This window comes from Halogranum roseipondis (genome assembly GCF_059695585.1).
In genome coordinates this window covers 2,157,022-2,264,677 of record NZ_CM185235.1, presented here as the reverse complement: position 1 = coordinate 2,264,677, position 107,656 = coordinate 2,157,022, and the positions used below count along the sequence as shown (strand labels likewise).

The following is a 107,656-nucleotide window of genomic DNA, read 5'->3' as shown; positions in this document are numbered from 1 at the left end:
ACGACGGCGCTCGACCGGGAGACGGGCGAGCGGCGGTGGTCGGTCGACCACGGTGGCGTCTACCGACACGGCAGTTCGCCGCCGGCGCTCGGAGGCGACGCCGTCTACGTCGGTGGCGACGGGGTGCGCACCGTCGACCCCGACAGTGGTCCGCTCGACCTCCAGTTCGACCGAGTGCGATCCGAGCGGTCGCTCGGCGGGACGGTCGGTCACGTCTCGGTCGACCCCGACGGGACGGCGCTCTACGCCGGCGTGGAGCGCAGTCGCGGACCGTACGAGTACGTCGCACTGGAGCTCCGACGAATCTGAACCGCCGTCGCTTCCTCACGGCGGTCGGGACGTCCGCGACGGTCGGCCTCGCCGGCTGCCTCGGCGGCGACGGCCTGCTGGTCGCGAACGTCGACGAGAACGAGAACGAGGACGACCACTCCGTCGTCGCCTTCGTGTGAGTCGCTACTCCTCGGGGTAGCCTTCGACGATGTCGACGCCGCTCGACGCGCCGATACGCACCGCACCGACGTCGAACATCGCCATCGCCTCCTCGTAGCTGCCGACGCCGCCGCTGGCCTTCACGGGCAGGTACTCGGCCATCAGTTCGACGTCTGCGACCGTCGCGCCGCCGTCGGCGAAGCCGGTCGAGGTCTTCACCATGTCGGCGTCGGCGTCCTCGGCCGCCTCGCAGGCGCGGCGTTTCTCGTCGTCGGTCAGTAGCGCCGTCTCGATGATCACCTTCACCGGGACGGGGACGGCGGCGACGATCTCGGCGATCTCGGCGGCGACGGCGTCGTCGTCGCCAGCCTTCAGACGACCGACGTTGATGACGACGTCCAGTTCGTCGGCACCCTCCTCCCAAGCGTCGACCGACTCCTCGCGTTTCGCCTTCGGCGTGTTCTGCCCGTGCGGGAAGCCGACGACGGTGGCGAGCGTGACGTCGGGGGCGTACTCGCTGGCCTCGGCGACGTAACACGGCGGGATGCAGGCGTTCATCCCGTACTCGTCGGCCTCGTCGAGCACCGCCTTCACGTCGGCGAACGTCGTCTCCGGTCCGAGGACGGTGTGGTCGATGCTGGCGGCGAACTCCGCTCTGTTCATGTTCGTGCGGATGGGGTGGGTCGTCAAAGAGTCCCCGGTCCGTCGCGTCTCGCCGACCGCCCGCGCGCCGTCCCGTAAGGCTTTCACCCCGACGCGACGCGCGTTCTCCCATGCAGATCCTCCCGGAGGGGTTCGCGCTGCCGCCGCTCTCCTACCTGCTCGTGCTCCTCGCCGCCGCCGTCGGCGTCGGCCTCGGAGTCCGGGCACGGCGACCGACGGTGACCGCGGCCCACGTCGTCGCCCTCGCCCCGTGGATGGCCGTCGGGTCGGTGCTCCACGTCCTGCACGTCGTCGGCGCGTTGCCGCCGCTCGTCGACCCGCTGGCCGGGACGCCGAGCGTCTACGTCTCCGTCGCGGTCGTCGTCGGTGCGGTGTGGGTCGCCGCGGACGCCGCCGTCGACGGCGCGCGAGTTCCCACCGTCCTCGCCGCCAGCGGCGTGCTCGTGCTCGTCCCGGCGCTCGGCGCGGCCGTCCTCGCCGGTCGGGCCCGTGACTCGCTTGCGGTGACGTGGCCTACCGTCGCGCTGGTCGTCGCCGTGGTACTCACCGCCGTCGTGTGGGTCGCCCTCCGTCGACTCCGACCCGAGGCCGCCGTCACCGGGAGCGTGGGCGTCCTCGCGCTGTTCGGCCACACGCTCGACGGCGTCTCGACGGCCGTCGGTCTCGAACTCCTCGGGTTCGGCGAGCGAACGCCCCTCTCGCGACTCATCGTCGAACTCGGGCAGGCGCTGCCGACGGCGCAGTATATCGGCGGGACGTGGCTGTTCGTCCTCGTCAAACTGCTCGTCGCCGGCGGCGTGGTCGTGCTGATGGCCGACTACGTCCGCGAGGAGCCGTCAGAGGGCTATCTCCTGCTCGGGCTCGTCGCCGCCGTCGGCCTCGGCCCCGGCGTCCACAACCTCGTGCTGTTCTCGATCGCCTGAGCGACGCGAGCACAGGGACCGACGCGAACACGGGCGACCGACGCGGCGCTGGCAGGCTTCGACCGCGCCCGGAGATGGATTTACCACCACCCCGCTCCTGAGAGGGAGGTATGCCCCGCGTCATCTGTGCCGGTCACGTCAACTGGGACATCACGCTCCGCGTCGACCGTCTCCCGGAGGTGGACGGCGAGGCGGCGATCCAACACCAGACCGGCGCGGGTGGTGGGAGCGCGGCCAACGTCGCCGTCGCGCTCGCCGGCCTCCGGGTGCCGGTGGCGTTGCTCGGAAGCGTCGGCGACGACGAACACGGACGGGCCGCCCGCCGCGAACTGACCGGGACCGGCGTCGACTGCGACCCCCTCCAGACGGTGTCCGACGGCAAGACGGCGGTCAAGTACCTCGTCGTCGACGGCGCGGGCGAGGTGATGGTACTCGGCCAGACGGGCGTCAACGAGGCGTTCCGGTCGGGACATCTCCCCGGCGCGACGCTCTCGGAGGCGGACGTGCTCCACCTGACGAGCCAACGCCCGGAGACGGCCGCTCGACTCGCCGAGCGAGCGAGCGAGGCGGGCGTGACGGTCAGTTTCGACCCCGGGCGTCGACTCGGCCAGCGCGACTACTCGTCGACGCTCGCGCTCGCCGACGTCGTCTTCCTCAACGACCGCGAGGCCGCGACGGCCCTCGACGAGTGTACCGAACACGGGGCGGAGACGATCGTGCTGAAACACGGACCGCGGGGGGCCGAGGTGCGGGCGGGCGAGGAGACGTTCACGCATCCGGGGTTCGCCGTCGAGACGGTCGACACGACCGGCGCGGGCGACGCCTTCGCGGCGGGATTTCTCGCCAGTCGGGTGCGTGGCGACGGCTACGACGAGGCGCTCGGGGTCGCGAACGCCTGCGGCGCGATCGCCGCTCGCTCGGCTGGCGCCCGCATCGACGTCTCGTGGACGGCGGTCTCCGAACTGCTCGGTCACTGATAGAGGTTATCGTAGCCAACCGGAAGCTCAGAGACGCCCGGCGATCTATAGGGTTCGATGCTCCTGGAGCACAACGACGAGGTTCTACGATAACCCCCATGAGCGTCTCGGAGCGGGCTACCCGTGTCACTCCGTCACGTTCCACGCCGACCGAGAGTCCCGTACGCTTATACGCTCTCGCCGACTGTTCCGTGTAATGGCTCCGGGCGGCCTCCTGCAGGTGGCGCTGTCACAACTCTCGTTTCTGTCGCAGGTAGCCGCGGGTGCGGTGGCGGGGCTCGCCGCCGCCCTCGCCATGGTCGTCCCGATGAGTCGGCAGCCGGAGGGGTTCACTCCGGCCTACATCGCGGCGTCGGTGCTCCGTCGCACCACGCCGGACGAAGTGCGGTTCGTAGAGGCCAACGTCGTCCACCACGGGACGGGGATGGTGGCGGGTGGTCTCTACGCCGCGGTCCTGGTGTTCCTGAGCGGGGTCGTCCCGGACCTGGTGCGGATGGAACGGGTCGAACTGTTCCCGCATCTGCTCTCCGTCTCGCTCGTCGTCCTGTTCGTCTACGTGTTCTTCGCACATCTGGTCTTACCCCGTGCCGGTGGACGGATCTACGAGGAGCAGGCGACGGCGGTCAGAGGACAGTGGCTGCGCTCGTCGCTCGTGTTCGGAGCGGTGCTCGTCGTCGTCGGACCGACGCTGCTCTCCGTGACGATGTGAGCCGTCGGTTCCGGGACCGACCCATTTTTCAGCGATTGGCGTCTCAGTAGGGGCCATGACCGACCCGTCCGTGACCGACCTCGACCTCGACTTCGAGCACGTGCCGGAGTCGGACCAGTCGTTCGAGAACGCACTCGAGAAGGCCCGCGCAGGCGAGCGACTGACGGTCGCCGACGGCGTCGAACTCATCACGACCGGCACCGACCGGGAGGGGATCGACCAGCACCGGAAGGAGCGGGTGCTGGAGGCCGCCGACCGCCGCCGCGCCGAGGTCGTCGGCGACGAGGTGACGTTCGTCGCCAACCTGAACAACAACGTCACCACCGCCTGCGACACGGGCTGTCTCTTCTGTAACTTCAAGGACACCGCCCACCAGTTCGAGGAAGCGTATCAGGCGGAACACGCGGGGTTCACCAAGACGCCCGCGGAGTCCCGCGAGATCGTCGACGACGCGCTCGACCTCGGCATCTACGAGGTGTGTTCGGTGTCGGGGCTCCACCCCGCCTTCGCGCTGAACGAGGAGCACCACGAGATACTCCGCGCGAAGTCGGCGGCGGGCGAGAAAGACCTGAACTACAAGCCGCCGGAGGCGTACACGACCGACCCCGGCACCTACGTCGAACAGATGGAGGCGATGAGCGTCGGCGACGTCCACCTCCACTCGATGACGCCCGAGGAGGCCTACCACGCCAAGCGCGGCACCGACTGGTCCTACGAGTCGGTCTACCGCGAACTGAAGCGGGCAGGCCTCGACAGCGCGCCCGGGACGGCCGCAGAGATCCTCGTCGACGAGGTGCGGGACGTCATCTGCCCCGGCAAGATCGGCACGCAGGACTGGATCGACGCGATGGAGGGGGCGATGGCCGCCGGCCTCGACACGACGGCGACGATCATGTACGGCCACGTCGAAAACGAGATGCACCGCGTCCAGCATCTGAAAGTCGTCCGCGACCTGCAGGACCGGACGGGCGGCATCACCGAGTTCGTCCCCCTCTCGTTTATCCACCAGACGACGCCGCTGTACGAACACGGCGTCGTCGACGGCGGGGCCACGGACGACGAAGACGAGCTGATGATCGCCGTCTCCCGACTCTTCCTCGACAACGTCGACCACGTCCAGTCGTCGTGGGTGAAGTTCGGCGACGCGAAGGGGCTGAAACTGCTCAACTGCGGGGCCGACGACTTCATGGGGACTATCCTCTCGGAGGAGATCACGAAACGCGCCGGCGGGCAGTACGGCGAGTACCGCACGTTCGACGAGTACGTCGACATGCTGTCGGCCATCGGCCGCCCGGCGGTCGAGCGATCGACCGACTACCGAAAGCGTCGCCGCATCGACCCCGAGGACGGCCCCCACGGCCCGACGCTCGGGCCGAGGGCAGACGGGACGCCGATGCTCGAGGCAGGCCACCGGGAGGACGAAGATGGTCCCGAGTCCGCCCACGCCGACGACTAGTCCCCGGGTTCGCCGTCTCCAACAGAGCCAAACGCGTCCGTCACCGAGTGACGGGCGATGATGAGTCCGACCCACACGGCGACGGGAGTCGTCCTCGCCGTCGCGCCGGAGTTCGCCGTGGCCGGTGCGTTGGCGGGCATCGCCGGCGGCGTCTTCCCTGATCTCGACCTGTTCGTCGGCGAACACCGCCGGACGCTGCACTTCCCGATCTACTACTGGTTTCTGGCGCTGCCTGCCGCAGTCGTCGCCGCGGCGAGCACCTCCGCGGTGACGGTGGCTCTCGCGCTCTTCGCGCTCTCGGCGGCGGTCCACTCCGTCGTCGACTGGTTCGGTGCCGGCCCCGAACCGCGGCCGTGGGCCGACCCCTCCGAGCAGGCGGTCTACCTCCACTTCGGGGACCGGTGGCTCGCGCCGAAACGGTGGGTCCGCTACGACGGCGCACCCGAGGATCTGCTGTTGACCGGCGTGCTCTCGATGCCCGGGCTCCTCCTGTTCGAGGGGTCGGTCCGGACGCTCACGGTCGTCGGCCTCGTTGTCGGCGCGGGCTACACGCTCGTCAGGAAGCGCGTCCCCGACTACGTCGAGATCTGAGTGCGAAAAACAGGAGTCCGAAACGGCGGCGAGCGTCAGTCGTCCGACGTCGCCGTCGCGGTCTCCGACTGCAGTCCCTCGACCTCGATGCCGCCCGTGAGTTGGGTGTGCGGGTAGGGCATGTCGATCGCCTCGGCGTCACAGCGCTCCTTGACCGCCTGGACGAGTTCCGAGCGCGTCTTCACGAAGTCCGAGCGGTTCGGTTCGTCGATCCAAAAGCGCGTCTGCAGGCCGACGTAGGAGTCGGCGAGTTCGGTGACGCGGATCGAGGTGCCCGGCTCGTCGAGGATGTCGGGGTTCTTCGCCGCCTCGTCGAGGATGACCTCCTTCGCGTGGTCGATGTCGTCGTCGTAGCCGATGCCGAAGACGAACTTCTGGCGCAGCTTGTCGTAGGCGACGGGGTTCTTCAGCGCGTTGTTCGCGAGTTCGCCGTTCGGGACGGTGATGAGCTCGTTGTCGAACGTGCGGAGGCGTGAGACGCGCAGGTCGATGTCCACGACGCGACCCGTGATGTCGTTGACCTCGATCCAGTCGCCGACCTCGAACGGTCTGTCCTTCAGGATGAAGATGCCCGCGACGAAGTTACCGAGGATGTCCTGTGCGGCGAAGCCGACCGCCAGCGCGATCGCACCGGCGAAGACGCCGAACGCCGCGATGACGCTGCCGAAGCCGGCGACGGTGAACGCCACCGCGAACGCCAGAATCACGTTCACGACGCCGGTGAGGCTCTCTGCGAGGCTCTTCACGCTCGGGTCGTGGCCCTGTTCGTCCAGCACCCGTTTGATGAGCGGGACGAGAAGGGCTCTTCCGAGCAGCCAGACGACGACGAACGCGACGACGAACAGGACCGCCGGAACGACGTAGTCGGTGACGAGCTGTTGTGTCTCCGGAAGCAGTCGGTCGATCTGTAACTGAAGAAGGAGTGTGGCCACCACTGCGATGTCTAACGACATGAACGACGGTCCGGTTGCGACGGCAGCCGGATAAACAATTGGGCCACGGACAGGTCTGCGTGCGGTCAGCGCGGCGAATGTTGCCCGGCTTGAGCACCGACGCCGTATCCCGCTGTGGTTCGTATCACGCGGAGAAGACGAACGCCCGACTGCTCGCCTCGGAGTGATCGACGGAAGTATTCGTACTCGTCAACGTCACAGGTGTTCTACTTGCCGAAATCTGTGTGCTGAAGAGAGCACGTACGTCGTCTATCAAACAATTTACTACTATATTTTCAGAGAGATTATACGAAGGCGATGCCGAAGCGGATTCAATATGTGAATGGAGACGTTAATCTGGAGAACAGCTGGTGAATCCTGCAAACGGACCTCCATAATCTCTCGGACGATTTTTTTGGATGATTTTCTCTATTTTATGGCTTTTCTGGACGATGTCACATACTTTTAAATGTGTATGAGACATTGTTTCACCTGCCCATGGCAGCCATGGGCGAACGAGCCGGAATGCCATCTCTGGCGCAGGCAGGACTGCCTATCCAGAGGTCGTAGGTCGGTTCGCAACCTCGATCTCCCCTTCGAAGGGGGAGGTCGGGTTCTACTGAAATTCTGACACGAGAACTATCATCTCAATTTATCATGCCAGCTCTGATAACTCTCGAAGAGTGGACTGATCGACCGCCTGATTCCATCTGTTAGTCCCTCTCAGTGGCCTGACTCGTGTGGATTCGTCGGCGTCCCGTACTGTTCGGCGTGTTCGGTGTACTCGATGAACCGGGGCGCGTCCGGGTCGAACGGTCGTTCCAGCGACTCGAACGCCTGCTTCTTGTCCCACGACTGCAGCCCGCCGATGGCGCTACGGTCTTCGAGGTCGTGGTAGTCGAGGTCCGGCTCGGTGAGCTGCCACGCCTTCAACCCCTGTTCGGTGCGGACGACGACGCTCGAGTAGTCGTCGGCGCTCCCGACGGACCCGACCGCCAGATCCGCACAGTAGCCGCTGAAATCCGCACACTCGCTACAACCTTTGAGCGCCGCGTCGTGGAAGTTCTCGACGTCCTCTTCCAGGATCTGGTCGCCGTCGTGGTCGTACGCCATCAGTTTCCCGTGCAGCACGTCGAGTTTGCCGATCTCCGCGGGCGGGAGGCCGCGCTTCTCTTCCAGTTGCTCGCCGACGAGTCGGTAGTAGTTGAAGTTCTTGGTGCACATCAGCGCGATGGTGTAGTCGATGGCGCGCACGCCAGCCTCCTGGCTGCCGTACTCCCACTGGAAGTCCTGCAGCGCGCGGATGCCTTCGATCTCACACGGCGTGCCGACGAGCGCGAGGCTCGCCTCCTCCCACGGGACGTCGAGTTTCCCCTCCCAGCGACGGGGATCGAGGTTGCCGAGCGCCATCGTCTGGTTGTAGATGCTCCCCGCGTTGGCGACGAGTTCCTCGTGGGTCGTCGCGAGGAAACTCTCGGCCTTCCACGGTTCCTCGTCGGACTCGGTGGCGACGAGCGCGCCGTCGATCTCACCCGCCTCCAGAAGGTGGCTGAGCACGCTGGTGACCACGCCGCCGTCCTGCGCTCCTTCGGCCCAGTCGTCGTCGATCTTCGCCGAGAACTCGGTGATGGGGTCGCCCGCGCCCGTCACGTTGTCCTCGCCGCCGGTGATCTTCCACTGACGCTCGTAACGGAGCCCGCCCCGCGGGCAGAAGTCCCAACAGAGCGAACAGCCGGTGCACATCTTCACGAGCTCCGGGAGGCCGTCGTCGCCGATGCCGATGGAGTCGGAGGGGCAGGCGGCGACGCAGGTTCCACACTGGATGCAGCGGTCGGTGTCGATCACCGCCGCGTCGAGTTCCATGAACCAGGTCTTCTCGTCGGGCGTCTCGATGTCGTTCATCTCCCGGCGGATGCTGGAGTCGGGCGTGTCGAGGTCGACGCCGTCCGGGACGCCGACGCGCTCCGCGGAATCGCCGTCGGCGACGTTCCGACCGGTCCCCGTCGCGGGCGCGGTGAACTCGACGTCGCCGAGGCTCCCCTCGGCGTCGACGTTCACCGGCTGTGCGCCGCCGTCGGGGGCGACGTCACTCGGTGTGCTGCCGTGGGCCGCGTCGTCGACGTCGCCGGTCCGTCGGCGACGGAACCGGATCGGCTTCCCGCCGTGGTCGTCGGGTTGCCGGGGTGGGACGTGGTCGACCGCCGGCACGGCGGTGTGGTCGCCGTCGTCGTGGACCTCCGGAACGTGTGGAAGCGGGTCCGTTCGCCCCGACTCGACGAGTTCGGGGGCGGCGTCGGCCGGCGCGTTCAGGGGAGCGTCGCCGGCCGGTGCGTTCGACGGAGCGTCGTCGGAAGCCGACCGCTCGGGGTCAGTCATCGGCCGGTACACCTCCCGAGACGTCCGCTTCGACGCTGCGAAGCAGGTCGCGCAGACGACCGTCGTCGACGCGGCGGCACCACTCGTAGAACCGTTCGCCGTCGGTTCGTTCCTCGGAGTAGACCGCGAGCAACGCCTCCAGTGCCGGAATCACGGCGTCGGCCGGGACCGCCGTCTCGATCCAGTCGACGAACGCGTTGTCGCTGCCGAGGCTGCCGCCGAGGCCGACGTCCATCCCCTCGACGATGGTGTCGCCTTCGTCGTTCGTACTCGCGGCGTCGCCGTCGACCTTGACCGTCTCCCCGCGGAAGCCGACGTCGGCGATCTGCGGCTGGGCGCAGGAGGCCGAACAGCCGCTCATGTGCATCCGCACGACGTCGAGGTCGTCGAGCGTGTCGAGACGCTCGTCGAGTTCTCGCGCCCACCGGCGGACGCGTCGCTTGGTCTCGATGATGCCGTAGTTGCAGAACTCGCTGCCCGTACAGCCGACGGCACCGCGCGAGAACGGCCCCGGGTTCGGCTGGTAGTCCGCGGCGAACGGTTCGGCGAGCAGGTCGTCGACGTGCTCCTCGGGGACGTGGCTGACGAGGAAGTTCTGGTCCGTGGCGAGTCTGACCGTCGCGTCCTCGGTCCCGTACCGCTCTGCGGCCCGGGCGGCCTCGACGAACTCGGCACCGCCGATGCGCCCGGCGACGACGTTGAAGCCGACGTACCGGAGACCGTCCTGTTTCTGCTCGTGGACGCCGACGTGGTCGCCGGTGTAGCCGGTGGTCAGATCCTCGCCGCGCGTGTCGAGGTCGACGCTGCAGCGGTCTCTGACCGCCCGCTCGAACGCCTCGGGACCCATCTGCTGGACGAGATAGCGCATCCGGCAGACGCCGCGGTTGTGCCGGTCGCCGAGTTCCGCGAACGTCTGGGCGACCGCGCGGCAGAACTCGACGGCGTCCTCGGGGCGGACGAACACGTCGAGGTCGGAGGCCATCCGCGGCCCGTCCGAGAGACCGCCGCCGACCCGGACGTGGAAGCCGTAGTACCAGCCGTCGTCGAGTCGTCTCCGTGCGGGGACGAGACCGACGTCGTTGATCTGCGACTGCGCGCAGTCCTCACGGCAGCCGGTGACGGTGAGTTTGAACTTCCGCGGGAGGTTCGCGTACTCGCGGTTGCCGGTGAAGAACTCCGAGACGGCGTCGACGACCGGCTGGGCGTCGAAACACTCGTGGTCGGTGAGACCGGCGGCCGGACAGCCGAGGACGTTGCGCGCGGAGTCACCGCAGCCCTGGATCGTCGTGAGACCCACCTCGTCGTAGCGCTCCCAGATGGCGGGGACGTCCTCGATCCGGATCCAGTGCATCTGGACGTCCTGTCGGGTGGTGATGTCGAGGAAGGCGTCCCCCCAGACGGGGTTCTGCGTCTCGCCGCCGTACTCCTCGGGGGCGGTCGCGTACTCCTCGGCCACCTCGCCGACGACCCGTGCCTGTTCGGGCGTGAGTCGACCGCCGGGAACCTTCGTCCGCAGCATGAAGTAGCCCCGGTGGGTACCGTGGGCGTACATCCCGGCCCACTTCAGTCGTTCCCACTCCCCGTCGCCCGCCCGTTCCTCAATCTCGTCGAACGTCAACCCCTCCTCGGCGTACGCGTAGACGTCGTCGACGACGTCCAGCGGGTGCTTCTCCCGTTTCCACCGCTCGACCGCGTTCATCGCCCGCTCCCGTCTCGCTCTGTTCGAGATGCGTTGTCAGTGCTCATGGTTGGCGAGCACGTTTCCCACGGACGACCATGTACGTCCCCGTCGACGCCACTTCTGCCTGTGCTCCGGGACGGGAGCAGCGGGGGCCGGTGTCTGTGACGACAGGACTGCACGCCGGTCGCGACGGAGACGGTCGACCCGTCGACGGGTTAGCGAACTGGATCGCGACCGACGTCCGTGCGTCGTATCGGCAGCTGTCGCCGGTACCTGTGACGTGTTACCACTTATCGACCAGCGAGCGGTAGCGACGACCCGCGTCGTCGTCGGCAGCGAGGGCCGTGCGAACCCGCTCTGCGACCCAGTCGCCCCCGCCGTTCGGCGACTCCGGCAGGAACCGTTCGTAGACGGGGAGTCGTTCGCCGAGCGGGACGCCGCCCTCGTCGGCGACGTCGTGGAGTTCCCGCAGCGCGGGCCACTCGTAGTCGGGGTTGATGTAGTCGTCCGTCACCGGCGAGACGCCGCCGAGGTCGTCGATGCCGCAGTCCAAGAGCTCTCGGGCGGGCGCGAGGTTGGGCGGCACCTGCACCGAGATCTCCTCCGGCAGGCAGACGCGCGCCATCGCGACGACGCGGCGCATCGTCTCCAGCGACGGCCCCTCGTAGTCGGAGCGCTCGTTCGGGACGACGTTCTGGACGATGAGCTCCTGAACGTGACCGTACCGCTCGTGGAGGTCGCGGACGGCGAGCAGGCTTTCGGCGCGGTCGCGCCAGTCCTCGCCGATGCCGACGAGGATGCCCGTCGTGAACGGGACGCGCGTGCGACCGGCCGCGCTGATCGTGTTGAGTCGCTGGCCGGGCGTCTTCCGACGGTTTCCCGCGTGGGCGTCGACGTCGGCCGTCGTCTCCAGCATCACGCCCATGCTGGCGTTCACCTCGCGGAGTCGCTCGAACTCGGGTTCGGTGAGGTCGCCGGGGTTGCTGTGGGGGAGCAGCCCCTCCTCGAGCGCCAGTTCGCACATCGCAGCGAGGTAGTCGACGATAGAGTCGTAACCCCAGTCGTCGAGTTGGTCGTGAATCTCGGTGTAGCGGTCGTCGGGCTTGTCGCCGAACGTGAACAGCGCCTCCGTACAGCCGGCGTCCGCGCCCAGTCGCAGCTGCTCGCGGACCTGCTCGGGCGACATGAGCGACGCCTGTCCGGGGACGTCGTAGTACGTACAGTACGTACACGTGTAGCGGCACGCCGTCGTCAGCGGGAGGAAGACGTTCCGCGAGAAGGTGAGCGACGGGGCCGCCTCGACGTCGGCCGGCCTGACCGACAGCAGGCGCTCGACGTCCGACTCGTCGATCTCGATCTCGATGCCGTACTCGTCGGCCGCCGGGAACATAGCAGTCGCTCCACGCCGGAGCGAGAAAAGCCCTCCCTTCGAGCGGTCGGTCCGACACTCACCACGAGCGGCTCGACCGTCGACGACACCACCCCGCGGTACGGTTATGGCGTCGGCACCCGAAGCGGGACCGAGTCATGATCAAACTCGTCATCACGCTCGCCCGGAAGGAGGGCACCAGTTTCGAGGAGTTCAAGCAGTACTACCTCGACGAACACGTCCCCATCGCGGAGGAGATCCCGAACCTGCAGAAGTACACCGTCGCGTTCGCGCTGAGTCCAGACCGCAGCGAGTACGACGCCGTCGCCGAACTGTACTTCGAGAGCGTCGATGCCATGAAAGAAGGTCTACAGTCCGAGGCCAACGACGCGGCGCTCGAGGACCTCTCGAACTTCGCCGACCCGGACGCCGGGTTCAACATGGCGACGGAAGAGCTCGTGCAGGTCGACGAGACGTAGGCCGGTTACTCGCGTCGGACGCCGACGCGCCCGTCTGTCACGTCGAGGTCGAACCCGGCGTCGACGAGCCAGTCGCGAGCGACGCCGTCGCCGTGAAGCAACACCTCGACGAGGTCGTCGGGTTCGTCGACGTCGGTCGACAGTCGGAACGAGTCGACGACGTCGACCGGCGCGCCGACCGCCTCGGCCGCCCGGAGATGGTCGCGGAACGAGATACCGTGGTAGTCGACGCGGAAGTCGGGATGCCGAACCACCAGCGCGTTCGTCCCGCCGCCGCGGCCGGGTGCGACGGCGACGCCCTCACCGTCGTCGCCTGCGGTCGTCAACCGCCTGATCGACTCGGGCGTCGCCAGCGGGAGGTCGCTCATCACGACGGCGACGGGGTCGACGGCGGCCGCGAGAGTCGCGTTGACCGCCGCCGAGAGGGGGCTGTCGTCGACGCGGACCGACGTCTCGGTCTCGACGAGCGACGTCGCGTCGCTCGCGTCGGCGAGACCACTCGCCGATTCGTCGCCAGTCGCCGGGTCGTCGAGCGGGGCCGTCGCCACCACGAGCGGATCGTGGCCGGCGGCTCGGACCGCCGTGAGCACGTCCGAGAGCATCGCTCGGGCGAACGTTCGGCGTTCGTCGAGAGAGAGCACGTCCGAGAGCCGGGTCTTCGGCTGCTCGGTCGCGAAGGGGACGACGACGCGCATACCGGCGCTACGTAGTGTGGAAAATAAGGAGTTGGTATCGCGGTCGACCGTGCTCAGCCGAGTTTGTCGTAGGAGTCCTGCTGGGAGCGGTACCACACCACTCCGCCGACGAGGAGACCGACCGCGAGCAACCCGCCCACCGCGTAGAGCGCGAGCTGCATCGTCTGGTCGGACTGCTCGGCCGACTCGGCCTGCGACTGTGCCTCGTTGGCGAGTTCGGTCGCGAGGTCGAACCCCTCTGCGCCGTTCGCGTTGTCGTAGGCGCTGATCGCGTTCGCGAGTGTCTTCTCGGCCTGCTGGCTGTTCGCCCCGTCGACCGCCGTCGACGCCGAGTCGAGCGCCTCGCGTGCGGCGTCGCTCTCCTCGGTGTAGTGGTGGGTCTGCCACGAGTCGATCTCGGTGCTCGACCCGCCGTCGCGGGCCTGCGTCAGCGACACGAACAGGAACTGCTGGGCGGGGTCGTAGCTGTAGTTCTCGACTTCGGGGACCGTTCCGGTCACTTTCACCCGCACCTCGCTGACGTCGTCGGCGGCGGCGACGTCGACGGAGGCGTTCTGTCCGTCGGCGGACTGCTGGTCGAGCTTCGAGCCGGTCTGGTCGTAGCTCGTCACCGTCCACGTGACGTCGGTGAGTTCGGTCTCACCCTGGAGCGTCCACGACTCCAGTTGGGGGTTCTTGTACAGTTCGTCCAGCGTCACCGTCGCGCTCACCTGGCTGCCGGCCTCGGCCTCGTCGGGGACGTCGCTCTCGGCGACGGAGACGGCGGCTGCTGGCGCCGCCACCATCGTCAGGAGGACGAGGCAGGCGACCAGGAGGCTAAAACAGCGACTCGAGTTCGTCTTCGTCATCGTGAACTAAGTTGTCGAGGTTCGTCTCGCTCTCTTGGTTGATCTCGTCGATGTTCTCCTGTGCTTCGATGGCGACCTGCTGGAGCTCTTTGATGCGCGGGACGTTCGTCACGCCCGACAGGAGGATGACGCTCGCGACGAAGCCGCTGCCGGTGACGGGGTAGTCGCCGCCGCGGACCTCCATGCTCCCGGTCTGCTCCTCGAGCCACTTCCGGCCGCGCTCTATTCCTTTCCGGTTGAGGTACGCCGGCGGCCCCGCCATCACGAGCAGCGCGCGTTCGGTTCCCTCGATCTCGCAGGGGAGCGTGAGACGGCCCAGCGCCGCCTTGCGGACGAGGCTCGTGATACGGTTGGTCGTCCGCGCCGTGTCGAGGCCGTCGTCCTCGTTCTTGCCCCCGGTGAGTCGCGAGAGCAGTCCGCCGGAGTTCTGCACCTCCTCGACCTCTTCGCGGGCGTAGCCGACGGTCGAGACGCCGCCGCCGGCGAGCGTGTTGATGATCTCGCTGGAGTCGACGACGCTCTCTGCGACCTCGCCGCCAGTCACCTCGCCTGCACCGAAGAGAATGCCGAACCGCTTGACGATCTCTTCGTTGATCTCGTCGTAGCCGCCCTGCACCGACTCGCCGGTCTTGCGCCAGGCGTCGTTGTCGAAGACGAGCAGGTTGTCCACCTCGCGGACGAACGTCTGGAACGACCGCGCGGCGTTGAGCGTGTAGATGCCACCCTCGTCGCTACCCGGCAACACGCCCAGTCCGTAGACGGGTTCGGTGTAGATGCGCTTGAGATGCTTCGCCAGGACGGGTGCGCCGCCGGAACCGGTGCCGCCACCGAGCCCGGAGACCACGAGGAACGCGTCGACCTCGTGGACGGGTACCGAGTCGATCGCGCCCTGAACCTCGTCGACGTCCTCCTCTGCGATCTCGGCACCGAGCTCGTTGTCGGCACCGACGCCGTGGCCCTTCACCCGCGACTGCCCGATGAGCACCCGCTTCTCCTCCGGGATGTGGGTGAGCCCCATCAGGTCGGCTTTCGCGGTGTTGACTGCGACGGCCGCCTTGACGATTCCGGCGCCGTGGCGCTTGTCGTACTCGACGAACTTGTCGACGATCTTCCCGCCGGCCTGCCCGAATCCGATCATCGCCAGCTTCATAGTTGTATTCCCCTCGTCATTGCGTGAATCCCAAGTGGAAGGGGAAGATAAATTTTGTGATGGCAGAAGGTACGATCTGCTTTCCTATCGAGAGTAGAATCGCAAGACTACGGCGGATTTGCGTATCATCAGAAGTTCGTCAATCGGATACCAGCAGATCGGGAAATTCTAGGTTTCATATGAGTTAGCGTCGGTGGTAACCGTCGGGTTAGGAGGGGGGTATCCGGCGGAGGTCGGATATCCGCCGAGACGGCGAAAATCGGCGTCGAGAAGCGTTCTAACGAGGATGATCGAGGCGGCGACGAGTCCTCTGCTCAGGCGTTGAGATACGAGGAGAGCGTTTTCAGGTCGGCTTCCGCGCGGTCGAACGCGCCGACGTCGTTGTGGCTCGTCGTGTTGTCGAACTTCAGCGAACGGTACTGGTCGGAGCCCATCGGGAACCCCGGAATCTTCCCGCCGATCGAGAGGCCGACGCCGGCGAGACCCATCGGGACGGGGACGACGGTCACCGACCGTCCTTCGGCACCGTGTGCCAGCTTCGCCACCTCGGCGAGCGTCAGTTTCTCGGGACCGCCGATCTCGTAGCTCTTTCCGACGTGTGCGTCGTCGTTGAGCGCGTCCGCCAGCATCGGCACGAGGTCGCCGACCCAGATGGGCTGGAACCCCGTCTTGCCGCCGCCGGGCAGCGGCGTGACGTACGGCGGGGCGAGCTTCTTGGTGAACGGGACGAACTCGCCGCCCTCGCCGAAGACGACGGAGGGACGGAAGATGGTCCACGCGAGGTCGGAGGCTCGGACGATCTCCTCGGCACGTCCCTTCGCGCGGATGTACGCCGTCGGTCCGTCCGGATCGGCACCGAGCGCACTCATCTGGACGAACCGCTCGACGCCGTGTTCTTCGGCCGCCTTGACCGCGTTCTCCGTCCCGCCGAGGTGGATCTCCAGATGCTTCTCGTCGCCACCTTTCGGCTTGAACAGGGGCGAGAGCGCCACGAGGAAGAAGACGGCGTCCTGTCCCTCGAAGGCGCCCTCCATACTGTCGTAGTCGGTGACGTCACCGGTCGCGGTTTCCACGCCGTCGGGGAGTTCCTCGTCGTCCGGACTGCGCGAGAGAACCGTCACCTCGTGGCCGCGCTCGAGGAGCTCTCGGCTCAGGTTCGTCCCGATGAAACCGCTGCCGCCGATGACCAGAACTTTCATAGCTGAGATATCTCACGGAACGAACGTAAAGCTACCGCGCGATGCGGCGGTGTCTGCCGGTTTCGGCTAGTACGGGCCGCGAGACGGGAGACGAGTAGCTATCAAGGTTTAAGCCACGTCACCCGGGTTCTCCTCGTATGCTCGTTACGCTCGAAGGCCTCGACGGCAGCGGGAAGTCGACCGTCTGGGAGGCGCTCCACGACAGCTACCCCGACGCAGTGTTCACACACGAACCGACGGAGTCGTGGTACGGGGAGGCGGTCAACCGCGCCATCGAAGACGACGAGGCCGACCCGCTGGCGACGCTGTTTCTCTTCACGGCCGACCACGCCGACCACCTCTCGCGAGTGATCCGTCCGGCGCTCGCCGACGACGAACTCGTCGTCTCCGACCGATACTCGGACTCGCGGTTCGCCTACCAGGCGGCGAGTCTGTCCGACTCGGAGCTCGCCCGTCCGCTGGAGTACATCCGCGGTATCCACGCGGCGTTCTCACGGCCGCCGGACGCGACGATCTACCTCGACGTCGACCCCGAGACCGCCGCCGCACGGAGCGGCGCGACCAACAAGTTCGAACAGGCGAGCTATCTCGCAGAGGTCCGGGCGAACTACGAGCGCCTGATCGACGCCGAATCAGAGCGGTTCGTCCGCGTCGACGCCACGCAGTCACCCGAAGCGGTCATCGACGCCGTCGAGACCGCGCTCGAACGACTGGTCGAGTGAGCGGTCGAAGGTGAGACTGCGAGCGCGTGTTTCCGCTGTAAGCGTGACGAGTGACCCAGCGGTGCGAGAGTGCGAGTGCGGGTTTCCGCTGTAAGTCGGACGAAGGAGGTCGATCGAACGAGCGACGGCGACGACTGTCACCTCTCCACGCGACGGAGACCTGTCGTCGAGTCGCTCGCGAGGACGACGAGAACTCGATCGAGATCGTAACCGTCCGGACCTATCAGATTTCCCCCATTCTCTTTCTTCGCTCCGAGAGTGCGAGTGCGTGTTTCCGCTGTAACTGACGGAGCGACGAAGCGTCGAGGATAGTTGTGTGTCGTGTCTATTTAAACAGACGCGACCAGTGCGGGTTTCCGCTGTAAATTCGGCGAAAGAACGGTTCTAGAGCCGCCTTTCTAGCCTATAGCTACAATAAATAGAAAGATTTATAATATATATATATATATATATATATATATATATATATATGTGTGTGTGTGTGTGTGTGTGTGTATGTGTGTGCATTAAATCGAATCGACGCGAACTGGATGTCGATTCGTCTGACGAAGCGTCGAGACCAGGAGTGTGAGCGGTGACAAACGCGGACGCGTTCCGTCAGAGGACGACACTAGCGAGACCGAGAGACGGCCACCGCCCTTGGCCGTTTACAGCGGAAACGTGCGCGTCCACACTCGTCGACTGGACGGCGGGCGGTCGAGGTGATTCGGTACCGACGTGTTCTACGGCCACCCCACCCCGAGCGTTTACAGCGGAAACCCGCCCTCCCACACCGACTCGGGTGTCGGAGAGAGTCTTTTCGGAGTGCTGTTTGGTCTTCGGAACCGTCGACGACGTTCCGAACCGGAGACGTCGGCTGGACGAGAAACGTCCCCTCCCCTCCACGGTTTACAGCGGAAACACGCGCGTCCTCTCTCGTCGACCCCGTCTCTTCTTCCTGGCTGTCATTTCCTTCTCGTCGACCCCGTCTCTCCGCCAGCGACTGACCACGCGAATACAGCGGAAACGTCCACCGACGCTCCTTAGAGCGGAAACGCTGCCGCGGGCGGTACGCGTCTTTCCGTTCTAACGTGCAGTACTTGCCGTTACTGTTCGATGGAACCGCCGAGTTACAGCGGAAGGACGCATATAAACACTCAAGAGTGTTGCCGGAGCTTGAGAGAGACGATGGGCGACATCTCCAACTACTTCGAGGGGGTCACCACCGTCTTTCGGAACAAGGACCTCCTGCAGATCGACCACGTCCCCGACAACGAACGCCTCATCATCGGTCGCGAGAGCCAGTTGAACGCGCTCGCGACCGGCCTCCAGCCGGCCGTCGAGGGGCAGAAACCGAACAACGTGCTGATCTACGGGAAGACCGGGACGGGGAAGTCGCTCTGCTCGAAGTTCATGGCCCGGCAGTTGGTCTCTGCCGCCTCGGAGAACGACGTCTCGGTGGGCGTCGCCTACGTCGACTGCTTTCAGGACTCGACCGAGTCGCAGGTGATCCGCTCGCTCGGGTCGACGATCAACGACCAGGAGGTGACCGACGAGACGTTCCCCGCCAGCGGGGTCTCGACCTCCGAGTGTTACAAACGCGCCTGGCGCGTCATGGACGAACTGTACGACGTCGTCGTCGTCGTCCTCGACGAACTCGACAAGATGGACGACCCGAACTCGGCGCTGATGAACCTCTCGCGAGCGGCCGAAGCCGAGAAGATCCAGTCGTGCAAACTCGGCATCATCGGCATCAGCAACAAACCGCGGTTCAAAGACCGACTCAACGAGCGCGCTCGCTCGAGTCTCTGTCAGCGCGACTTCGTCTTCCCGCCGTACGACGCCGACCAGATCGAACAGATCCTGGAGGCGCGCGACGGCGCGTTCAAAGACGACGTGCTCGAACCGGGTGTCATCCCACGCGCCGCCGCGCTCGCGGCCCGTGAACACGGCGACGCGCGGAAGGCGATCGACATTCTCCGAACCGCCGGCGAGATGGCCCAAGAGGAACAGGCCGAGACGGTCCGTGAGGGGCACGTCGACGCCGCCCAGGTGCAGACCGAACGCGACCACCTCATCGAGGTGCTGGCCGAACAGCCGCCGCACTCCCGCTACGTCCTCAAGTCGGTCGCGCTCCTCGACCAGCGGATGGCCGACGACCGGGCGGTCAAATCGAGCGACGTGAACCAGCTCTACCGACAGATCTGCACCGAACAGTACAGCTCCGACCCGCTCTCGTGGCGTCGCGTACGGGATCTCCTACACGAACTGGAGTTCCTCGAGATCATCGAACGGAAACGGAAGGGGGCGGGACGGGGTGAGGGTGGCTACATGGAGACCCACCTGCTCGACGCGCCCGAGATCGTCATCGACGCCTGCGACGCCATCGAGTCCGACGCTCACTGATCTGTCATCAGCTCTCCCCTGTTCGTCCGAACTCCGCGAGCATTTATCCACCCCCGTCCTTGCATCAGCTGTGAATCCAGACGAGAACCACCACGGGTGGGCGAACCGCTCCGGGGACTTCTCGCCCGCCTACTACGCGGAGATCGGTCCCAACGAGGTGAGCGAGACGCTCGCGACGGTGTTCGAACACTTCGCGCGCGACGACCCCACCGTCCTCGAAGTCGGCTGTAGCTCCGGTCGCCACCTCGCACACCTGCTCGACCACGGGTACGAGAACCTCACCGGGATCGACCTCAACGACGAGTCGTTCGAGGTGATGGCCGACTCCTATCCCCAGTTGGCCGAGACGGGAACGTTCCTCGCCGGTGCGATCGAGGAGCTCCTGCCGAAGTTCCCCGACGACAAGTTCGACGTCGTCTACTCGGTCGAGACGCTCCAACACGTCCACCCCGACGACGAGTGGGTGTTCGAGGAACTGGCTCGCGTCTCCGACGACCTCGTCGTCACCGCCGAGAACGAAGGAAACAGCCCCCAGCGCGGCCGTGGCGGGGACGACGTGAGCTACGTCAACGACGACTTCCCGCTCTATCACCGCGACTGGAAGGACGTCTTCACCGACCTCGGCCTCGCACAGCTCCTCCGCGAACCGAGCAAGCGCGATACGGTCCGCGTGTTCCGGGTTCTCTGAGCACGGCGCTTCGTCTCCCGGCCTCTCGTCTGATCGCTGCTCCCCCGACTCACCGACCCGACAGTATTTGTGAGGGTCGTGTGAACTCTCCGCACATGACGTGGTACGTCTCCGTCCCGACCGACTCCTACGACGTCGCCCGCGAGGAGTTCTCGTGGGCGTTCCCCGACGACTACAACGCGGCGTACGACCTCCTGCGGAAACACGACGACCCCGACGACCGGGTCGCTCTCTCACAGCTCGCCGCCGACGGAACTCGCGAGGACTACACGTTCGCCGACCTCGACCGGCGGTCGGACCGGGTCGCGAACGCGCTTCGCGCTCGCGGCGTCGACCGGGGCGACCGGGTCGCGGTGTTCGTCCCGCAGAAGCCCGCGAACTTGCTGACTCACCTGGCCTGTTGGAAACTTGGTGCGGTGTCGCTCCCGCTGTCGACGCTCTTCGGCGAGGACGCCCTCCGCTTTCGCCTCCGGGACAGCGAATCGGTGGTGGTCGTCGCCGACGAGAGCGTCCGCGACGTCGTCGCCGCCGCCGTACCCGACTGTCCCGACCTGACACACGTGCTGACGGTCGACGCGGCGGAGACAGTCACCACCCCCATCGACACCGCCGACGCGACGACTGTCGAGCGGTTCGCGGCCGTCGTCGACGACGCGGACCCGACGTTCGACCTCGTCGACACCGACCACGAGACGCCGGCCATCGTGATGTACACGAGCGGGAGCACCGGACCGCCGAAGGGGGTGCTTCACGGCCACGGCGTCTGGGCCGGTCACTGTCCGGCGTTCTCGATGTACTTCGAGCACGACGTCGACGCCGACGACGCCGTGTTCTGGACGCCGGCGGACTGGGCGTGGATCGGCGCGCTCGGCGACCTCGTCTTCCCGGCGTGGCACTACGGGCGGCCGGTCGTCGGCACGCCGACGGGCTCGTTCGATCCCGAGCGAGCGTTCGAGACGCTCGAAGCGTTCGACGTCACGCACACGTTCCTCCCGCCGACGGCGATCCGGATGATGATGCGCGTCGCCGACCCGACCGGCCGGTTCGACCTCTCGGTGCGGGCTATCTGTTCGGGCGGGGAACCGCTGACGCCCGAGATCCTCGCGTGGGCCGACGAGGCACTCGGCGGCGTCGCCGTCAACGAACTCTACGGGCAGACGGAGGCGAACCTCCTCGTCACCAACTGCCGACAGTGGTTCGAGGCCCGCCCCGGAAGCATGGGAAAGCCCGTCCCCGGCCACGACGTCGCCGTCGTCGACCCCGAGACGGGCGAACGACGGGAGACGGGGGCGGTCGGAGAGATCGCCGTCCGACGCGACGGCGACCCGGTCGTGTTCGCGGCATATCTCGACGACCCGGAGCAGACGGCCGCCACGACGGTCGGCGACTGGCATCTGACGGGCGATCTGGGCGTCGAGGACGACGCCGGCTACTTCTGGTTCAAAGCCCGCGACGACGACCTCATCGTCACTAGCGGCTACCGGGTCGGGCCGGGCGAGGTCGAAGGAGTGCTGCTCGACCACGAGGCGGTCGAGCAGGTCGGCGTCGTCGGTGTCCCCGACGAGATGCGCGGCGAGGTCGTCAAGGCGTTCGTCCAACCCGCCGCCGGCGTTGGTGAGTTCGAGACGGTGCGCGAGGAGCTCCAAGATCTCGTCCGGGACCGACTCGCGAAGTACGAGTATCCGAGAGAGATCGAGTTCGTGGACGAACTGCCGCAGACGACGACCGGGAAGATCCAGCGCCGGAAGCTCCGGGAGCGGGAGACGTGAGTCGAATCGGCTGCCGGCGGCCTCCTCAGCGGGTGTCCGGGAGTTCGTACTCGTCTGGCGAGGGGATGTACAGTACGTCGATGGTGAACCCGAGTGCGAGCGGCATCCCGATCATCACGCCGACGGCCGCGGCGGGACTGCCGAGGTCGACGCCGATGCCGAACACGCCCGAGAAGACGAGCGTCGTCGTCAACAGGACGACCGGGATGAGAAGCAGGGCGTAGAGCACCGACCCCCACTGCGTGTTCAGGCGGATGCGGAAGAACCGGGTCATCACCGCGGCGATGAGCGTGTGAACCACGAGGACAACCCCGAGGAGGACGAGGTTGATGACCGAGACCATACCGTCGCTACGGGGTCGGTCGACTTTGCCCTGTCGGAAGCGGGGTCGACGCACGACCACCCCTCGCCGTCACGCCGTCGTCCCGTTCCCGCCTGATTTATCACCGTCGACCGTGACGCACCGGCCATGCACCGATGCATCGGCGAGCGGTCTCTCGACGGGACGGAGGTCTCAGTCGACGAGGCACGCGCGCTCTACCGGGATATGGTCCGGGCCCGTCGCTTCGACGAGCGGTCGGTGGCGCTCCAGCGCCGCGGCTGGATGAGCGGCTACCCGCCGTTCGAGGGGCAGGAGGCCTCGCAGGTCGGGGCCGCTCACGCGATGGCCGACGACGACTGGCTGTTTCCGACCTACCGTTCGAACGCCCTCCAACTGGCCCGCGGCGTCCCGCCCTCGGACATCTTCCTCTTCCGTCGCGGCCGCGCGGAGTACCACTCCGACCACGACGTCCCGGTGTTCCCGCAGGCGGTCCCCATCGCGACGCAGATCCCCCACGCGACCGGGGCCGGGATGGCTCGGAACTACCGCGGTAACGAGGAGGCGATGCTCGTCTGTTTCGGCGACGGGGCGACCAGCGAGGGCGACTTCCACGAGGGGTTGAACTTCGCCGGCGTCTTCGACGCGCCGGTCGTCTTCTTCTGTGAGAACAACGGCTGGGCCATCTCGTTGCCGCGGGAACGGCAGACGGCCACCGACTCCATCGCGGTCAAGGCCGACGCCTACGGCATCGAAGGCGTCCAGGTCGACGGCAACGACCCGCTCGCCGTCTACGAGATGGTCTCGGACTGTCTCCGGAGCGCCCGCGAGGGGAACCCGGTGCTCGTCGAGAGTCTCACCTACCGACAGGGGGCACACACCACCGCTGACGACCCGAGTCGCTACCGCGACGAAGAGCCAGATCTCCCCGAGTGGCGGCGACGCGACCCGCTGGAGCGCTACGAGGAGTACCTCCGCGAGCAGGGCGTCGTCGACGACGGGTTCGTCGAGTCGGTGTACGACGACGCCGACGAGGAACTCGCCGCCGCGGTGGAGAAAGCCGAGTCGGTCGACCCCGCCGACCCCGACGAACTGTTCGACTCCGTCTTCGCCGACCTCCCGCCGTCGCTCCGCGAGCAGCGGGCCGAACTCCACGGCTTCCTCGAACGACACGACCCGCAGGAACTGGATCTGAGTTAGCGAGCGACCGGGATTCCCGTCAGGAGTGCTGTCCGGTCACGATCTGCAGCAGTCGCACCGTCGCCATCGACCCCAGAAAGCCGACGATCGCACTTATCGTCGCCACCGGGACGAGGGCGAGCAAACCTTGGACGGCCACGCTCACGACGAACAACCACGCGAACCGTCGTCCCGACGACGAGTACCCTCTCACTCGCGCGACGTCGTCGACCCACGTACCGGCGACGCCGACGACCGATCCGACCGCGACGAACGCCAGTCCATCGACTGTCAGAACGGCGTCCCACCGGCTGAGCACCGGGAGGAGCGCGCCGATGGCGACGAGGCCGCCGACGTAGAACAGCAGTTCGCGCGTGACGGACGGCGTCTCGGCGGACTGCGTGGAGGGCATCTACGGTCTCGAAAACGGTGGCTGTCGGATAAGTGACGCGATCGTCGTTAGCGACGCTCGTCAGTCGTCGACGCTCGGGTTCAGTCGTCCAACGAGATGTAGGTCTTCGCGTCGTCGACGCCCTTCAGTCCCTGAATGTCGCTGGAAGAGGTCTTCAACACGTCGTACACTTCGTCGGTGTCGAGTTCGGCGATGATGTCCCAGTTGCCGGCGACGATGTGGGCCTCGGCGATCTGACCGAGGTCGCGGATGGCGTCGACCAACCGTTCGGACTCGCCGGCGGCCGTCTTCACCATGATGAACGAGTGAACCATGGTGGTGTGGTACTCACCAACACGGGAAAAACCTTGCTCCGGCGCGGAGATGGTGTCGGTCGCCGCCGGGGTAAAGTTATTCACCTCCCCTGTCGTACGGTGTGCCATGCGGTTCGTTATCATAGGGGCGGGACGGGTTGGTCTTCGCACGGCACGTGTCTTGCGTGAGGAAGGCCACGAGGTAACGCTCATCGAGTCGGACTCGGACATCGCAGAACGCGCCCGGACCGCCGGTTTCGAGGTGATCGAGGGTGACGGCGCACACGAGGCCGTCTTGGAGGAGGCAGGTGTCGACGAGGCGGACGCCGTCGGCGCGCTCACGGCGGATCTCAACGTCAACTTCGCCGCCTGCATGATCGCCAAACACCACGGCTGCCGAACCGTGATGCGTATCGACGAGGACTACCGCGAGGAGATCTATCAGAAGTACGCCGACGAGGTCGACGAGATCGTCTACCCCGAGCGACTCGGCGCTATCGGTGCGAAGAACGCCCTCCTCGGCGGGTCGATCCGCGCCATCGCCGACATCGCTCAGCATCTCCAGGTCGTCCTCTTCACTGTCACCGAGGAGTCACCGATGAACGGCTACACGATAAGCGAGGTCGCACTCCCCGCGCAGGCGCGCATCCTCGCGTTCGGGAAAGACGGCGAGTCGATGGGGATCCCGCTCCCCGACGACTCGCTGGAGACCGGCGACCGACTCGCCGTACTGGCGGACTTCTCGGTGCTCGACGAGGTCCGCCAGCTGCTCGTCGGACAGGAGAGTGCCGCGATGGCCCTGGGAGGTGAGTAACAATGGTCACAGCCTACATCATGGTCAAAGCGAACACGGGCGAGGCAGACCGTCTGAAGGGAGAGATGGAAGCGCTCGAGGGCGTCACGTCCGCGCACATCGTCGCCGGCGACGTCGACTTCATCGTCAAGGTCAACGTCGAGACGCCCGCAGAGGTGAAGAACATCGTCGCCGATCACATCCAGGCGATCGACGGCGTCGAAGACACCCAGACCTACATCTCGATGGACTGAGAGGGGTTATCGTAGCCAGCTGGCAGACGAGTGGTTCCTAGTGAACCACAGGGTTCGATTCTCAGGAAGAGTATCTATGGGATTCTACGATACGCCCTCTGAGTCGGTCGTCGACCGCCTCTCGGTCGGTTCTCTCCGCCGTCTTCACTGCGAAGCGCCGCTGCTACTGCCACCCGCTTGGCGAGCGGTATCGACGAGCGACGTCACGGGGGCGGTGTACTGGTAGCCGGGGATGATCCCCTGGACGAACGTCCCCTCGACGTAGTCGATGACGGCACCGGCGTCGTCGACGCCGCGGCGCTCGTCGATGTCGGCGAAGGAGACGCGGACGACCGCCTGTCGACGCTCCCGTTCGACCGTCGGGTCGAGGTCGTGGTCCGCGGCGGTGACACCGCCGATGTCCTCGACGCGGAGTGCGAACGTCTCGTACCAGCCCTCTTCGACGACGTCGGCGACGTGGTCTTCGGTCACCTCGTCGAGCATCGGGACGCGGACGGTGACGTGGAACTGGAGTCGGCCGTCGTCGACGCTGTCGACGTCGACGACACCGTCGAACGGGGTGACGGTCGACTCGTAGCGTCCCGCTTCGAGCGCTTCGAACGCGTTGTGGTCGCGGAAGGCGCGACCGACGCGACCGGGGAGTTCGGACATATCCCGACTCAGGGCGTCAGCGAACAAAAGCGCGCCGTGTTCGACCGAGCCAAGCCGAGCCGAGCGGACCCCGGTCGGTGACCGAGACACGGAACGCATTTACCACACTCTGTACTTCTCGGGAGTATGGTAGAGTCCGAACAGAGCAGTGTCAGCCGTCTCGTCGAACTCCTCGATGACCGCCTGAAGCAGTCTGAGTGGGAGATTCTGACGGCGCTGGCCGCTGCGGACGGTTCGCTCACGATCGACGAACTGGCCGAAGAGACCGGATACACCGAACGAACAGTGAAGAAGCGCGTCGGGACGCTCGAAGACCAACTCCAGGGCGGGACGCTCCTCCAGCGGGACGACGACGGCAACCCGCTGCTCCACCCGCAGTTCGCCCAGGCAGTTCGGAGCTACGCTTCCTGAGCGGTCGTCTCGCGTTTCTCTCTCCACTGTAGTCACTCGTGTAACTGTCTCCCCACTCGACCGCACGACAGCGACCGGTCGGGTGTGTGACGACGTGCACTCGTTACTGGACTTCGCTTTGTGACTCGCGACCACCGCCACCAGGTGGGACGGAATGCCCTCTCGACTGCCGTTTGCGGCATGTTTAAGTGATCATGGCTACTGGGTGTAAGTGACGCTTCGCTTTGGAGGGCCGAAGCGTCAGCGGGGACCAATTCAGGGCGGCACCGGCCACGCGACTCTCTTTCCCGCGTGGCCTGCCTAACCCTTTCGTACACTCGACACTCGTTCCGAGAGAGCGTTCGCTGTCTCGAGGACGACTCGTTTCGGACGACTCGTTCTACTCCGTTCAGACACGGAAGTGCGAGGAGCAAGCCCCGTGCTTTCGCGCGGAGGACGGCGACGGCGACGTCACCGATCTGTGGGTCAGCTCACTCGGTCGGCGGGTTCCGAACCATCCCGTCGAACAGCGCGACGCTCGCGACCAGCGAACTGACGGCGCTGGCGGCGTAGAGCGGGATCGTCGAGAGGACGCCGGCGAGACCACCGGTCAGCAGCGTTGCTCCGACGACGAACAGAATCAGGTCGAACCGCGTGGGCGCTGCCGGTGGAACCAGACTCATGGTTGGTAATGAGATATAATTACGCGAGATACGTGTATCTTATGGCGGCGTCGACTGCTCACGACTCGAGCGCGAACTCGAACGTCGCAGTCCCCGCCGCCGTAGCGCCGGCGGTGTGACGGTCTCGCTCTCGGGAGGAGTTGGGCTATCCGTCGACGGGTCGCATCTGGACCCGACAGCGGAGACAGGTCGGCAGGTTCTCGGTGTCTTCCGTCCGGGAGACGCTCACCAGACAGGCCGCACACTCGTATCTGTAGTGCATCGGTGGTTCTCGCTCGACCACTACGCGTGTGGTCGCTACCGGAACTGTCGCTCGGGGAGATGTAAGTTATAGACCCGATAATCGGTCGTCTCCGCGCCGACCGTTCGGATTCTCACAACGACTGTCGACGCTTCGCAACGTTTTTGCAACGACAGAATCGTTTTCGAGGTGCCTACCGTCCGGTGGGCGGAGGGAGGGATGGATGAGCTCCTGTACGGACCCTCCTTCGACGACGTCTGTGAGTGTCGGTCTCTCGACACTCACGTCTGTCTTAGTGTACTGACACCGTTCGAGCCGAGCGGCCGGTCTCCCGTTCAGTCGAACCGGACGTGCGAGGGAAGGGAGTTGAACCACGGTCGCTCCTTGCAGTCGCTCCCTAATTCAAATCTCTTCTGTCTGCACTTTCGACTCCTCGCGTTGCTCGTCGTCAGAAAGTGCGAGGGAAGGGATTTGAACCCTCGAATCCCTACGGAAGCGGGTCTTAAGCCCGCCGCTTTTGGCCTAGCTCAGCCACCCTCGCGCAGACGACAGTTCCCTCCACCGGTGGAAGTGGTTTTCGATAGCAGACTACCAGTCGACGCTCAGCGTGCCGTCGCCGTGCGGGTTCGGTGCGATCTCCTCGTCCGTCCGCCGGTCGATGACGTGGATGACGCCCCGTTCCTTCTTCGCGGGACAGACCTCCGCGGCGCGGACGTTCTCCTCCAACTCGTCTTCGCCGAAGAAGTAGCTCTTGGGCTTTGCGAGACCGCTCGCGAGGTCCATCTCCCAGTTGTCGGCCACCTCGGCGCACTTGCCAGCGCCGAAGCACTTGTTGGCCTCGAAGATGATCTTGTAGGGCTTCTCCTCGACCGGAGGCGCGTCGGCCGACCCGAAGTCGCTCGGCTTCTTTACGCCGTCGTCGCTCATTGTCGGACGTGAAGTGGTGGGTCGACTTTCCTCTGTCGGTCTGGCGCTCTCGTCACCCTCACTCGTCGCCGGCGACGAGTTCCTCGTACTGCGCACCGGTCTGCTTCAACGTCTCCGTCGAGTAGAGGCGCTCGTGTGCGAAGGGGAGATGTTCCGCGGCCAGTTCGTCGATCTTCTCGTCGACCGCCTCCGCCTCGCGGCCGTGGATCATCGTGAAGAGGCTGTACGACCAGTCCTGCTCGGGTCGACGCGGCCGGTGATAACACAGCGTCACGTACGGCAGTTGCCCGACGGCGACGCCGCGCTCGTCCAGTTCGTCGTCGGGGACGTCCCAGACGACCATACAGTTGTTGTGGAAGCCGGTGACGACGTGGTTGACGATACAGCCGATACGCTTGATACAGCCGTCGTCGAGCAGGCGACGGATCGCTGCGAGCACCTCGTCGACGTCCGCGTCGATGGCGTCGGCGACGTCGCGGTACGGCGTCTCCGACAGCGGGAACCCGGCCTGAATTTCGACGAGGAGGTTCGCCTCCAGCTCCGAGAGGTTCCCTTTCGCGTTCTCGCTGATGCGTGTTGCAGTGACGTCCGTCCGTGCCAGCCTCTCCCGCTGCTCGCGGTTCGCTTCGCTCTCCGCTCGCTCGTCCGGAGACACGCCCGCCGGTTGTGTCTCCCGGGCGAACCGGTCGCTGTTGACGACCGGAAACTCCAGGTCGATGTAGTAGTCCGTCAGCATCGGGAGGTTCAGCACCTCACAGCCCGTCCGCTCTTCGATCTCGTCGAGGATGCGGTCGCGCGTCTCCCGCGATCCGGCGGTGACGACGAACCACATGTTCCACTCGTGGTCGCGTCGGTAGTTGTGGTTGACCTGCCGGTAGCCGTTGATCACCGACGCGACCTCGTCGAACCGGTCTTCGGGTGCCCGGACCGCCGCGAGCGTCGAACTCCCGATGACGGGCGGGTTCAACACCGCGCCGAACCGGCGGAAGACGCCGCGCTCTCGGAGGCGACGGACGCGGTTCAGTGCCTCCCGTTCGTCGATGCCTAACTCCGCGGCGACGACTTCGAACGGTCGCTCGACGACCGGGAACCCGCTCTGATAGTCGTCGATGAGGGTGGCGTCGACGTCGTCAAGTTCCGCTCGCCAGTCGTCCTCCAGCGCACTCATTGCCTGCCCTATGGAACGGCCGAACCTACCCTTTTCGGGTTCTGTCGCCCCCACGTTCACCCCGACTCGACCCGCGGTGACGTCCCACCGGTCTCGACTCGCGGTGACGTCCCACCGGTTCGCGGTGACACCGCTGAGCCGCGGTGACGCCCCACCGACTTCCGTCGGCGCAAACGGGACGCTTTTGGGCCGTCCTTCCCAACTGACAGCCATGTCCGAGACGAGCGACGAGTTCGGAGAGTGGCCCCTGAAACGTCTGATGACGGAGGTCTGTGGAACCGGGCCGAAGTCGGCCGAAGATCTCTCGCACGAACAGGCGACCGAAGCGATGCGGCGCATCCTCGTAGGCGAGCCCGACCCCACGACGCTCGGCGCGTTCTGGCTGGCCAACCGGTGGAAACACAACGACGCCGAAGAGCTCGCGGCCTACACCGACGTGATGTGCGAGCGCGTCGAGTACGCCGAACCCGACTGCGACCCCGTCGACTGCGGTGCCAACTACGACGGGAAGGGCGAGACGGCCATCCTCGGTGCCGCCGCGGGCATCGTCGCCGCCGCCGCCGGTACGCCAGTCGTCGTCCACTCCGGCGACCGCGTCCCGACGCAGAAACAGGACGCCTACAAACACGTCCTCGACGAACTCGACGTCGCGACCGAGCTGACGCCCTCGGATTCCGCCGACATGGTCGACGAAACCGGCTTCGGCTTCTACTACCAGCCCGCGTTCAACCCGGCCATCGACGACCTCTGGGAGCGCCGCGACAACATGGGCGTCCGAACGTTCGTCAACACCATCGAGACGCTCGCCAACCCCGCCAACGCCGACGTCCACCTCGGATCGTTCTACCACCTCGCGTTCGCGAAGAAGGTGATCGACACGTTCACCGCCTCCGAACACCACGACATCCGCCGCGTCATCATGTTCCAGGGGATGGAGGGGTACGACGACATCCGACCGGGATACACGAAGGTCGCCGAGTGGACCCGCGAGTCCGACGCCGAAGCCGACGGAGACGGCGAGTTCACCGACTACGAGATCGAGACGCCGAACTACGGGATGGACTTCGAGACCGAGGACCTCGAGGTGAACCCCGACGACGTCGCCGGCGACTCCGCGACGATCACGCGCGAGGTGCTCGCGGGCGACCGCGACGACCAGTTCGCCGACGCCGTCGCGCTCAACGCGGCGTTCCGCATCTACGCCCGCGAAGACGTCGACGACCTCGAAACCGGCCTCGAAAAAGCGCGCGAGGTCATCGCCGACGGCAGCGCCGAGGCCGTCCTCGAAGAGCTCCAGTCGTTCTAACCTAACGCCAACGCGACTCGGAACCGCGCGTCCCCTCTCTCATTCCCAGACTGTCTTACGAGTCGCGGGCGTCGCCGGAGGGCCCATTCGACCTCTTCCGACCGATCACGAGACGCTGGACGGAGACGTCGACGGGGTCACCCGAGAGACGGACGGCGACGAGTTCGCCGTTCCCCACCCCGACATTCTTGCCGTCGTGCGGAGAACTCCGGAGAATGCCCGTCCCGAACCTTCGCGAGAAACTCGAACACCCCTCCGTCACGTCGCCCGCCGCGGTCGTCGACTACCGGGGGGACACCGACCTCGACGACGCACCCGAGACGGTCGTGCTGTCCTATCAACGTGCGGTCGCGGAGCACGCCAGAGAGACGCTCGACACGACGGCGGAACCCCACGCCGGGTCGACGTGGAACCTCCACGCGGTCGACGACACGGGTGGGCGAGTCGCCGTCGCCGAGGGGTTCGGGGTCGGCGCGCCGATGACGGCGCTCGTGATGGAGCGACTCGTCGCTCACGGTACCGAGCGGTTCGTCGTCGTCGGTCACGTCGGGAGTCTCCAACCGGACGTCCGCCTCGGTAGCACTATCGTCGCCGACAGTGCGATCCGCGACGAGGGGACCTCGTACCACTATCTCGCCGACGACGAGGCGGCGCGATCGACACCCGCCGTCCGCGACCGGTTAGTCGACGGCGTCGACGGCGTCGGGGAACCGACGCACGTCGGACCGACGTGGACGACCGACGCGCTGTACCGCGAGACGGCGGTCGAGATCGCACACTACCGCGAGGAGGGCGTCCTCGCCGTCGACATGGAGGCGGCGGCCGTCTTCGCCGTCGCCCAGTTCCGCGGCGTCGAGGCGGGCGCGCTGTTCACCGTCAGCGACCACCTCACACCCGACGGCTGGGAGACGCACTTCGCGGACACCGGCGACCACCTCCGTCGACTGCTCGACGTCGTGATCGAGACGTTCGGCTGACCGCGGCGGTCGGCGTACCTCACCGCTCGTCGGTCGACAGCGCGACGCCGACGAGCGACTGCCCGGCGGTCACCGTCGCCTCGCGTCGCACCGAGTAGAGTATCCCCGTCTCGTCGGCCTCGACCTCCTGTAACACCTCGTAGGTCGTCGGATCGTAGACGACGCCGAGACGGGTCCCCGGCTCTACCTGCCGACCGAGCTCCGCTCCCGGTGCGGGGTGGAACATTCCCGACTGGGCGGCCTTCACGCGGCCGAGGTGGTTCCGAGCGGTCCGCTGGTCGGTCGGGACCGTCGGCTCGCCGGAGAGCACGTCGAGTTGCCGGAGCACGTTGAACAGCCCCCGCACGCCCGTCTCGATGGCCGGTTCGACCAACTGCTTGTTGTGAGCGAGTTCGGGCGTGATCGAGGGGATCCCCTCGCGCGTCGCCGCGACGCGGAGCTTCCCGCCGAAGTTGCGTTCCGCCCACTCCACGTCGGCGTCGTCGCCGGCGCGTTCGGCCAGCAGAAGCTCCGTCCCGAACGACTGCGCCAGTCGTCGGCAGCTCTCGTCGCCCGCGAGATAGACCGTGTGCGTGAGCATCTCCGGACTGCCGGTGTGGAGGTCGACGATGGCGTCCGACTCGCCGGCGTACTCCCACAGGCGGGCGGCCATCCGCTCGTGGAGCGTCCCGTCGGAGTCGCCCGGCCAGACGCGGTTCATGTTCGAGTTGGCCGCGTCGAGCGACTCCGGCGTGGTGTAGGAGACGCGGTCGAACGTCAGCGGGTCGGCGACGGGAACGGCGACGACGCGACCCGCGAGTCCGTCGTGGTCGACACGCTCGTGGAACCGGCGGAGCACCTCGGTGCCGTTGATCTCGCGTCCGTGCTGTGCCGCCTGCACGTAGAGCGTCGGACCCGTCTCGCGGCCTTCGTAGCGGTGGACCGTCGTCTCGACGGGAACGCCGGAGGGGAGACGAGCGAGCGTGATTCGCTCGGCGGTGTGCATAGATGGGTCGTCGGGCGGATTCGTCTTGTACGTGTCCCCCCGAGCGGGTCGACCGTCCGTCAGTCGTCGGCGGGCGTCCCGGTCGTCGCCGACGACGCCTCCTGCCGGGAGAAGTAGCTCGCCAGCGCCGGCCCGGTGACGTTGTGCCAGACGCTGAACAGTGCCGGCGGGAGCGCGGCGGCGGGTCCGAAGAACGACGTCGCGAGCGCGACCGCGAGGCCGCTGTTCTGGAGACCGACCTCGAACGCACAGGTGCGCACGCGGTCGTCGGGCATCCCCGCGAGTCGGCCGACGCCGTAGCCCGCACCGAGACCCACGGCGTTGTGCGCGACGACGGCGACGAACACCGCCGCCGCGGCGGTCAGGATGTTGTCGACGTTCAGCCCGACGACGGCGGCGACGATGAGGACGATGGTGGCGACGCTGATCGCCGGGAAGACGTCGAGTCCGACCTCCGCGAGCGTGGGCGCGTAGCGGTCGAGGACGTACCGGAGGGCGAAGCCGACGACGACCGGAATGAAGACGATCTGGACGATGCTGGCGAACAGGCTCCCGAACGTCACCTCGAGCGTCTCGCCCGCGAGGAGGACGACCCACGCCGGCATCACCAGCGGCGCGGTGAGCGTCGTCACCGTCGTGATGGCGACCGAGAGCGCGACGTCGCCCTTCCCGAGGTAGGCCATCACGTTCGAGGCCGTCCCGCCGGGCGCGGCGCCGACGAGCACGACGCCGACGGCGAGTTCCGGCGGGAGCGAGAGGACGAGCGTCAGCCCGTAGGCCGCGAGCGGCATCACGACCCACTGCGTCGCCGCGCCGACGGCGACGTCGCGTGGGTTCGCCGCCAGTCGGCGGAAGTCGACCGGCCGGAGCGTCAGTCCCATCCCGAGCATGATGACGCCGAGTCCCGGCGAGATGTACGGTTCGAACCAGGTGAACGATCCCGGACTGACGAGCGCGAGTCCGGCGAAGAGCAACACCCAGACGACGAAGTACCGACTCGCGTACTGGCTCACCCGACCGAGCGTGTCGAGTCCACTCATCCGCTCTCACGGCGGCCGGCCCCGCCCGTGGTGACTGGTAGCATCTGCTTGCACTCTCTGCAACGTCCCGTTAGCGTTACCGGTTCGGGAGACAGTTGCGACCGACCTCGCGAGGTGACAGCCCGGGGTTACTGTCGTCGACGCGGCGGTCGGTCGACGCCGCGACGACGGACGGCGGCGACACGTCAGCAGGGTTTTCACCCCTCACTACGAGAGATGGCACATGGCAGACAAGGAGAATCCGGAGAACCCGACGGCGATCATCCACACCAACAAGGGCGACATCACGCTCGAACTGTTCGAGCAGCGCGCCCCCCGGACGGTCGAGAACTTCGTCGGGCTCGCGACGGGCGAGAAGTCCTGGACCGACCCCGAGACGAACGAGAAGGTCGAGGGCGAACCGCTCTACGAGGACGTCATCTTCCACCGGATCATCAGCGACTTCATGATCCAGGGTGGGGACCCGACCGGCACCGGCCGCGGCGGCCCCGGCTACGAGTTCGACGACGAGTTCCACGAGGAACTCAACCACGACAGCGCGGGTATCCTCTCGATGGCCAACGCCGGCCCGAACACCAACGGGTCGCAGTTCTTCATCACGCTCGACGCCACGCCGCACCTCGACGGTCGTCACTCGGTGTTCGGCCGCGTCATCGACGGGATGGACGTCGTCGAGGAGATCGGCTCGGTGCCGACCGACCGCAACGACAAGCCGATGAAGGATATCGTCATCGAGTCCATCGACATCGAGCGGTAAGCGCAACCGACGACTCCCCTTTTTCGACGCGAACGCACGACGTCGGTCGAACTGCGGTTCGATATAAACGGCCGCGACAACGCTTATGCCTCTGCGTGGCAGAGAGTCACACGCATAGATGTTCGAACAGTTCTCAAGCGGCTACTATCTCGGCGAGATGTTCGTCGAACCGCACGACGGCGAGCGTGCAGTGATGCACCGTGCGGACCACGAACAGGTGAACAAGCAGTTGTACGCGACCGGCGACGGGCTCGAACGGCTCGACACGCCGCTCGTGATGAAACTCGGCGGAACACACTTCCCCGTACTCGGCGACGAGGGCGTCCCGGCGGGGACGCTCGTCGTTCCCCGTGCCGTCGCCCCCGACGACAGCCTGCCGAACCGCCGAGAGGTGTTCCTCGCGAAGGCCGAACGCGCCTCCGAACTCCTCCGATATGCAGGCTACGCGTTCGACGACGCCACCTGAACCGAGAGAGTGACCGGAAACTAAAGGTCCCCGGCGGCGAGCGTTCGACCATGCTCGACGAGCTGTTCGGCCGCGCGGAACTGAAAGCCCGCATCGAGGAGTTGGAGGAGGAGAATCACCACCTCGAACGTCGCGTCGAAGCCGAGGAAGAGCGCCGCGCCGACGCCGTCAGCGCCCGTCAAGACGCCGAGGAGCGCGTCAACCGACTGGAGGACCGCATCGAGGAGCTCCAGCACCGCGTCGACCGCCTCGGCGACGAGGAGGAGCAGGTCGACTTCCGCGGCGTCGAAACCGTCCGAGGTGCCCGTCTCGACGAGGTGCTCTCCCGGCTCGAGAGCGTCGAGACCGACTCCGAGGGCGCGTTGACCGCGATGGTCGACGACGACGTCCCCGACGCCGTCCGCGAGACGCTCGGCGATCACTCGCCGCTCGTCTCGCGGGCCGCACCGTGTCTCGTCTGCACCGACGACGCCGGGCTCGTGAGCGTCGCACTCACACCGCCGCTCGCGCCCGACCCGTTCTGCGAGTGGGACGACGGGTTCGCGCTCGACGAGTCGTGGTTCCGGCCGACGGGGTCGTTCGGGTTCGCGCTCGTCCGCTCGGACCTGTTCGCGCTCGGCGTCTACGACGGGAGCGACCTGCAGAGCGCCGAGACGTTCGAGACTGACGTGATGAACAACCACTCGAAAGGCGGGTTCTCGCAGGCGCGCTTCGAGCGTCGCCGCGACCAACAGGTCGACGACCATCTCGACAGAGCCGAGGAAGTCATCGTCGACCACGACGTCGATACGCTCATCGTCGTCGGCGAGCGCACCGTCCTCTCGCGGTTCCGGAAGCTCGCCGACCACACGGCCACCGTCGACGCCAGCGGCGACCCCGAGGAGGCGCTGGAAGACGCCTTCCGGACGTTCTGGACGACGCGGCTGTACCGGATCTGAGAACCACAGACGGTCGACGACCTGACCTACAGTTCGTCGACGTCGACGACCATCTGCTGGCGAAGCGGTTCGAATCCGAGTTTCTCGTAGAAGGCGAGCGCACGCTCGTTGTCGACGTCGACGTCGAGGGTCACCTCCGGACAGCCGGCCTCGCGCGCGCGCCGAGTGGCCCGAGTCACGAGGTCACGGGCGAGGCCGCTACCCCGGTACGACTCGCGGACGTAGATGTCGCCGATGGTGAGTCGGTCCGGCCGGGCGAAGACCGACGGGGCCTCGTCGACGCGGGTCGCGACGAACCCGACGAGCTCGCCGTCGCCGGCGGCGAGGTCGACCGCGTCGTCGCTCGCCTCCACACCGTCGACGGCGACCCAGAGTCGGTAGCTCTCCGCTTCGAGCAGGTCGAGCCGGAACTCGACCTCCGCGTCGACGATGGCCTCCTCGTCGTCGTCGACGAGCGCGTGGTCGGCGACGGTCGCTTCGAGGTCGCGGTGGTAGGGGAGCCACAGCTCTTCGGAGAAGCGTCGAGCGGCAGCCTCGTCGGCGGAGAGACGAAGTAGCTTCATGCGTGTCAGCGATTTTGAAGAACCGCTACTTAAACGCTCGTGGTCAGGGGATACCCACGACACCGCACCGTCGAGAGGCGCCACACGTTGCCACATCGGTCCGGTTTTTATCCCCGCTTTGCGTCCCTTCGAGCATGAGCGAATCCAACCGTCGAATCGTGATTCTCGCCCACGAGAAGTTCCCCGAGCGCGCGAAGACCGCGACGGGCATCATCCGCTACAGCGACGACGAGGTCGTGGCGGTCCTCGACCGCGACCGCGCCGGCGACCGCGTCTCCGACCATCTCTCGGACGTGCAGGACGCGCCCATCGTCGAGTCGTTCGAGGACGTCGAGGGCGAGGTCGACGAACTCGTCGTCGGCATCGCGCCCATCGGCGGCGGGTTCGACGACTCGTGGCGGCCGGACGTCCGCGCGGCCTTGGAGCGTGGCATCGACGTCGTCGCCGGGCTCCACTACTTCCTCAACGACGACGAGGAGTTCGTCGAGTTGGCAGAGAAACACGGCGCGGAACTCGTCGACGTCCGCAAACCGAGCGACGACCTCACGGTGAGTCAGGGCGTCGCCGACGAGGTCGACGCCGACGTGGTGCTCACGGTCGGGACGGACTGCTCGGTCGGCAAGATGACCGTCTCGCTGGAACTGCTGCAAGCGGCCAGGGAGCGCGGCATCGACGCGGAGTTCATCCCGACGGGCCAGACCGGCATCATGATCGCCGGGTGGGGCAACCCCATCGACCGCGTCGTCAGCGACTTCACGGCCGGTGCCGTCGAGGAGATGATCCTGGAGAAGGGCGACGACCACGACGTGCTGTTCGTCGAGGGGCAGGGGAGCATCGTCCACCCGGCGTACTCGGCCGTCACCTGCGGTATCCTCCACGGCGCGATGCCGGACAAACTCGTCCTCTGTCACGTCGCCGGCCGCGAGGCCATCCACGGCTACGAGGACACTCCCATCCCGCCGCTGTCGGACTACGTCGACCTCTACGAGCGACTCGCCGCGCCGGTCCACGAGACGGGCGTCTTCGCGGGTGCGATCAACACTTCCGACGTCGACGGCGACGACGAGGCGCAGGCCGAAGTCGACGACTACAGCGACGCCATCGGCGTGCCGGCGACCGACCCCATCCGGTTCGGTGCCGACGAGATCCTCGACGGGTTGGGGTACTGATGACGCTGACGACCGAGTTCGAGCGCGTCGAACTGCCGCTGGCCGACGCGTTCACCATCTCCCGCGGGACGCAGGAGGTCGCCGAGAACGTCGTCGTCCGCATCTCCGACGAGGCCGGGATGACCGGCGTCGGCGCGGCCGCCCCCTCCGAACACTACGGCGAGACGGCCGCCACCGTCGAGGCCGTCCTCCCCGACCTGCTCGACGTCGTCGAGGCAGTCGACGACCCGCACGCGCTGGATCGCATCGAGCGTCGCCTGCGCGAGACGGTCGAACGCAACCCGGCCGCCCGCGCGGCCGTCAGCATCGCACTGCACGACCTCGCGGCGAAGCGACTCGGCGTGCCGCTCTACCGGATGTGGGGGCTCGACCCCGAACAGTCGCCGGAGACCTCCTTCACCATCGGGCTCGACACGACCGAGCGCGTCCGCGAGAAGACTGCCGAGGCCGTCGAGGCGGGGTACCCCATCCTCAAGATCAAACTCGGCACCGACCGCGACGAGGAGTTGCTGGAGGCCGTCCGCGAGGCCGCACCCGACGCGACGCTCCGGGTCGACGCCAACGAGGCGTGGACGCCGCGCGAGGCCGTCCGGAAGTGCGAGCTGCTCGTCGACTACGACGTGGAGTTCGTCGAACAGCCCGTCCCCGCCGAGAACCCGGAGGGGCTGAAGTTCGTCTACGAGCGTTCGCCGCTCCCCATCGCCGCCGACGAGTCCTGTGTCACGCTGGAAGACGTCCCTGCCATCGCCGACCGCGTCGACATCGCGAACCTGAAACTGATGAAGTGCGGGAGTCTCCGCGAGGCGAGGCAGATGGCCCACACGGCCAAGGCACACGGACTGGAGGTGATGCTCGGCTGTATGATCGAGACGAACGCCGCCATCGCGGGCGCGTGTCACCTCGCGCCGCTGCTCGACTACGCCGACCTCGACGGGGCGCTGTTGCTCGACGACGACGAGTACGACGGCGTCGACCTCACCGACGGCGAGATCCGCCTCGCCGACCTCGACCGGAGCGGGACCGGCGCACGCGAACGATAGAAGGAGTTCGATACGGGGCGACCGAGTCGTTACTCCGCGCTCTTCTCCTCTTCTTCCTCGCGGAGCTCTTCGAGTTCGGCCTCGACCTCCTCGTCGTCGACGTCGGTCTCGACGTCTTCGAGGTCCGCGTCCGCGCTGGCCTCGTCGGACTCGGCCGCTTCGGGTTCGGATTCGGGGGCGCTTCCCTTCCCCATCTCGGCTTTCAGCGTCTCCAGTTCGGAGTCGACCTCGCTGGCGCTGCGTCCGGCCTCGAGTTCGCGGTCGATGGAGTCCTTGTCGGACATCGCGTCGTCGAACGCGCCGGTGTCCTGCAGTTCGTCCATCGCGGCCGACCGCGCCTCCATCTCGTCGGTGCGCTCCTCGGCGCGCTCGATGGCGCGGGAGACGTCGCCCATCTCGTCGCCGACGCCGCTCATCGCCTCGGAGACGCGCGAGGAGGCCTCGGCGGCCTCGTAGCGGGCCTTCATCGTCTCCTTCTTCGTGCGGAACTCCTCGATGCGACCCTGCAGCTCGTTCTTTTTCTCGACGAGATCGTCCTGCGTCGACTGGAGTTGAGTGATCTGCGACTCCAACTCCTCGATCTGGGTCATCTTCGAGTTCTTCTTCTCCAGCGCCTGCCGGGCGAGATCTTCGCGGTCCTGTTGGACTGCCTCTCGGGCCTGTTCGTTGTGCTTCTCGACGTTCTCCTCCAGCCGACGCTTCTGGATCTCCAGTCGCTTCTTCTGGGTGGTGAGATCCGCGATCCCTTGCTTCACCTGCTGGAGTTCGTCGCGCATCTTCTCGTACGAGTAGTCCAGCGTCTCAGTCGGATCCTCCGACCGATTGAGGATGGCGTTTATCTTCGAGCGGATGACGTAGGACGTACGCGAGAGGATTCCCATATCCCTCAGTTGTGCACGCCGACCTTAAAACCTCACGCGGGAAAGAGGTCGGTATGAGTGACCCGATCTACCTCCCCGGCACTCGCAAGGTGAAGGCGACGCTCGATACGGCGGGCACGAGCGACGGCTCCGAGGCGAACGCCGTCGTCGTCGCCTGCCCCCCACACCCCCAGCACCGCGGCCACCGCGGCGACGAACGACTCATCGCCGTCAGCGACGCGCTCGGCGAGCACGGTGTCGACTGTCTCCGCTTCGACTACGGGCCGTGGGACGAGGGCCGCGGCGAACGAACGGACGCGACGAGCGCGGTCCGGTGGGCCCGCGAACGCTACGACCGCGTCGGCCTCTTCGGGTTCAGTTTCGGCGGGGCGATCGCGCTGCTCACTGCCGTCGACGTCGGCGACGACGTCTCGGCGGTGAGCGCACTCGCGCCCGCCGGCCAGCTCGCCGTCGACGACCACGACGCGGTGTGGGCGCTCGACTGCCTCGACTGTCCGGTCCAGGTGGTCTACGGCACCCGCGACGACACCGCAGAGTGGCGGGCAGTCGTCGACCGGGCGCGCGAACGCGACCACGAGACGGTCGAACTGAGCGCCGACCACTTCTTCGTCGGGCAGGCGCCGAAGGTGGCGCGTCACGTCTCGGAGTTTCTGGCGCGTCACCTCGCCTGACTCTCGTCGGGAGGCGAGCGCCGCCGCTTATGAATAGTAGCGTTCAGATGCCGATACCGTTAGAAAAACACTGAAACGCCGAGTTTTAAAGTCGGGTCAGGTTCGTCGCGCGCGGGCCCTTGTCGGCCTGCTCGATGTCGAACTCGACTTCCTGTCCCTCTTCGAGGTCCGGGCCGCCGACGTCTTCCATGTGGAAGAACACGTCGTCGTCTGCGTCGTCCGTCGAGATGAAACCGTAGCCGCCAGTGTCGTTGAAGAAATCAACTTCGCCTTTTGCCATTGCTCTTGAACACAACTGCTCGCCCCGGATAACCCTTGCGAAGCGTGTACCTCAGGGAGAGTGGTTATCACACGGCGGTCGATCGGAGCGCGTTCGTCGCCGCAGACGTCGATCTGTCCGAATTAGTGACGTCAGTTGTACTCGCGCCACCGGTAGCCGCACTCTTGGCACTTGAAGAAGCGCGTCGGCGGTTCGTCGGCCGAGGCGGTCTGTTTGATCGTGTACCACGCCTCGCCGTGATCGCACTGGTCGCAGACCACGTCGGTCGCGGTGGGTTTCCCCTCGAAGTCCGCGCCCTCCTCGGTCTCGACGAGTTCGTCGCCGGACTGTTCTTCCGTGGAGACGAACTGCGCGGCGAGGTCGTCGTCGCGGTCGCTCGTCCCGCCGCAGTCGTCGTTCGTACACACCATCTCGCCGCCCTGTGAGACCATCATGGTGCCACAGTCGTCGCAGAACTGCATTTTCCCGCCAGTTGGCGTTCCACCCACAAAGGTCACTCGGCGTCGCGACGAGTCGGACGACGTGCCGGCCAGCGTGGTGCGTCGACGCTCAGTCGTCGACCTTCGGGCAGTTCCGCACCCGAAACTGGTCGAACGTGACGACTTCGACGATGTCGGTCCCCTCGCGGCCACAGACGGCCTCGGGCGGCGCACCGAAGTGTGGGCATCGCTCGCAGAACTCGCGTTTCGGGACGACGTCCTCCCGTCCGTCGTTCGTAGCTTCCGTCGACTCCGGCGTCGTCACGCCGTCGGCCGCGCTCCCGGTAGGAGCGACACCGTCGCTGTCGGCGGCGTCACCGTCGCCGTCGCGTTCCACGTCGTCGACGCCGTTGCGGCCGACGTCGCCCACGTCGTCGCGTTCGACACCGCGGACGGGTCCGGTCTCTCCCGACAGCTCCTCCCAGAGTCGGTCCCGGTCGACGTCGTCGACGTCGATCTGCTCGAACGGGTCTTCGGACGCGGTCGCGTCGGACCGTTCGCGCCGCTCGGCGCGTCGTTCGCGGACGTCGCGGGCGAGGTCTGCTAACGGCGCAGGCCGCTCGTCGCGGCCGTCGGACGACCGCTCTCGGGGTGATGCGTCGACTGTCTCCCCGTCGGCCGTCCCGTCGCCGTCAGTCATCGTCTCCCGCCTGCGGGCGACCCGCCGTCGACGACGGGTCGGTCGTCTCTCCGGCGAGCGCCGGTCGGTCGCCCACCGAGAGCGTCGCCGATCCGAAGAACCCGTGCGCCGGTTCGAGATCGGCGAATCCGCAGTCGCAGTGCGGACAGCGCGGTTCGGAGAGCAACCCGAGGTGGACCGTCGACCGGCAGTCGCCGCAGTTCGCCTGGGTGACGCCGTGCCGGTTGGCCTCGCGTTGGAGGTCCGCCGCGGCCGTCCGCCTGGCGAGCGTCGACTCGAGCGTCGCCGTCCGCTCCCGCAGGTCGACGAGCGTTCGCGCGAGACGGACGACGTCGTCGTCGAGGTCGTCGGTCGTCTCGCGGAGGGACGTCAGGATCTCCTCGTAGTTCTCGAAGCCGCGGTCGACCCGGTCGTCGAGGCGGTCGAGTTCCGCGAGCGCCTCGGTCGCCGTCGACCCCGCGGCGTCGACGCGCTCGTCGAGCGTGGGGTGGTCGTGGTCCGCCGGTGCCTTCGCGTCGGCCTCGCGTTTCACCTGGACGACTCGCGAGCGCACGTCGTCGATCTTCGCGTCGAGGTCGTCTTCGACGGCTCCGACGCGCGATTCGAGCCGGTCGACCGCCTCGGTCAGCCGTTCCTGACTCCGGTCGACCGTCGCGAGCGTCTCGCCCTCCTCCTCGACGAGCCGGTAGGCTAACACGGCGCGGGCTACCAACTCCTCTCGGTCGGTTCCCTGTTCGGTGGCTCGCCTGTCGAGCCACGCGTCGAGGGCGTCCGGCAGCGTCTGGGCCTGCTCTCCCGACATCTGTGCGCATCTACGGCTCCGCAGCCTTAAGTATTGTTCGCGAAAAGAGAAAGTACTGCTACTCGATACGTCTGCGGGACGGCGCCGCCGGTCGCCGCTCAGCGGATCTTCCGGACGTCGCTCACGTCGAGGCCGGCCTCGCCGATCTCCGTCTCGAAGCGGACGATGTTCTCGGACTCGAGTCGCGCGAGCACGCCACGGAACGACCGGACGACCATCGTCCGCGCCCGCTGTGACCCGCCGGACTCCCACTCGAACTGGAGCGTCCCGCCAGCGGCGTCCATCAGGTGGCCGAGTTCCGTCGGTTCGAGCGTCTCGCGGTTCGCCAAGACGAGGATGAGACCGTCCCACTGGTGAGAGGCCTTCATCAACCCTCGCATGAGCATCGCGACGTCGCTCCACGTCGTCTCCTCACCGGCGGCTCCGACGAGATCGGAGATAGAGTCGAGACAGACCAGATTCCCCGAGGCGTTCGCCGAGAGGTAATCCCCGAGCGCCGAGACCACGCCGTCGCGGTCGTGGTTCGACCCGAGGTCCTGCAGCGACGTCGTCTCCTCGGTGTACCAGTCGCGCGGGATCGGACTCGGTCGGAAGTACTCCGGCGAGAAGTCCCGAAACCGGATGTGGTCGACCGCGGCGTCGACGAGGTCGTCGGCCATCGTGTGCGTCAACTCACGTTCGACGTACTCGCGGCCGGCCGTGAAGGAGAGATAGTGCACCTCCGGCGGCGGCCGGGCGTCGGCCGCGACGTCGCCGTAGTGGAGGCCGAACAGGTCGGGGTCGGCGTGCGCGAGCGCGTTCATCACCGCGCTCGTGTACACGAACTCGCGTGCCCCCGCGCCCGCCTCGCCGACGAGCAACACCACGTTTCCGGACGGGACGCCACCGCCGACGACGGAGTCCAACTGCGGGACGCCGAAGGGGATGAGAGTCATGGAACTGTCTGTTCGGGCAGACCGTAAAGTGGTTGCGCCGCTGGTGGTGCTGACGGTCGTGGAACCGGAGTCGAGAACGGTCTCCGCTTCACACGGACGGTGCGTCCGCGTTCCGGATCGGTCGTCGTCCCGTGACTATCGGACGAATCGCCCGCCGGACTCGCGAGAACCGGCGAAAGGCGTCCCCGAACCGTGTCCGGCTACGAGAAACGGGAGAAAAGAGAGACAGTTCGTGTACCGACGTTCAGTGTTTTTCGAACCCGTCGAGATCACCCTGGGGGTCACCTTCTTCGACTTCGACCTTGCTCACATCTGCCTTTACGGGTCCGCTCTCACACCAGCGGACCATCGTGTTTACGTCTTCTTCGCGCCCCTCGAACAGCGCCTCGACCCGCCCGTCCTCCAGATTTCTGATCCACCCTTCGACGTCGTGTGCGCGAGCGGTCTCGTGGGCGTTGTCGCGGAAGTGGACGTGCTGGACATCGCCTTCGACGAAGACGTGCGCGCGTGCTTCGGTCACGGAACTCTTTGCTGCTCGAGACAGAAGAGTACTGCGTGTCCGCTCAGAGACGGTCGTACTGGAAACGCGCGCTCTATTCAGCACAGCGTTTCTAACAACTCTCGGAAGGATCAAAGCTGAGTGTCTGAACGACTCTGTCGAGGTCTATTCTACCTGCGCACCGACGTTCCGACCGCGGGCGACGAAGGCGTCCCCGCCGCCGACGGCGTCGAGCGCCTCCTCGCCGACGGCGAGTGCGGCATCGACGTGTGTCGCGTCGGTTACACCGTAGACCGCCGGTCCCCACGAGGACTGCCCCGCCCCGAACACCGAGGGCGACGCCGAGAGCCGTTCGACGAGGTCGCCGACGGGTGGGCGGTAGACGCCACCCTGCTCGTCGGCGTACCACGCGCCGTTCAGGCGGCCGATTTCGGCGATGGCCGCGCCGAACCGCTCGGCCGACCCGGTCGCGACGGCTGGGAGGAGTCGCCGCGTGAGGATGCCCGCGATGCGGTCCGCGATGGCGGGGTCGGCGCGTTCGACGGCAGAGCGCATGCTGTCGTCCTCGTCTTCGCCGCTCCGCCCGGGGTCCGCGTCGGGGACGCAGACGACGAACCGCCAGTCGTCGGGGACGTCGTGTCGGGCGGCGACCGGCGGGACGGTCCACTCGCCGTCCATCGGTCTGTCGGTGGTGAATCTGGTAGTGGGGTGGCCCGCGTCGAGGACGAACCCCCCGGACTCGAAGGTGGCGACGCCGACGCCGGAGCGACCGCCGCGACCCAGTTGGGGAGCGAGTTCACGGACGTCGACGGAGTCGTCGTACGCGCGGGCGACCGCCTCGAGCGTCGCCAAGGCGAGCTGCGTCCCGCTCCCGAGCCCGGCGTGCCGGGGCAGTCGCTCGTGGACAGTCACGTCGGCTCCGGCGACGTCGAGCAGGTCGGTGACGCGGGCGGCGTACTCGCGGACGGCCGGGTCGTCACAGACGACCGTCTCGGCCGAGTGGGCCTCGACGATCACCTCCGGCGTGTCGAGACCGACGCCGAGCGCACCGTACAGTCGCTCGTGTGAGAGACTGAGGTTGCCGAACCCGAAGTGCAGACGGCCCCCGGCGGCGACTCGAACCATATCTCCGCTACTAGCCAGCCGAGTAAGGGGGTTTCGGCGGTGGCAACGACCTCCTGTGTCGAAGCCGCCGGAGTGAGGGGGAGTCTTTTCCCCCTCGGCCGTCTCCGCATCGACATGCCCCCCCTCGACGACGCCCGCGGTGCGCTGCTGGGACTCGCCTGCGGCGACGCGCTCGGCCGCCCGGTGGAGTTCCAGTCCGCCGACCGGATTCGAGACACTCACGGCCGCGTCACCGAGATGCTGGCGAACGGGACGCACGGCCAAGCCGCCGGAACCATCACGGACGACACCGAGATGGCGCTCTGCATCGCCCGCAGTCTCGCCGAGCGCGAGGCGTTCGCCCCGACCGACGTCGCCGCCCGGTTCGTCGAATGGTACGAGTCCGGTCCGTTCGACATCGGACTGATGACCGCCGACGCCATCCGCAACCTGCAGGACGGGTTCTCGTGGGACGAGGCCGGCAAGCGCGTCTGGCAGGCCCGACCGGAGGGGTCGAACGCCGGCAACGGCAGCGTGATGCGCTGTGTCTCCCACGCGCTGGCGTTCGTCGACGACGCGGAGAGCCTCGACCGGGCGAGTCGGCAGTCTTCGGCCATCACCCACGCCGACCCGCGCTGTACGGCGGGCTGCGCCGTCCTGAACCGGACCGTCGCGGGGTTGATTCGCGGCGACGACGACCCGCTCGTGGCGGCGCTCGACGCGACCGACCTCCCCGACGAACTGGAGACCGCGCTCCGGCCCGTCGCCCGCGGCCAGCGACCGAGGCCGCTCCGATCGACGGGCTACGTGGTCCACACCCTCCAGACGGCGCTGTGGCTCGGGCTCACCGCCGAGTCGGCCGAGGCGGCGGTCGTCGACGCCGTCGCGCTCGGCGAGGACACCGACACCGTCGCCGCGGTGACGGGAGCCGTCGCCGGCGCACGCTTCGGTGCCGAGTCGCTGCCGGAGCGGTGGCTGACCACGATTCCCGAGCGCGAGGAGTTGACGTCGCTGGCGACGACGCTGTTCGAGACGGAGTTTCCGAGGGTCGGATAAGGGAGGCGTGGTGTTCAGGACGGGAGCGGACAGAGACTCGCGGTGAAGACGACGACCTCGTCGGTCTCGTTGCGCGCGCCGTGGACGACGCCGCGCTCGTGGAGGACGACGCCGGGCGCGTCGACCTCCTCTTCCGTGTCGTCTTGGATCACGGTCACCGTCCCCTGCAGGACGTGGAAGACGTTCGTGCTGTCGCCGTGTTCGTGCGGCGAGAGCTCCGCGCCGGGGCCGAGCGCGAACGTCTTCACGAGCACGTCGTCGGTCACTGCCAGTTCTGCGGTCTCGACCTCGCCCGGGTCGGGCGAGAGGTCCGTGAGTCGGTCGAGTGTCACGGGAGGGTCGTCGCTCGCCGGGCGGTTAAGCGTACGGTCGGAGAGGAGAGTGGATACGTCGACGGGAGAGACGTAGTGAGTCGACTACCCGACCAGTTCCTCGGCGACGACCTCCGGCCCGAGCAGGTCGGGGTCGACGGCGAGGTCGGCCTGTCCCTTCGCGAACTCCGGGAGCGTGTCGTGCGCGTAGACGACGACCCGGACGTCCGGGTTCAGTTCCTTCGCGAGCGGGATCGCCGTCGCGTCGTCCAGGTCGGTGAGGACGAACAGATCGGCGTCGGCGAGTCCGGCGGCCTCCATGCTCTCTGCGGTCGCCGGCGTGTCGATCCGCGTCGTCTCGACGCCTTCGACTTCGAGGGCGCTGCCGAGTCCGTCGACGTCGGCGCCTGCGATGACTGCCTTCGTCATTCGTACTCGATGGTCGCCGGTGGCTTGTGCGTCACGTCGTAGACGACGCGTGCGACGTTGTCGTTCTGTCCCGTGATTCGCGACTGGATGCGCTGGAGCGTCTCCCACGGCAGCTCCTGTGCGCGGGCGGTCATCCCGTCACGCGACTCGACGGAGCGCACGGAGACGATCCAGCCGTGGACGCGGTTGTCGCCTTTTACACCAGTGCCCTTGCCGATGACGGCGGCGAACGCCTGCCAGGGGTCGTGCTCTTCGGTCTCCTCCTCGACGACGTGACAGGCGTCGCGGGCCACCTCGACCTTCTCCGGCGTCACTTCGCCGATGACGCGCACGGCGAGACCGGGGCCCGGAAACGGCATCCGCTCGGCGACGACCTCCTCGAGGTCCAGCGCGCGAGCGACCTGCCGAACTTCGTCCTTGTAGAGGTCGCGGACGGGTTCGACGATGCCCTCGAAGTCGACGACCTCGGGGAGACCGCCGACGTTGTGGTGGGACTTGATGTTGCCTTCCGACTCGATGCGGTCGGGGTAGATGGTCCCCTGCACGAGGTAGTCGGCGTCGGTGTCGCGCGCCTCGCGCTCGAACTCGCGGATGAACTGCTCGCCGATCACCTTGCGCTTCTCCTCGGGGTCGACGACGCCTTCGAGTGCCTCGAAGAAGCGCTCTTGGGCCTCGACGATACGGAGGCTCTCCATGAAGGAGAACGTCTCTCTGATTCCGTCGGTCTCGCCCTTGCGCATCAGCCCCGTGTCCACGTAGACTGGTGTGAGCTGATCGCCGATGGCTTCGTAGGCTAGCGCGGCGGCGACCGAAGAGTCCACCCCGCCCGAGAGGGCGATGATGGCGTGTCTGTCGCCGACCTGTTCTCGGATCTCTGCTGTCGCCTCGTCGATGAAACTGTCTACGTCTACCATTGTTATGCTTGGATCTCCTTCTGCTGCTCGACCTGTTCGAGCACGGCGTCGACGAATCCGACGAACGGCGGACTCGCCCGATCGGGCCGCGAGCGGAACTCGGGGTGGAACTGCGTCCCGAGGAAGAACGGGTGGTCGGTCCGTTCGACGATCTCCATCCGGTTGCCGGCCTTCCCGGAGAAGACCATGTCGTCGGCCTCGAGTTCGTCGATGTACTCGGGGTTCACCTCGTAGCGGTGACGGTGCCGTTCGGTGCAGGACTCCGCACCGTAGACCGTCGACGCGAGCGACCCCGGTTCGATCTGCGTCTCGTGTGCGCCGAGACGCATCGTCCCGCCGAGGTCCTGCAGGTCGTACTGCTCGGGGAGGAGGTCGATGACGGGGTACGGCGTGTCCTCGTCGATCTCCGCGGAGTGGGCACCCTCCCAGCCGAGGACGTTGCGGGCGTGTTCGACGACGGCCATCTGGAAACCGAGACAGAGGCCGAGGAAGGGGACGTCGTGTTCGCGGGCGTACCGGATGGCCTCGATCTTGCCGGCCGTCCCGCGAGAGCCGAACCCGCCGGGGACGACGATGCCGTCGGCCTCGCGGAGGCGTTCGGTGTGGTGGTCGCGCATCTCGTCGGAGTCGACCCACAGCACGTCGACGTCGACGCTGCGCTCGATGCCGGCGTGCTTCAGCGCCTCGTAGATAGACATGTAGGCGTCCTCCAGCGCGTACTTGCCGACGAGCGCGATGTCGACGGAGCCGTCGCGCTCACGGGTGACGAGTTCGCGCCAACTGTTGTCGCGCTCGCTCTTCGGGAGCGCCTCGCCGATGAGGCCGAGTCGCGCCATCACGAACTCGTCGAGCCCCTCGTCTTCGACCATCAGCGGGACGTGGTAGATGTCTTCGACGTCGGGGTTCGAGAAGACGGCCTCGGTGGGGACGTCACAGAACTGCGCGATCTTCGCCTTCGTCGACTGCTCCAGATGCTCCGCGTTGCGGCCGACGAGGATGTCCGGCTGGAGTCCGATAGAGCGCAGTTCCTTCACGCTGTGCTGCGTCGGCTTCGTCTTCTGCTCGCCGTTCTTGGAGTTGGGGACGAGCGTGACGTGGGTGAGCAGGAAGTCGTCGTCGTCCTCCTCGTGGGCGAACTGTCGCAGCGCCTCGAGGAACGGCATCGACTCGATGTCGCCGACGGTGCCGCCGATCTCGACGATACAGACGTCCGACCCATCGGCTGCCTCGCGGATGCGCCGCTTGATGTCGTCGGTGACGTGCGGGATGATCTGGACCGTCTTGCCCAGATAGTCGCCGGCACGCTCCTTCTCGATGACGTGCTGGTAGGTCTTCCCCGTCGTGATGTTGTGATCGGAGGTCATGTCGACTCCGAGGAACCGCTCGTAGTTCCCCAGGTCGAGGTCGACCTCGCCGCCGTCTTTCAGCACGTACACCTCCCCGTGCTCGTAGGGGTTCATGGTGCCCGCGTCGACGTTCAGATACGGGTCGACCTTGACGGCCGTGACGTCGAACCCGGCGTTGGCCAGCAGTCGCCCGGTACTGGCGGCCGTGATGCCTTTTCCGAGCCCGGACATCACACCCCCCGTGACGAAAATGAACTTCCTCCCCAAGTCGGGGTCGTAACCTGTGTCAGGTTCCGTCGGCATACCGAGTGTGTGCGAGGGGCGCTGAAAACGGTTTCGGAGCGGTCAACGCCGTGGCACAGCGGCGCAAATTCATGGACGATAGGGTGGTTTACGCGGACAGTCGCGCTCGCTCTGTCGTCCCTCCGAAGCGGGGGAGTGTCGCCGCGAGACACACTGTGCGACGACCGAGATACGGCACAAACAGCCAATTGATACGTTTATCGTGATAGGGGTTGACATACGCCCGGTGTTCGATCGTGACCCAACGCTGGACGCTCGAGGGAGATTTCGTGGAGGCGTGTAACTGTGACGTAGCCTGTCAGTGTCTCTGGATGGAACCACCCGACGACGACGTCTGTACGGCCTCGCTCGCCTGGCACATCGAAGACGGGCGGTACGGCGACGTCGACCTCTCGGGGCTCCACGCGGCGATGCTCATCCGCACCGAGGAGGGAGTGATGTTCGCGCCGGAGACCGCTTGGAATGTCGTCCTCGTCGTCGACGAGGCGGCCGACGACGACCAGCGGACTGCGCTCGAGGACATCTATCTGGGACGGGCCGGCGGCATCTTCGCCGCCGTCGCCGACGTCCACGTCGAACGGTCGGAGGTCGTCACTGCCCCCTTCTCGTTCGACCGGGGCGGGACGGAGTTCTCGGTCGAGGTCGGCGACGTCGTCTCCGTGGCGGGGGTGGGGAAACACGGCTTCAACGAGGAACTCGGCACGGTCTCTCCGCACCCGCTCACGGCCGACCACGAGATGAACACGGCCAAGTCGACCACCGCCACCGTCGCCTACGGCGACGAGTACGCGTGGGACGTCTCCGAGAACAACGCGTTCTTCGGCGACTTCGCGCTCGCCAACGGCTGAGCGGTCGGAGCGTCCGACATGTCGACTCCAGACTCGTTCGGTGACCGGTGGACCGTCGCCGACGTCCCGGTCGTCGCACTCGCGACCTACCTGATCGCCCTCTCGGCGTGGGTCGCCCTCGTCGGCCGCTGGCTCCCGATGCCGGGTGGCGACGCGGGGACGTCGATGCAGATGTCTGACCCCGGCGTCCCGGAGGCGATGGCGCTCTCGAGCGGCCTCGTCGGCGTCGTCCTCTATCTGCTCATGTGGGGCGTGATGATGGTCGCGATGATGTATCCCTCGTCGCTCCCGCTCTTTCGGCTCTACTACCGGACGCTCGACGGCACCTCGAGACGGGGGAAAGCCACGCGAGTCGGTGCGTTCGTCGGGACGTACACGCTCGTGTGGACGTTGACGGGCGTGGTGCCGCTTCTGGTCAACGCGGTCGCCCCGATCGCGACCCTCGCGACCGACCAGACCGGGCTTCTCTGGGGTGGGACGCTGTTGCTCCTGTCGGGGTATCAGCTCTCGCCGTACAAACGTCGGTGTCTCCGGTACTGTCGTTCGCCGCTGGGCTTCCTCGTGAGTCACCACCGACCGGGAGTCCGTGGAGCCGTGCGGACCAGTTGGGCGTTCAGCACGTTCTGCGTCGGGTGTTGCTGGGCGCTGTTCGCGTTGATGGTCGTCGTCGGATCGATGAACCTCCTGTGGATGGCGTTCATCACGGTGCTGCTCTCGCTCGAACGGGTGGTCAGTTGGGGCGAACGACTCGCCCGCGGTATCGGCATCGTCGCGGGCGTCGCCGGTGTCGGACTCGTCGCGCTCGCGCTCTGAACCCGACCGCGACAGCTGACCCCGGCGCGACAGAAACCACTATCTTCCAGCGTGACAGACCTTCGGGAGTGTCCCACGCCTACGACTACCACGTCCACTCGAACTACTCCGACGGGCGCTTCCTCTTTCAGATGGCCCGCGCGGCGGAGGAGGCAGGGCTGGACGGCGTCGGCTTCGCCGACCACTGCAACGTCTCCACGCGCGAGTCGATGCAGGAGGCCAAGCGCCACCTCGGGTTCAACCTCGACGAGACCTACGAGCGACGGCGCGAGGCGATCGACTCCCTGCAGGAGAGCTTCGACGTCACCATCTTCGACGCCGTCGAGATGGACTACGACCCGCGCGACGAGGCCGCCATCGCCGACTTCCTCGACGCGGCCGACTTCGACTACGCAATCGGCAGCGTCCACCATCTCGAAGACGTGAACGTCCACGTCGAAGGCTACTTCGCGGAGAAAGACGAGGCCGAACGGGAGGCGCTCGTCGACGACTACTACGACACGCTCGTCTCGCTCGTCGAGTCGGAACTGTTCGACGTCGCCGCCCACGTCGACCTGCTCGAGCGCAACCCCGTGCTTCGCGGCTATGCGACCGAAGACCACTACGAGCGCGTCGCCAGGGCGTTCGCCGACTCGCGGACCGTCCCGGAGATCAACGGCGGTCGCATCCTCCGCGACTACGGGGAGTTCCACCCCGCGCCGTCGTTCCGCGAGGTACTCGACGCACACGACGTCGCGTTCACCGTCGGATCGGACTCGCACGACCCGGAGGCGCTCCGGGAGTGTACGCCAGTGCTGACCGAGTTCTTCGAGCAGTCCGGCCGCGACCCGGTTCGGGTCGTCGAGTAGTCGAGGAGTAGAATCGGCGAGAAAGAGAGTCGCGGGTCGTCGGCTGGTGAAACTCTCAGTCGTCGACGCGCCGGACGCCCTCGACGTCGAGGACGAAGTCCGCACCGAACGCGCCGGCCGGCGTCTGGTAGCCGACCGGGGCGTCGCCGTCGAGGACGCGCTCGCTCGCCAGGAGCGCCGTCTCGACGGTCAGCTTGTAGGTGTGTGGCGTCCGGAGTCGGCTGACCGCCGAGTCGTAGCCGTCGACGGCCTCGCCCCACACCCAGACGAACCCCTCTTCGAGTTCCTCGTCGTCCGGTCCCTCGACGGTGCGGTCGACCAGCCACTTCAGCGCCGACTGCACGCGGTCGCCCTCGAGCAGCCCGCCGACGCGCCGCTCGGCTTTCAGGAGCGTCCGGGCGACGCGCGGGAGTGCGGCGTACACTTCGATGTTCGGGATACCGGTCGTGTAGTAGGCGGTGGCGACGTCCCCCCACGGGACGGTGGTCGCCTTCTTCGTCCCGCGACCGAAGTCGACGCTTCGGGTCTTCCAGGCCGCTGGAACCTGCTTGAGGTGCCCCTCACGCCGGACGACACAGCCCTGTCCGAGTCCCTCGACGGCCGTCTTCAGCGTCCCCGGCGAGAACGACCCGACGGCGTCGAATCCGAGCGAGAGCGTCGTCGCCGACGGGAGTCGGTCGTGGAGATGCGCCGCGAGACAGTCCGTCGGGACGACGTCGAAGCCGACGCCGGGCATGAGCGTCACGTCCGCGTCGGCGGCGGCCTCGTCCATCCCGTTCAGGCGAGTGAATACGCCGATCTCGCCGGTGATGTCGAGGTAGTGCGTCCCCGTCTCCAGACACGCCTGCGCGAGCGGTGCGGCCGTCCGGGAGAACGGCCCGGCACAGTTGAGTACGAGGTCGACGTCGCGGAGGCGGTCGGCGGCGTCGTCGACGTCGAAGATGCGCGCCCGACAGCCGAGTTCGTCGGTCTGGGCGGTCACCTTCTCGGCGGTTCGCCCCGCGAGGATGGGGTTCCAGCCGCGGTCGACCGCCATGCGAGCGATCCGGTCGCCGGTGTAGCCGTACGACCCGTAGATGAGAACCTCCGACATGGTGGAGGTGTGCGAGGGCGACTCGGTAAACCCTGCCGGTCTCAGTCGTTGCTCCCGCGGATTCCTGCCGCGGCCACAGCACTTCAAAGCCTGCCCCGAGAAGGGAGCGACATGGACGAGATGCCACGACTCGGACTGGGGACGTACAAGAACACCGACCGAGAGCAGTGTATCGAGAGCGTGAAGACGGCCATCGAGATGGGGTATCGCCACGTCGACACGGCGCAGATGTACGACAACGAGGAGTACGTCGGCGAGGGGATCGCACAGGCGCTCGACGAGACGGACGTCGAACGCGAAGAGCTCTTCGTCGCGACGAAACTCGACACCGACAACACCGGCCACGACGACACCATCGAGACGACGAAGGAGAGTCTCGACCGCCTCGGCCTCGACTACGTCGACCTGATGTACGTCCACTGGCCGACCGACGCCTACGACCCCGAGGAGACGCTCCCCGCCCTCGACGAACTCGTCGACGAGGGACTGATCGACCACGTCGGCCTCTCGAACTTCCGACCGGACCAACTGGACGAGGCTCGCGAGACCCTCGACAGTGGCCTATTCGCCCATCAGGTGGAGATGCATCCGATGCTTCCCCAGCGCGAACTCGTCTCCTACGCACAGGAGCACGACCACAACCTCGTCGCGTACTGCCCAATCGCTCGCGGGAAGGTCGCGGACGACGAGACGATCCAGGAGATCGCCGAGCGACACGACGCCTCGCCGTACCAGGTGTCGTTGGCGTGGCTCCTCTCGAAGGACAACGTCGCGGCCATCCCCAAGGCGACGGGCGAAGAACACATCCGCGACAACTTCGGCGCGCTCGACGTCACGCTCTCGGAGGACGACCTCGCCGCCATCGACGACATCGGCGAGCGCGAGCGCATCGTCGACTTCGAGGAAGCGCCCTGGAACCAGGGCTGACCGCGAACACGACACCGTTTTCGGCCGTGAGAGGCTAGCTCGACTCGACGTGTCCCTTCTCAGCCCACCGCCGTCGACTGCGTCGCCGCTCGAACGCCGCCGTACCCAGGAGTGGCGATGACGCTCCTCGAAGCGCTCTTCGTCTTCGTCGTCGGCTACGTGGCTGGCACCGTCACCCGCTGGTTCGCCGGCTTCGCGGCGTTCGCCGCGCTCGCGTTGGCGTTCTTCGGGCTCGCGGCACCGCCCGCCTTCTTCGACCTCGTCGACCCCGTCGTCGACGTCTACACCGGTAACGAACTGCTGTTCCTCTCCGGGTTCCTCTTCGCCATCAGCGAAGTGCGACAGACCGGTCGAGCGCGGGCACGCCGGTGGCGGCGACGTCACCGTGATCGATAGCGATTAGCGGAAGGCTCCGTACTGTTCAACGTCACACGCTTCCTCCCTGACGAGATCTGCGTACTGAATAGAGTGCGCAAGTCGTTCATATCAGATACACAGATTTATTAGATGAGTGAAGATAGATTCTGCATGGTCACCGCCAACACACGAACCCTCCTATTGGGGAGGAGTGAAAAACGAACGAGGCAGTGGGGTATCGGTGCTGGCATACTCCTTGTCGCGTCACTTCTCTACTTTGCGGCAGTAAAAGCAGTAGACTACCCGACGATTCACCTTGCTCTGTGGTGGGAAGGCTACGCTGTTCTTCTCACCGTTCTCGTTGCGGTACAAGCGTACTCAAATGGAGGATTGATAGTGAGCTGGTTGCTCACGTTCGCTGCTGTCGTTGGACTCATTCTGAACTACGGTGGCATCGGATTGACCGGGGAAGGCCCAGGAATCGTGGAACTAATCGGACTCGCCACCGTCGGAGGAACGATTGTTGCCGTAATCGTGGGAACATTCGGCTTCGGGATCGGAACTGCAGTTCGTCGAATTGCTGAATAGACTCGCTGAGCGTTGCACGCCGGTTCTGAAAACTTCTGTATGAGTTGAGTAAGACACTCCAGGTGAGTCATTAGTATCCTGGTTCGATACGCTCAACGAGTCCATCGAAATCTGTGTCGAAGCTCAACACAGCGTCAATGCCACGTGACTCACACAGAGTGACTATTGACGCGTCAGTGAAACTAAGATCGTGGTCGTTGTATCGACGAAACGTTTCCAGTGACGCACGCACATCATCTGGCTCGACGTGAATCATCTCGAACACTTGAGGAAACGGCTCTTCACCAAGAATGCGACTGGCGACGGTGTCTGCAGCCTCGAAAGACCCCGTTCGAGCACGCGTGAGTGTCACCGTCTCGTCGAAAACGTAGTCATTCGTGTACGGTTGTCCGAACGCTCCGTCGAACAGTTCGTCGAATGCAGTGACGGCCTGGTCGTGTCGGTCGGCGTCCGTATCGTGGTGGGCAAAGAACACGCCAGTGTCGACGAAGACACTCATCCGTACAGCACGTCGTCGATGTCTTCTTCGGTCGTCGTGACTCCGGAGGAGACCATCCCATCGTGGAACTTCTCGCGCTCGGATTCTGTAAGAGGGACACGCTTCTCACGGAACGAGTCGATGAGGTCTGCCTTGGACTCGATGGCATGCTCAACGAGCTGTGCCAATATTTCTTGCTGCGTCACTCGTTTCCCCGTCTTTAGCCGAATCTCGGCCTGTAACCGCTCGAGACGAGACTTTGTATCGTCGTCCATCTTCACCGACGTGACCATACTTGCTGGTAGAATCTACTACTGAGTAAAGCTTGCTACCAAACTTGATAGCGTAGCGAGTTTGCTGCACACACCCTCTGAGTGTTGCACGCCGCTTCTGATAGCGTTCGGTGAGGTTTCTGTGGTCGTGCTGAATAGAGTGCGCACCAATCCCCTCCCCCAGATATTGTTAATATTCACAAAGTAGATTAAACATCAAAAAGCAAAAAATTAAGAACTTTTAATCTTCATTTCAAGAATGTGATTTCTAACTTACATTCCTCATTTATGACTTGTGGCCGCAATGCACTTCCACGTAGAACTGACTAAATGTGAGTGTGAAATCAAATTCCATTTACAGATGTAGTGACGGACAATATTACGGTGACGTGGATATCTGGGAACGGCTTGAATCGGGGACGTGGACACCCTGTTGTTGGGATACAGAGTCTGGAACAGAGTGGATGGAAACAGAAGAGGGAGAACTACTGGTTCTTGAATCGATCTCCCGAGCTGACCTTCCTGAATCAGTACAAACCGAACGTGTTACCACCGGTACTGCTATCAAAAAAAAGATATATCTGACAATAGCAGATGAGTTGGTCGGAGCGACTGTGTAGATCACACCGAGTCAAGGAAAGAGCCCACGACTGCAGTCGTGGAAGGAAGTCAAACAAGACAACCCCGTTTGCCAACGCACGAGAGGGAGAGCCGATAGCATTGAAGAGAACGTGAACTCAGGCAGGCAAACTGGCCCACAATGCTCATTGCAGGGGGACACACCGAGACGGGAGCAGATATCCCGTGCGATGGCTGTTAGTGTTACTATCTCAATAATTAATACTGCTCTGCCTGGATTTTCAGGTTATTGTGCTCCTTGTGAGTTCTCTGCATACAGCCCTCTGAGTGTTGCACGCCGATTCTGACAACTCCTCGAGAGTAGAGAGCGACTGTCTGAACCCTTTCGCTAACCCCACTGAGAACGGCCGACGTCATTCCAACGGTCAGTCGAACGAGAGCGTGTTTCCGCTCTAACGAGCCCCTAGCCGGTGTTCTTCATCCCCGCAGCGATCCCTTTCACCGTCAGTCGGAGCGTCTTCTCCTCCGACGGCGTCCGGTGCGTCTGTGCGAGCAGATGCGTCTGCAGCAGGTTCAGCGGGTCGACGTAGGGGTTCCGCCGCCGCAGGCTGTCGCCCAGCCAGTCGCGTTTCAGCAGGCGGTTGCGGTCCGAGACGTCGAGCACCAGTTCGACGCCGTCCTCGTACTCCGCGGAGACGCGGGTGAAGAACCGCTCGCGGAGGTCCTCGTCCGCGAGGTTCGCGTACTCCGCGGCGATCTCGAGGTCAGTCCGCGCCAGCGACAGCGCGGCGTTGTCGAGCGTCGTCCGGAAGAACGGCCACGACTCGTACATCTCCTTCAGCGTCTCGCGGTCGCCGCCGTCGTCGAGATACGCCTGCATCCCCGAGGCCAGCGAGTACCAGCCGGGGAGGATGCAGCGCGACTGCGTCCACGAGAACACCCACGGGATCGCCCGGAGGTCCTCGACGGTTCGCTCGCCGCTCCGCGAGGCGGGTCGCGACCCGAGGTTGAGTTCCTCGATGACCGTGATGGGCGTCGCCTGCTCGAAGTAGGAGACGAAGCCGTCGGTCTCGAGGAGGTCGCGGTACTCCTCGCGTGCGGCCTGTGCCATCGTGTCCATCGCGTCGACCCAGGCGTCGGGGACGTCCTCGGTCGGTTCGAGCATGGCGTTGTGTCGGGCGCGGATCTGCGCGTCCAACATCTGTTCGAGGTTGCGCTCGGCGATGCGCCGGTTGGCGTACTTCTCGGCGATCGCCTCACCCTGTTCGGTGAACTTGATCTGTCCCGTCACCGTCTCGTTCGGCAGGGCGAGCATCGCCTGATTCATCGGCCCGCCGCCGCGAGAGATCGAGCCACCGCGACCGTGGAACAGTCGCATCGTCACGTCGTGGTCGTCGGTGATGTCGGCGAGCCGACGCTGGTTCTTGTAGAGGTCCCAGTTGGCGGCGAGCACGCCGTTCTCCTTGTTGGAGTCGGAGTAGCCGAGCATGATCTCCTGGACGCCGTTCCGGGCTTCGAGCACCTGCGCGTAGGCCTCGTTCTCGAACAGCGTCCCCATGATGCGTCGGGCACCGTTGAGCGCCGACTCGGTCTCTAGGAGGGGAACGATGTCGAGTCCACAGTGGTCCGGCAGCGAGACGACGCCCGCCTGGTCGGCGAGGAACAGCACCTCGAGGACGTGGCTCGGCTCCTCGGTCATCGAGATGGCGTAGGTGTCGATCGCCTCCGCGCCGTACTCGCGCTGCCAGTCGGCGAGTTTCGCGAACCGCGTGAGGACGCGCTCGGTCTCCTCGGAGACGTCACCCGGCGCCTCGAGGTCGAGGACGGGTTCGTCCTGTAGGACGGCGTCGGTCAGCAGCTCGACCCGTTCGTCCTCGTCGAGGTTGCGGTAGTCGAAGCCCTCCTGCTCCAGCGCCTCGTGGATGGCTGCGGTGTGCATCTCGCGGTGGTCCCGCAGGTCGAGACTCGCCAGCGAGAAGGCGAACGTGTCGACCTGCCGGATCAGGGGTTCGACGAACGCGTCGGCGACCTTCGCCGCGCCGTTGCGCTCGAGGCTCGCCGCGATGGCTTCGAGGTCGTCGATGAGCTCCTCGTGGCTCTCGTAGCCGCCGGGACGGACGTCCTCGACGCGGTCGAGACGCTCGCGCATCAGTTTCAGCTTCTGTCGGTACGGTTCGTCGGGGTAGCGTTCCTCGGCCTCCTCGGCGACGACCGGCAACCGCTCGCGGTCGTCCGCCAGCGACTCGGCGAACGAGTTCCCCGTCTCGATGCGACTGCCGTCCTGACTCAGGACGCCGGAGAGTCGCTTCAGCGCGACGCGGTACTTCCCGAGCACGACCGACCGCTGGCGTTCCAGCGTCTCGGTCGTCACCTCGGGCGTGACGAACGGGTTGCCGTCGCGGTCGCTACCGGCCCACGACCGGAACTCGAACAGTTTGGGGACGTCGACGTCGGGGTACTCCTCGGAGACGATTTCCTCCAGTTCGCTGTACACCTCGCCGACGACGTCGAACAGCGTGTTCTCGAGGTACCACTGGACGTTTCGCGCCTCGTCCGTCGGTTCGGGTCGACGGTTCCGGACCTGTGGGGTCTGCCAGAGGCTCGTCACCTCGGCGTCGACGCGGGTCCAGACGTGTCCCTCCTCGCGGTCGGTCATCCGCCGCTCGTCGAGCGTCTCGAGGTCATCGGCGATAGACCGGAGTTTCGCCTTCACTGTCTTCCGACGCGCCTCCGTCGGGTGGGCGGTGAACGTCGGTTCGATGAGCACGTCGTCGAGCACCTGCTGGACGGTCTCGCTGTCGGCGTCGCCGTCCGCCAGTTCGGCGATCGTCTCGTCGAGGCTGTCCTCGAGCGTCCCGTCCTGTGAACTCTTCCGGACGGCGCGAACCCGTTCGCGCTCTTCGGCGAGGTTGATGAGTTCGAAGTAGGTGGTGAACGCGCGAGCGACCACACTCTCGCGTTCGGGTTGGAGCGATTCGACGACGTCACGAAGCGGTTGTCGGCTGGGTGCGGAACCGTCGCGGTAGGCGATCGCCGCCGTCCGCAGGTCCTCGACGGTCTCGAAGTCGGCCGTCGAAGTCTGGGATTCGAGTACGTTGCCCAGAAGCGCCCCCAGTTCGCGGACGTCCTGTCTGACGTTGCGGTTGTGGAGCTTCATGGTGATGACTACCGTTGGCATGTGATAAAAGGGCACGATTCGACGCGAAAAATTGCCCCAGATGCGAGTAAATCGTACACGAACGTTCGTCTCACTCTCGGCGGGAGCGGGTGACGATGTCGACTCGGGAGAGGCGATGCGGTCGACGAAGGGGACGACGGCTCGGTCGGGTTCGGAAGAGAACGGTCACGGCGAGGGGGTGGGGAAGCGCCGTGACCGAAGGCCGCACACGGGCGGCACTCGCGGGTGACAGTGCTGCGGTGGCGCGACGGGTGGGATGGCTCTACGGGCTACCGTCAGACGCCATCAGAGACGCTCGGCGGCAACGACAAATAGCTCGCTAAGTGCGCTATATACCGTTCCCTTTCGCTCCCGAGTCGAACGAGAATCCGTCCGGGAACGGCGGGTGATATCCGGGCGAGCGTCCCGCTGACAGGGAATCTCGCCCCAGCCGGTACCGCTCACTTCGTCACTCTTTTTACCAGCCACACTAAGGGTCAGTCATGAGCAACGACGACAAGTACCCGACCGAGTCCGGTCGGCGACGGTTCGTCAAGGGCGTCGTCGGGGGCGCGGCACTCGCCGGCGTCGGGACGACCGGCGCAGTCACCGTCAACAGCGCGACCACCTCCTCCGGGGCCGGGGGTGGGTCGACGCAGGCGATGGCCATCGAGAACACCGCCGGACCCGCGCCGCGTGGGATGCCACAGATCCCCATCGAGATCGACTCGGAGGGCTACCTCAAGGGCGTCTGGCCCGAAGTCAAGGAGATAACCGAGGGTGGTGTCTCCTTCCAGGTCGCCGAGACCGAGAACTTCAACGGGAGCGACGTCACCTACTCCTCAGAGTGGTTCCAGTACTGTGGTGTCGAATCCTATCAGGGTATCCAGCCGGACTACGAGAGTGACAACTACTTCGTCTCGGGTGCCAACCCCGCGTACACCTGGCAACAGGACGCCTACAGCGAGGGCGACAGACTCCACGTCGACGACTTCTCGGACTACCAGTCGTGGGGTAACGGCATCGGCGAGAGCGGCATCGGGAAACCGGCGTCCGGCACGTGGCGCTCGCAGGACTCCGAGGACACGATCCCGATCCAGGTCATCCGCAGCGAGCGCATCCGGCAGGCCGCACAGGACGACCCGTGGCTGCAGGCGTCGACCTCCGAGGGGTTCATCGCCTGGCTGAACAAGTGTACGCACTTCTGCTGTGTCCCCGGCTACAAACAGGCCGCCGACGCCGCGAAGTTCAACGCCGAGAACGACGTCTACTGTCAGTGCCACCAGTCGGTGTACGACCCGTTCACCGTCACCGAGACGCTGTTCGTCGCCCGTCCGCGCCCGGAGGAGTAACACCCACACCGCCTTCCGTCTTCTCTCTCCCTTCTCCGTCTCCCGCGTCGTCCGATGTCTTTTCCGTCTCTCGGCCGGTAGCGTCGGCTATGGACGACACGTTCCGGACCGAACTCGACGCCGCACGCGCGATGCTCGACGACGACGCCGTCACCGCCTTCCACGTCGGCGTCGTCCGCGACGGCGAGGCGGTCGACACCACGTTCTCCTATCGAACCGACGGGGCGGACGACGAACAGGAGGGGCTGCAGGCGCTCTCGTTGCTCGCGACGCATCTCCGCATCGTCGCCAGCGAGTCCGGCCTCGACTACGAGACGGTCGCCGCGGACGCGGTGACGCTCGCCTCGCAGGTCGAGGAGGCTTCGCAGGTCGCGGACGATGCGAGCGACGCCCAGCGAACTGACCCCGAGGCGGGCGTCGGGACCGACGGCGACGCCGACGTCGACACCGACGGCCCGACGAGAGACGGGAGCGACGGTCTGTGACGGACGTTAGCCGCCGCTGACCGGCGGGAACAGCGCGAGTTCGTCGCCCGCCTCGAGCGTCGTCGCCAGCCCGTCCTCGGAGAACACGTTCTCTCCGTTCCGGAGGACGTTGATGTGGTCTCTGAGGTCGCCGTCGTCGTCGAGCACGCGGTCGGCGAGCGCGGGGTGTGCCGCCAGCAGCGAGTCGAGGGCGTCGCCGACGGTCGCGTCGTCGTCGACGGCGACCGAGACGTGCCGGTCTCCTGCGAGTTCTGCGAGGTCCGCAAACAGCTTCCACTCCATGTCACTCACTCCCCGACGGCGGGTGAAGAGGGTTGCGCCTGTGCCTCCCCCTCCAACTTTCGGAGCGCCTCCGGACGGGCGACGAGGTAGAGCACGTCGCCGGCCGCCAACGACCGACTCCCCGGCGGAAGCGCTTCGACCGAGCCCGCTGCCGACCGGACGGCGGTGACGGTCTGGTCGAGGTCGCCGACGGTCCGTTCGGTGAGCGTACTTCCCTCCTGGACGGTCACGACGCCCATCGTCTCGGCGGCCGCCCGGAGCAACGAGGCGAACTCGCGGTCGGTCTGTGGCTCCGCCGGGAGCGTCACCAGGCGGTACGAGCCGTTCGGGTCGAGCCTCGTCGCGTCCGCGGCGTCGACCGCCAGCGTCGCCACGTCGTCGGTGGTGGCGCGCAGCTCCGCGGTGACGACCCGCTCCGGCGGGTCGGCGTCGGTCCACACCTGCACGACGTCGCCCGGACTGGCGCTCGTCGCCGGGTCGGCCTCGACGGCGACGGCGGCAGCACCGGGCGTGAGCGTCGGACCGATGCCCGCCATCCGACTGCCGACCGCGAGATACTCGACCGTCCCCCTCTCGCTCACCTCCACGTCGACGTAGCCGACGCCGTAGTCGTCTTTCAGTCGGGTCACCAGTCGGTCGCGGAGCTCCTCGACGGTCAGCCGCCGCGGGAACAGCAGCGTCTTGCCGGCCATCTCCGTCTTCTTCTCGTCGGACACCTGATCGTGTTCGTCCATGTCGCCGACCGTCTCGGGGAGCGTGACGGCCGTGACGCGGCCGACGGAGCGGACGACCCTGCTCACCTCGCCTTCGAGTTCCTTGACGCCCGTGACGGCGAAGACGTTCGTCGCGGCGGCGTCGCCGGTACGCCACCCGGCGACGGCGGCGGCGACGGCGACGGCGATGGCTGCGACGTTCGTGAGCACCTCGTCGAGGTCGAACAGCACCGCCGCGGTGTTCGGGTCGATGACGCCGGTGAGTTTCTCGGCGTTCAAGAGCGCCGCCACGGCGGCGATGCCGACGAGCGCGGCGACGCCCTTCGACGCCTGCTCCTTGAAGTACCACCGGAAGACTAACGAGACCACGCCCGCGGCCACCGCCGCGACGAGCGCGTACCCGAGCAGGTCCGCGACGACGCCCGCGGCGTTCGTGAACAGCTGTGCGACCGGAACCCCGCTCTGAAGCGCGGGACTCACGCGGCCACCTCCGCGAAGTCGTCGAGCGCCCCGCGCGTCCCGACGACGAACAGTTCGTCCTCGGCGCTCAGCGTCGTCGACCCCTGAGGGGCGAACTGCCACGTGTCGTGTCTGACCGCCAGGACGACCACGTCGTACGTGTCGCGGACGCTCGCCTCGCCGATGGTGACGCCGTCGAGCGGCCCGCCGGCCTTCACCGAGACGCGGCGGAACCGACGGCCCGCGCGCCGCAGCAGCGTCGTGAGTTCGAACTCGCGGCGCGTGCCGCGGGCTTGGACGACGACCTGCGGCGACGGGGACGCGAGGAGCGTCTTCGCTGCCGGACGGTCGACGGCGACCGTCACTCGCCCCTCACCACCGGCGCTCGTCGCCGGCGGGTCGGGCCGTTCGGGCGAGTCGGTGGCTGTCTCGTCCGTCCCGCCGTCGGTCGCGACACTCGACTCGCCCGGTTCGTCCTTGACGTTCTTCACCTTCTTCTCCGTCGATTTCACACTCAGCACCGTGCCGGTGACGGTCTCCTCGGGGGTGACGAGGTCGACGACGTCGCCGCGGGCCACCCCCGTCGGCACGAGCGTGTCGACGGAGACGGCGCGCTTGCCGGTGGGGACGCGCTTCGAGAGTCCGCCGACCGGCGGTGCGGCGGCGATGGTCGCCCGCGCTCGCTCGTCGAGGCGGACCGTCACCTCCGCGAGGTCGTGGTCGTTCCGCAGGCGGTCGGCCAGCCGCGTCTCGAGTTCGGTCAGCGGGACGTCGGCTGGGAACGTCCACTCGCCGCCCTGCAGCTCTGCCCGCAACTCCGCCGGCATCGGCGGGTAGCCCTCGACGTCCGCCACCTCGCCGGCGACGGTGACCCGGACCTGCCCGCGGCCGCCGACGAGTTCGACCACGTCCGCCGAGAGCGTGCGCTCCGTGAGCTTCTTCAGCGTGATGCGTTTCGGTAACTGCTCGCCGAGTTTGTCCCCCTGTGCGTGCGCGTAGAGGGTAAGCATCAGCACGACGACGATCGCGACGACGATCGCGACGTTGTGCTCCGACTGCAGCACCGCCTGGTCGTTCAGCGCGAGCAGGCCGCCGTTGACCCCCGCGATGGCGAGCGCGAGGACGACGACACCGAACCCGGGGATGGAGACGTCCGTGAAGTACTTGAAGACGAAGCCGAGTGCCCCCGCGATGAGCGCGGGGATGATGCCTGCGAGGATGCCGAGATAGATTCCGTAGAGGATCTCGACCGGAAGTGCGGCCATGCGGGGCATCTCTCGCCGCTGGACTAAACCAGTACCGCTGGACAGGTCGGCGACGGAGCCGTGAGGCTTTATGCCCGAACGGCGTCTGAGGGCCGATATGGCACTGTGGGGAGTCGAGGTCGACCGCGAGTGGGTCGGCGCGCGCGCGTCGATGGTGCTGACGTTCGCCGTCGCCGTGCTCTCGGTCGCGACGGGCATCGCGAACATCTCGTCGGCGCCGAGCGGACCGCTCGTCCGGTACGTCCCCGAACTCGTCCAACAGACGGTCGGCTTCACCGGCGCACTCACGGGGTTTCTCATGCTCGGCAGCGCGCTCGGCCTCCGGAGCGGACTCCGAGCGGCGTGGACGTCGACGGTCGTCCTGCTGCCCGTCACCGCCGGTCAGGGACTGCTACAGGCGAGCGTCTACTCTTTCCCGCTCGTCGTGCTCTCGGCGGTGTCGCTGCCGGTCGTCCTGCTGAACCGCGGACGGTTCACCCGCGATCTCGATCTCACGACCACGCAGCTGGCCGCCGTCGTCTCGCTCGTCGGTGCCCAACTGTACGGCACCGCCGGCACCTACGCGCTCCGCGAGGAGTTCAACGACGTCCAGTCGCTGACCGACGCCTACTGGTACACCATCGTCACCGGCAGCACTGTCGGCTACGGCGACATCACGCCCGCGACCGACAGAGCGGCGCTGTTCGCCATCTCGGTGCTGCTGGTCAACGTCGCCGCCTTCGCGGTCGCACTCGGTGTGCTCCTCACGCCCGCGATCGAAGCCCGCCTCTCGAAAGCACTCGGAAAGATGACCGAATCACAGCTCGACCTGCTCGACGACCACATCCTCGTGCTCGGTTACGGGGAACTGACCGAACCGATCCTCGAAGAACTCGACGAGAGAGCGGAGTTTCTCATCGTCACGCCCGACTCCGAGCGGGCACGCCTCCTCTCGGACCGTGGCTACAGCGTCCTCACCGGCGACCCCAGCGACGAGGACGTGCTACGGCGTGCGAAGATCTCGCGCGCCCGCGCGGTCGTCGTCGCTACCAACGAGGACGCACAGGACGCACTCGCCATCCTCACGGCCCGGCAGCTCAACCCCGAGGTTCGCATCGTCGCCGCCGCGACCCACCGCGAGAACGTGAACAAGATGCGGCGTGCCGGCGCGGACACGGTGATCAGCCCTGCCACCATCGGCGGCCACCTCCTCGTCGACTCGGCGCTCGGCAGCGAGGACTCGGAGGCCATCGCCGACCGCCTCACGGGCGAGGAGTCCGACCGCCGCTGAGACGACCCGCTCCGTTCAGACGCTTCCGCGGTCGACGACGGCGACGTCGCAGTCGACGTCCCGAAGCCGCTCGAACGTCGGCGGTGCGACGAACCGCGAGGCGGCGCTCCGGTCGCCGCTCGACCCGAGGACGACGAGGTCGTACGCCCCGGCGTTCGACTGGATGAAGTCTCGGACGTCGCTCCGGGCGACTCTGGTCTCGACGGGACAGTCGATCGTCTCGACGAGGTTCGCCAGCCGCGTCTCGGCGGGCCGTCGTTCGACCTCGTCGCTGATGCAGGTACAGACGCTGACGTTGCCGGACTGTCCCGCCAGCCGCGACGCGAAGTCGAGCATCGCGTGTGCGGAGTCGCCCGGCCGGGAGACGGTGACGAGGATACGTTTCCAGCGCTGGGTGCCGGTCGTCGACCGGAAGGCGATGGCGTCGTACGGACCACCGAACAGGCTCCGGACGAACGGCGACAGCGACCCGCGGGACTCCTCGTACGGCGTGACGACGAGATCGCAGTTCGTCGTCCGGGCGGTCTCGACGGTCGCTCGCTCGGGGTCGCCGCTGGCGACGACCACCTCACACGGGACGCCGATGCGGGTACGGATGGCCGCCGCGTGCGTCTCGAGTCGCGAGGCCGACTCGGCGGCCGCCCGCTGCGCTGCCTCGTCGGCGACGTCGGTCCCGTCCGTCTCGACGTCGTCGACGTCGGTCGGTTCCACGTCGGTCGTCTCCCCGGGGTCGTCCCCCTCAAGGACGGCACGCTCGGCGGCCGCGATGCGGTCGTCGTCGACGACGTCCAGAAGCACCACCTTGCCGGCCTCGTGGGCGGCCGCGAGGCGGGCCCCGAACAGCGCCGTCGTCTCGGCGGTCTCGCCCCGCATCGGGACCAGCACGTGGTCGTCGCCGTAGATGGTCCCGTACAGGTAGTGGGCGCGCTCCTCGTAGAACTCGTCGCGCCAGACGGCGAAGGAGACGGCGACGATGAGGCTGCCGAGGACGACCGTCGTGACGTACTGGGAGGGACTCGCCTGTTCGGTGACGAGGACGAGCAGCGCCGTCGAGAACGCCGCGGGTTCCTCGACGTCGAGCGCCCACGTCACTGCCCCGGTCAGGAAGATCGAGAGCGCCGCGCTCTCCGGTCTGAGGCCGAGGTCGACGATGCGCACGCCGTACAGCGTCGCGAACGTCGAGATCGCGGCCCACCCGCAGAGCGCGCCGATCGTGAGGCCGACGACGAACTTCGTCGGCGAGGCGTACCGCCCCTCCGGGTCCGCAAACAGCGTGTACGCGCCGGACGCGAGCGGCGGGAACAGGAGGAAAGAGAGCTCCGTCGTCGCGTTCGAGAGCAGCGTCACCAGCGCGAGCACCAGCGGGACGAAGAGCAGGATGGTGAGGTGGATGAGGTTGTCCGTGTTCTCGATCCAGCGACCGAACTCGGCGAGTTCGCGGCGCTCGATCCGTCGCAGTCGACGGCCGAAGGCGACGAGGCGCGCGCGAACTCGGTCGCGCATCTACGCGAGCGTCGTCACGGCGTCGAGCGTGAGCGCGATGGCGCGCTCGACGTTGTTCTTCGCCTTTTCAGGGAGCTCTTCGTCGCTGTCGGCACCCTTCTGGGTCCCCTTCACGAGGTTGCCGTCGACGGTACAGATGGCGCCGGCGCGCAGCCCCTTCCGGCGGGCCAGCGAGAAGACGGTGGCCGCCTCCATCTCGACGGCGAGCAGGCCGGCCTCGTTCCAGTCCTCGACGTACGCGTCGTCCTCGTTGTAGAACGCGTCGTCGGAGACGATGGGGCCGACGTGGACGTCCTCGTCGTTCGCCTCCGCAGAGTCGACGAGCGCCGAGAGCACGTCGTAGTCCGGAACGGCCGGGTAGACGGGCGACTCGTAGCGCTTGGAGGTTCCCTCCTCCTTGGCCGCGCCAGTCGCGACGATCATGTCGCCGATCTCGACGTGCTCCTGCAGCGCGCCGATGGTGCCGACGCGGACGAACGTTTCGACGCCGACGCGCGAAAGCTCCTCGACGGCGATGGCGGCCGACGGACAGCCGATGCCGGTCGAACAGATTGTCAGCGGGACGCCCTCGTACTCGGCGTTGACGACCTTGTACTCGCGGTTCGCTGCGACCTCCTCGACGTTCTCACACTGGTTGGCGATGCGGTCGACGCGACCCGGGTCGCCGGGGACGAGCGCGACGTCTTCGACGTCACCCTCCTCGACGAGCAGATGGGGTTGTTTTGCCATACTGGCGGATGTCGTGGCCGCGGCAAAAGTGGCGCGGTTGTGGGATGTGGGGGCCGTCAGTCGTCACAGGTCAGCACCGACTTCCCGGAGTCGGGCCCGATTCGCAGGTCGACGACGGCGTCCGTCGGGGCGTCGTGACCGTTCAAGTCCCACCGTTCGAGGAAGACGAGGAGTCGGTCGCCGCGAATCTCCTCGGGGTACTCCTCCAGTCGAAACGCGAAGGTGAACTCGTCGCCGTCGACGCTCGTGTCCGGACACCAGCCGATGTTCTCGTTCGGCTTTGTCACGGCCCGCGTCGTGACGAAGACGGCGAGGAACTGCTCGTCGTAGTCGACGCCGGTCCACTCCGACCACTCGCCGCGACCCCCCGGCAACGCACTCCAGTCTATCTGATCCTCGACGCTGTCGGGTTCCGAGAACACCTTCGCGACGAACGCCGGTCCCTCGTGTGCGTCCGAGGGTTCGTCTCCCACCGCCGGACCGTCCGCGAGAAACCGCCCCTCGGCCGGGAGCGTGATTCCGTCGTCGTACTCCGGACTGCTCGTGAGGCTACTGAGGCCACCACACCCGGCGAGCAGTCCGGAGAGACCAGCAGCGCTCGTGGCGAGGAACTGTCGTCTGGAGGGCATCGGTCAGTTGATATCTGGCGCGGCGAAAAAGTGTTCTGAAACTGAGAACTGCCACCCGCTACAGCGGAAACCCGCACTCGACGCTCACAGTCGCGACGGCGACAGCTCCTCGACCGTCCGCGTCGCCAGCTGCTCGTCGGCCTGTGCGGGGACGACGACGATGGGTTCGTCGACCGTCTCCAAGGCGGCGACGTCCCGGAACTGCTCGCGGGCCTCCTCGGGCGTGCCGGCGACGCCCAACTCGGCGACCATCTCGTCGGTGACGGCGTCGCGGGCCGCGGCCCGATCCCCCTCGCGCCACGCGTCGGCGACGGTCTCGGCCGCCTCGGGGAACGCCTGCGCGACCGCCTTCCGATAGCCCTCGCCGCTGCCGACGTAGTAGGCGAGGTGGCCGCGCACCGCCTTCGTCGCTTCGTCGGCATCGTCGCTGACGGCCGACGGGACGTAAGGCGCGACCGCGATCTCGTCGGGGTCGCGGCCGGCCTCGCGGGCCGCGTCGGCGACCACCTCGAACGCCTCCGACAGCCGCGAGAAGGGGACGTTGTGCGGGAGCCAGCCGTCTGCGACGTGGCCGGTCGCCCGCCGGTTCGCCGGCCCGAGCGCGGCGACGTAGACGGGGACGTCGGCGTCCAGCGGCGGGAAGTCCGCGACGTCGAACAGTTCGCCGTCGTAGTCGACCCGCTCGTCGTCGCCCGAGGTGTACGCCTTCACGAGCTCGACCGTCTCGTGGATGCGCCGGACCGGCCGGTCGTAGTCGGCCCCGTGGAGGTCCTCGACCGCCTTCGGCGTACTCGCGCCGACGCCGAGTCGCACCTGTCGGTCGGTCGTCGACTGGAGCGTCGCGGCGGCCGACGCGAGCACCGCCGGCGACCGCGAGAAGACGTTGACGATGGCCGTTCCGAGACCGACGTCCTCGGTGTGATGGCCGACGTGCGAGAGGTTGACGAACGCCTCGGTTCCCCACAGTTCGCCAGTCCAGACGGTGTCGTAGCCGAGCGATTCCAACTGTGCCGCGAAGGCGGGTTCGACGACGTCGGTTACGTTCGGCAGTAGTACGCCGTGTGCCATGTGCTGCATGCTCACAACGTGACGATAAATACCACGGCCGACGGACGAGGGTCAGCGGGCGTCGCCGGGCGGCGACGACGTGGCTGTCCGCCCGCGTCGTTCGTCGCTCGGTCGTTCGTCGCTCAGTTGGTCGTCGATTCGTCCCTCGAGACTGTGGAGGCGGTCGCCGAGGACGCGGGCGTCGACGTCCCGACCGTGGAGGGCCGTCGTCGCGTGCTGGAGCGCACAGCGGAGGAGACGCCACTCGGACGCCGTGAGTTCGACCGACTGCGTCCGGTTCGACGGTCGTGCGTCGGCCTCGGCGTCGGGGTCGCCGCCGACGGTCGTCGACTCGTCTCGGAGGGCGGTGCTCGTCACGTCGACGTCATCCATACGACCACCCCACCGGGTGGTCGTCGTCGACTGACGGTACGTCTCGGACCCCGTCCCACCAGTTCAGTCCAACGTCGTGTCGTATCGTATCCATCTTATCTCCCCTCCCTGCATGCGAACATCTAGCTCGGGAGTACAGTTTGCTTGGACGGTCCGCCACAATAATCAGCGACCTAGATGGCTAGATTCCGTCTCGGCGAGCAGACTGTCTCTCGACGGGAGAGTAACGCTCGCCGGAACCACGGCGGCCGGAGAGCACAAGTCGGTTCGGGGCGTATTCGAAGCGACTCATGCCCTCAGACGGGGGTTCGGGGACGCGTGGACGTGTGCACGAACGCGAGCGTCTGCCGGCCGACGCACTCGCGGCCGACGGCGACGATCGACTCCCCTACGCCAGTCTCTTCGTGACGGCGACCGGCGGCGTGCTCACGTGGAACGACGACGCCCATCGCCTGCTGGGATACCGGTCGGACGAGATCCTCGGGCGACACGTCTCGGCGTTCTACACCCCGGAGGACGTCGCCGACGACGTCCCCCGACGACTGCTCGCGAGGGCCGAAGTCGACGGGCACGCCGAGTCGACGCGACGGCTGGTCGGTGCCGACGGATCGCGGTTCCGGGCGGAGATCGCGGTGACGGCCGTCGTCGACGACGAGGAGTTGAGCGGGTTCACGATGGTGGTGGCCGACGCGACCGACGGGACGCGTCGTCGCGATACGAGGCGTCGTCGACCGCGAGGGCTCCCAGAGACACCGTACCGCCGCGAACGCGACGAACTGGCGGCGGACCATCTCGACTGTCTGCTACGCGAACTCGTCGGGCAGATCGTCGATCAGCCGAGTCGCGACCGTCTCGAGCGGACGCTCTGTCGGCGACTCGTCGACTCGGGACGCTATCGGTTCGCCGCCGTCGGGGAACCGACGGTCGACGACCGGGAGTTCACGCTTCGGGCGGCCGCCGGCGACGACGACGCCCACGAGGCGATGACGCGGGCGACGACGGACGCAGGTCTCGTCCACCCGGCTATCGAGGCGTTCGAGACCGATCGGTGCGTCGCGGTCACGGACGTTCCGACGAGCCCCGACGTCCCCGAGGCGGTACGGTCCGCCGCGGTCGCTCACGACGTCCGCGCCGTCGTCGCGGTGCCGCTGTCGTTCGGCGAGACGGTGTACGGAGTGTTGGTCGTCTACGCGACGACGCCCGAAACGTTCGGCGAGCGAGAGCGGGCGACGTTCGATCTGCTCGGTCGAACCGTCGGACTCGCGACGAACGCGATCCGAACCCGCGAACTGCTGTTCGCCGACTCGGTCGTCGAACTCGAGTTCCGCTCGACGGACCCGTCGTCGTTCCTCGTCGACCTGTCGAGCCGATGTGACTGCGTCTGCCACCTCGACGGACAGGTGGACGCTGCCGACGACTGGGTCGTCCAGTACGTGCGCGTCGTAGGTGCTCCGCCCGAGACGGCGCTCGCGTGCGTCGAGTCACACGACGAGGTCGACGCCGGGCGCCTCGTGTCCGTCGACGGTGCGACCGCGCTCCTGGCGGTCACCGTCGACGTCTCGGGGCCGAAGCGGCTCTTCGAGACCGGCGCGTGCGTGCGGTCGGCCGTCGCCGAAGACGGCGTGGCGACGGTCGTCGTCGACGTCGCGAAAGGCGAACACGTCCGGTCGGTCGTCGACGCGTTCCGGTCGGTGTACCCCGAGTCGACGGTGGTCGGCAAACGCGAACGGGACCGGCCGCCGCAGCCGACGACGGCGTTCCGGCATCGTCTCTCGAACCGACTGACGGAACGCCAACGGGCCGCACTCGAAGCGGCCTACCTCGCGGGCTACTTCGAGTGGCCCCGCGGTAGCACCGCCGAGGAGATCGCTGCGATCATGGAGATCTCCTCGGCGACGCTGCACTACCACCTCAGACGCGCACAGCACGAACTCGTCGAGGCGTATCTCAACGTCGACGAACCGTAGGAGCCCCTTCTATACATGTGTGTGGATAGTTTTGATACAGAGACGACCGAGATGGGCACACGAGTGAAAAGCTCTTAGTCACTCGCCACGGCACTCGAACCATGACCAGCGTGAAGGAGTTCCGGATCGAGGAGGAACCGACCGCCGACTCGCTCGGCCGCGGTAGTTTCGTCTTCACCGACGACTACTCGGTGTTCGACTGGGGGACGATGCCCGACCAGATACCGGGGAAGGGGGCGTCGCTCTGTACGATGGGGGCGTTCAACTTCGAACTGCTCGACTTCAACCACGTCCCGACGCACTACCGCGGCGTCGTCGAAGAGGGGGAGACAAAAGACCTCGGCGAGTGCCGTAGCGCACCCACCGAGATGGCCATCGACCTCGTGCAGGTGCCGAACCTCCGCTACGTCGACGGCGGCTACGACTACGACGCCTTCTACGAGGAGATCGGCAACAACTACCTGATCCCGCTGGAGATCGTCTTCCGCAACACCGTCCCCGTCGGCTCCAGCCTCCGGAAGCGCGGCGCTCCGGCCGACTACGGGCTCGACTTCGACGAGTGGCCCGACGAGGTCGTCGACCTCCCCGCCCCCGTCGTCGAGTTCTCGACGAAGTTCGAGGAGCAGGACCGCTACCTGACTCGCGAGGAGGCCGACGAGATCTCGGGTCCCGCCTCCGTCGACCGACTCGAGGAACTCGCGCTCGCGGTCAACCACATCGTCACCGACCGCGCCGAGCGGACGGGGTTCGTCCACGAGGACGGGAAGATCGAGTGTTGCTACCACGACGGGGCGATCAAGGTCGCCGACGTGGTCGGGACGTTCGACGAGAACCGCTTCAGCTACGACGGCCAACAGGTGTCGAAGGAGGTCGTCCGCCAGTACTACAAGCGCGACCACCCCGAGTGGGTCGACGCCGTCGCCGCGGCCAAGGCCGACGTCGCCGACCACGACGACGTCGCCGACTGGCGTGAGCTCTGCGAGGTCGACCCAGACCCACTGCCCGACTCGGTCGTCGCGGCCGTCTCGGACCTCTACGCCGCCGGCGCGAACGCCTACACCGAAGACGAGTGGTTCGACGCGCCCACGCTCGACGACGCCGTCGACGCGGTCCGCGACCTGTAAGTCGCTTCCTGTAAGTCGCTTCTCTCAGTCTCTCCTCTCTCGGCGGTTCGTTCGTCGGACACCACTCCGCAGAGCGACTGCGCTCCCGTCTCGCCGACCGTCCCCGCGAGCGACCGATCTCTCACGACGACTCGACGAAACCTATCATAGTTTCATTTCGCCATAGAAGTCACGTAACGTGGCTAGTAGTAATTAACACCTGGAATAGCTGTGGTACAGACTTTTCTTACTGGTGTCTCCAGATGGAGTCGTCATGTCGTCAGAGACGCAGTCCGTCGAGGAGCGAAAGTCCGAGATCACGCGTCGTCACCGAGAGACGGCGGCGGAAGTCGTCCCCGAGTCGCTGTCGCTGTACGTCGGCGGCGAGTGGGTCGAGAGCGCCTCGGGAGAGACGTTCGAGACGCGCGACCCGACGACCGGTGACGTCCTCGCCGAGGTACAGGCGGGGAACGCGACTGACGTCGACGCCGCCGTCGAGGCGGCCTGGGAGGCGTACGACGAGACGTGGTCGGCGTACTCGGCGTCGGAGCGACAGCAGGTGCTCGAGACGATCGCCCGTCGCGTCGAGGAGAACGCTGAGGAGTTCGCGAAACTGGAGAGTCTCGACAACGGCAAGCCGATATCCGAGGCCCGCGTCGACATGGAACTGGTCGCGGACCACTTCCGCTACTTCGCCGGCGCGACCCGCATCAACGAGGGACGGACGGTGCCGACCGACCAGAGCCGCCACGTCGAGACGATCCGCGAACCGTACGGCGTCGTCGGCCAGATCATCCCGTGGAACTTCCCGCTGTTGATGGCGGCGTGGAAACTCGGCCCCGCACTCGCGGCGGGCAACACCTCTGTCATCAAACCCGCCGAGGAGACGCCGCTGACGCTACTCAAACTGATGGCGGAGGTCGACGACGTACTCCCGGACGGCGTCGTCAACGTCGTCCCCGGGTTCGGCCGCGAGGCGGGCGAACCGCTCTCGAAGCACCCCGACGTCCGGAAGATCGCGTTCACGGGGTCGACCGAGATCGGCAAACAGGTGATGAAGAACGCCGCCGACACGGTCACGGACCTCACGCTCGAACTCGGCGGGAAGAGTCCGCTCGTCGTCTTCCCGGACGCTGATCTCGACGAGGCGGTCGAGACGACGATCCTCGCCATCTTCTTCAACACCGGCGAGTGCTGCTGTGCCGGCTCTCGGCTGTTCGTCCACAGCGACGTCAAGAGCGAGTTCCTCGACAGACTCGCAGCCGCCGTCGACGACCTCACCGTTGGTGACCCGCTCGACGAGTCGACGCGACTCGGACCGAAGGTCACGCAGGAGCAGGTCGACCGGACGATGGAGTACGTCGAGGAGGCCCGCGACGCCGGGGCGACGTTCGTCACCGGCGGCGACACGCCGGAAGACGAAGCCCTCTCGGAGGGCTGTTTCGTCTCCCCGACGCTCATCGACGACATCGACCACGACAACCGCGCGGTCCAAGAGGAGATCTTCGGCCCCGTCCAAGAGGTGTTCGAGTGGAACGACTACGACGAGATGATCGCGCAGGCCAACGACGTCGACTACGGTCTCGCCGCGGGCGTCATCACGAGCGACCTCAAACAGGCGTACCAGACCGCCCGCGACATCGAAGCCGGGAACATCTGGATCAACCAGTACAACGACTTCCCGGCGGGGCAGCCGTTCGGTGGGTACAAGCAGTCCGGCATCGGCCGCGAGACGGCCTTCGAGGCGGTCGAACACTACACGCAGACGAAGACGCTCAACCTCTCGCTGTAGCGAGACAGTGAGCAGTTGACGGCGAGGTGCTCAGCCGACGACGTCCCGAACTTTCTCGACAGCTCTCTTCACGAGTTGTATCGTGCCGATGACCGTGAGCACGACTGCGCCGGCGACGACCGTCTGACCGACGACGTCGAACCGGGGGAGCAGACCGAGGCGGCTCCCGATGAGCAACACTGTCGCGCCGATCCAGACGAGATAGAGGCCGATACCGACGGCGGTGAGTTGCCGCCGGCGTTCGTTGGAGGGCCACATAGTCTGTCGTTCCGTTCGGACCCACAACTAGCTGTCGGGGAACTGTCGTGGCTTCGCAGTTCGGTCGGTCGGTCGACGTGGGGCTCTACACGTTCGGCCGAGCGTTACGACTGCGAATGCCGAGTTTGCGCTCGTCGAGACGGTGAGAAGAGTAGCCGACGCCGGTTCCCGGCCTTCAGTCGTCGACCGAGACCGGTTCTTCGATCTGTTCTTCGTCGTCTTCGTCGCCCCGAAGCACGTCCGCCTTCCCGTCGATGGGGCGGTCCGGCGTGGCGTCGATGGCGGCCTGTGACAGACCGAGCTGGTAGCGTTCGGCCTCGGTGTCGTCGCGCAGGTTGGTTCGGCCGCGGTGGACGGTCACGTCGCCGTTGAGGTGGAGCTGCACCGCCTCCAAGAGCGCCTCGGCCTCCAGCGGTTGGCCGCGCTGTTTGAGTTCGTCGCGCTCGATACCGTCGGGGACGTCGAGCGCCCGCTGGGTGATGATCGGCCCCTGGTCGAGGTCCGTCGTCACGTAGTGGGCGGTGACGCCCGTGACGCGGACACCCTCCTCGATCGCCTGTCGGTAGGCGGCCGCGCCGGGGAACGACGGCAGCAACGAGGGGTGGACGTTGATGATGCGGTCCTCGTACCGGAAGACGACGTTCGGGCCGAGGATGCGGATGTACCGCGCGAGGACGATGAGGTCGACGTCGTACGCTTCGAGGAGTTCGAGCAACTGGTCCTCGTCGGGCGACCCCTTCTCGTCGCCGACGTCGTGGAACGGGACGCCGTAGTGGTCGGCCAGCGGCTCCAGATGGTCGTGGTTGCCGATGACGACGCCGATGTCCGCGCCGAGGTCGCCGTTCGCCCACGCCTCGAAGAGGGCTTCGAGACAGTGGGACTCCTTCGTGACGAGGACGGCGATCTGTTTCGTCTCGCGGTCGGCGGGGAACCGCACCTGGATCTCGACGCCGAGGTCGTCGGCGAGTTCCGAGAGGGCGTCCTTGAGCGTCCCCTCCGTACACACCATCTCGGCGGTGTCGACGTGCATCGTCATCCGGAAGATCCCCTCCCGGACGGCCTGGTCGATGTCCTCGATGTTGATTCCGCGCTCGAACAGCAGGCTGGTGACCTCCGCGACGATTCCGGTCTTGTCCCCTCCGATGACCGTAATTTCGGTTAGTTCGCGTGTCATGCCATCACCTCCGGCTGTTCGAGCCTGGACATATCTCTGCTGGAGTAGAGGGAGGGATAAACCGCTGTCGTTTGCTACATGATTCGCACGCGAAGCGGTCCGAAAACAGACAGAAACGACGTTCGGTCGTCCGCCCGACAGAACTGACGTTCTGCTGAACTATATCTCCGCCACCGACGTCCGGGAAGACGAACAACGATGAACGCACACCTCGACTCCCCTGGGCCCGTCGACCCGCACCGCCGTCCGAACGCCGAAGCGATACTCGTGTCGACGCTGCTGGTCGCGCTGGTCGCGCTCGTCGTGAGTGCCGGTCAGTTCGCCGCCGCCGTGAGCGTGCTCTCGCTGCTCGGCGTCTGGTTCCTCGCGCTCGCGTCGCTCGTCGCTCTCGCGTTCGGCGTCGTCCGGGCCGTCGCGCTCGTCGCCTGAGTCGGGCGCGTCGGTTATTACACCGTCTCGCGTACCACCTGCATGACACTCGACACGACGGCCGCCCCGGAGGAAGTGTTCGCCCTCCTCGGCAACGAGATCCGGATGCAGATCCTCCAGACGCTGTTCGAAGACCCGTACAGACCGCTGGCGTTCTCCGCTCTCCGGGAGCGCGTCGGCGAGCGCGACAGCGGGAAGTTCAACTACCATCTCGGCAAACTCGTCGGCCGGTTCGTCCGCAAGACGGACGACGGCTACGAGCTCACCTTGGCGGGGTGGCAGATCGTCGGCGCCATGCTCGCCGGCACCTACACCAGTTCGGGTACGATCGACCCGATCGACCTCGACGTTGCCTGCCCGACGTGTGAGGGGACGGTCCGACTCACCTACGAGGACGAACGGCTGATCGTCGCCTGCGTCGACTGCGACGAACGACTCTCGTCTGCGGGGGTCCCCCCGGGCGTCATCGAGGGGTACGACCGCGAGGAGATCCCCGACGTCTTCGAGCGGTGGATGCGCGCGCTCGTCGACCAGGTCGAGCGTGGTTTCTGTGTCAGCTGCTCGGGTCGGATGGTCCCCACACTGCTCGTCGACGGCGAGGACGAACTGCTCGGTGCCGTCGACGAACCGTGCGTCAAGTACGACTGCCAGCGCTGTCCGGAGGTCGTCTCGCTCTCGCTCGGGTCGGCGCTGCTCAGCCACCCGCGCGTCGTCGGCTTCCACTACGACCACGGCGTCGACCTCCGGAACACGCGGACCTGGGAACTCGACTGGACGCGCCGCACGACCCCGGTCGTCGAGTCGCGCGACCCGCTCCGAGTCCGTGTCGACGTGACGCTCGACGACGACACTCTCACGCTCGTCGTCGACGACGCCCTCGACGTCGTCGACGTCGACGACTCTCGCGTCTCCGGCCCGTCCTGATACACAAACGTGCACAAGAGGGTGTATCCAAAAGTCCTATGATGCATGACCACGCACCCTCGACCGATGACCGCCTACACCGCGACGGTGACCGTCCGCCTGAAGCGCGGCGTCCTCGACCCGGAAGCGGAGACGACGAAGCGCGCGCTCGACCGCCTCGGGTTCGAACTCCAGGGGTTACGAGCGACCGACCGCTACGAGATCGACCTCGAGGCCGCCGACGCCGACGCGGCCGAGGACCGCGCGAGTGAGATGGCCGAGCGCCTGCTGGCGAACCCGACCATCCACGACTACGAGGTCGAGGTCGAGGAAGCCGAGTAATGACCTCACTCACAACTCCGTCGCTCGCTGCTCACACTCGCCACCGGGGGTGGCTCGCGTGACCGTCTCTGTCGTACAGTTCGGCGGCTCCAACTGCGACCGCGACGCGGTTCGCGCACTCGCCCACCTCGGCATCGACGCCGAACGCGTCTGGCACGAGGACGGCCTCCCCGAGGACGCTACTGGCATCGTGCTCCCCGGCGGGTTCTCCTACGGCGACTACCTCCGCGCCGGCGCGATGGCTGCCCGCTCCCCGATCATGAACGAGGTCCGCGAAGCCGCCGACGAGGGCGTCCCCGTCCTCGGCGTCTGCAACGGCGCGCAGATCGGCTGTGAGTCGGGGCTGACCGACGGCGTCTTCACCACGAACGAGAGCGCTCGCTTTCAGTGTGAACACGTCTTCCTCCGCGTCGAGAACGCCGACACGCCGTGGACCCGCGCCTACGACGAGGGTGACGTCGTCGAGATCCCCATCGCACACGGCGAGGGACGCTTCGAGATCACCGCCGAGCGATACGAGCGACTCGTCGCCGAGGACCGCGTGCTCTTCCGCTACTGCGACGCGGAGGGGAACGTCACCGACGAGGCGAACCCGAACGGGTCGACCGGCAACGTCGCGGGCATCCTCGGCGAACGCGACACGGTCGCCGTGTTGATGCCCCATCCCGAACGCGCGACGCTTCCGGACGTCGGCGGCACCGACGGACAGGGCGTGCTCCGCGGGTTCGGAGTCGACGAGTAGCCCGTCTCCCTCGCTCGCCGCTTACCGCTCCCTCCTCTCAGCTTTCGCCGAGCTCGTCGGGCAGCGTCGCGTCCTCGCTCGCGCGCTCGAAGAGGTCGGTCGCCCACTCGACAGCGTCGGCCGTCTCGTTCGTGACGATCCCCCGGATCGCGCCGGTGTCGCCGTAGACGAGTAGTTGAACGGCCGTCTGCCGGTCGTACTCGACGAGATGGAGACTGAACGGCGGTACGTCGCCGACGCGGAGATCGATACCCGCCTCGCGCATCGTCTCGACGTCGTCCGTGTGGTGATCGACGAACGCTCGCCAGAGCGACTGCGAGAGGATGCCTTCGACCGTCAGGCTCTCCGTCTCGACGCGCTCGACGACGGCGTCGAGATACTGGGGGTGGGGGAGTCCGTCCGACAGCGCTCGCAGTCGGTCGGCCCCCTCGAGACTCTCGACGAGTCGCTCGACGACCTCGTACGGCGCGACGTCGTCGGCGCGGTAGACGGTCGCCCCGCGGAACGTCCGGCCGTCGACCGGCGCGTCCAGCGGCAACTCCGCGAGGATGTCCTGCACTGCGACGGTGTCGTGTGTCGTCCGGACGAACTGTCGGTACTGTTCGGCGCTCACTCGCCCCGAAACTGTCGTCACGTACCCGTCTTCGGTCTGGTCGATCAACCCCGCGATCTGGAGGTCGCGGACGGCCCGGTCGACGGTCGACCGCGAGTACGGCAGCTCGTCGACGAGGCGGCGTTTACTCAGCGGCGACGCGGAGAGCCGTTCCAGAAAGTCGAGCCGTTTCGTGACGAGTCTCACCACCTCGGCCTCTCGTTCGTCCTCCTGCCATGTCATCGACGACCCTCTGTCGTCGGACAATGTTTTCTATCCACATTAATCTAGCTACTGACATACGAGACCGAGTGATCCATCTCGACGAGTCCGAGAGTCACCGGGCGCGACGGGCGTGGTCACAGCGGGGTCGGAGGGCGGTCGAACGTCGTCGCTTCGGAGGGTTACACGGTGACGTCGTACGGCGTGTCGGTCGCGAGCCACCCCTCCGGGTTCTCCTCCTCTCGGAGTTCGAGCCACCCGCCGGAACAGTAGATCGCCGTGCACCGAGTCGTGTTCTGCGTCATGGGGTCTGTCGACACGATCGACGTTCGTGTCCGCCGACCGTGTCTACGCCGCTCTACGTCGGCATCCCTCGTCACTACTCACTGCCTTCCGTTCCGACGCGGTGTGTGTCGAACTGGCACACCGACGGTAGTGACGGCCTACCCGCTCTGCGACGGAGGCGCGAGACCACCACAGACGGACGGGAAGGACGGTAGTCGCATCTTAACTCCCTTTATCGGGTTAGCGGCGCGCTGAAACTGCTCTCCTCGCTCATGACGAACTCCCACGTCGCCTCGCACTCGCAGGAGACCTGCTCGAACACGCTGGGATCCTGCCGGAGGTCGAAGTCTTTGATCGCCTTCTGGACGAGGTCGTCGCACTCCCCGCAGTTGTGGGGGCCGCGCTCGGAGCCGTGACCGACGGGGTCGGAGACGACGATGGCGTCGACGTCGGCGGTGTCTTCGAGCACCTCTGCGACCGACCAGAGCCACGGCGGACGGTAGCCGCCGCGGAAGAACAGGTCGTCGACCATCGTGTACCGCTGGACGTTACACGGGTTCATCGACACCGTGTGGGCGTACTCTGCACATCGGCGGATCGAGCGCTTCATGTCCTCGACGGCTTCCGGTTCCGAGAGGAACGGCGGCTTCATCAGGAGGTACGCCTTGATGCCTGCACCCGCCGCGTCGGCCTCCTCGCTCGCGGCGACGAAGTCCTCGAAGGCGAAGTACTTGTTCACGCAGTCCTTGCGAACGCGGTCCGTGGCAGTTTCGAGGCCGACGGCGACGTCCGTCGCCAGCCCTTGGGACGTGAAGTCAGCCAACTTCTCCTCGCTGACGAAGTCCGGCAGCGACTCGACGACGATGCGGTCGCGGTCGCCGAACGTCTCGGCGATGGCCCGGCGACTCTCCGCGCCGACCTCGCGCTCGTCGAGGAAGCTTCCGGAGGTGTAGATCTTGATGAGTCCCGACTTCTCGTCCGCGTTCTCCTCCTCGTGGTCGAGACAGACCTGAATCTGGTCCATCAACTGCTCGTGGGTGACGCTGCCGCCCTCGACCGATTCGGAGACGTAGCCACACATCGTACAGCCACCGGCGCGCGCCCAGCGACAGCCGCCGGTGTTGAGGATGATGGTCAGCGACTGGTAGACGCCGTCGGGCGTGTTGTCCTCGTCCAGCCAGACGCGGGTGGGTTCGTGCGGATCGTACGTCTTGTCCTTCTTCGCTCGGATGTCGCGCATCACCTTGTTGTGCGCGTCCATCCCGCGCCCCTGTTCGTACACTTCGGGACTCGGTTTGCTCATTGAGGGTGGCTATCCGGTCGGCGGGTAAAGCGCCTTCGTCTCGGGAGACGCCCCGGTGTGTCACAGTCGCACACGGAACTAAGCCCGTTCCGGACGTACTGGACGTATGCGACGGCGTACAGTTCTCGCCGGCGTCGCGGGGTTGTCGGGACTGACGGGACTCGCCGGATGCGCGCTGTTCCCTGCCGACGGGTGGAACCCGGAGGACGCTCGCGCGACACGGTCGACCGAGACGTTCGCGTCGTCAGAGACTTCGGCCCCGTACCGCGACAGCGACCCCAGTAACAACGTCGACCGTGCGCGATCGGTCCACGTCGAGAGCTGGACTCGACGCGAACAGTACGTCACCGTCGCCGTCGACGAGGGCGACCGGACGGTCGCGCTCCGGAACGCCACAGTCCCGGCGGGGGCGACCGTCTCACACGCCGACCTCGTCGCGAAACGGGGCAGCTACACGCTGACCGTCGACACCGAAGCAGGCGTCACCGCCGTCCGGGAGTTCGTCGTCAGCGAGGGGGTGGGCGACCTCACCGTCGTCCTCGGAGACGACGGCATCGTCACCCGTCAGACGGCCCGCTGTCGGCCCGGATGTCCGCCGCTCTCGACCGGCGGATTCGTCGCAGAGGTCCTTCGGCCGGAGACGACCGTCCGGCGGCAGGGGGTCGGACGACTCCTCGTCCACAACGTCGGGACAGAGACCAGACGAGTGCGGGTCCGACTCTGGTCCGACCGCGAGGCCATCGGCGGCGAGCGCCTACTCGACTATCGGTACCGGGTGCCCGTCGGGTTACGGCTCGTCCTCCCACTCGTCGGCGTCGGTGGGCGATACGAGGTCGCAGTCTCGGTCGACGACCGAACGCTCCGGCGACCGTGGCACGTTCCGGCGGAGTCGGTCGTCGAGTTCGAGGTGGGGACGGGAGTGTCGGCGGTCTGTGACGACGTCAGCGGGTGGTCGAGCCGAACATACGGCCCGTTCCGTCTCGCGGCCGTCGTCAACGGCGACGACGAGTCTCACCATCTGTTCGTCGCCGTCCACCACCGCGGCTCCGTCGTGCTCGACGCCCACTACGTGCTCGAGGCGGGCGAGACGGTCGACGTCGGATTCGAGACGTCCGCTCGCTCCGACGTCGAGCTGGTCGCACGCACCGGCGGAGGCGAGGACCTCGTGGCGACGTGGACCCACCGTCTGCCGTCGGGCAAACTCGTGTTGGTGGTCGACGGAGACGGTCGACTCCGAGCGTACACCGACCGTCGGAGGGCGGTCGACGCGTCGTGAGTGGTGGCGACGGGAGGAGGTGGACTTTTCAGGGTTCGCGGTAGAGGGTCTGTATGCGCCGTCGCGCCCTCCTCGCCGCTCTCACGGCCACCGCCACCGCCGGCTGTTCCGGTCTCACGGACTTCGGCGACGACACGCCCACGCCGCCGCCGCGGTCGACGTCCGGCACTCCCGGGACGCCCGAGAGCACCGACACCGCCGACGACCTCCCGTACCGCGGCGACGACGACGCCCGGACGGTCGAACCACAGGGCTTCTCCGTCCAGAACCAGACCGACCGCGAACGGTACGTCACCGTCGTCGTCGAACACGACGGCGAGACGGTGTTCGTCCAGAGCGAGACGATTCCCCCTCGCGCGTCCCCGTCGAACGGGCGGCGAGAGTACGCGAACCTGGTCGCCGCCGCCGGCGTCTACCGCGTCGTCGTCGAGACGGGCGACGGCGGTCGGACGGTCCACGACTGGATCGTCGGCCGCGACGTCGGTGGACTGTTCGTCGTCGTTGAGGAGGACTACGTCTGGAGTCGACAGCAGATCGGCTGCGACCCGACCTGCGGCCCCATCTCGCTCGGCGGCGAGGCCGTCGAGTCGTTGCCCTACGTGCCGGAGTCCGAGAAGGGCGAACGGACGCCCGACTACGGCACCAGCAACCTCGTCTTCGCGAACACCGGCGAGACGCCGAAGGAGGTCCACGCAGTCGCCGAGTTCGAGGGACGGACGCTGCTCGACTACCGGTACGACGTCCGACCGGGACTACAGGTCGCCGTCCCGCTCGTGAACGGGTCCGGCGTCGTCGACCTGACGCTCGAAGCCGACGGAACCCGAGAGCAGTACGAGTGGCACGTCCCCGAGGAGCAGTTCGTGTTCTCTGATCTCGCTGCGGGCGTCGGCGTCGACTGTCAGCTCCCGCGACAGTACCGAAACGAGACCGACCAGCCAGGAGTCTTCCTGCGCGGTGCACGCAACCGCTCGACTGCTTCCCGGACGCTGACCGTCACCGCCCGCGCAGACGGCGAACCGGCCGTGGACGAACAGTTCGAGTTGACGCCGGACACACGAACGCCGCTCGACCTCCGACTGCAGGCCGACGACAGACTCGACCTGACGCTCGAACTGACGACCGGTGACCAGGTGGCGGACGAGCAGGGCACAGCCGGGCAGGTCACCGACGCTCAGACGACCGACGAGCAGGCCACCGACGAGCGGGTGACCGCCGTCACCGCCCGGTGGACCGTCTGTCCGTCGCGGTCCCAGGAGTTCTCTGTCGACGTCGACGCCGACGGGGCACTCGCGCTCACCAGATGGGACCGTCCCGTCGCGACGAGCGACGGATGGACCGACGGTCGAGAGGAGGAGACGGACGCACCGACGACGGTGACGGCGGAGTCGGAGAGTACGACGGCGACGGGGACCCCGGCCGGAACGCCCGGGGGAACGCCCGAGACAGCGACGACCGGAACGCCCGAGGGGAACTCGACCGGCACACCCGAAACGACACCGACCGAGACGTCCGTGGACCGCTGACGCTCGTCGGAGGGCGACCACCGACGCGACGCTTTTGTACGCCGGGACCGACACACGACCGATGCATCGCCGGCGACTGCTGACGACGCTCCCGCTCGTGGCTGGCCTCGCTGGCTGTGGCGGACTCTCGCCCGACGCCGACGAGCGGACGTCGACGGGACGACCGACCGAGACGACGACCGGCGAGGCGCGCACACGGGCAGACGCTCGTCCGTCCTCGTCGACCGGGCAGTTCGTCTCCGTGAAGAACAGCCGTCCGTCGACGGTCTACCTCACGCTCGTCGTCGACGGCCCGACGGCGTTCGTCGAGAGTTTCGAACTCTTCCCCGGCGAGGAGGTCCGCCTCGACGACGTCGCCGCGCCTGATGCCGACCGCGACGTCGTCGTCGAGACGGCCGCCGGCGAACGCGCGAGCTTCCGGTGGCACGCCGACCCGGCGCTCGACGGACTCGCGACCTACCTGACGGCCGACGGCGTCGCGTTCTGGCGACACGCTCGCTGTCGCCCCGACTGTGCGCTCGCGCTCTCGGAGCGCGTCGACGCGGCCGACCTGCCGCTCGCCGGCGACGGGACGGGTCGGTGGTACGCCCCGGCGGCTGTCGTCGTCCAGAACCCCGCGTCGACGACGCGGACCGTCGACCTCGGGGTGTCGCTCCGCGAGCAGTCACTGCTCTCGACGCGCTACCGACTCCCGGGGGAGACACAGCTGTCGGTTCCGGTCGCGTACCGCAGCGGCGAGTACGCCGTCACCGTCGGCGGCGACGGGCGAGAGGTGACGAACGCGTGGCCCGTCCCGCAGGTGCCGGAGCGACACGTCCTGCTGGGCGAGTCGATCACGTTCGGCTGTGGTCCGGCGAACACCACGCTGACGCTGTCGAACCGCGACGCCGTCGCACACACGCTGACGGTCGCGCTCGTTCGCGAGAACCGGACGGTGTTCGAGCGTCGACTGTCGGTCGAGGCGGGGACCGACCGCCGACTCGTGCCGGTCGACGACTCGGGACCGTACGGTGTCACGGTCGAGACGAAACCGACGGAGTCGACGAGAGAGACGGAGTCGACGGCGACGACCGCGACGTGGTGGGCGTGTCCGCCGCGGGGACCGGCGACCGTGTTGATCGACGCGACGGGGAACGTCAGACTCCTCCAGGGTGGGCCACAGCCGGGGTGAGTCGTCCTACTGGTCCCGCGCGTCGACGTCGGCGTCTCGACCGCCGACCCCGTTCGCGTCGCCGTCGACGAACGGCGCGGACAGCCGACGCGCGAGGAGTCCCGACAGTCCGCCGAGAGCGGCACCGAGCCCGTTCGCCAGGGCGTCGGCGGGGTCCGTACTCCGTGCCGGGAGCGGCCCCTGGACGAGCTCGACGCCGACGCCGTAGACGGCCGCGAGGACGACGGCGGCGACGAGCGCCCGTCGGGGTCGTCGCGGCGGAACCAGTGCGAGAAAGAGGGTCGCCCCGAGCGCCGCGTAGGCGGCGGTGTGGAGCCACTTGTCGAAGCCGACCAGACCGAGCGGTCCGAGCGCGGGGACGCCGCCGCTGGGCGGCGTCACGACCGACGCGACGAAGAGGCCGCCCGCGACGACGGCGACGGCCAGCCAACGGAGCCACCGCGGGGGCGACGGGAGACGAGTCACGTTCGTGGAGTCGAAACTGCGTCTCATAAACGGTACGACACGCGTCCGACAGCTTTCGGCGGGCGAGCGTCGCTCGCGTCCGCGGCTCGTAACCAATATTGGTTACTCAACCGTGGCAACGACTAACGGTATTCGGACCCAACATAACCAACGTACATTACAATGACTTCACTGGGTGGCTTTCAGGACCACGTGGCACGGATCGACCTCTCCGAGGGCGACGTGCAGTACGAGGGTATCGACGAGGAGGACGCGAAGAAGTACATCGGCGCACGCGGCCTCGGTGTAAAGTACGTGTTCGATCAGGGTCACGACGTCGACCCGCTCGGACCCGACAACATGCTGGCGTTCATGAACGGCCCCCTGACGGGGTCGCAGGTGACGATGAGCGGTCGGATCGCGCTCGTCACCAAGTCGCCGCTGACCGGCACAGTCACCGACTCCCACCACGGGGGATGGAGCGGTGCCCGACTGAAGTGGTCGGGCTTCGACGGACTGCTGTTCACCGGCAAAGCCGAGAAGCCGGTGTACGCGCTCGTCGAAGACGGCAAAGTGGAACTCCGCGACGCCTCCGACGTGTGGGGGAAGGGCGTCCGCGAGACGATCGACACGCTGGGCGAGGAGGTCGACGGCGAGGTCGGCAAGAACCTCAGCGTGATGGCGATCGGCCAGGCCGGCGAGAACGAGGTTCGCTACTCCGCGGTCATCAACGAGGACGACCGCGCCTCGGGCCGCGGCGGCACCGGCTGTGTGATGGGGTCGAAGAACCTCAAGGCCGTCGTCGTCAAATCCGGCACGAGTATGCCGAAGCCGCAAGACCCCGAGACGTTCAAGGAGGGGTACCAGCAGGCGATGCAGCTCATCCGCGAGTCGGACGTCACCGGCCCGAACGAGGGCGGTCTCTCGGTGTACGGGACGAACGTGCTGATGAACATCGGCGAGGAGATGGACGGCCTCCCGACGAAGAACGGGAAGTACACGAGCACGGAGGCCTACCGCGACGCCGAGGGCGTCGACGTCGACGCCGAGCGCGTCTCCGGCGAGAACGTCCGCGAGAACATCCTCGTCGACGAACCGACCTGTCACTCCTGCCCGGTCGCCTGTAAGAAGGAGGTCGAGGTGAACTACACCCACAAGGGCGAGGAGATGAACGTCCGGACGGAGTCCTACGAGTACGAGTCGGCGTACGCGCTCGGCCCGAACTCGGGGCACACCGACCGCGACGCCATCGCCGTGATGATCGACCGCTGCAACGACCTCGGCATCGACACTATCGAGGTCGGAAACGTGATGGCCATGGCGATGGAGATGACCGAAGAGGGCAAACTCGACGGTCTCGGCGAGGGCCTCGAGTGGGGCGACCGAGAGGAGATGATCGACATGCTCGACAAGATCGCCGAGCGCGACGGCGAGTTCGCCGACCACCTCGCCGGCGGTGCGAACCACCTCATCGAGGAGTTCGACGCCGAGGAGAACTCGCTGGCCGTCAAGGGCCAGACCATCGCGGCGTACGATCCGCGCTGCCTGAAGGGCATGGGGATCGGCTACGCCACCTCGAACCGCGGTGCGTGCCACCTGCGCGGCTACACGCCGGCCGCCGAGATTCTCGGCATCCCGGAGAAGGTCGACCCCTACGCGTGGGAGGGGAAGGGCGAACTCACCGTCACCTTCCAGGACCTGCACGCCATCTCGGACTCCTTCGACATCTGCAAGTTCAACGCCTTCGCGGAGGGGATCGAGGAGTACGTGCTGCAGTACAACGGGATGACCGGGCTCGACGTCTCCGAGGACGAACTGCTGGAGGCGGGCGAGCGTATCTACAACCTCGAACGCTACTACAACAACCTCGTCGGCTTCGACGGCGAGGACGACTCGCTGCCGGCACGGTTCCTCGAGGACGGCATCCACGGACAGGGTGCCTCCGAGGGCGAGTACTGTGAGCTCCCCGAGATGAAAGAGGAGTACTACGAGACTCGCGGCTGGGTCGACGGCGTCGTCCCCGACGAGAAGCTCGACGAGCTCGGTATCGACGTCGGTCCCGGTACGGGCGTCAGCTCCGGCGGCGACTCGCAGGCTCCGGCCGACGACTGATCCAACCCGGCCACCGATCACGATTTCTTTCGAGACGGCTACGCCAGCGGCACCACGAACCGGAGGAGCCACAGCACCCCCATCCCGACGGCGATAGTCGCGAAGACGTTCTCCGTCCGCCAGGCGACGGCGGCGGCGACGAGGCCGGCAAGCAGTCGGTCCTGGCCGAGCGTCCCGACGAGCGTCGACTGCACCGTCACGAGTTCCGGGACGACGAGCGCCGCGAGGACGGCCGCCGGCACGTACGCGAGCGCGCGCTCGACGCCCGGCGGGATGTCGTCGAGTCGGCCGAACAGCGCGATGAACGAGAGCCGGATCGCGTAGGTGATCAGGCCGATGGCGAGGATGACCCCCCACACCGCCGTCGGTCCGTAGCTCGTCGTCATCGCCGCGCCTCCGTGAACAACCCGGCGGCGACGCCGACGACCGCGGCGAGGATCAACCCGAGGTTGAACGGGAGTCCCGCGCCCGCGACGGCGACGACGCCGGCGGCGGCCCCGGCGGCGAGCGACTCCCTGCTCTTCAGCGCCGGCACCAACAGCGCGAGGAAGACGAGCGGCACCGCGAACTCCAGACCCCACTCGTCGGGGACGCCCGCGCCGACGACGACGCCGACGACCGTCCCGACCTGCCAGACGGACCACAGCGCCAGCGACACGCCGAGATAGTACCACCGCTGACCGGTGTCGTCGTGGTCGTACCGGGCGACGGTGAGTGCGAACGCCTGGTCGGTGAGGAAGTACGCGAGCGTCGCCCGCACGCGGCCGGCGGCGGTCCGGAAGTGCGGGGCGATCGACGCCGAGTACATCAACATCCGGAGGTTGATGACGGCGGCGGTGAGGACGACGACGGCCAGCGGCGCGTTCGACCCGATGAGGTCGAGTGCGGCCAGTTGGGAGGCACCGGCGAAGACGAAGACTGACATCCCCAGCGCCTGCAACGTCGACAACCCGGCGTCGGCGGCGGCGACGCCCGCGACGAGCGCGAACGGGACGATGCCGAGGAGGAGGGGCAGCGAGTCGCGAACTCCCGTCGAGAACTCAGCGGAGAGTCGGTCCATAGCAGGAGAGGGACGCCGGCCCGTGAAACTACTGTCTATCCGGCAACTCCGTCCGCCGGGCGGGGCCGTGTCGACGGTGGCGTCGCCGTCGCCGAAGCTACTCCGCCTCGACTCCGACGACGACGGCCGAGCGGATCTCCAGCGCCGTCTCGAACTCCTCGCGTCGGTCGAGTCGCTTGGCGACGCGCCGAAGCTGTTCGGTGTGTGCGCGCTCGACAGCGTCGGTCTCTCGGCGGTCGAAGCCGAGCCGTCGGCCGATCTCCTCCCAGTGGTCGCCGGGGACGAGGAACGTCGCCCGCTCGTCGTCCTCGGCGACGAGTTCGAACTCCCGGCGGTAGTCGTCGAGCTGTGGACCGAGCTCCTCCTGCACGCGTTCGAGCAGTTCCGGCAGTCGATTCGGCGAGACGCTCGCTTTCGCGGCCGTCAACACGAGCAGTTGCCCCTCGATCGGGATCGTCGTCACGTCAGCCTCCGGCGCGCATCGCCTTCTGTGAGAACCGCTCGACGAGGTCGTCGAGCGTCCCCTCCACCCCTTCGAAGACGATCGTCACCTCTGTCAGCGAGACGGTCGGACCGACGCCGACCTTCTCGCTGGAGAGGGAGGCCCGCCAGTCGTCGCCGGCGACGGTGTCCTCCTCGACCTGTTCGCCGCCGAGTTTCTCGAGGTAGTGGACCGCGAGTCGCTGCGAGATGCCGCGAAACGCCTTCTCGCGGGTGACAGTGTCGCTCATCGGCCACCCGCGACGGGCGGGAAGACGCTGAGTCTGTCGCCCTCTTCGAGTTCGGTCTCGATGCCGGCCATGTGGAGCACCTCGCGTCCGTTCTTCAGCACGTTGATCTGTGGCTTGAGATCGCCGTTCTGAAGCAGCTGTCCCTCGAGTCCGTCGAACTCGGTCTCGAGTGCTCTGAGGACGTCTCCGACCAGTGCGCCGTCGTCGTACTCCCGCTCGATGGTCTTCGACCCGACCGCCTCCCGGAAGGTAGCGAAGAACCGCAGTTCCAGTCGCATACCGTTCGATGGGTCCGCTTGGATAAAAAAGGGCGCGGCGTCAGCGGGTTTGGCGCACGACCGCCAGCGCGACCACGACGGCGACGGCGCCCGCCAGGAAAGAGACGACGCCACCGGTGACGCCGGCCCCGAGCACTGCCCTCCACGCCGACGCGGTCGGCCGGGCCGTCCCGTCCGTTCGACCCGTCGACGGCGTCGCCGACTGCTTCGCCGCCGACGACGACGTCTCGTCGTCGACGACGGCCGTGGTCGTAGCGAGCGTCCGGCCCTCGAGCGACACCGACACGTTCAGCGCCACCCCCGGTCGGACGTCCGTGAGATCGAGTCGCTCGTCGAACCGACCGTCGGCGTCCAACTCCGTCTGCAACGAGAACAACACGGGCCGCGGCCCGTCGTCGTGGAGTCGAACCGTGATCTCCGTCCCCGGCGGGAGGTCGACCCGTCCCGAGAGTCGGCCGTCCTGCCGCCGCTGGAGGCAAGCGGTGTCGTCTCCAGTGGCACCGTCGAGACGAACGTCGACGTCGGCCGCGTCGTCCGTGACGGTCCAGGCGCACGACGAGAGGTTCGCCCCGGAGACGTGGGTTCTGAGCACCCCCGTCCCCTCGTCGACGGCGACGGCGTTGTCGTCGTAGACGAGCACGTACCGACCGTCGAGCGACGCCGTCGGGACCGTGGTGACGCCGCTGGCGTCGAGCGTCACCGTCTCGACCGGTGGGCCGAGCGTCCCGTCTGCGTGGAGGGGGTGGACGGTGAAGTTACGGTCGGTCCGCGAGATCTGTCGCAGTCCGGCGTCGAGCGACTCCTCGACGACGTGCGACCCGTCGAAGTAGAGCGTCTGTCCCTGCCAGACGGCCCGATCGGAGTCGAGGCGGGCGTCGTGGGGGGTGGTCGGTTCGACTGCGGTCGCGCCGCCGGCGGCGACGAGCGTCGCGAGGGCGACGGCGGTGACGAGTCCGAGTGTGAGTGGGCGTATCATCGGGGACCAGGGTCGACTGTGATGGGAGGGAGGGGTGGAGGAGCGGTTCGAGGAGTCTGTTCGTGTCGACTGGTCAGGTGCCCGTCACATAGTTGTTACTCCCTCCGTCGACGGGACGCAGAAAAACGAACGGCGTGGTGATGTGCCGACGCAACGGCGGTCAGGCCGGTTGGTACGGCGGCGACTCAGACCGGATGACCTCGCTCAGGTCGTGCATCTCGTCTTCCAGCAGCATGACGAAGTCGTCGAGCGTGATGATACCCGACAGTTTCCCGTCTTCGACGATGGGCATCCGGCGCACGCCGTGTTCGCGCATCGCCCGACAGAGTTCGAAGACGCCGTCGTCACAGGTGAACACGTCCGTGTTCATCACCTCCGAGGCGGGCGTCGTCTTCGGGTTCTTTCCGGCACCCACGGCGTTGAGACAGATGTCGCGGTCCGTGACGATGCCGATCGGTTCGTCGTTCTCCTCGATGACGACGCTGCCGACCGTGAACTCGTTCATCAGTTTCGCGAGGTCCTGACACGACGTGTCACGGTCCGCCGTCACCAGCTCTTCTTTCGGTCGTACGATGTCCTTGAGGGGCATGACTGGAGTGGCGAGACTCCTCTCGCCGGGGCCACGACGCGGTCGTCGTGACGCTATAGTAACGAGTGCACGTCATCACTCACCCGACCGCACGCTGTCGTGCGGTCGGGCGAGTAGACAGTTGCACGAGCTACTATAGAACTATCGCTCAAAAGCGGCAAATAGCTGAGTGCTCGAAACCCGTCCTGTCGTCGTCGACAGTTCGGACGCGTTCGGTGTTCCCGGCAGTCGGTCTGGGCGTCCGCTCGGACGACCCGACCTCAGCGGTCGCCGAACCGGATGCCGTCCTCGACGAGGCGGGCGTTGCGCTCGCGGTCGAGGCGTTCGGCGAGCCACTCGACCTCGTAGAGTTGGGCGACGAGGTCTGCCTGCAGGTTGCGCCACGCGATGGCGTAGATCGGCGACTGCCCCCACGCGCGCAGCTCCGGGACGAACTCGTCGTAGGTCTCGTAGTTCTCCTCGAGCTGTTCGAGCGCGTCGGCGACGGCGCCGACGGCCTCCTGTTCGTCTCCTGTCTCCGCTATCGCTCTGTTGATGCTCGCCTCGATCCCTTCGACCGCGCGCATCATGTCCTGCTCTGCGGCCTCGCTGCCCTCCGGCAGCGAGTCGAGGATCGGCTGTGGGACGCCGAGTGAGATCTCGTCCATGTCGGCGAGATTGGTCCCACCGGACAAAAAGGCGTGGGAGGGCCGACCGTCAAGCGCTGGTCTCGGACGGCAGCCGCCCCGGGACGAGGAGGAGACCGACGCCGCAGAGCGCGAGCAGGTTCAGTCCGGCGAGCAGGAGGTACCCCCCGGTGTAGCCGCCCGTGACGTCTCTGAGCGCGCCGGTGACGGCGGGGACGACGAGCGCCGCCACGTTGCCGGCGGCGACCATCGTCGCGATCGCCGTCCCCTCGCGGTCGGTCGCGGCCGCGGCGAGCGCGTAGGTCGCCCCGAACGGCAACGACACCGCCACCATCGCGAGCAGCGGGAGGACGAGCACGAGCGTCGTCCCGGATCCGACTGCGAGCGCGCCGAATCCGAGTGCGGCGACCGCCGTCGACCCGGCGACGAGTCCCTCGTCGCTCACGGGCCACGTCCACACCGCGGTGCCGCCGACGACTCGGCCGACCGTCGCCATCACCAACACCGCGGCGTTCAACGGGCCGACCACGCCGAGGTCGGCGTAGTAGGCCGTGATGAACGTCGAGAGCGTGACGTACGAGGAGATGATCGCGACGTAGCAGAGCGAGGCGACGGCGACGACCGGATGGGTGAGGACGCTCCGGACCGACGCCGCCGCGGTCGACGTCGTCGCCGGGACCGTCGCGTCGGTGTCTCGGTGCCGCCACACCAAGACGAGTCCGGGCAGCGCGAGCACCGCCCCGAAGGCGTTCAGCCCGACCGAGAGAGAGACGAGCGTCGGCGCAGCGAGGAAGCCGACGGCACCGCCGAGCGTGAGCATCCCGCCGTAGATGCCCTGTTCGCGCGTCGCCGTCCCGCCCGTCGCGAGTCGCGAGATCTGTGTCGCCCCCACGCTCAGGACGAACCCGCCCGTCAACCCCCACAGGAAGCGGAGGGCGAACAGCGCCGCGAACGTCGCGACGAGGTCGAGCGCCACGGCGAGTATCGCGTGGACGACCGTCCCCCAGAGCAACAACCGCGTCGCCGACCAGCGGTCGAGCAGTCGACTCGTCGGGGCCTGTGCGACGACGAACGCGCCGAGCGCCGCGCTCATCAGCAGACCGAACGCGGTGAACCCCACACCCAACTCTCGCATGAGCGCGTCGGGCACCGCCGCGTAGGCGAAGAGCACGTAGCCGACGGTGCCGACGACGAGATGGGGCGCGAGTCGGAGGCCGCGGGGGACGCTCATCGGGAAGTGATCTACTTCTCCTCGACGTGGCGGACTTCAGCGGCGATACCCCGCGTCGACTCGGCCATCTCCGGGCCGGACATCTCCGCACGCCCGACGGCGAACGCCTTGGGTCCCTCGACGACCACCTCGTCGCCGACGCGGATGTCGGCGTCGGCGTCGACGACGCCCGGCGCGAGCACCGATCCGTGCGGCGCGAAGTTGTCGATCTCGACGCGCTTCGTCGGGGCGTCGCTCTCGACCCAGTGTCGCGCCCCCTTCAGCGTGAACGAGAGTACGCCGTACTGCGGCACCATCGCGGCGAGCTGGTCGCCCTCCCGGTTCCTGATCTGCAGTTTCGGATAGCGAGAGGTGGTCTGAATCTCGCTGTCCTCCCAGAGCGCGTCGCCCGCGCCGTCGCCGAACTGGTAGTCGGCGATGGCTTTGATCGTGTTGTACTCCCGTTCACGCTTCGTGAACTTCAGTTCGCCGTCGAGCGTCGACATCAGGTTACCGATGGACTCGGTCGTCGTCGGATGATCCTCGACGGTGTACTCGAACTCCAGCCCCAACTCGCTCTCGACGCGCTCGCAGATGTCGCGGTAGCCGTGTTCCGGCACGTGTGCGACGACGCGCGGATACTCGTTGCGCTGGAGGTAGCGTTTCAGCACCTCGGCGACGAACTCCTTCTCGTCTTCCGACCAGCGACCCGTCACGACGGAGTCGTAGTGCTGCGCCGGGTAGGTGAGTTCGAGCTCTTGGGGGACGACGCCGATGGGCGACGTCATCGAGACGGTGTGGGCGCGGAACTGGATCGCGTCGTGGTACTGCGCGTGGCTCTGCGACTCGCTGTAGGGTTTCTTCGCCGAACAGGGGACGAGCACGAGCGGGTTCTGGAACCGGTTCGTGTACCGGTTCGTCACGCGCTCGGCGAACCGCTGGATCTCGACGCGGCGGATGGAGTCCGACGTCGCCGCGGCGAGTTCGGTGTCGCGGATGACCGGCGTGCGCTCCTCGAGATAGCCGTACTGCTGGTCGAGTTCGCGGAAGGCGGCGGTGAGCCACTGGTCGTGGCGAGCCTGTCCCTCGATGTAGTCGCGGAGGCGACCGTCGCGGATGCGCCGCCGGACGACGGCGAGCTCCGTCCGCAGCGCGTTGGCGTTGTGTTCGGCGCAGTCGCGTCGCGTGAACTCCTCACGCGGCGTCTGACAGGCCGCACAGGAACAGGGGAGTTCGTCGAGGTCCTCGAGGAAGTACTCGTTCTCGCTGGTGAGGTACATCCCTTCAAGCCCCTTCACGCGGGCGAGTTTGGCGTCGAGGAGGTCGACGCCGGCGTAGACGAGCGTCGCGGCGTTCAGCGGCGTCGCTACGCCCGAGAGGTAGAGCGCAGTGTCCGCCGGCAGCGACTCCTTCGCTCGGACGATCGCGTCTTTGAACGCGGCGGCGTGGCCGACGAACCCTTGGGAGTCCGAGAGGACGTAGGCGTCGGTGCCGACGTCGCGAGCGGCGTCGCTGGCGACGACGGCGGCGCTCGGGTAGTCGACGTCGGGGTAGTCGACCCGGAACGACTCCTTGACCTCGTCGGCGGTGCCGGCGGGGAACGCTCGGTGCGGGAGGACGGTGAGCACCGAGTCGTCGCCCGCCGGAACCTCGCGCTCTTCGCTCCAGAGGCTGCCGGCGTCCTCGACGTGGTCGTCCGCGAGCGCCGGCGTCGTCACCGGCGACGAGAGGCGGAGTTCGCCGATGCGGGCCGCCCCGTCCCGCGAGAGAACCTCGAAGTAGTCGGTCATGTGGAGGAGTCGGCGACGGAGGGTGAATTATCTTCCCTTGTCGACCGCGGTCGTCGTGACCGTCCGTCGGTTCGCCGAGTGAGACTTTTGGGCGGCCCCGCCGTAGGAGACGCATGGAACAGAGTACGGTCGAGTTCGCGGGCGTCTGGTCCCCCGAGGAGGTCGACGAGTTTCTCACGGAGACGACCGTCCCGATTCGGCTCGCCTGTCGGACGCCGCGAGACGACCTCTGGATGCTCTCGCTGTGGTACGAGTACGAAGACGGCGAGTTCCGGTGTGCGACGGGGGCGGACGCCGACATCGTCGAGTTCCTTCAGTCGACCGCCGACGTCGCCTTCGAGGTGTCGACGAACGAACCCCCCTACCGCGGCGTCCGCGGCCGTGGGACGGCGTCGCTCGGCCCCGACAACGGCAAACAGCAACTCCAGCGACTCCTCGATCGCTATCTCGGCGGCACCGACAGCACGCTCGCCGAGTCGTTGCTCGCGCCGGACCGTCAGGAGGTCCGCATCCGAATCACGCCGGAGAAGCTCTACAGCTGGGACTTCTCCGAGCGGATGAGCGAGTTCGACGACGCCTGAGAGAACGGAAGACTTACTGTCGGTTGAGAGACACGGCCACGCATGGCCCTCCCCCGTCCGCTCGCGCGTCTCTTCACACCCCATCGTGCGTTCGACGGCGACTCCACCCCGCTCTCGGTCGCCGTCGGCATCGTCCTCCTCGTCGCCGTCGCCAGCGCGGTCAGCCTCTCGATGGCTGCGACGCCCATCGCCGCCGCCGTCGACGGCACCGTCACCGTCGACAACCCGAGTCGACCGTCCGAGTTCGTCTGTGAGCCGAACACCGACGACGCCATCGAGTTCAACGACGAGACGCCCGAGTCCTGTACGCAGCCGAAACAGCTCGAACGGCCGCTCGCCGGCTACGCACAGAGTGCAGTGTCCGGACTCGCCGCCCCGGCGTTCGTCTCGGTCGTCTCCGCGTGGCTGCTCTCGACCGCGTGGCTGTTCGCGATCGGCGGCGGCCGCGAGAGCGGGTCGTTGGCGACGCTCGCCGGGGACACGTCGTGGGCGCTCGTGCCGTTGCTGGTGCCGGCGGCGGTCAGGCCGTTGCTCCTCGGACGGACGGCCGAACGTCACCAGTACGGCGGGACCATCGAGTCGGTCGAGGCGACCGCTCGGAGCGTCGCAGCCGGCGCACCGCTCGACCCACTGTTCGTCGTCTCGGCGGTCGCGCTGCTCTGGAGCGGGTGGATCCTCGCCGCGATCCTCCGGCGACGGCGCGACGCGACCCGCACGGAGGCCGGTGTCGTCGCCGCCGTCCCCGTCGTCGCCGTCCTCGTCGCCTCGTACGTTCAGCGCCCGAGGCCGGTACCGGAGCTGACGGCGGTCGGGTCGCTGTTCCTCCTGTTCGGGGTCCCCTACGCGCTGTTCCCGGTGCAACTCATCCGGTTCAACGCCCGGTTCGAACTCATCGGCTTCCGGGGCGACGTCGAACCCGAAGACTGGTACGTGGCGCTTCACCGGTTCGGCGGCCTGTTTGCGGCGTGTGTCGGATTTCTGATCACTGCTGCGCCGACGCTGCTCGTCTGAGTGCGGGGCGACGTCCGTCGTCGCCCCCCTCCGCCGTCGCCGCCCTCCCGCCGTCGCTTCCTCGTCGCCAGCGCGGCGTCACTCCGCGTCGTCGGCGTGACGGGGGCTGGCGAGGTTCTCCAGCGCGACGCCGTCGGGCAGCGATTCGAGCGCGACGCCCGGCCAGTCGTCGTGCGCCAGCGTGACCGTCACGTCCGGATTGGCCTCGACGAGGCGTGCGACGCCGTCGGCGGCGGCGCGGTAGGCGTCGGCGTCGACGCGCTCGGGGACCTCCGCGGTGAGCGGGTAGGTCTCCGAGAGCGCACGGGGGAACGGTCCGAACGGCGGGACGACCCGCCAGACGGCGTCGTAGTCGTGCTCCTTCGGCGTCCCGCCCTCCGTGAGCAGCACCGTCCCGTCGAGCGAGAGGCGGTCGAGTCGGTCGTGGTGACGCAGCACCTCGGGACGGTGGGCACTCTCGTTCGAGAGGTAGAAGAACGACCCCTTCGAGACGGGGTCCTCGTGTTCGAGTTGGTCGGCGTGCTCCAGCAGCGCGCGGTAGCCGTCGAGCATCGCCGGATGACCGCGGGCGCGCTTCTCGACCAGTTCGAGTAGGTTGCCCGAGCGGATCGCCTGCTTGATGCGACGGATCTCCTCGAAGGTGACGTGGAGGTTGTGCTCGGCGAGCAGTCGCTCTCTCGTCTCCTCGTCGAAGCCGCGGACGTCCTCGGGGGTGTGTTCCGCACAGACCGGACACGAGCAGGGGAAGTAGTCGAGCTCGTCGAGGTGTTCGGTGCTCTGGACGGTCAGATACCGGCCGTCGCGAGCGTAGAGCGCGTACGCCGCGGAGTCGAACAGGTCACAGCCCATCGCGACGGCGAGCGCGAACATCATCGGGTGGCCCGCGCCGAACAGGTGGACCGGGCAGTCCGCGCCGAGGCCGCGTTTCGCGCCGGCGACGACGTCGACCATGTCGTCGTAGCGGTAGGCGTTCATCAGCGGGACGACCGCACCGACGGGGAACACGTCGAGGTCCGTCGCGTCGGCGTGGCGACCCGCGCGTTCGCGCAGGTCGGGATACGTCGACCCCTGGACGGGCGCGTTGACGAGCATGTCGCCGGTGTCGATCGCCTCGGCGTCGGCCAGCGCCTCCTGGGTGATCTCGAGGTCCGTCTCGGCCTGCTCGCGGGCGACGTCTGGCGGCGTCGGGATGTCGACGGGCGTCCCGATGTCCGAGCCGACGTCCAGTTGGAACTGGATGATCTCCTCGGTCGTCACCTCGATCTCGCCGTACTCGGCGAGTTGGAACGACCCGGAGTCGGTCATGATCGCCCCCGAGAAGTCGAGCAGCTCGTGGAGGCCGACGTCGAGCGCCCGCTCGCGCAGGTCGTCGGTCTGGCGGATGATGTAGGAGTTGGTGATGAGGATCTCCGCGCCGAACTCCTCTTCGAGTCGGGCGGGAGAGATCGTCTGCAGATTCGGGTTGACGACGGGCAGAAGCGCCGGCGTCTCGACGGTGACGCCGGCCCGCGGGACGGTCAGCCGGCCGATGCGGCCGCCGACGTCGCCGTCGCGTATCTCGAAACAGTCGCGCATGGGCTGGGTTTCCGGTCACGAGCGGTAAGAGTTGCGTTCGGCCGGCACCGGAGCGGCCGGTCGAAGGGTTGCGTTCGGCCGGCACTGGAGCGGCCGACGCTCTCTACGTCTCTCGTGACTCGTTCGACGCCGTCGACGACCCGAGGCGTTCGGCGCCCTCCTCGGCCAGCCAGCCGAGGAACCGCTCGACGGTGTCCGGGTCGGGCGTCCGGTGGACGGCGGCCGTCTCCTCGTCGCCGACGTGGATGCTGACGCCGGTCGGCGCGATCGCGCGGAACGCGTCCTCGTCGGTGGTGTCGTCGCCGAGGTACATCGTCGTCCACGTCTCGGGGACGTCCTCGCTGAACAGCGACACCGCCCGTCCCTTGTCCCAGGGAACGGCCAGGGCGAGTTCGACGACCGCCTTCCCCGTCGAGACGTGGATGCGGTCCGGTGCGATCTGCTCGACGGCCTCCTCGACCGCCGCCCGGATCTCCGGGACGGCGTCGAAGTCGGCTTGGCGATGGTGGACCGTCGCCGTGACGCCCTTGTTCTCGATCAGACAGCCCTCGACGTCGCCGACGCGCTTCTCGACCGCCTCGCAGACGGCCCGTATCTCCGAGGCCTGGCGCTCGGCGACGGGGTGGACGGTGGTCTCGCCGTCGTGGGCGAGTTCGAGGCCGTGATTGCCGGCGTAGGAGACGCCGTCGAGGTCGACTCGCGACTGCAGGTCGTCGAGCGCGCGGCCGCTGACGACGGCGACTTCGACGTTCTCGCGTCCGGCGAGGCTCCGAAGCGACTCGCGGTTCCCCGGGCGCATCTCCGGCGCGTCGGGGTCGGCGACGATACCGGTGAGCGTCCCGTCGAAGTCGGTACACAGGAGCAGCCCCTCGGCGTCGGCCAACTGGTCGCCGACGGCCGCTTCGAGCGCTTGGAGCTCCGACTCGCGTTCGACGGGGTCGAGATCGCTGTCGGCGTCCGGCTCAGGGTCGGCGTCCGTGTCGGGGTCGGCGTCCGTCTCAGGGTCGGGAGCGTCGTCGCTCATCGGTCACTCCTCGGCGTCTCGCCGTCGTTTGACGTCGCGTGCCGTCGAGAGGCTGTCTCGCAGCCACGCGAACAGGTCGTACTGTTCGACCCGCTCTCGCATCCGTCGCATCCGCTCGCGACGCTCGGACTCGTCCATCGTGAGCGCGTACTGGAGCTGCTCGACGAAGTCGTCGACGTCGTGTGGGTTGATCGTCACCGCGTCGTCGCCGAACTCCTCGTGTGCGCCCGCCTGGTCCGAGAGGACGAGGACGCCGTCCTCGTCGTGCTGGGCAGCGACGTACTCCTTGGCGACGAGGTTCATCCCGTCGCGGAGCGGACTGACGATCGCCACGTCGCTGTGTCGACAGAGCCCGTACAGGTCCGTCTCGGGGAGCATCTCCTCGGTGTAGACGACCGGCGTCCAGTCGTCGGTGCCGAAGCGACGGTTGATTCGGGTGACTGCCTCCTCGACCTCCTCCTGGAGCTCTCGGTAGTCCGAGATGCGCGAGCGACTCTCGCTTCCCTTCTGGAGGAAGGTGAGCTTCCCCCGCCACTCGGGGTGCTCCTCCCACAGTCGCGCCAGCGCGTCCAGCCGTTCGGGGATCCCCTTGGTGTAGTCGAGACGGTCGATCCCGACTGCGAGCTGGACGTCGTCGCCGATGCCGTAGGAGCGTTTGAACTCCTCGAACCACTCCTCGTCTGCGTCGGCGCTCTTCGAGGCGATCTCGTCGTAGTCGATGCTCAGCGGGAACGACTCAACGTGGGTGGTGTGTCCGTCGTGTCGGACGCGCTTCTGGTCGCGGTCGACGAAGGCGTTCTCGAACGCTTCGTCGACGCAGTCGAGGAAGTTCTCGCAGTACCAGTCGGTGTGGAACCCGAGCAGGTCGTTGCCGAGCAGCCCGGCCAGCAGCTCCTCGCAGTTCGGCAGCGACCGGAACGTGTCCCAGCCCGGCCACGGGATGTGCCAGAAGTGCATGAGGAAGGCGTCTTCGAGTTGCTCGCGAACCAGCCGCGGGGCGACCCCGAAGTGGTAGTCCTGGAACCAGACCAGCGAGTCGTCGTCGTACTCGTCGACGACCGCTTCGGCGAACGTCTCGTTGACGTCGCGGTACTGCGTCCAGAACTCGTCGGAGTACGCCGTCTTCCACATCCCACCGTGGCAGAGCGGCCAGAGCACCTGGTTGCTGTACCCGTAGTAGTAGTCGTCGACCTCGTCCTCGGTGAGCCACACTCGCCGCAGCGTGTATGCCTCGGACTCCGGCGGGACGCGGACGCGGTCGTGTTCGTCGACGACGTCTGCGTCGGCGTCGCCGTCACCCCACGCGATCCACGTTCCGTCGGTCTCTTGCATGACGGGGTCGATGCCGGCGGTGAGCCCGCCGGCCGGCCGGTCGACGGTGATCGACCCGTCCTCGTCGTAGCTGTGTTTGTACGGTTGTCGGTTCGAGACCACGAGCAGGGAGTCGCCGTCGAGAACCGTTTCAGTGTCGTCGGACGCGTCGTCGTTGGGAACCATCGCTTTGTGAACTCAGTTGGACGGGGCTACGAAGCAATCACACAAAGGGATGCGGGCCAAACCCGTTGGAGATCGTCTGTCTGTGCCGATTTACCATGTTCGATACTCAAGTTCGTCCGACAATCCTCCGACGTTCGTTCGTGTCTTCGAGCACAACGTCGCCGCTCGTGGGAAAACGACCGGCGACGGGGAGGAGCCGACGCGAGGCCGGACGAGGCGACGGTCGGAGCGGGGTCAGGCTCCGAGTCGCTCGACGAACTGCTCGACGGTGGCGTTGAAGACGGTCGTGTTGTCGAGGTTCGACAGGTGGCCGGCGTCGGGGACGACCGTCGTCGTCGCGTCGTCGATGCGACGAGCCAGTCGTCTGTTCTGGGCGACGACCGCTTTCGCCTCGTGGTCACCGTACACGAGAAGCGTCGGCGCGGTGATGTTCTCGACGTCGCGAGGGTCGGCGTCGTAGAGCGCGTCGAACACCTTGATGAACTCGGTGATCGGGAACCGGTCGACCTCCGAGAGCGCGTACTCGCGGACGTCGTCGTCGAGTGCGAGCCACGCGGAGCCCTCGACGGCCCGGACGCTCTGCAGCAGCATCCGGAACGAGGCTCCCGACCCGAGCAGGCGGAACGTGGGGTAGATCGACAGTTTGGGGAAGAGGAACTGCTTCTGCAACTGCGTCATCGGCACCGGCGGCAGCGACTCGACGGTCGCGGCGAGCACCAACCCCGCGAGGTCGTCGTCGGTCGTCGCGGCGTAGGTCCGAGCGACCAGTCCGCCGAGCGACAGCCCACAGAGGATCGGCGCGTCGACGTCGAGCGCCGCCAGCGTCCGCCGGAGGTCGTCGGCGAACAGTTCGACGGTGTAGTCGCGTTCGCCGGTCGCGCCGGTCCGTCCGTGTCCGCGGAGGTCGACGGTCACGACGCGGTAGTCGTCGGCGAAGTGGTCGATCTGCGGCCGCCACATCGACCCCGAGAGCCACCCGCCGTGGACGAAGACGATGGTCTGGCGGTCGTCGCCGTCGCCGTCGCCGTAGACGGCCGTGTGGAGAGGGGCATCTGCGATCGGTCGGCCGTCGTCGACAGTGTCGGCGTCCGGAGCGTCGGCGCCGGGTGGGGTCGGACTCATCGTCAGAACAGCACCGCCGCAGGCTGTTCAATACTTGGGCCGTAGGTGATCACCACGTAGAGCAGCGAGAACAGCGTCGCGTTGTACGCGCCGTGGATGAGCGACGGGACGACGATGTTGCCCGTGTACTCGTAGGCCGCACCGAAGACGAGACTCGGGAAGAACAGGATGGCGATGGTGGTGAACCGGGCGGCCGACGGGCCGGAGAGCGCGACGTAGTGGATGACGGCGAACAGCGTCGCCGAGATGACGATCGCCGGAGCGGGGCTGAACGCCTCGCGGAGCCGACGCTGGACGATGCCACGGAACAGGATCTCCTCGCCGGGACCGATGATGAGGAACGACGCCGGGATGAGCACGAACAGGATCTCGGGCGTCTCCTGGGCCATCTGGGCGGTCGTGTTCTGGGCGGTCGGGGTGCCGAGCGCCTGGATCACGACGCCGGCGACGGTGACGAGACCGAACGCGGCGAGATAGCCGCCGAAGACGACGAGGAGGTCCCGAAGCGACGGGACGCGGACGCCGATGTAGTCCAGTGAGAGTCCACGATACTGCAGGTAGCCCAGGGCGACGCCGCCGAACGAGAGATACTGGTTGACGAACAGCATCACGACGATCGTCGCGACGGCCGAGAGCTGGACGCCGGTGAGCTGTATCCCGGTCGCGACTGCCAGGACGAGGACCAACGAGACGAGGATGCCCGCGAGGCCGGCACCGACGCCGACTCCGAGAGCGCGCAGTTTCGACGACTGCGTGACGTTCGACATATCTCCACTCAGGGCCGCCGGTGTGATATCGGTTCCGTCCGCGGAGAGCCACGGCCACGGATCCCGTCGCTCGCGGCGACGCGCCTCAGCGCTACGGTCAGCTCGTACCGCACTCGGTCAGCTCGTACCGCACTCGGTCAGCTCGTACCGCACTCGGTCAGCTCGTACCGCATCACGCCGATGGCGGTCCTCCCGTCGACGACGCCGCCGCTCGCGTCTCCGTCGTCGCCTTCGACGTCGTCACCATCGCCGTCGGCGTCGCCGACGACGGCGGCGAGCAGACGCTCGTAGTCGGTCGTCCCGACGCGGATGCTCTCGTTGAAGTCGAGCTCCTGTTCGCCCGTCGGCTCGCAGCCGCGGGCGACGAAGTAGTGGTGGACCGTGTTGGCGATGCCGTTTGCGGGTTCGACGGTCGTCAGCGGCTCCAGCTCGCTCGCTTCGTACCCCGTCTCCTCGCGGAGTTCGCGGTGGGCCGCCGCCCGCAGGTCGTCGTCCTCCGGTTCGGTCGTCCCCGCCGGCAGCCCGCGGTTGACGCGACCGACGGCCTGCCGCCACTCCTCGATGACGACGACGTCGCCGTCGGCGTCGAACGGCAGTATCACGACCGCGGGCGGTTCGTCGACGTAGTGGTAGTCCGTCTCCGTCCCGTCGGGAAGTCGCACGTCGTCTCGCCGGACGTCGAACCCGGGACAGCGGTAGTCGATGGCCGTTCCCGTCGTCTCCCACGACAGCGGGTCGGGGTCGTCGCTCATGGTCGAGCGTCGCCACGGGCGAGGAAAAGCGGCCCGGTCGGCGGCGGGAGCGGGGCCAGTCGGCGACGGGAGACAGGAGACAGCGACCTCGCCGTGGCCGGGACCGTGGGCGACCGTCGACGCGCCGCTCCCTCGTTCGCCGCGGGCGTCACATTCTGGTGGCTCTCGCCGCAACGTCGAGGTGACATGCCATCCGAGATGACCGCCTACGTCGTCGAGGAGCACGGCGACCCGGACGTCTTCACCGAGGAGACGGTCGAGGTCCCCGAACCGGCCGCCGACGAGATCCGCGTCGCCGTCTCGGCGAGCAGTCTCAACCCGGTCGACTACAAGATCCGCCGCGGCGACCTGCCCGACTTCACCCCGGCGTTCCCCGCCACGCTCCACTGTGACGTCTCGGGCGTCGTCGACGCCGTCGGCGACGACGTCGACCGGTTCGAACCCGGCGACGAGGTGTACGGGATGCCCGGCGGCGCGGGGCGACAGGGGGCGCTGGCGGAGTTCGTCGTCGGCCACGCGGGGACGTTCGCACACGCACCCGAGAGGCTCCCACTCGAAGAAGCGGCCGCGCTGCCGGTCGTCGCGCTCACCGCGTGGGAGATGCTGGTCGACGAGGCGACCGTCGACGTCGGCGACGACGTGCTCGTCTACGGCGCCAGCGGCGGAGTCGGCCACGTCGGCGTCCAACTCGCGCGCTGGCTGGGTGCGAACGTCGTCGCGACGGGGTCGACCGAGGAGAAGCGCGCGCTGGCGGCCGACCTCGGCGCGGACGCCACCGTCGACTACACCGGAACCGACGTCGAGAGCTACGTCGACGAGTTCACCGACGGCGGGTTCGACACCGTCTTCGACCCTGTCGGCGACGACCACCTCCAGACGTCGTTCGAGGCGGTCCGGCCGTTCGGCACCGTCGTGACGACCGAGTCGAGTTCGACGCAGGACCTCTCGGCGATGCACGCCAACTCGCTCGATCTGGGCGTCGTGCTCGTCATCCTCCCCGTCCTCCTCGGCGACCGCCAGGAGCGAATCGGCGAGGAGCTCGCCGACGTCGCCGCGCTCGTCGACGACGGCGCGATCGAACCGCACGTCCACGACCGGTTCGGCTTCGACGAGGTCGCGGACGCGCATCGACTGGGCGAGTCCGGCGAGTTCTCCGGCAAACTGCTGTTGGTCAACGAGTGATCGTCGAAGGAAGAGGAGAGAACGAGGTAGACGCTCCGTCGGGGGTCAGACGCGTCGACGACGGACGACCTCGCTGAGGTAGAGACCGCCGCCGCTCAGCACCATCCCGAGGGAGACGAGCGTCAGGAGGACGTGCACCTCCGAGAGCCAGAAGGGGAGCGGGTAGCTGCTCTTGGCCGCCCGAAGCAGCAGCGAGAGGACGGGCACCTCGTTCGTCTCGCCGGCGTTCTCGTCGGCTTCGTAGCGCTCAGCACCGACCGTCTCGCCCTCCGGGAGGCGTTCGGCCTCGTAGGGGACGAGCGGCGTCTGGTAGCTCCAGACTGTCGCACCCGACTCGTTGACTTCGACGATGCGACTGTTCAGCGAGTCGGTGATCAGCGTGTTGCCGTTCTCGAGGCGATCGGCGTCCCGCGGCCAGCGGAAGTCGACTTCCTCGGCCGACGACAGCGACCACGCTATCTCCCACTCGCCGGACTCGTTCGAGCGGTGGAGTTCGACGACGCGGTCGTTCTCGCTGTCGGCGACGAGCACCGCGCCGTCGCCGAGCCACTGCGGGTTGTGCTGTCGCTCCAGCAACGCGGGGTCGCCACGGCGCTGTCCGTCGTTCGGGGTCGGATCCTCGTTTATCACCTCGACGACCTCCGCGTCGTGCTTCCCCTCGCCGCGTTCGACGACGAGCAGTTGGTTCGCGTTGCGGACCGAGACGAGATACCGATTCTCGCCGACGACGTCGACGTCGTTGATGTGGAGCCAGTCGGTCCGCGTCGGGTCGGGCGGGGCCTCGTAGAAGCTGCTGGCGTTCCACTGCCAAGTCACCTCGCCGTCCTTCACGGTGAACACGCGCTCGGCGTCCATGTCGGTCATGAGGTACTCGCCGGAGGGGAGCCTCTCGACGTCGTGGACCTCGCTGTTACTCCGGGTTCGGACCGGGAAGCTGTACTCCGCGAGGACCTCGGGGTCGTCGCCGGGTTCGATGATGCGGAATCCGGTGCGGGTGCACGGCGAGTCGTAGGGGCCGCAGTCGGTGTAGCCGCTGTCCATGAACCCCGCCATCACGCTCCCGTTGTCGAGTTGCGTCACGTCGAAGTAGCTGTCGGCGTCGGCCAACTGCCACTCCATCTCGTCGCCCGACACGAGATAGACGCTGCCGTCCTCGTGGAGCCCTGGGCCGCCGCCCTGCGATCCGACGAGCGTCTGTCTCGACCCGTCGCCGTCGGCCGCGGCACCGAGCGTCGGTGCCAGCGCCGCGCTGACGAGGAGCATCACCACGAAGAGGGCGACGCCACCGCCGACCAGTGCCGTCCCTGCAGTGTCTCTCGAAACCATCGACTGTCGACTGAACGGTACCATGTGGCGTGGATAAGCTTTCGGAAAGCACGTTGACACACCGATCCGTCGTCTCGTCTCCGCCCGCCGCGACGTGGGTGGGGTCGACTGGCGAACACGTCTATGTGACTGGCGAACGCTGCTACTGGTATGCACATCGCACGCCACGACTCCGGCGTCGGCGGTGCGCTCCGCGCGCTCGCCTCGCAGATCCACCCGGTGTTCATGCTCCCGCCGGTGGCCGCGTCGGCGTTCGGCGCGGTCCTCGCCGGACTGACGGACCCCGGGCTGGCGCTGCTCCACGTCGCGACGGCGTTCGTGGCGCTCTACACGGCCCACGTCAAGGACGGCTACGTCGACTTCTACGGCCGCGGCGAGGACGACGACCACCCGCTGACGGCCGCCGGTTGCCGACTCGCGTTGACGGCGTCGACGGCGCTGTTCTTCACCGGCCTGCTCGCCGTCGGTGTGCTCGTCGGACCGGTCGCCGCGCTGCTCACCTTACCGGGGTGGCTGTTCGGCTACCTCCACGCGCCACACCTCGACATGAACCCGGTGACGGCGACGATGGGCTACCCCACCGGTATCGGCTTCGCGCTCGTCGGGGGGTACTACGTCCAGACGGAGTCGCTGTCGGCCTCCGTGGTGGCGTTCGCCGTCGTCTTCGTCACCATCCTCTCGGGCATCAAGATCATCGACGACTCGAAGGACTACGAGTACGACCGCTCGATCGACAAGCGGACCGTCGCGGTCGTCCTCGGCCGACGACGGGCGCGGACGGCAGCGTTCGCGGTGATGTCGCTCGGACTCGTCGCCGCCGTCGGATTCGTGCTCGTCCGGGCGTTCCCGCCGAGTGCGGTGGCCGCCCCGCTGGTCTTCGGCGTCGTGGCCGCCTTCGCCGCCCGCGGCGACGACGAACTCGCCACGATGCTTCTCATCCGTGGCTCGTACGTCTTCCTCGCTCTGCTCGTCGTCGCGGTGTGGCTCCGACCGCTGGCGTGACTCGGCGGTCCCTCTCGACCGTTTCGTCTGGCCCGCTGCTAACAGGTTTTTACTCGTCGGCGACGAACGCGGCGGTATGGTGCCCGACATCGGCGTCTTCGGCCCGTACACCTACCTCGTGACCGAACTGCTCTGGGGGAGCGTCGCCGTGGCGTTGGTCTCCTACGCCGGCGTGTGGCGGGAAGCGGTCCGAACCGTCGCCGTCCTCTACCCCTTCGCCTACCTCTGGGACTGGTACACGCTGGAGGTGGGCGTCTTCGCCATCCCGCTGCGGACGGGCGTCGAGTTCCTCGGCATCCCGATCGAGGAACACATCTTCATGCTCGTCGTCCCGGCGATGGTCGTCGGCACTCACGAGACCATCCGAACGCTCGCGGACGACGAGTAGTGGTCGTCCGCGCCCACGAGGAGAGGGCCGTCCGCGCCCACGGGGTACGACAGCTGATCGCACGACTCGAGGGCTCTCGAAGGGAAAGACGGTTATCCGTCGAGTCCCAACCCGGAGGCAAGCGTGCCCTCTCCCGAACTGATGACGAAACAGACCGACACCGATCCGTACGACCTCGACCTGCCGAGCGAGTGGCACTACACGGTCGAGGGTGGCCGCGTCGTCTACGAGAACGACGAGTCGACCGTCCGCGTCTCGATCACCGAGTTCTCCCGCCACCTCCAAGTGTACTGGTGGGTCGACGTGTTCACCCGCGAGCGAGCGGACGCGGAGTGGACGAAACGGGAGGCGGGCCTCGGCGACTCGTTCCGCGACCCCGACGACGCCGTCCGCGTCGCGGAGGTGCTCGTCGAGTCCGTCGAGGACGGCGACGACTTCACCGAACTGCCGGTCAGCGACGTCGTCTGAGTCTGTCTCTGTTCTCGCCGTCGGTCTCGGCGTGGCGAGCGACGGCCTCGCTCACGCCGCTCGCCGGATCGCCTTGATCACGCCGCTCGCCGGATCGCCTTGAGGTCGACCTCCCCCATCTCGCTGAAGACGCGGACTCGGGAGCCGCCGCGGTTGAGTCGTCCCGAGACCGCATTTCGGTCGGCCCGCAGCCCGGAGAGCGCGAGCGTCGACGAGACGCGTCCGCTCGACTCCGCGAGCAGATCGAGGTCCAGGTCGTCGGCGACGCCGACGGCGACGCTTCCCATCTCGGTGCCGACGTCGACGTCGCCGCGGAGTCCGAGCAGGTCGACCGTCACCTCGCCCAGCTCCGTGTAGACGTGGTCGAGTCCCGTCACGTCCGTGGCTTCGATGGTGCCCACACTCGACGTCAGCGACAGGTAGCCGTCGACGCCCGAGGCGACGATCCGCCCGACGTCGGTGCGGACCACGGCGTCGCCACGGACGTTCGAGAGCGCTACCTCGCCGACGTCGGCGTCGACGCCGGTGATCGCGGGACCGGCCGACCCCTCGGGGACGGTGATCGTCACGTCCACACTCGGCGTTCGACCGTCGCGGAGAGTCGTCGCGTCGGTGTCGACGTCGGCGACGACCCGGAGGACGCCCTCTGTGAGCGTCGTGCCGACCGTGACGGCGTCGAGTCCGCGCCGTCCGGTCTGCGACCGCTTGTCGATCCGAACCGCCACCGCGTCCGT

General features: G+C 67.1%; 117 protein-coding genes and 1 tRNA gene (2 of these 118 running past the window's edge). 50 read left to right on the top strand and 68 right to left on the bottom strand.

Annotated features, from left to right (window positions below; all coding sequences use genetic code 11):
- On the top strand, positions 1-309 hold the 3' portion of the coding sequence (locus tag EOHIBHHM_RS11780) for a PQQ-binding-like beta-propeller repeat protein (protein WP_497250779.1). It extends 792 nt beyond the left edge of the window; 309 of the gene's 1,101 nt are visible here — the last part of the coding sequence; its start codon lies beyond the left edge, outside the window; it ends in the stop codon at positions 307-309.
- Between the two features lie 144 nt (positions 310-453).
- Here the strand turns inward: EOHIBHHM_RS11780 and deoC are convergent, their stop codons facing one another.
- Positions 454-1,092, bottom strand: coding sequence for a deoxyribose-phosphate aldolase (deoC, locus tag EOHIBHHM_RS11775; RefSeq protein WP_497256987.1), 639 nt, complete (start codon positions 1,090-1,092; stop codon positions 454-456).
- Positions 1,093-1,202: 110 nt separating this feature from the next.
- Between deoC and EOHIBHHM_RS11770 the strand changes: the two genes are divergently transcribed.
- From EOHIBHHM_RS11770 to EOHIBHHM_RS11750, 5 genes are all read left to right on the top strand, one after another.
- Positions 1,203-2,015, top strand: a complete 813-nt coding sequence (locus EOHIBHHM_RS11770) for a DUF63 family protein (RefSeq protein ID WP_497250777.1) — start codon at positions 1,203-1,205, stop codon at positions 2,013-2,015.
- 110 nt (positions 2,016-2,125) lie between these two features.
- Positions 2,126-2,992 (top strand): ATP-dependent ribose-1-phosphate kinase, encoded by an 867-nt coding sequence (locus EOHIBHHM_RS11765; RefSeq protein ID WP_497250775.1) that lies wholly within the window; start codon positions 2,126-2,128, stop codon positions 2,990-2,992.
- 196 nt (positions 2,993-3,188) lie between these two features.
- Positions 3,189-3,701, top strand: a complete 513-nt coding sequence (locus EOHIBHHM_RS11760; RefSeq protein ID WP_497250773.1) for a hypothetical protein — start codon at positions 3,189-3,191, stop codon at positions 3,699-3,701.
- A 55-nt stretch (positions 3,702-3,756) separates the two neighbouring features.
- Entirely contained in the window at positions 3,757-5,157 is a 1,401-nt protein-coding gene (gene cofH, locus EOHIBHHM_RS11755; RefSeq protein WP_497250771.1) for a 7,8-didemethyl-8-hydroxy-5-deazariboflavin synthase subunit CofH, read from the top strand.
- 57 nt (positions 5,158-5,214) lie between these two features.
- Positions 5,215-5,748: a metal-dependent hydrolase gene (locus EOHIBHHM_RS11750; protein ID WP_497250769.1), complete on the top strand. Its 534-nt coding sequence runs from the start codon at positions 5,215-5,217 to the stop codon at positions 5,746-5,748.
- 35 nt (positions 5,749-5,783) lie between these two features.
- Here EOHIBHHM_RS11750 and EOHIBHHM_RS11745 read toward each other — a convergent pair whose 3' ends face one another.
- The 4 genes from EOHIBHHM_RS11745 to cofG all read right to left on the bottom strand — a co-directional run bounded on the left by EOHIBHHM_RS11745 (position 5,784) and on the right by cofG (position 12,127).
- The gene (locus tag EOHIBHHM_RS11745) at positions 5,784-6,701 is read right to left on the bottom strand and encodes a mechanosensitive ion channel family protein (protein ID WP_497250767.1); all 918 of its coding nucleotides are present in this window, start codon (positions 6,699-6,701) and stop codon (positions 5,784-5,786) included.
- 702 nt (positions 6,702-7,403) lie between these two features.
- Entirely contained in the window at positions 7,404-9,056 is a 1,653-nt protein-coding gene (locus EOHIBHHM_RS11740; RefSeq protein ID WP_497250765.1) for a Coenzyme F420 hydrogenase/dehydrogenase, beta subunit C-terminal domain, read from the bottom strand.
- Positions 9,049-10,755, bottom strand: coding sequence for a nitrite/sulfite reductase (locus EOHIBHHM_RS11735; RefSeq protein ID WP_497250763.1), 1,707 nt, complete (start codon positions 10,753-10,755; stop codon positions 9,049-9,051). Before EOHIBHHM_RS11735 ends, EOHIBHHM_RS11740 begins: the two co-directional genes overlap by 8 nt.
- A gap of 265 nt (positions 10,756-11,020) precedes the next feature.
- Positions 11,021-12,127, bottom strand: coding sequence for a 7,8-didemethyl-8-hydroxy-5-deazariboflavin synthase subunit CofG (gene cofG / locus EOHIBHHM_RS11730; RefSeq protein WP_497250761.1), 1,107 nt, complete (start codon positions 12,125-12,127; stop codon positions 11,021-11,023).
- Between the two features lie 137 nt (positions 12,128-12,264).
- Between cofG and EOHIBHHM_RS11725 the strand changes: the two genes are divergently transcribed.
- The gene (locus EOHIBHHM_RS11725; protein ID WP_497250759.1) at positions 12,265-12,585 is read left to right on the top strand and encodes an EthD family reductase; all 321 of its coding nucleotides are present in this window, start codon (positions 12,265-12,267) and stop codon (positions 12,583-12,585) included.
- A 5-nt stretch (positions 12,586-12,590) separates the two neighbouring features.
- Here the strand turns inward: EOHIBHHM_RS11725 and cofC are convergent, their stop codons facing one another.
- From cofC to EOHIBHHM_RS11705, 4 genes are all read right to left on the bottom strand, one after another.
- Positions 12,591-13,280: a 2-phospho-L-lactate guanylyltransferase gene (cofC, locus tag EOHIBHHM_RS11720; protein WP_497250757.1), complete on the bottom strand. Its 690-nt coding sequence runs from the start codon at positions 13,278-13,280 to the stop codon at positions 12,591-12,593.
- 53 nt (positions 13,281-13,333) lie between these two features.
- The gene (locus EOHIBHHM_RS11715) at positions 13,334-14,128 is read right to left on the bottom strand and encodes a hypothetical protein (RefSeq protein ID WP_497250755.1); all 795 of its coding nucleotides are present in this window, start codon (positions 14,126-14,128) and stop codon (positions 13,334-13,336) included.
- A complete protein-coding gene (locus EOHIBHHM_RS11710) occupies positions 14,097-15,278 on the bottom strand; it encodes a tubulin/FtsZ family protein (RefSeq protein WP_497250753.1) in 1,182 nt (393 codons plus the stop codon). Before EOHIBHHM_RS11710 ends, EOHIBHHM_RS11715 begins: the two co-directional genes overlap by 32 nt.
- Positions 15,279-15,592: 314 nt before the next feature.
- Entirely contained in the window at positions 15,593-16,477 is an 885-nt protein-coding gene (locus tag EOHIBHHM_RS11705) for a complex I NDUFA9 subunit family protein (RefSeq protein ID WP_497250751.1), read from the bottom strand.
- A 137-nt stretch (positions 16,478-16,614) separates the two neighbouring features.
- Between EOHIBHHM_RS11705 and tmk the strand changes: the two genes are divergently transcribed.
- From tmk to EOHIBHHM_RS11685, 4 genes are all read left to right on the top strand, one after another.
- Positions 16,615-17,199, top strand: coding sequence for a dTMP kinase (gene tmk, locus EOHIBHHM_RS11700; RefSeq protein WP_497250749.1), 585 nt, complete (start codon positions 16,615-16,617; stop codon positions 17,197-17,199).
- 1,167 nt (positions 17,200-18,366) lie between these two features.
- A complete protein-coding gene (locus EOHIBHHM_RS11695; RefSeq protein WP_497250747.1) occupies positions 18,367-19,584 on the top strand; it encodes a Cdc6/Cdc18 family protein in 1,218 nt (405 codons plus the stop codon).
- 70 nt (positions 19,585-19,654) lie between these two features.
- Positions 19,655-20,272, top strand: coding sequence for a class I SAM-dependent methyltransferase (locus EOHIBHHM_RS11690; protein WP_497250745.1), 618 nt, complete (start codon positions 19,655-19,657; stop codon positions 20,270-20,272).
- 95 nt (positions 20,273-20,367) lie between these two features.
- Complete coding sequence (locus tag EOHIBHHM_RS11685; protein ID WP_497250743.1) at positions 20,368-22,041, top strand: AMP-binding protein; 1,674 nt, start codon at positions 20,368-20,370, stop codon at positions 22,039-22,041.
- Positions 22,042-22,066: 25 nt separating this feature from the next.
- On the opposite strand, the gene EOHIBHHM_RS11680 is transcribed toward EOHIBHHM_RS11685, so the two are convergent.
- The gene (locus EOHIBHHM_RS11680) at positions 22,067-22,384 is read right to left on the bottom strand and encodes a DUF7991 family protein (protein ID WP_497250741.1); all 318 of its coding nucleotides are present in this window, start codon (positions 22,382-22,384) and stop codon (positions 22,067-22,069) included.
- Between the two features lie 126 nt (positions 22,385-22,510).
- Between EOHIBHHM_RS11680 and pdhA the strand changes: the two genes are divergently transcribed.
- Complete coding sequence (gene pdhA / locus EOHIBHHM_RS11675; protein WP_497250739.1) at positions 22,511-23,560, top strand: pyruvate dehydrogenase (acetyl-transferring) E1 component subunit alpha; 1,050 nt, start codon at positions 22,511-22,513, stop codon at positions 23,558-23,560.
- A gap of 19 nt (positions 23,561-23,579) precedes the next feature.
- On the opposite strand, the gene EOHIBHHM_RS11670 is transcribed toward pdhA, so the two are convergent.
- Both EOHIBHHM_RS11670 and EOHIBHHM_RS11665 read right to left on the bottom strand, forming a co-directional pair.
- Positions 23,580-23,951, bottom strand: coding sequence for a hypothetical protein (locus tag EOHIBHHM_RS11670; RefSeq protein WP_497250737.1), 372 nt, complete (start codon positions 23,949-23,951; stop codon positions 23,580-23,582).
- Positions 23,952-24,031: 80 nt separating this feature from the next.
- Positions 24,032-24,265: an Lrp/AsnC ligand binding domain-containing protein gene (locus EOHIBHHM_RS11665; RefSeq protein WP_497250735.1), complete on the bottom strand. Its 234-nt coding sequence runs from the start codon at positions 24,263-24,265 to the stop codon at positions 24,032-24,034.
- A 106-nt stretch (positions 24,266-24,371) separates the two neighbouring features.
- On the opposite strand from EOHIBHHM_RS11665, the gene EOHIBHHM_RS11660 reads away from it, so the two are divergent.
- On the top strand, positions 24,372-25,058 hold the full coding sequence (locus EOHIBHHM_RS11660) for a potassium channel family protein (protein WP_497250733.1): 687 nt from the start codon (positions 24,372-24,374) through the stop codon (positions 25,056-25,058).
- A gap of 2 nt (positions 25,059-25,060) precedes the next feature.
- Complete coding sequence (locus tag EOHIBHHM_RS11655; protein ID WP_497250731.1) at positions 25,061-25,291, top strand: Lrp/AsnC family transcriptional regulator; 231 nt, start codon at positions 25,061-25,063, stop codon at positions 25,289-25,291.
- A gap of 144 nt (positions 25,292-25,435) precedes the next feature.
- Here EOHIBHHM_RS11655 and EOHIBHHM_RS11650 read toward each other — a convergent pair whose 3' ends face one another.
- Positions 25,436-25,942, bottom strand: coding sequence for a DUF5813 family protein (locus EOHIBHHM_RS11650; RefSeq protein ID WP_497250729.1), 507 nt, complete (start codon positions 25,940-25,942; stop codon positions 25,436-25,438).
- A 126-nt stretch (positions 25,943-26,068) separates the two neighbouring features.
- Here EOHIBHHM_RS11650 and EOHIBHHM_RS11645 point away from each other — a divergent pair, with 126 nt between their 5' ends.
- The gene (locus EOHIBHHM_RS11645) at positions 26,069-26,353 is read left to right on the top strand and encodes a winged helix-turn-helix transcriptional regulator (RefSeq protein ID WP_497250727.1); all 285 of its coding nucleotides are present in this window, start codon (positions 26,069-26,071) and stop codon (positions 26,351-26,353) included.
- 470 nt (positions 26,354-26,823) lie between these two features.
- Here the strand turns inward: EOHIBHHM_RS11645 and EOHIBHHM_RS11640 are convergent, their stop codons facing one another.
- The 4 genes from EOHIBHHM_RS11640 to ahbB all read right to left on the bottom strand — a co-directional run bounded on the left by EOHIBHHM_RS11640 (position 26,824) and on the right by ahbB (position 29,351).
- On the bottom strand, positions 26,824-27,015 hold the full coding sequence (locus EOHIBHHM_RS11640) for a DUF8015 family protein (protein WP_089820748.1): 192 nt from the start codon (positions 27,013-27,015) through the stop codon (positions 26,824-26,826).
- A gap of 697 nt (positions 27,016-27,712) precedes the next feature.
- A tRNA-Leu gene (locus tag EOHIBHHM_RS11635) sits at positions 27,713-27,797 on the bottom strand.
- Between the two features lie 47 nt (positions 27,798-27,844).
- Positions 27,845-28,183 (bottom strand): ferredoxin, encoded by a 339-nt coding sequence (locus EOHIBHHM_RS11630; protein WP_009375971.1) that lies wholly within the window; start codon positions 28,181-28,183, stop codon positions 27,845-27,847.
- A 58-nt stretch (positions 28,184-28,241) separates the two neighbouring features.
- The gene (gene ahbB / locus EOHIBHHM_RS11625; protein WP_497250724.1) at positions 28,242-29,351 is read right to left on the bottom strand and encodes a siroheme decarboxylase subunit beta; all 1,110 of its coding nucleotides are present in this window, start codon (positions 29,349-29,351) and stop codon (positions 28,242-28,244) included.
- A gap of 211 nt (positions 29,352-29,562) precedes the next feature.
- Between ahbB and EOHIBHHM_RS11620 the strand changes: the two genes are divergently transcribed.
- Both EOHIBHHM_RS11620 and EOHIBHHM_RS11615 read left to right on the top strand, forming a co-directional pair.
- Entirely contained in the window at positions 29,563-30,657 is a 1,095-nt protein-coding gene (locus tag EOHIBHHM_RS11620) for an anthranilate phosphoribosyltransferase (protein ID WP_497250722.1), read from the top strand.
- Positions 30,658-30,872: 215 nt separating this feature from the next.
- Positions 30,873-31,634, top strand: coding sequence for a nucleoside phosphorylase (locus tag EOHIBHHM_RS11615; protein WP_497250720.1), 762 nt, complete (start codon positions 30,873-30,875; stop codon positions 31,632-31,634).
- Between the two features lie 19 nt (positions 31,635-31,653).
- Here EOHIBHHM_RS11615 and EOHIBHHM_RS11610 read toward each other — a convergent pair whose 3' ends face one another.
- Both EOHIBHHM_RS11610 and EOHIBHHM_RS11605 read right to left on the bottom strand, forming a co-directional pair.
- Positions 31,654-32,619: a succinylglutamate desuccinylase/aspartoacylase family protein gene (locus tag EOHIBHHM_RS11610; RefSeq protein WP_497250718.1), complete on the bottom strand. Its 966-nt coding sequence runs from the start codon at positions 32,617-32,619 to the stop codon at positions 31,654-31,656.
- A gap of 59 nt (positions 32,620-32,678) precedes the next feature.
- Positions 32,679-33,659 carry a bile acid:sodium symporter family protein gene (locus tag EOHIBHHM_RS11605; RefSeq protein ID WP_497250716.1) on the bottom strand — a complete coding sequence of 327 codons (981 nt, stop codon included), beginning with the start codon at positions 33,657-33,659 and terminating at the stop codon, positions 32,679-32,681.
- A 223-nt stretch (positions 33,660-33,882) separates the two neighbouring features.
- Here EOHIBHHM_RS11605 and EOHIBHHM_RS11600 point away from each other — a divergent pair, with 223 nt between their 5' ends.
- From EOHIBHHM_RS11600 to EOHIBHHM_RS11590, 3 genes are all read left to right on the top strand, one after another.
- Entirely contained in the window at positions 33,883-34,416 is a 534-nt protein-coding gene (locus tag EOHIBHHM_RS11600) for a peptidylprolyl isomerase (RefSeq protein ID WP_497250714.1), read from the top strand.
- A 118-nt stretch (positions 34,417-34,534) separates the two neighbouring features.
- Entirely contained in the window at positions 34,535-34,882 is a 348-nt protein-coding gene (locus tag EOHIBHHM_RS11595; RefSeq protein ID WP_497250712.1) for a DUF5802 family protein, read from the top strand.
- Positions 34,883-34,932: 50 nt separating this feature from the next.
- Complete coding sequence (locus EOHIBHHM_RS11590) at positions 34,933-35,820, top strand: Vms1/Ankzf1 family peptidyl-tRNA hydrolase (RefSeq protein ID WP_497250710.1); 888 nt, start codon at positions 34,933-34,935, stop codon at positions 35,818-35,820.
- Positions 35,821-35,846: 26 nt separating this feature from the next.
- On the opposite strand, the gene EOHIBHHM_RS11585 is transcribed toward EOHIBHHM_RS11590, so the two are convergent.
- Positions 35,847-36,383 carry a GNAT family N-acetyltransferase gene (locus EOHIBHHM_RS11585; RefSeq protein WP_497250708.1) on the bottom strand — a complete coding sequence of 179 codons (537 nt, stop codon included), beginning with the start codon at positions 36,381-36,383 and terminating at the stop codon, positions 35,847-35,849.
- 134 nt (positions 36,384-36,517) lie between these two features.
- Here EOHIBHHM_RS11585 and EOHIBHHM_RS11580 point away from each other — a divergent pair, with 134 nt between their 5' ends.
- A complete protein-coding gene (locus EOHIBHHM_RS11580) occupies positions 36,518-37,552 on the top strand; it encodes an N-acetyltransferase DgcN family protein (RefSeq protein ID WP_497250706.1) in 1,035 nt (344 codons plus the stop codon).
- Positions 37,552-38,592, top strand: a complete 1,041-nt coding sequence (locus tag EOHIBHHM_RS11575) for a dipeptide epimerase (RefSeq protein ID WP_497250704.1) — start codon at positions 37,552-37,554, stop codon at positions 38,590-38,592. The genes EOHIBHHM_RS11580 and EOHIBHHM_RS11575 overlap by 1 nt, the downstream gene beginning before the upstream one ends.
- A 29-nt stretch (positions 38,593-38,621) precedes the next feature.
- Here the strand turns inward: EOHIBHHM_RS11575 and EOHIBHHM_RS11570 are convergent, their stop codons facing one another.
- Positions 38,622-39,473 carry a PspA/IM30 family protein gene (locus EOHIBHHM_RS11570; protein ID WP_497250702.1) on the bottom strand — a complete coding sequence of 284 codons (852 nt, stop codon included), beginning with the start codon at positions 39,471-39,473 and terminating at the stop codon, positions 38,622-38,624.
- Positions 39,474-39,526: 53 nt separating this feature from the next.
- Here EOHIBHHM_RS11570 and EOHIBHHM_RS11565 point away from each other — a divergent pair, with 53 nt between their 5' ends.
- On the top strand, positions 39,527-40,144 hold the full coding sequence (locus EOHIBHHM_RS11565; protein WP_497250700.1) for an alpha/beta hydrolase: 618 nt from the start codon (positions 39,527-39,529) through the stop codon (positions 40,142-40,144).
- A gap of 85 nt (positions 40,145-40,229) precedes the next feature.
- Here EOHIBHHM_RS11565 and EOHIBHHM_RS11560 read toward each other — a convergent pair whose 3' ends face one another.
- The 7 genes from EOHIBHHM_RS11560 to EOHIBHHM_RS11530 all read right to left on the bottom strand — a co-directional run bounded on the left by EOHIBHHM_RS11560 (position 40,230) and on the right by EOHIBHHM_RS11530 (position 44,904).
- Positions 40,230-40,424: a cold-shock protein gene (locus EOHIBHHM_RS11560; protein WP_089820734.1), complete on the bottom strand. Its 195-nt coding sequence runs from the start codon at positions 40,422-40,424 to the stop codon at positions 40,230-40,232.
- 131 nt (positions 40,425-40,555) lie between these two features.
- The gene (locus tag EOHIBHHM_RS11555; protein ID WP_497250698.1) at positions 40,556-40,885 is read right to left on the bottom strand and encodes a transcription factor S; all 330 of its coding nucleotides are present in this window, start codon (positions 40,883-40,885) and stop codon (positions 40,556-40,558) included.
- A gap of 88 nt (positions 40,886-40,973) precedes the next feature.
- Entirely contained in the window at positions 40,974-41,543 is a 570-nt protein-coding gene (locus EOHIBHHM_RS11550) for a DUF8135 domain-containing protein (protein WP_497250696.1), read from the bottom strand.
- The gene (locus tag EOHIBHHM_RS11545) at positions 41,536-42,345 is read right to left on the bottom strand and encodes a CopG family transcriptional regulator (RefSeq protein WP_497250694.1); all 810 of its coding nucleotides are present in this window, start codon (positions 42,343-42,345) and stop codon (positions 41,536-41,538) included. The genes EOHIBHHM_RS11550 and EOHIBHHM_RS11545 overlap by 8 nt, the downstream gene beginning before the upstream one ends.
- 98 nt (positions 42,346-42,443) lie before the next feature.
- On the bottom strand, positions 42,444-43,280 hold the full coding sequence (locus EOHIBHHM_RS11540; protein ID WP_497250692.1) for an RAD55 family ATPase: 837 nt from the start codon (positions 43,278-43,280) through the stop codon (positions 42,444-42,446).
- 244 nt (positions 43,281-43,524) lie between these two features.
- Positions 43,525-43,800: an acylphosphatase gene (locus EOHIBHHM_RS11535; RefSeq protein WP_497250690.1), complete on the bottom strand. Its 276-nt coding sequence runs from the start codon at positions 43,798-43,800 to the stop codon at positions 43,525-43,527.
- A 144-nt stretch (positions 43,801-43,944) separates the two neighbouring features.
- The gene (locus EOHIBHHM_RS11530) at positions 43,945-44,904 is read right to left on the bottom strand and encodes a beta-ribofuranosylaminobenzene 5'-phosphate synthase family protein (protein WP_497250688.1); all 960 of its coding nucleotides are present in this window, start codon (positions 44,902-44,904) and stop codon (positions 43,945-43,947) included.
- Between the two features lie 114 nt (positions 44,905-45,018).
- Between EOHIBHHM_RS11530 and EOHIBHHM_RS11525 the strand changes: the two genes are divergently transcribed.
- Entirely contained in the window at positions 45,019-45,939 is a 921-nt protein-coding gene (locus EOHIBHHM_RS11525; RefSeq protein ID WP_497250686.1) for an ADP-ribosylglycohydrolase family protein, read from the top strand.
- Between the two features lie 14 nt (positions 45,940-45,953).
- Here the strand turns inward: EOHIBHHM_RS11525 and EOHIBHHM_RS11520 are convergent, their stop codons facing one another.
- The 4 genes from EOHIBHHM_RS11520 to pyrG form a co-directional block, all read right to left on the bottom strand.
- Complete coding sequence (locus EOHIBHHM_RS11520) at positions 45,954-46,271, bottom strand: cupin domain-containing protein (protein ID WP_497250684.1); 318 nt, start codon at positions 46,269-46,271, stop codon at positions 45,954-45,956.
- An 84-nt stretch (positions 46,272-46,355) separates the two neighbouring features.
- A complete protein-coding gene (locus tag EOHIBHHM_RS11515) occupies positions 46,356-46,679 on the bottom strand; it encodes a DUF7126 family protein (RefSeq protein ID WP_497250682.1) in 324 nt (107 codons plus the stop codon).
- Positions 46,676-47,593, bottom strand: a complete 918-nt coding sequence (gene guaA, locus EOHIBHHM_RS11510; protein WP_497250680.1) for a glutamine-hydrolyzing GMP synthase — start codon at positions 47,591-47,593, stop codon at positions 46,676-46,678. Before guaA ends, EOHIBHHM_RS11515 begins: the two co-directional genes overlap by 4 nt.
- 2 nt (positions 47,594-47,595) lie before the next feature.
- Positions 47,596-49,242, bottom strand: coding sequence for a CTP synthase (gene pyrG, locus EOHIBHHM_RS11505; protein ID WP_497250678.1), 1,647 nt, complete (start codon positions 49,240-49,242; stop codon positions 47,596-47,598).
- 236 nt (positions 49,243-49,478) lie between these two features.
- On the opposite strand from pyrG, the gene EOHIBHHM_RS11500 reads away from it, so the two are divergent.
- The 3 genes from EOHIBHHM_RS11500 (at position 49,479) to EOHIBHHM_RS11490 (ending at position 51,751) form a co-directional block, all read left to right on the top strand.
- Positions 49,479-50,090 (top strand): DUF1326 domain-containing protein, encoded by a 612-nt coding sequence (locus EOHIBHHM_RS11500; protein ID WP_497250676.1) that lies wholly within the window; start codon positions 49,479-49,481, stop codon positions 50,088-50,090.
- An 18-nt stretch (positions 50,091-50,108) separates the two neighbouring features.
- Positions 50,109-50,903: a DUF2182 domain-containing protein gene (locus EOHIBHHM_RS11495; protein ID WP_497250674.1), complete on the top strand. Its 795-nt coding sequence runs from the start codon at positions 50,109-50,111 to the stop codon at positions 50,901-50,903.
- Between the two features lie 68 nt (positions 50,904-50,971).
- A complete protein-coding gene (locus EOHIBHHM_RS11490; protein WP_497250672.1) occupies positions 50,972-51,751 on the top strand; it encodes a PHP domain-containing protein in 780 nt (259 codons plus the stop codon).
- Between the two features lie 55 nt (positions 51,752-51,806).
- Here EOHIBHHM_RS11490 and EOHIBHHM_RS11485 read toward each other — a convergent pair whose 3' ends face one another.
- Positions 51,807-52,844 carry a saccharopine dehydrogenase family protein gene (locus EOHIBHHM_RS11485; protein ID WP_497250670.1) on the bottom strand — a complete coding sequence of 346 codons (1,038 nt, stop codon included), beginning with the start codon at positions 52,842-52,844 and terminating at the stop codon, positions 51,807-51,809.
- Between the two features lie 111 nt (positions 52,845-52,955).
- Between EOHIBHHM_RS11485 and EOHIBHHM_RS11480 the strand changes: the two genes are divergently transcribed.
- The 3 genes from EOHIBHHM_RS11480 to EOHIBHHM_RS11470 all read left to right on the top strand — a co-directional run bounded on the left by EOHIBHHM_RS11480 (position 52,956) and on the right by EOHIBHHM_RS11470 (position 54,716).
- Positions 52,956-53,771, top strand: a complete 816-nt coding sequence (locus tag EOHIBHHM_RS11480; protein WP_497250668.1) for an aldo/keto reductase — start codon at positions 52,956-52,958, stop codon at positions 53,769-53,771.
- 117 nt (positions 53,772-53,888) lie between these two features.
- Positions 53,889-54,167: a hypothetical protein gene (locus EOHIBHHM_RS11475; RefSeq protein ID WP_497250666.1), complete on the top strand. Its 279-nt coding sequence runs from the start codon at positions 53,889-53,891 to the stop codon at positions 54,165-54,167.
- Between the two features lie 111 nt (positions 54,168-54,278).
- Positions 54,279-54,716, top strand: coding sequence for a hypothetical protein (locus EOHIBHHM_RS11470; protein WP_497250664.1), 438 nt, complete (start codon positions 54,279-54,281; stop codon positions 54,714-54,716).
- A 70-nt stretch (positions 54,717-54,786) separates the two neighbouring features.
- On the opposite strand, the gene EOHIBHHM_RS11465 is transcribed toward EOHIBHHM_RS11470, so the two are convergent.
- The 3 genes from EOHIBHHM_RS11465 to ppc form a co-directional block, all read right to left on the bottom strand.
- The gene (locus tag EOHIBHHM_RS11465; protein WP_497250662.1) at positions 54,787-55,215 is read right to left on the bottom strand and encodes a type II toxin-antitoxin system VapC family toxin; all 429 of its coding nucleotides are present in this window, start codon (positions 55,213-55,215) and stop codon (positions 54,787-54,789) included.
- Positions 55,212-55,487 carry a hypothetical protein gene (locus tag EOHIBHHM_RS11460; protein ID WP_497250660.1) on the bottom strand — a complete coding sequence of 92 codons (276 nt, stop codon included), beginning with the start codon at positions 55,485-55,487 and terminating at the stop codon, positions 55,212-55,214. The genes EOHIBHHM_RS11465 and EOHIBHHM_RS11460 overlap by 4 nt, the downstream gene beginning before the upstream one ends.
- 1,021 nt (positions 55,488-56,508) lie before the next feature.
- A complete protein-coding gene (gene ppc / locus EOHIBHHM_RS11455; protein ID WP_497256985.1) occupies positions 56,509-59,202 on the bottom strand; it encodes a phosphoenolpyruvate carboxylase in 2,694 nt (897 codons plus the stop codon).
- 503 nt (positions 59,203-59,705) lie between these two features.
- Here ppc and EOHIBHHM_RS11450 point away from each other — a divergent pair.
- Both EOHIBHHM_RS11450 and EOHIBHHM_RS11445 read left to right on the top strand, forming a co-directional pair.
- Entirely contained in the window at positions 59,706-60,554 is an 849-nt protein-coding gene (locus tag EOHIBHHM_RS11450; RefSeq protein ID WP_497250658.1) for a ubiquinol-cytochrome c reductase iron-sulfur subunit, read from the top strand.
- Between the two features lie 89 nt (positions 60,555-60,643).
- Positions 60,644-61,039 carry a DUF8113 family protein gene (locus EOHIBHHM_RS11445; RefSeq protein WP_497250656.1) on the top strand — a complete coding sequence of 132 codons (396 nt, stop codon included), beginning with the start codon at positions 60,644-60,646 and terminating at the stop codon, positions 61,037-61,039.
- 6 nt (positions 61,040-61,045) lie between these two features.
- Here EOHIBHHM_RS11445 and EOHIBHHM_RS11440 read toward each other — a convergent pair whose 3' ends face one another.
- The 3 genes from EOHIBHHM_RS11440 to EOHIBHHM_RS11430 are packed head-to-tail and all read right to left on the bottom strand — an operon-like array spanning position 61,046 to position 63,758.
- Positions 61,046-61,321, bottom strand: a complete 276-nt coding sequence (locus tag EOHIBHHM_RS11440) for a ubiquitin-like small modifier protein 1 (protein ID WP_497250654.1) — start codon at positions 61,319-61,321, stop codon at positions 61,046-61,048.
- A 5-nt stretch (positions 61,322-61,326) separates the two neighbouring features.
- Positions 61,327-62,514, bottom strand: coding sequence for a DUF8167 domain-containing protein (locus tag EOHIBHHM_RS11435; RefSeq protein WP_497250653.1), 1,188 nt, complete (start codon positions 62,512-62,514; stop codon positions 61,327-61,329).
- Positions 62,511-63,758, bottom strand: a complete 1,248-nt coding sequence (locus EOHIBHHM_RS11430) for a potassium channel family protein (protein WP_497250651.1) — start codon at positions 63,756-63,758, stop codon at positions 62,511-62,513. The genes EOHIBHHM_RS11435 and EOHIBHHM_RS11430 overlap by 4 nt, the downstream gene beginning before the upstream one ends.
- A 97-nt stretch (positions 63,759-63,855) precedes the next feature.
- Here EOHIBHHM_RS11430 and EOHIBHHM_RS11425 point away from each other — a divergent pair, with 97 nt between their 5' ends.
- Complete coding sequence (locus EOHIBHHM_RS11425; protein ID WP_497250649.1) at positions 63,856-65,028, top strand: NAD-binding protein; 1,173 nt, start codon at positions 63,856-63,858, stop codon at positions 65,026-65,028.
- Positions 65,029-65,043: 15 nt separating this feature from the next.
- Here the strand turns inward: EOHIBHHM_RS11425 and EOHIBHHM_RS11420 are convergent, their stop codons facing one another.
- The 5 genes from EOHIBHHM_RS11420 to EOHIBHHM_RS11400 all read right to left on the bottom strand — a co-directional run bounded on the left by EOHIBHHM_RS11420 (position 65,044) and on the right by EOHIBHHM_RS11400 (position 69,329).
- On the bottom strand, positions 65,044-66,531 hold the full coding sequence (locus EOHIBHHM_RS11420) for an HPP family protein (RefSeq protein ID WP_497250647.1): 1,488 nt from the start codon (positions 66,529-66,531) through the stop codon (positions 65,044-65,046).
- Positions 66,532-67,260: a guanosine phosphorylase gene (locus tag EOHIBHHM_RS11415; RefSeq protein WP_497250645.1), complete on the bottom strand. Its 729-nt coding sequence runs from the start codon at positions 67,258-67,260 to the stop codon at positions 66,532-66,534.
- 56 nt (positions 67,261-67,316) lie between these two features.
- Positions 67,317-67,889: a twin-arginine translocation signal domain-containing protein gene (locus EOHIBHHM_RS11410; RefSeq protein WP_497250643.1), complete on the bottom strand. Its 573-nt coding sequence runs from the start codon at positions 67,887-67,889 to the stop codon at positions 67,317-67,319.
- Positions 67,890-67,973: 84 nt separating this feature from the next.
- Entirely contained in the window at positions 67,974-68,957 is a 984-nt protein-coding gene (locus EOHIBHHM_RS11405) for an LLM class flavin-dependent oxidoreductase (protein WP_497250641.1), read from the bottom strand.
- 51 nt (positions 68,958-69,008) lie between these two features.
- Positions 69,009-69,329, bottom strand: a complete 321-nt coding sequence (locus EOHIBHHM_RS11400) for a hypothetical protein (protein ID WP_497250639.1) — start codon at positions 69,327-69,329, stop codon at positions 69,009-69,011.
- A 326-nt stretch (positions 69,330-69,655) separates the two neighbouring features.
- Here EOHIBHHM_RS11400 and EOHIBHHM_RS11395 point away from each other — a divergent pair, with 326 nt between their 5' ends.
- From EOHIBHHM_RS11395 to EOHIBHHM_RS11385, 3 genes are all read left to right on the top strand, one after another.
- Positions 69,656-71,296 (top strand): bacterio-opsin activator domain-containing protein, encoded by a 1,641-nt coding sequence (locus EOHIBHHM_RS11395; RefSeq protein ID WP_497250637.1) that lies wholly within the window; start codon positions 69,656-69,658, stop codon positions 71,294-71,296.
- Positions 71,297-71,397: 101 nt separating this feature from the next.
- Positions 71,398-72,420, top strand: coding sequence for a phosphoribosylaminoimidazolesuccinocarboxamide synthase (locus EOHIBHHM_RS11390; RefSeq protein WP_497250635.1), 1,023 nt, complete (start codon positions 71,398-71,400; stop codon positions 72,418-72,420).
- 253 nt (positions 72,421-72,673) lie between these two features.
- The gene (locus EOHIBHHM_RS11385; RefSeq protein ID WP_497250633.1) at positions 72,674-74,191 is read left to right on the top strand and encodes an aldehyde dehydrogenase family protein; all 1,518 of its coding nucleotides are present in this window, start codon (positions 72,674-72,676) and stop codon (positions 74,189-74,191) included.
- Positions 74,192-74,221: 30 nt separating this feature from the next.
- On the opposite strand, the gene EOHIBHHM_RS11380 is transcribed toward EOHIBHHM_RS11385, so the two are convergent.
- Positions 74,222-74,449, bottom strand: a complete 228-nt coding sequence (locus EOHIBHHM_RS11380) for a hypothetical protein (RefSeq protein ID WP_497250631.1) — start codon at positions 74,447-74,449, stop codon at positions 74,222-74,224.
- A gap of 175 nt (positions 74,450-74,624) precedes the next feature.
- On the bottom strand, positions 74,625-75,623 hold the full coding sequence (locus EOHIBHHM_RS11375) for a formyltetrahydrofolate deformylase (protein WP_497250629.1): 999 nt from the start codon (positions 75,621-75,623) through the stop codon (positions 74,625-74,627).
- A gap of 198 nt (positions 75,624-75,821) precedes the next feature.
- On the opposite strand from EOHIBHHM_RS11375, the gene EOHIBHHM_RS11370 reads away from it, so the two are divergent.
- The 4 genes from EOHIBHHM_RS11370 to purQ all read left to right on the top strand — a co-directional run bounded on the left by EOHIBHHM_RS11370 (position 75,822) and on the right by purQ (position 78,039).
- Positions 75,822-76,052 (top strand): hypothetical protein, encoded by a 231-nt coding sequence (locus tag EOHIBHHM_RS11370; RefSeq protein WP_497250627.1) that lies wholly within the window; start codon positions 75,822-75,824, stop codon positions 76,050-76,052.
- A 42-nt stretch (positions 76,053-76,094) separates the two neighbouring features.
- On the top strand, positions 76,095-76,976 hold the full coding sequence (locus EOHIBHHM_RS11365; RefSeq protein ID WP_497250625.1) for a DUF7351 domain-containing protein: 882 nt from the start codon (positions 76,095-76,097) through the stop codon (positions 76,974-76,976).
- 66 nt (positions 76,977-77,042) lie between these two features.
- Positions 77,043-77,297, top strand: coding sequence for a phosphoribosylformylglycinamidine synthase subunit PurS (gene purS, locus EOHIBHHM_RS11360; RefSeq protein ID WP_497250623.1), 255 nt, complete (start codon positions 77,043-77,045; stop codon positions 77,295-77,297).
- A 58-nt stretch (positions 77,298-77,355) separates the two neighbouring features.
- Positions 77,356-78,039 (top strand): phosphoribosylformylglycinamidine synthase I, encoded by a 684-nt coding sequence (gene purQ, locus EOHIBHHM_RS11355; RefSeq protein WP_497250621.1) that lies wholly within the window; start codon positions 77,356-77,358, stop codon positions 78,037-78,039.
- 37 nt (positions 78,040-78,076) lie between these two features.
- Here purQ and EOHIBHHM_RS11350 read toward each other — a convergent pair whose 3' ends face one another.
- From EOHIBHHM_RS11350 to EOHIBHHM_RS11340, 3 genes are all read right to left on the bottom strand, one after another.
- Positions 78,077-78,874, bottom strand: a complete 798-nt coding sequence (locus EOHIBHHM_RS11350; RefSeq protein ID WP_497250619.1) for a helix-turn-helix transcriptional regulator — start codon at positions 78,872-78,874, stop codon at positions 78,077-78,079.
- A 161-nt stretch (positions 78,875-79,035) separates the two neighbouring features.
- On the bottom strand, positions 79,036-79,158 hold the full coding sequence (locus EOHIBHHM_RS11345) for a hypothetical protein (RefSeq protein ID WP_497250617.1): 123 nt from the start codon (positions 79,156-79,158) through the stop codon (positions 79,036-79,038).
- 212 nt (positions 79,159-79,370) lie between these two features.
- Positions 79,371-80,441: an archaeosine biosynthesis radical SAM protein RaSEA gene (locus EOHIBHHM_RS11340; protein ID WP_497250615.1), complete on the bottom strand. Its 1,071-nt coding sequence runs from the start codon at positions 80,439-80,441 to the stop codon at positions 79,371-79,373.
- Between the two features lie 106 nt (positions 80,442-80,547).
- On the opposite strand from EOHIBHHM_RS11340, the gene EOHIBHHM_RS11335 reads away from it, so the two are divergent.
- The 3 genes from EOHIBHHM_RS11335 (at position 80,548) to EOHIBHHM_RS11325 (ending at position 84,411) form a co-directional block, all read left to right on the top strand.
- On the top strand, positions 80,548-81,717 hold the full coding sequence (locus EOHIBHHM_RS11335; protein WP_497250613.1) for an Ig-like domain-containing protein: 1,170 nt from the start codon (positions 80,548-80,550) through the stop codon (positions 81,715-81,717).
- 53 nt (positions 81,718-81,770) lie between these two features.
- Positions 81,771-83,240: an Ig-like domain-containing protein gene (locus tag EOHIBHHM_RS11330; RefSeq protein WP_497250611.1), complete on the top strand. Its 1,470-nt coding sequence runs from the start codon at positions 81,771-81,773 to the stop codon at positions 83,238-83,240.
- 61 nt (positions 83,241-83,301) lie between these two features.
- Positions 83,302-84,411, top strand: coding sequence for an Ig-like domain-containing protein (locus EOHIBHHM_RS11325; protein WP_497250609.1), 1,110 nt, complete (start codon positions 83,302-83,304; stop codon positions 84,409-84,411).
- A 6-nt stretch (positions 84,412-84,417) separates the two neighbouring features.
- Here EOHIBHHM_RS11325 and EOHIBHHM_RS11320 read toward each other — a convergent pair whose 3' ends face one another.
- A complete protein-coding gene (locus EOHIBHHM_RS11320; RefSeq protein ID WP_497250607.1) occupies positions 84,418-84,876 on the bottom strand; it encodes a VanZ family protein in 459 nt (152 codons plus the stop codon).
- A gap of 162 nt (positions 84,877-85,038) precedes the next feature.
- Between EOHIBHHM_RS11320 and EOHIBHHM_RS11315 the strand changes: the two genes are divergently transcribed.
- On the top strand, positions 85,039-86,967 hold the full coding sequence (locus EOHIBHHM_RS11315; RefSeq protein WP_497250605.1) for an aldehyde ferredoxin oxidoreductase family protein: 1,929 nt from the start codon (positions 85,039-85,041) through the stop codon (positions 86,965-86,967).
- A 38-nt stretch (positions 86,968-87,005) separates the two neighbouring features.
- Here the strand turns inward: EOHIBHHM_RS11315 and EOHIBHHM_RS11310 are convergent, their stop codons facing one another.
- The 10 genes from EOHIBHHM_RS11310 to arcS form a co-directional block, all read right to left on the bottom strand.
- Positions 87,006-87,353: an AzlD domain-containing protein gene (locus EOHIBHHM_RS11310; RefSeq protein ID WP_497250603.1), complete on the bottom strand. Its 348-nt coding sequence runs from the start codon at positions 87,351-87,353 to the stop codon at positions 87,006-87,008.
- A complete protein-coding gene (locus EOHIBHHM_RS11305) occupies positions 87,350-88,027 on the bottom strand; it encodes an AzlC family ABC transporter permease (protein ID WP_497250601.1) in 678 nt (225 codons plus the stop codon). Before EOHIBHHM_RS11305 ends, EOHIBHHM_RS11310 begins: the two co-directional genes overlap by 4 nt.
- 97 nt (positions 88,028-88,124) lie before the next feature.
- The gene (locus tag EOHIBHHM_RS11300; RefSeq protein WP_497250599.1) at positions 88,125-88,490 is read right to left on the bottom strand and encodes a DUF8048 family protein; all 366 of its coding nucleotides are present in this window, start codon (positions 88,488-88,490) and stop codon (positions 88,125-88,127) included.
- Between the two features lies 1 nt (position 88,491).
- Complete coding sequence (locus tag EOHIBHHM_RS11295; protein WP_497250597.1) at positions 88,492-88,758, bottom strand: MoaD-like domain-containing protein; 267 nt, start codon at positions 88,756-88,758, stop codon at positions 88,492-88,494.
- The gene (locus EOHIBHHM_RS11290) at positions 88,755-89,036 is read right to left on the bottom strand and encodes a ubiquitin-like small modifier protein 1 (protein WP_497250595.1); all 282 of its coding nucleotides are present in this window, start codon (positions 89,034-89,036) and stop codon (positions 88,755-88,757) included. The genes EOHIBHHM_RS11295 and EOHIBHHM_RS11290 overlap by 4 nt, the downstream gene beginning before the upstream one ends.
- A 40-nt stretch (positions 89,037-89,076) precedes the next feature.
- Positions 89,077-90,012: a BGTF surface domain-containing protein gene (locus tag EOHIBHHM_RS11285; RefSeq protein WP_497250593.1), complete on the bottom strand. Its 936-nt coding sequence runs from the start codon at positions 90,010-90,012 to the stop codon at positions 89,077-89,079.
- A gap of 160 nt (positions 90,013-90,172) precedes the next feature.
- Complete coding sequence (locus tag EOHIBHHM_RS11280; RefSeq protein WP_497250591.1) at positions 90,173-90,601, bottom strand: CBS domain-containing protein; 429 nt, start codon at positions 90,599-90,601, stop codon at positions 90,173-90,175.
- A 260-nt stretch (positions 90,602-90,861) separates the two neighbouring features.
- Positions 90,862-91,248 (bottom strand): DUF7971 family protein, encoded by a 387-nt coding sequence (locus EOHIBHHM_RS11275; protein ID WP_497250589.1) that lies wholly within the window; start codon positions 91,246-91,248, stop codon positions 90,862-90,864.
- Positions 91,249-91,297: 49 nt separating this feature from the next.
- Complete coding sequence (locus EOHIBHHM_RS11270) at positions 91,298-92,458, bottom strand: MFS transporter (RefSeq protein WP_497250587.1); 1,161 nt, start codon at positions 92,456-92,458, stop codon at positions 91,298-91,300.
- Positions 92,459-92,469: 11 nt separating this feature from the next.
- Positions 92,470-94,227, bottom strand: coding sequence for an archaeosine synthase subunit alpha (arcS, locus tag EOHIBHHM_RS11265; RefSeq protein ID WP_497250585.1), 1,758 nt, complete (start codon positions 94,225-94,227; stop codon positions 92,470-92,472).
- 113 nt (positions 94,228-94,340) lie between these two features.
- On the opposite strand from arcS, the gene EOHIBHHM_RS11260 reads away from it, so the two are divergent.
- Positions 94,341-94,808, top strand: coding sequence for a pyridoxamine 5'-phosphate oxidase family protein (locus EOHIBHHM_RS11260; RefSeq protein ID WP_497250583.1), 468 nt, complete (start codon positions 94,341-94,343; stop codon positions 94,806-94,808).
- Positions 94,809-94,850: 42 nt separating this feature from the next.
- Complete coding sequence (locus EOHIBHHM_RS11255; protein ID WP_497250581.1) at positions 94,851-95,819, top strand: DUF6199 family natural product biosynthesis protein; 969 nt, start codon at positions 94,851-94,853, stop codon at positions 95,817-95,819.
- A gap of 78 nt (positions 95,820-95,897) precedes the next feature.
- Here EOHIBHHM_RS11255 and tgtA read toward each other — a convergent pair whose 3' ends face one another.
- The 6 genes from tgtA to EOHIBHHM_RS11225 form a co-directional block, all read right to left on the bottom strand.
- Positions 95,898-97,394, bottom strand: coding sequence for a tRNA guanosine(15) transglycosylase TgtA (tgtA, locus tag EOHIBHHM_RS11250; RefSeq protein ID WP_497250579.1), 1,497 nt, complete (start codon positions 97,392-97,394; stop codon positions 95,898-95,900).
- Between the two features lie 103 nt (positions 97,395-97,497).
- Positions 97,498-98,418, bottom strand: a complete 921-nt coding sequence (otsB, locus tag EOHIBHHM_RS11245; protein WP_497250577.1) for a trehalose-phosphatase — start codon at positions 98,416-98,418, stop codon at positions 97,498-97,500.
- A gap of 3 nt (positions 98,419-98,421) precedes the next feature.
- Positions 98,422-99,915 (bottom strand): alpha,alpha-trehalose-phosphate synthase (UDP-forming), encoded by a 1,494-nt coding sequence (locus EOHIBHHM_RS11240; RefSeq protein ID WP_497250575.1) that lies wholly within the window; start codon positions 99,913-99,915, stop codon positions 98,422-98,424.
- 234 nt (positions 99,916-100,149) lie between these two features.
- Complete coding sequence (locus EOHIBHHM_RS11235) at positions 100,150-101,037, bottom strand: alpha/beta fold hydrolase (RefSeq protein ID WP_497250573.1); 888 nt, start codon at positions 101,035-101,037, stop codon at positions 100,150-100,152.
- Between the two features lie 2 nt (positions 101,038-101,039).
- A complete protein-coding gene (locus tag EOHIBHHM_RS11230) occupies positions 101,040-101,804 on the bottom strand; it encodes a CPBP family intramembrane glutamic endopeptidase (protein ID WP_497250571.1) in 765 nt (254 codons plus the stop codon).
- Between the two features lie 137 nt (positions 101,805-101,941).
- Positions 101,942-102,556 carry an NUDIX hydrolase gene (locus tag EOHIBHHM_RS11225; protein ID WP_497256983.1) on the bottom strand — a complete coding sequence of 205 codons (615 nt, stop codon included), beginning with the start codon at positions 102,554-102,556 and terminating at the stop codon, positions 101,942-101,944.
- Positions 102,557-102,742: 186 nt separating this feature from the next.
- On the opposite strand from EOHIBHHM_RS11225, the gene EOHIBHHM_RS11220 reads away from it, so the two are divergent.
- Positions 102,743-103,738, top strand: a complete 996-nt coding sequence (locus tag EOHIBHHM_RS11220; RefSeq protein ID WP_497250569.1) for a zinc-binding dehydrogenase — start codon at positions 102,743-102,745, stop codon at positions 103,736-103,738.
- 45 nt (positions 103,739-103,783) lie between these two features.
- Here the strand turns inward: EOHIBHHM_RS11220 and EOHIBHHM_RS11215 are convergent, their stop codons facing one another.
- Complete coding sequence (locus tag EOHIBHHM_RS11215) at positions 103,784-105,064, bottom strand: aryl-sulfate sulfotransferase (protein ID WP_497250567.1); 1,281 nt, start codon at positions 105,062-105,064, stop codon at positions 103,784-103,786.
- A 150-nt stretch (positions 105,065-105,214) separates the two neighbouring features.
- Here EOHIBHHM_RS11215 and EOHIBHHM_RS11210 point away from each other — a divergent pair, with 150 nt between their 5' ends.
- The 3 genes from EOHIBHHM_RS11210 (at position 105,215) to EOHIBHHM_RS11200 (ending at position 106,922) form a co-directional block, all read left to right on the top strand.
- The gene (locus EOHIBHHM_RS11210) at positions 105,215-106,066 is read left to right on the top strand and encodes a UbiA family prenyltransferase (protein WP_497250565.1); all 852 of its coding nucleotides are present in this window, start codon (positions 105,215-105,217) and stop codon (positions 106,064-106,066) included.
- Positions 106,067-106,142: 76 nt separating this feature from the next.
- On the top strand, positions 106,143-106,454 hold the full coding sequence (locus tag EOHIBHHM_RS11205; protein WP_497250563.1) for a lycopene cyclase domain-containing protein: 312 nt from the start codon (positions 106,143-106,145) through the stop codon (positions 106,452-106,454).
- Positions 106,455-106,577: 123 nt separating this feature from the next.
- Positions 106,578-106,922, top strand: a complete 345-nt coding sequence (locus tag EOHIBHHM_RS11200; protein ID WP_497250561.1) for a hypothetical protein — start codon at positions 106,578-106,580, stop codon at positions 106,920-106,922.
- A 77-nt stretch (positions 106,923-106,999) separates the two neighbouring features.
- On the opposite strand, the gene EOHIBHHM_RS11195 is transcribed toward EOHIBHHM_RS11200, so the two are convergent.
- Positions 107,000-107,656, bottom strand: the 3' portion of a protein-coding gene (locus EOHIBHHM_RS11195) for a hypothetical protein (RefSeq protein ID WP_497250559.1). 201 nt of this gene lie beyond the right edge of the window; the window shows 657 of its 858 coding nt (coding positions 202-858); the start codon falls outside the window, past its right edge; the stop codon is at positions 107,000-107,002.

Coding starts and splice junctions, on each gene's coding strand:
- EOHIBHHM_RS11270 (WP_497250587.1), bottom strand. CDS start 92,458: ATGAGCGTCCCCCGCGGCCTCCGACTCGCGCCCCATCTCGTCGTCGGC.
- EOHIBHHM_RS11605 (WP_497250716.1), bottom strand. CDS start 33,659: ATGAGTGGACTCGACACGCTCGGTCGGGTGAGCCAGTACGCGAGTCGG.
- EOHIBHHM_RS11485 (WP_497250670.1), bottom strand. CDS start 52,844: ATGTCGGAGGTTCTCATCTACGGGTCGTACGGCTACACCGGCGACCGG.
- EOHIBHHM_RS11765 (WP_497250775.1), top strand. CDS start 2,126: ATGCCCCGCGTCATCTGTGCCGGTCACGTCAACTGGGACATCACGCTC.
- pyrG (WP_497250678.1), bottom strand. CDS start 49,242: ATGCCGACGGAACCTGACACAGGTTACGACCCCGACTTGGGGAGGAAG.
- EOHIBHHM_RS11745 (WP_497250767.1), bottom strand. CDS start 6,701: ATGTCGTTAGACATCGCAGTGGTGGCCACACTCCTTCTTCAGTTACAG.
- EOHIBHHM_RS11750 (WP_497250769.1), top strand. CDS start 5,215: ATGATGAGTCCGACCCACACGGCGACGGGAGTCGTCCTCGCCGTCGCG.
- EOHIBHHM_RS11410 (WP_497250643.1), bottom strand. CDS start 67,889: ATGCCCTCCAGACGACAGTTCCTCGCCACGAGCGCTGCTGGTCTCTCC.
- otsB (WP_497250577.1), bottom strand. CDS start 98,418: ATGAGCGACGACGCTCCCGACCCTGAGACGGACGCCGACCCCGACACG.
- EOHIBHHM_RS11255 (WP_497250581.1), top strand. CDS start 94,851: ATGGCCCTCCCCCGTCCGCTCGCGCGTCTCTTCACACCCCATCGTGCG.
- EOHIBHHM_RS11640 (WP_089820748.1), bottom strand. CDS start 27,015: ATGAGTCTGGTTCCACCGGCAGCGCCCACGCGGTTCGACCTGATTCTG.
- EOHIBHHM_RS11275 (WP_497250589.1), bottom strand. CDS start 91,248: ATGGACGAGATCTCACTCGGCGTCCCACAGCCGATCCTCGACTCGCTG.
- EOHIBHHM_RS11445 (WP_497250656.1), top strand. CDS start 60,644: ATGGACGACACGTTCCGGACCGAACTCGACGCCGCACGCGCGATGCTC.
- EOHIBHHM_RS11560 (WP_089820734.1), bottom strand. CDS start 40,424: ATGGCAAAAGGCGAAGTTGATTTCTTCAACGACACTGGCGGCTACGGT.
- EOHIBHHM_RS11725 (WP_497250759.1), top strand. CDS start 12,265: ATGATCAAACTCGTCATCACGCTCGCCCGGAAGGAGGGCACCAGTTTC.
- cofG (WP_497250761.1), bottom strand. CDS start 12,127: ATGTTCCCGGCGGCCGACGAGTACGGCATCGAGATCGAGATCGACGAG.
- EOHIBHHM_RS11705 (WP_497250751.1), bottom strand. CDS start 16,477: ATGAAAGTTCTGGTCATCGGCGGCAGCGGTTTCATCGGGACGAACCTG.
- EOHIBHHM_RS11555 (WP_497250698.1), bottom strand. CDS start 40,885: ATGCAGTTCTGCGACGACTGTGGCACCATGATGGTCTCACAGGGCGGC.
- pdhA (WP_497250739.1), top strand. CDS start 22,511: ATGCACCGATGCATCGGCGAGCGGTCTCTCGACGGGACGGAGGTCTCA.
- EOHIBHHM_RS11480 (WP_497250668.1), top strand. CDS start 52,956: ATGGACGAGATGCCACGACTCGGACTGGGGACGTACAAGAACACCGAC.
- cofC (WP_497250757.1), bottom strand. CDS start 13,280: ATGCGCGTCGTCGTCCCCTTCGCGACCGAGCAGCCGAAGACCCGGCTC.
- EOHIBHHM_RS11695 (WP_497250747.1), top strand. CDS start 18,367: ATGGGCGACATCTCCAACTACTTCGAGGGGGTCACCACCGTCTTTCGG.
- EOHIBHHM_RS11425 (WP_497250649.1), top strand. CDS start 63,856: ATGGCACTGTGGGGAGTCGAGGTCGACCGCGAGTGGGTCGGCGCGCGC.
- EOHIBHHM_RS11530 (WP_497250688.1), bottom strand. CDS start 44,904: ATGGTTCGAGTCGCCGCCGGGGGCCGTCTGCACTTCGGGTTCGGCAAC.
- EOHIBHHM_RS11375 (WP_497250629.1), bottom strand. CDS start 75,623: ATGACACGCGAACTAACCGAAATTACGGTCATCGGAGGGGACAAGACC.
- EOHIBHHM_RS11420 (WP_497250647.1), bottom strand. CDS start 66,531: ATGCGCGACCGAGTTCGCGCGCGCCTCGTCGCCTTCGGCCGTCGACTG.
- EOHIBHHM_RS11680 (WP_497250741.1), bottom strand. CDS start 22,384: ATGGTCTCGGTCATCAACCTCGTCCTCCTCGGGGTTGTCCTCGTGGTT.
- EOHIBHHM_RS11475 (WP_497250666.1), top strand. CDS start 53,889: ATGACGCTCCTCGAAGCGCTCTTCGTCTTCGTCGTCGGCTACGTGGCT.
- arcS (WP_497250585.1), bottom strand. CDS start 94,227: ATGACCGACTACTTCGAGGTTCTCTCGCGGGACGGGGCGGCCCGCATC.
- EOHIBHHM_RS11585 (WP_497250708.1), bottom strand. CDS start 36,383: ATGAAGCTACTTCGTCTCTCCGCCGACGAGGCTGCCGCTCGACGCTTC.
- EOHIBHHM_RS11325 (WP_497250609.1), top strand. CDS start 83,302: ATGCATCGCCGGCGACTGCTGACGACGCTCCCGCTCGTGGCTGGCCTC.
- EOHIBHHM_RS11430 (WP_497250651.1), bottom strand. CDS start 63,758: ATGGCCGCACTTCCGGTCGAGATCCTCTACGGAATCTATCTCGGCATC.
- EOHIBHHM_RS11415 (WP_497250645.1), bottom strand. CDS start 67,260: ATGGCAAAACAACCCCATCTGCTCGTCGAGGAGGGTGACGTCGAAGAC.
- EOHIBHHM_RS11595 (WP_497250712.1), top strand. CDS start 34,535: ATGTTCGAACAGTTCTCAAGCGGCTACTATCTCGGCGAGATGTTCGTC.
- EOHIBHHM_RS11710 (WP_497250753.1), bottom strand. CDS start 15,278: ATGAAGCTGGCGATGATCGGATTCGGGCAGGCCGGCGGGAAGATCGTC.
- EOHIBHHM_RS11210 (WP_497250565.1), top strand. CDS start 105,215: ATGCACATCGCACGCCACGACTCCGGCGTCGGCGGTGCGCTCCGCGCG.
- EOHIBHHM_RS11580 (WP_497250706.1), top strand. CDS start 36,518: ATGAGCGAATCCAACCGTCGAATCGTGATTCTCGCCCACGAGAAGTTC.
- EOHIBHHM_RS11670 (WP_497250737.1), bottom strand. CDS start 23,951: ATGCCCTCCACGCAGTCCGCCGAGACGCCGTCCGTCACGCGCGAACTG.
- EOHIBHHM_RS11405 (WP_497250641.1), bottom strand. CDS start 68,957: ATGGCACACGGCGTACTACTGCCGAACGTAACCGACGTCGTCGAACCC.
- EOHIBHHM_RS11330 (WP_497250611.1), top strand. CDS start 81,771: ATGCGCCGTCGCGCCCTCCTCGCCGCTCTCACGGCCACCGCCACCGCC.
- EOHIBHHM_RS11215 (WP_497250567.1), bottom strand. CDS start 105,064: ATGGTTTCGAGAGACACTGCAGGGACGGCACTGGTCGGCGGTGGCGTC.
- EOHIBHHM_RS11225 (WP_497256983.1), bottom strand. CDS start 102,556: ATGAGCGACGACCCCGACCCGCTGTCGTGGGAGACGACGGGAACGGCC.
- EOHIBHHM_RS11260 (WP_497250583.1), top strand. CDS start 94,341: ATGGAACAGAGTACGGTCGAGTTCGCGGGCGTCTGGTCCCCCGAGGAG.
- EOHIBHHM_RS11655 (WP_497250731.1), top strand. CDS start 25,061: ATGGTCACAGCCTACATCATGGTCAAAGCGAACACGGGCGAGGCAGAC.
- ppc (WP_497256985.1), bottom strand. CDS start 59,202: ATGAAGCTCCACAACCGCAACGTCAGACAGGACGTCCGCGAACTGGGG.
- EOHIBHHM_RS11235 (WP_497250573.1), bottom strand. CDS start 101,037: ATGAGTCCGACCCCACCCGGCGCCGACGCTCCGGACGCCGACACTGTC.
- EOHIBHHM_RS11495 (WP_497250674.1), top strand. CDS start 50,109: ATGTCGACTCCAGACTCGTTCGGTGACCGGTGGACCGTCGCCGACGTC.
- EOHIBHHM_RS11285 (WP_497250593.1), bottom strand. CDS start 90,012: ATGATACGCCCACTCACACTCGGACTCGTCACCGCCGTCGCCCTCGCG.
- EOHIBHHM_RS11515 (WP_497250682.1), bottom strand. CDS start 46,679: ATGACGAAGGCAGTCATCGCAGGCGCCGACGTCGACGGACTCGGCAGC.
- EOHIBHHM_RS11220 (WP_497250569.1), top strand. CDS start 102,743: ATGCCATCCGAGATGACCGCCTACGTCGTCGAGGAGCACGGCGACCCG.
- EOHIBHHM_RS11665 (WP_497250735.1), bottom strand. CDS start 24,265: ATGGTTCACTCGTTCATCATGGTGAAGACGGCCGCCGGCGAGTCCGAA.
- EOHIBHHM_RS11450 (WP_497250658.1), top strand. CDS start 59,706: ATGAGCAACGACGACAAGTACCCGACCGAGTCCGGTCGGCGACGGTTC.
- EOHIBHHM_RS11380 (WP_497250631.1), bottom strand. CDS start 74,449: ATGTGGCCCTCCAACGAACGCCGGCGGCAACTCACCGCCGTCGGTATC.
- EOHIBHHM_RS11465 (WP_497250662.1), bottom strand. CDS start 55,215: ATGAGTGTCTTCGTCGACACTGGCGTGTTCTTTGCCCACCACGATACG.
- EOHIBHHM_RS11630 (WP_009375971.1), bottom strand. CDS start 28,183: ATGAGCGACGACGGCGTAAAGAAGCCGAGCGACTTCGGGTCGGCCGAC.
- EOHIBHHM_RS11550 (WP_497250696.1), bottom strand. CDS start 41,543: ATGACTGACGGCGACGGGACGGCCGACGGGGAGACAGTCGACGCATCA.
- EOHIBHHM_RS11385 (WP_497250633.1), top strand. CDS start 72,674: ATGTCGTCAGAGACGCAGTCCGTCGAGGAGCGAAAGTCCGAGATCACG.
- purS (WP_497250623.1), top strand. CDS start 77,043: ATGACCGCCTACACCGCGACGGTGACCGTCCGCCTGAAGCGCGGCGTC.
- ahbB (WP_497250724.1), bottom strand. CDS start 29,351: ATGAGTGCGCTGGAGGACGACTGGCGAGCGGAACTTGACGACGTCGAC.
- EOHIBHHM_RS11315 (WP_497250605.1), top strand. CDS start 85,039: ATGACTTCACTGGGTGGCTTTCAGGACCACGTGGCACGGATCGACCTC.
- EOHIBHHM_RS11340 (WP_497250615.1), bottom strand. CDS start 80,441: ATGAGCAAACCGAGTCCCGAAGTGTACGAACAGGGGCGCGGGATGGAC.
- EOHIBHHM_RS11615 (WP_497250720.1), top strand. CDS start 30,873: ATGCCCGTCCCGAACCTTCGCGAGAAACTCGAACACCCCTCCGTCACG.
- EOHIBHHM_RS11735 (WP_497250763.1), bottom strand. CDS start 10,755: ATGAACGCGGTCGAGCGGTGGAAACGGGAGAAGCACCCGCTGGACGTC.
- EOHIBHHM_RS11770 (WP_497250777.1), top strand. CDS start 1,203: ATGCAGATCCTCCCGGAGGGGTTCGCGCTGCCGCCGCTCTCCTACCTG.
- EOHIBHHM_RS11400 (WP_497250639.1), bottom strand. CDS start 69,329: ATGGATGACGTCGACGTGACGAGCACCGCCCTCCGAGACGAGTCGACG.
- cofH (WP_497250771.1), top strand. CDS start 3,757: ATGACCGACCCGTCCGTGACCGACCTCGACCTCGACTTCGAGCACGTG.
- EOHIBHHM_RS11570 (WP_497250702.1), bottom strand. CDS start 39,473: ATGGGAATCCTCTCGCGTACGTCCTACGTCATCCGCTCGAAGATAAAC.
- EOHIBHHM_RS11305 (WP_497250601.1), bottom strand. CDS start 88,027: ATGGACCGACTCTCCGCTGAGTTCTCGACGGGAGTTCGCGACTCGCTG.
- EOHIBHHM_RS11240 (WP_497250575.1), bottom strand. CDS start 99,915: ATGGTTCCCAACGACGACGCGTCCGACGACACTGAAACGGTTCTCGAC.
- EOHIBHHM_RS11740 (WP_497250765.1), bottom strand. CDS start 9,056: ATGACTGACCCCGAGCGGTCGGCTTCCGACGACGCTCCGTCGAACGCA.
- EOHIBHHM_RS11370 (WP_497250627.1), top strand. CDS start 75,822: ATGAACGCACACCTCGACTCCCCTGGGCCCGTCGACCCGCACCGCCGT.
- EOHIBHHM_RS11620 (WP_497250722.1), top strand. CDS start 29,563: ATGTCCGAGACGAGCGACGAGTTCGGAGAGTGGCCCCTGAAACGTCTG.
- tgtA (WP_497250579.1), bottom strand. CDS start 97,394: ATGCGCGACTGTTTCGAGATACGCGACGGCGACGTCGGCGGCCGCATC.
- EOHIBHHM_RS11470 (WP_497250664.1), top strand. CDS start 54,279: ATGAGTGAAGATAGATTCTGCATGGTCACCGCCAACACACGAACCCTC.
- EOHIBHHM_RS11540 (WP_497250692.1), bottom strand. CDS start 43,280: ATGACTCTCATCCCCTTCGGCGTCCCGCAGTTGGACTCCGTCGTCGGC.
- EOHIBHHM_RS11610 (WP_497250718.1), bottom strand. CDS start 32,619: ATGCACACCGCCGAGCGAATCACGCTCGCTCGTCTCCCCTCCGGCGTT.
- EOHIBHHM_RS11350 (WP_497250619.1), bottom strand. CDS start 78,874: ATGACATGGCAGGAGGACGAACGAGAGGCCGAGGTGGTGAGACTCGTC.
- EOHIBHHM_RS11650 (WP_497250729.1), bottom strand. CDS start 25,942: ATGTCCGAACTCCCCGGTCGCGTCGGTCGCGCCTTCCGCGACCACAAC.
- deoC (WP_497256987.1), bottom strand. CDS start 1,092: ATGAACAGAGCGGAGTTCGCCGCCAGCATCGACCACACCGTCCTCGGA.
- EOHIBHHM_RS11645 (WP_497250727.1), top strand. CDS start 26,069: ATGGTAGAGTCCGAACAGAGCAGTGTCAGCCGTCTCGTCGAACTCCTC.
- EOHIBHHM_RS11525 (WP_497250686.1), top strand. CDS start 45,019: ATGCCCCCCCTCGACGACGCCCGCGGTGCGCTGCTGGGACTCGCCTGC.
- EOHIBHHM_RS11715 (WP_497250755.1), bottom strand. CDS start 14,128: ATGACGAAGACGAACTCGAGTCGCTGTTTTAGCCTCCTGGTCGCCTGC.
- EOHIBHHM_RS11345 (WP_497250617.1), bottom strand. CDS start 79,158: ATGACGCAGAACACGACTCGGTGCACGGCGATCTACTGTTCCGGCGGG.
- EOHIBHHM_RS11565 (WP_497250700.1), top strand. CDS start 39,527: ATGAGTGACCCGATCTACCTCCCCGGCACTCGCAAGGTGAAGGCGACG.
- EOHIBHHM_RS11440 (WP_497250654.1), bottom strand. CDS start 61,321: ATGGAGTGGAAGCTGTTTGCGGACCTCGCAGAACTCGCAGGAGACCGG.
- EOHIBHHM_RS11335 (WP_497250613.1), top strand. CDS start 80,548: ATGCGACGGCGTACAGTTCTCGCCGGCGTCGCGGGGTTGTCGGGACTG.
- EOHIBHHM_RS11460 (WP_497250660.1), bottom strand. CDS start 55,487: ATGGTCACGTCGGTGAAGATGGACGACGATACAAAGTCTCGTCTCGAG.
- guaA (WP_497250680.1), bottom strand. CDS start 47,593: ATGGTAGACGTAGACAGTTTCATCGACGAGGCGACAGCAGAGATCCGA.
- EOHIBHHM_RS11545 (WP_497250694.1), bottom strand. CDS start 42,345: ATGTCGGGAGAGCAGGCCCAGACGCTGCCGGACGCCCTCGACGCGTGG.
- EOHIBHHM_RS11365 (WP_497250625.1), top strand. CDS start 76,095: ATGACACTCGACACGACGGCCGCCCCGGAGGAAGTGTTCGCCCTCCTC.
- EOHIBHHM_RS11660 (WP_497250733.1), top strand. CDS start 24,372: ATGCGGTTCGTTATCATAGGGGCGGGACGGGTTGGTCTTCGCACGGCA.
- EOHIBHHM_RS11590 (WP_497250710.1), top strand. CDS start 34,933: ATGCTCGACGAGCTGTTCGGCCGCGCGGAACTGAAAGCCCGCATCGAG.
- EOHIBHHM_RS11575 (WP_497250704.1), top strand. CDS start 37,552: ATGACGCTGACGACCGAGTTCGAGCGCGTCGAACTGCCGCTGGCCGAC.
- EOHIBHHM_RS11685 (WP_497250743.1), top strand. CDS start 20,368: ATGACGTGGTACGTCTCCGTCCCGACCGACTCCTACGACGTCGCCCGC.
- EOHIBHHM_RS11310 (WP_497250603.1), bottom strand. CDS start 87,353: ATGACGACGAGCTACGGACCGACGGCGGTGTGGGGGGTCATCCTCGCC.
- EOHIBHHM_RS11295 (WP_497250597.1), bottom strand. CDS start 88,758: ATGAGCGACACTGTCACCCGCGAGAAGGCGTTTCGCGGCATCTCGCAG.
- EOHIBHHM_RS11760 (WP_497250773.1), top strand. CDS start 3,189: ATGGCTCCGGGCGGCCTCCTGCAGGTGGCGCTGTCACAACTCTCGTTT.
- EOHIBHHM_RS11290 (WP_497250595.1), bottom strand. CDS start 89,036: ATGCGACTGGAACTGCGGTTCTTCGCTACCTTCCGGGAGGCGGTCGGG.
- EOHIBHHM_RS11205 (WP_497250563.1), top strand. CDS start 106,143: ATGGTGCCCGACATCGGCGTCTTCGGCCCGTACACCTACCTCGTGACC.
- EOHIBHHM_RS11280 (WP_497250591.1), bottom strand. CDS start 90,601: ATGCCCCTCAAGGACATCGTACGACCGAAAGAAGAGCTGGTGACGGCG.
- EOHIBHHM_RS11390 (WP_497250635.1), top strand. CDS start 71,398: ATGACCAGCGTGAAGGAGTTCCGGATCGAGGAGGAACCGACCGCCGAC.
- tmk (WP_497250749.1), top strand. CDS start 16,615: ATGCTCGTTACGCTCGAAGGCCTCGACGGCAGCGGGAAGTCGACCGTC.
- EOHIBHHM_RS11600 (WP_497250714.1), top strand. CDS start 33,883: ATGGCAGACAAGGAGAATCCGGAGAACCCGACGGCGATCATCCACACC.
- EOHIBHHM_RS11230 (WP_497250571.1), bottom strand. CDS start 101,804: ATGTCGAACGTCACGCAGTCGTCGAAACTGCGCGCTCTCGGAGTCGGC.